112 protein-coding genes and 10 pseudogenes (2 of these 122 cut by a window edge) are annotated in these 112,146 nt (G+C 55.4%); 76 read left to right on the top strand and 46 right to left on the bottom strand.

The features are described from left to right. The 3 genes and pseudogenes from istA to ACIOVD_RS03095 form a co-directional block, all read right to left on the bottom strand. Window positions 1-601, bottom strand: a pseudogene (gene istA, locus ACIOVD_RS03105) (IS21 family transposase) (its annotated part extends 793 nt beyond the left edge of the window); the annotation flags it as partial. Between the two features lie 409 nt (window positions 602-1,010). Continuing rightward, entirely contained in the window at window positions 1,011-1,961 is a 951-nt protein-coding gene (locus ACIOVD_RS03100; protein WP_401126066.1) for a 2-hydroxyacid dehydrogenase, read from the bottom strand. Window positions 1,962-2,000: 39 nt separating this feature from the next. Beyond that, window positions 2,001-2,894: a DMT family transporter gene (locus ACIOVD_RS03095; protein ID WP_401126180.1), complete on the bottom strand. Its 894-nt coding sequence runs from the start codon at window positions 2,892-2,894 to the stop codon at window positions 2,001-2,003. A gap of 413 nt (window positions 2,895-3,307) precedes the next feature. On the opposite strand from ACIOVD_RS03095, the gene ACIOVD_RS03090 reads away from it, so the two are divergent. From ACIOVD_RS03090 to ACIOVD_RS03060, 7 genes are all read left to right on the top strand, one after another. Beyond that, complete coding sequence (locus ACIOVD_RS03090; RefSeq protein ID WP_401126064.1) at window positions 3,308-5,296, top strand: acetoacetate--CoA ligase; 1,989 nt, start codon at window positions 3,308-3,310, stop codon at window positions 5,294-5,296. 62 nt (window positions 5,297-5,358) lie between these two features. After that, entirely contained in the window at window positions 5,359-6,450 is a 1,092-nt protein-coding gene (locus ACIOVD_RS03085) for a thiolase family protein (protein WP_237683053.1), read from the top strand. After that, the gene (locus tag ACIOVD_RS03080) at window positions 6,372-6,887 is read left to right on the top strand and encodes a Zn-ribbon domain-containing OB-fold protein (RefSeq protein WP_401126063.1); all 516 of its coding nucleotides are present in this window, start codon (window positions 6,372-6,374) and stop codon (window positions 6,885-6,887) included. Before ACIOVD_RS03085 ends, ACIOVD_RS03080 begins: the two co-directional genes overlap by 79 nt. A gap of 2 nt (window positions 6,888-6,889) precedes the next feature. Next, on the top strand, window positions 6,890-8,062 hold the full coding sequence (locus tag ACIOVD_RS03075) for an acetyl-CoA C-acyltransferase (protein ID WP_401126061.1): 1,173 nt from the start codon (window positions 6,890-6,892) through the stop codon (window positions 8,060-8,062). Between the two features lie 3 nt (window positions 8,063-8,065). Next, window positions 8,066-8,530: a MaoC family dehydratase gene (locus ACIOVD_RS03070; protein WP_401126059.1), complete on the top strand. Its 465-nt coding sequence runs from the start codon at window positions 8,066-8,068 to the stop codon at window positions 8,528-8,530. A 210-nt stretch (window positions 8,531-8,740) separates the two neighbouring features. Beyond that, a complete protein-coding gene (locus tag ACIOVD_RS03065) occupies window positions 8,741-10,084 on the top strand; it encodes a short-chain fatty acid transporter (RefSeq protein WP_159994940.1) in 1,344 nt (447 codons plus the stop codon). A gap of 312 nt (window positions 10,085-10,396) precedes the next feature. Further along, entirely contained in the window at window positions 10,397-11,002 is a 606-nt protein-coding gene (locus ACIOVD_RS03060; RefSeq protein WP_150758336.1) for a TetR/AcrR family transcriptional regulator, read from the top strand. Between the two features lie 199 nt (window positions 11,003-11,201). On the opposite strand, the gene ACIOVD_RS03055 is transcribed toward ACIOVD_RS03060, so the two are convergent. Further along, a complete protein-coding gene (locus ACIOVD_RS03055; RefSeq protein ID WP_150758335.1) occupies window positions 11,202-11,891 on the bottom strand; it encodes a GntR family transcriptional regulator in 690 nt (229 codons plus the stop codon). Between the two features lie 182 nt (window positions 11,892-12,073). Between ACIOVD_RS03055 and ACIOVD_RS03050 the strand changes: the two genes are divergently transcribed. Together ACIOVD_RS03050 and ACIOVD_RS03045 are read left to right on the top strand one after the other, a co-directional pair. Next, window positions 12,074-13,264, top strand: a complete 1,191-nt coding sequence (locus ACIOVD_RS03050) for a mandelate racemase/muconate lactonizing enzyme family protein (RefSeq protein WP_150758334.1) — start codon at window positions 12,074-12,076, stop codon at window positions 13,262-13,264. A gap of 166 nt (window positions 13,265-13,430) precedes the next feature. After that, the gene (locus tag ACIOVD_RS03045; protein ID WP_401126057.1) at window positions 13,431-14,798 is read left to right on the top strand and encodes an MFS transporter; all 1,368 of its coding nucleotides are present in this window, start codon (window positions 13,431-13,433) and stop codon (window positions 14,796-14,798) included. Between the two features lie 184 nt (window positions 14,799-14,982). Here ACIOVD_RS03045 and ACIOVD_RS03040 read toward each other — a convergent pair whose 3' ends face one another. Both ACIOVD_RS03040 and ACIOVD_RS03035 read right to left on the bottom strand, forming a co-directional pair. Next, entirely contained in the window at window positions 14,983-15,105 is a 123-nt protein-coding gene (locus ACIOVD_RS03040; RefSeq protein WP_401126178.1) for a DUF1641 domain-containing protein, read from the bottom strand. Between the two features lie 691 nt (window positions 15,106-15,796). Then, complete coding sequence (locus ACIOVD_RS03035) at window positions 15,797-16,735, bottom strand: LysR family transcriptional regulator (protein ID WP_401126055.1); 939 nt, start codon at window positions 16,733-16,735, stop codon at window positions 15,797-15,799. Between the two features lie 48 nt (window positions 16,736-16,783). On the opposite strand from ACIOVD_RS03035, the gene ACIOVD_RS03030 reads away from it, so the two are divergent. Genes ACIOVD_RS03030 through ACIOVD_RS03015 form a run of 4 tightly spaced genes read left to right on the top strand, consistent with a single transcriptional unit; the run spans window position 16,784 to window position 20,565 of the window. Next, a complete protein-coding gene (locus tag ACIOVD_RS03030; RefSeq protein WP_202982081.1) occupies window positions 16,784-18,055 on the top strand; it encodes a M20 aminoacylase family protein in 1,272 nt (423 codons plus the stop codon). Between the two features lie 35 nt (window positions 18,056-18,090). Further along, entirely contained in the window at window positions 18,091-19,416 is a 1,326-nt protein-coding gene (locus ACIOVD_RS03025; RefSeq protein WP_150763584.1) for an MFS transporter, read from the top strand. Next, window positions 19,409-20,284, top strand: a complete 876-nt coding sequence (locus tag ACIOVD_RS03020) for a MalY/PatB family protein (RefSeq protein WP_401126052.1) — start codon at window positions 19,409-19,411, stop codon at window positions 20,282-20,284. Before ACIOVD_RS03025 ends, ACIOVD_RS03020 begins: the two co-directional genes overlap by 8 nt. Before the next feature lie 5 nt (window positions 20,285-20,289). Further along, entirely contained in the window at window positions 20,290-20,565 is a 276-nt protein-coding gene (locus ACIOVD_RS03015) for a hypothetical protein (protein WP_401126050.1), read from the top strand. Window positions 20,566-20,759: 194 nt separating this feature from the next. On the opposite strand, the gene ACIOVD_RS03010 is transcribed toward ACIOVD_RS03015, so the two are convergent. The 3 genes and pseudogenes from ACIOVD_RS03010 to ACIOVD_RS03000 form a co-directional block, all read right to left on the bottom strand. After that, entirely contained in the window at window positions 20,760-21,326 is a 567-nt protein-coding gene (locus ACIOVD_RS03010; RefSeq protein ID WP_150758327.1) for a c-type cytochrome, read from the bottom strand. Continuing rightward, the gene (soxC, locus tag ACIOVD_RS03005) at window positions 21,313-22,614 is read right to left on the bottom strand and encodes a sulfite dehydrogenase (RefSeq protein WP_401126048.1); all 1,302 of its coding nucleotides are present in this window, start codon (window positions 22,612-22,614) and stop codon (window positions 21,313-21,315) included. Before soxC ends, ACIOVD_RS03010 begins: the two co-directional genes overlap by 14 nt. Before the next feature lie 592 nt (window positions 22,615-23,206). Beyond that, a pseudogene (locus ACIOVD_RS03000) lies at window positions 23,207-23,772 on the bottom strand (TSUP family transporter); the annotation flags it as partial. Window positions 23,773-23,805: 33 nt separating this feature from the next. Here ACIOVD_RS03000 and ACIOVD_RS02995 point away from each other — a divergent pair. Then, a pseudogene (locus ACIOVD_RS02995) lies at window positions 23,806-24,037 on the top strand (NAD(FAD)-dependent dehydrogenase); the annotation flags it as partial. 206 nt (window positions 24,038-24,243) lie between these two features. On the opposite strand, the gene metC reads toward ACIOVD_RS02995, so the two are convergent. Continuing rightward, entirely contained in the window at window positions 24,244-25,422 is a 1,179-nt protein-coding gene (metC, locus tag ACIOVD_RS02990; RefSeq protein WP_167654981.1) for a cystathionine beta-lyase, read from the bottom strand. A gap of 387 nt (window positions 25,423-25,809) precedes the next feature. Between metC and ACIOVD_RS02985 the strand changes: the two genes are divergently transcribed. The 7 genes and pseudogenes from ACIOVD_RS02985 to ACIOVD_RS02955 all read left to right on the top strand — a co-directional run bounded on the left by ACIOVD_RS02985 (window position 25,810) and on the right by ACIOVD_RS02955 (window position 31,364). Then, a complete protein-coding gene (locus tag ACIOVD_RS02985; RefSeq protein WP_159994952.1) occupies window positions 25,810-27,294 on the top strand; it encodes an amino acid permease in 1,485 nt (494 codons plus the stop codon). A gap of 107 nt (window positions 27,295-27,401) precedes the next feature. Continuing rightward, window positions 27,402-27,965: a TetR/AcrR family transcriptional regulator gene (locus tag ACIOVD_RS02980; RefSeq protein ID WP_167654980.1), complete on the top strand. Its 564-nt coding sequence runs from the start codon at window positions 27,402-27,404 to the stop codon at window positions 27,963-27,965. 371 nt (window positions 27,966-28,336) lie between these two features. Further along, the gene (locus tag ACIOVD_RS02975) at window positions 28,337-28,891 is read left to right on the top strand and encodes an OsmC family protein (RefSeq protein ID WP_159994956.1); all 555 of its coding nucleotides are present in this window, start codon (window positions 28,337-28,339) and stop codon (window positions 28,889-28,891) included. A gap of 87 nt (window positions 28,892-28,978) precedes the next feature. After that, window positions 28,979-29,410 (top strand): annotated as a pseudogene (locus ACIOVD_RS02970) (SDR family NAD(P)-dependent oxidoreductase). Window positions 29,411-29,633: 223 nt separating this feature from the next. Further along, window positions 29,634-29,990 (top strand): TetR/AcrR family transcriptional regulator, encoded by a 357-nt coding sequence (locus ACIOVD_RS02965; RefSeq protein WP_237235006.1) that lies wholly within the window; start codon window positions 29,634-29,636, stop codon window positions 29,988-29,990. Between the two features lie 277 nt (window positions 29,991-30,267). After that, a complete protein-coding gene (locus ACIOVD_RS02960) occupies window positions 30,268-30,963 on the top strand; it encodes a DsbA family oxidoreductase (protein ID WP_401126045.1) in 696 nt (231 codons plus the stop codon). 71 nt (window positions 30,964-31,034) lie between these two features. Further along, window positions 31,035-31,364 (top strand): co-chaperone YbbN, encoded by a 330-nt coding sequence (locus ACIOVD_RS02955; protein ID WP_159994960.1) that lies wholly within the window; start codon window positions 31,035-31,037, stop codon window positions 31,362-31,364. Between the two features lie 47 nt (window positions 31,365-31,411). On the opposite strand, the pseudogene ACIOVD_RS02950 reads toward ACIOVD_RS02955, so the two are convergent. The 5 genes and pseudogenes from ACIOVD_RS02950 to ACIOVD_RS02930 form a co-directional block, all read right to left on the bottom strand. Next, window positions 31,412-31,794: pseudogene (locus ACIOVD_RS02950) on the bottom strand (glutathione-regulated potassium-efflux system protein KefC); the annotation flags it as partial. A 242-nt stretch (window positions 31,795-32,036) separates the two neighbouring features. After that, window positions 32,037-32,209: pseudogene (locus ACIOVD_RS02945) on the bottom strand (glutathione-disulfide reductase); the annotation flags it as partial. 145 nt (window positions 32,210-32,354) lie between these two features. Further along, window positions 32,355-32,687 (bottom strand): carboxymuconolactone decarboxylase family protein, encoded by a 333-nt coding sequence (locus ACIOVD_RS02940; RefSeq protein ID WP_137204872.1) that lies wholly within the window; start codon window positions 32,685-32,687, stop codon window positions 32,355-32,357. A 775-nt stretch (window positions 32,688-33,462) separates the two neighbouring features. Next, window positions 33,463-33,912, bottom strand: coding sequence for a cyanase (cynS, locus tag ACIOVD_RS02935; protein WP_159994962.1), 450 nt, complete (start codon window positions 33,910-33,912; stop codon window positions 33,463-33,465). A gap of 25 nt (window positions 33,913-33,937) precedes the next feature. Continuing rightward, on the bottom strand, window positions 33,938-34,480 hold the full coding sequence (locus ACIOVD_RS02930) for an OsmC family protein (protein ID WP_167654977.1): 543 nt from the start codon (window positions 34,478-34,480) through the stop codon (window positions 33,938-33,940). A 461-nt stretch (window positions 34,481-34,941) separates the two neighbouring features. On the opposite strand from ACIOVD_RS02930, the gene ACIOVD_RS02925 reads away from it, so the two are divergent. Further along, a complete protein-coding gene (locus ACIOVD_RS02925) occupies window positions 34,942-36,219 on the top strand; it encodes an O-acetylhomoserine aminocarboxypropyltransferase/cysteine synthase family protein (protein WP_167654976.1) in 1,278 nt (425 codons plus the stop codon). Between the two features lie 165 nt (window positions 36,220-36,384). On the opposite strand, the gene ACIOVD_RS02920 is transcribed toward ACIOVD_RS02925, so the two are convergent. From ACIOVD_RS02920 to ACIOVD_RS02885, 8 genes are all read right to left on the bottom strand, one after another. Continuing rightward, window positions 36,385-37,248, bottom strand: a complete 864-nt coding sequence (locus tag ACIOVD_RS02920; RefSeq protein WP_159994968.1) for an MBL fold metallo-hydrolase — start codon at window positions 37,246-37,248, stop codon at window positions 36,385-36,387. 11 nt (window positions 37,249-37,259) lie between these two features. Continuing rightward, window positions 37,260-38,081: a sulfite exporter TauE/SafE family protein gene (locus ACIOVD_RS02915; RefSeq protein ID WP_401126041.1), complete on the bottom strand. Its 822-nt coding sequence runs from the start codon at window positions 38,079-38,081 to the stop codon at window positions 37,260-37,262. A gap of 99 nt (window positions 38,082-38,180) precedes the next feature. Continuing rightward, window positions 38,181-39,095 carry an ABC transporter ATP-binding protein gene (locus ACIOVD_RS02910; RefSeq protein ID WP_167654974.1) on the bottom strand — a complete coding sequence of 305 codons (915 nt, stop codon included), beginning with the start codon at window positions 39,093-39,095 and terminating at the stop codon, window positions 38,181-38,183. Continuing rightward, window positions 39,085-39,939 carry a nitrate ABC transporter permease gene (ntrB, locus tag ACIOVD_RS02905; RefSeq protein WP_159994974.1) on the bottom strand — a complete coding sequence of 285 codons (855 nt, stop codon included), beginning with the start codon at window positions 39,937-39,939 and terminating at the stop codon, window positions 39,085-39,087. Before ntrB ends, ACIOVD_RS02910 begins: the two co-directional genes overlap by 11 nt. A gap of 9 nt (window positions 39,940-39,948) precedes the next feature. Beyond that, on the bottom strand, window positions 39,949-41,310 hold the full coding sequence (locus ACIOVD_RS02900; protein ID WP_159994976.1) for an ABC transporter substrate-binding protein: 1,362 nt from the start codon (window positions 41,308-41,310) through the stop codon (window positions 39,949-39,951). A gap of 27 nt (window positions 41,311-41,337) precedes the next feature. Then, complete coding sequence (locus ACIOVD_RS02895) at window positions 41,338-42,672, bottom strand: FAD-dependent oxidoreductase (RefSeq protein ID WP_401126038.1); 1,335 nt, start codon at window positions 42,670-42,672, stop codon at window positions 41,338-41,340. Continuing rightward, entirely contained in the window at window positions 42,669-43,802 is a 1,134-nt protein-coding gene (locus ACIOVD_RS02890) for an acyl-CoA dehydrogenase family protein (RefSeq protein ID WP_159994981.1), read from the bottom strand. Before ACIOVD_RS02890 ends, ACIOVD_RS02895 begins: the two co-directional genes overlap by 4 nt. A 300-nt stretch (window positions 43,803-44,102) precedes the next feature. Next, a complete protein-coding gene (locus ACIOVD_RS02885; protein WP_159994983.1) occupies window positions 44,103-45,713 on the bottom strand; it encodes a sigma-54-dependent Fis family transcriptional regulator in 1,611 nt (536 codons plus the stop codon). Between the two features lie 615 nt (window positions 45,714-46,328). Here ACIOVD_RS02885 and ACIOVD_RS02880 point away from each other — a divergent pair. Both ACIOVD_RS02880 and ACIOVD_RS02875 read left to right on the top strand, forming a co-directional pair. Then, window positions 46,329-46,622, top strand: a pseudogene (locus ACIOVD_RS02880) (PLP-dependent transferase); the annotation flags it as partial. A gap of 7 nt (window positions 46,623-46,629) precedes the next feature. Continuing rightward, entirely contained in the window at window positions 46,630-47,220 is a 591-nt protein-coding gene (locus ACIOVD_RS02875) for a methyl-accepting chemotaxis protein (RefSeq protein ID WP_167654973.1), read from the top strand. Between the two features lie 265 nt (window positions 47,221-47,485). On the opposite strand, the gene ACIOVD_RS02870 is transcribed toward ACIOVD_RS02875, so the two are convergent. The 4 genes from ACIOVD_RS02870 to ACIOVD_RS02855 are packed head-to-tail and all read right to left on the bottom strand — an operon-like array spanning window position 47,486 to window position 52,108. After that, window positions 47,486-47,950, bottom strand: coding sequence for a response regulator (locus tag ACIOVD_RS02870; protein WP_159994987.1), 465 nt, complete (start codon window positions 47,948-47,950; stop codon window positions 47,486-47,488). Next, a complete protein-coding gene (locus ACIOVD_RS02865; RefSeq protein ID WP_159994989.1) occupies window positions 47,947-50,274 on the bottom strand; it encodes an ATP-binding protein in 2,328 nt (775 codons plus the stop codon). The genes ACIOVD_RS02870 and ACIOVD_RS02865 overlap by 4 nt, the downstream gene beginning before the upstream one ends. Beyond that, complete coding sequence (locus tag ACIOVD_RS02860) at window positions 50,271-50,924, bottom strand: response regulator transcription factor (protein ID WP_159994991.1); 654 nt, start codon at window positions 50,922-50,924, stop codon at window positions 50,271-50,273. Before ACIOVD_RS02860 ends, ACIOVD_RS02865 begins: the two co-directional genes overlap by 4 nt. Further along, complete coding sequence (locus ACIOVD_RS02855; protein WP_401126034.1) at window positions 50,921-52,108, bottom strand: sensor histidine kinase; 1,188 nt, start codon at window positions 52,106-52,108, stop codon at window positions 50,921-50,923. The genes ACIOVD_RS02860 and ACIOVD_RS02855 overlap by 4 nt, the downstream gene beginning before the upstream one ends. Before the next feature lie 175 nt (window positions 52,109-52,283). On the opposite strand from ACIOVD_RS02855, the gene ACIOVD_RS02850 reads away from it, so the two are divergent. Continuing rightward, entirely contained in the window at window positions 52,284-52,802 is a 519-nt protein-coding gene (locus ACIOVD_RS02850) for an SgcJ/EcaC family oxidoreductase (protein ID WP_167654970.1), read from the top strand. Between the two features lie 279 nt (window positions 52,803-53,081). On the opposite strand, the gene ACIOVD_RS02845 is transcribed toward ACIOVD_RS02850, so the two are convergent. After that, complete coding sequence (locus tag ACIOVD_RS02845; protein WP_205885516.1) at window positions 53,082-53,315, bottom strand: hypothetical protein; 234 nt, start codon at window positions 53,313-53,315, stop codon at window positions 53,082-53,084. Between the two features lie 650 nt (window positions 53,316-53,965). On the opposite strand from ACIOVD_RS02845, the gene ACIOVD_RS02840 reads away from it, so the two are divergent. From ACIOVD_RS02840 to hutH, 7 genes and pseudogenes are all read left to right on the top strand, one after another. Then, the gene (locus tag ACIOVD_RS02840; RefSeq protein ID WP_159994997.1) at window positions 53,966-54,748 is read left to right on the top strand and encodes a transporter substrate-binding domain-containing protein; all 783 of its coding nucleotides are present in this window, start codon (window positions 53,966-53,968) and stop codon (window positions 54,746-54,748) included. A 55-nt stretch (window positions 54,749-54,803) separates the two neighbouring features. Beyond that, window positions 54,804-55,532, top strand: a complete 729-nt coding sequence (locus ACIOVD_RS02835; RefSeq protein ID WP_159994999.1) for an ABC transporter permease — start codon at window positions 54,804-54,806, stop codon at window positions 55,530-55,532. After that, a complete protein-coding gene (locus ACIOVD_RS02830; RefSeq protein ID WP_167654969.1) occupies window positions 55,529-56,239 on the top strand; it encodes an ABC transporter permease in 711 nt (236 codons plus the stop codon). The genes ACIOVD_RS02835 and ACIOVD_RS02830 overlap by 4 nt, the downstream gene beginning before the upstream one ends. A gap of 16 nt (window positions 56,240-56,255) precedes the next feature. Then, window positions 56,256-57,020: an ABC transporter ATP-binding protein gene (locus tag ACIOVD_RS02825; RefSeq protein ID WP_159389962.1), complete on the top strand. Its 765-nt coding sequence runs from the start codon at window positions 56,256-56,258 to the stop codon at window positions 57,018-57,020. 203 nt (window positions 57,021-57,223) lie between these two features. After that, window positions 57,224-57,891 (top strand): annotated as a pseudogene (gene hutC / locus ACIOVD_RS02820) (histidine utilization repressor). Between the two features lie 303 nt (window positions 57,892-58,194). After that, on the top strand, window positions 58,195-59,886 hold the full coding sequence (gene hutU / locus ACIOVD_RS02815; protein ID WP_401126030.1) for a urocanate hydratase: 1,692 nt from the start codon (window positions 58,195-58,197) through the stop codon (window positions 59,884-59,886). Continuing rightward, window positions 59,883-61,415 (top strand): histidine ammonia-lyase, encoded by a 1,533-nt coding sequence (gene hutH / locus ACIOVD_RS02810; protein WP_167654967.1) that lies wholly within the window; start codon window positions 59,883-59,885, stop codon window positions 61,413-61,415. The genes hutU and hutH overlap by 4 nt, the downstream gene beginning before the upstream one ends. A 246-nt stretch (window positions 61,416-61,661) precedes the next feature. Here the strand turns inward: hutH and ACIOVD_RS02805 are convergent. The 3 genes and pseudogenes from ACIOVD_RS02805 to hisC all read right to left on the bottom strand — a co-directional run bounded on the left by ACIOVD_RS02805 (window position 61,662) and on the right by hisC (window position 64,911). Beyond that, window positions 61,662-62,996: pseudogene (locus ACIOVD_RS02805) on the bottom strand (NTP/NDP exchange transporter). Between the two features lie 41 nt (window positions 62,997-63,037). Beyond that, window positions 63,038-63,775 (bottom strand): histidine utilization repressor, encoded by a 738-nt coding sequence (hutC, locus tag ACIOVD_RS02800; RefSeq protein WP_159389959.1) that lies wholly within the window; start codon window positions 63,773-63,775, stop codon window positions 63,038-63,040. Continuing rightward, on the bottom strand, window positions 63,775-64,911 hold the full coding sequence (gene hisC, locus ACIOVD_RS02795) for a histidinol-phosphate transaminase (protein WP_401126027.1): 1,137 nt from the start codon (window positions 64,909-64,911) through the stop codon (window positions 63,775-63,777). The genes hutC (ACIOVD_RS02800) and hisC overlap by 1 nt, the downstream gene beginning before the upstream one ends. Window positions 64,912-65,648: 737 nt before the next feature. Here hisC and ACIOVD_RS02790 point away from each other — a divergent pair. From ACIOVD_RS02790 to ACIOVD_RS02775, 4 genes are all read left to right on the top strand, one after another. Then, window positions 65,649-65,996, top strand: coding sequence for a RidA family protein (locus tag ACIOVD_RS02790; RefSeq protein WP_149630891.1), 348 nt, complete (start codon window positions 65,649-65,651; stop codon window positions 65,994-65,996). Window positions 65,997-66,023: 27 nt separating this feature from the next. Next, the gene (locus ACIOVD_RS02785; RefSeq protein ID WP_401126175.1) at window positions 66,024-67,244 is read left to right on the top strand and encodes an NAD(P)/FAD-dependent oxidoreductase; all 1,221 of its coding nucleotides are present in this window, start codon (window positions 66,024-66,026) and stop codon (window positions 67,242-67,244) included. A 210-nt stretch (window positions 67,245-67,454) separates the two neighbouring features. Then, window positions 67,455-67,946, top strand: a complete 492-nt coding sequence (locus tag ACIOVD_RS02780) for a hypothetical protein (RefSeq protein ID WP_401126025.1) — start codon at window positions 67,455-67,457, stop codon at window positions 67,944-67,946. Window positions 67,947-67,958: 12 nt separating this feature from the next. Beyond that, window positions 67,959-69,440 carry a methyl-accepting chemotaxis protein gene (locus ACIOVD_RS02775; protein WP_401126023.1) on the top strand — a complete coding sequence of 494 codons (1,482 nt, stop codon included), beginning with the start codon at window positions 67,959-67,961 and terminating at the stop codon, window positions 69,438-69,440. A gap of 82 nt (window positions 69,441-69,522) precedes the next feature. Here ACIOVD_RS02775 and ACIOVD_RS02770 read toward each other — a convergent pair whose 3' ends face one another. Next, window positions 69,523-69,957, bottom strand: coding sequence for a helix-turn-helix domain-containing protein (locus tag ACIOVD_RS02770; protein ID WP_274883511.1), 435 nt, complete (start codon window positions 69,955-69,957; stop codon window positions 69,523-69,525). A 93-nt stretch (window positions 69,958-70,050) separates the two neighbouring features. Between ACIOVD_RS02770 and ACIOVD_RS02765 the strand changes: the two genes are divergently transcribed. Next, window positions 70,051-71,013, top strand: coding sequence for an arsenic resistance protein (locus ACIOVD_RS02765; RefSeq protein WP_039011224.1), 963 nt, complete (start codon window positions 70,051-70,053; stop codon window positions 71,011-71,013). A 38-nt stretch (window positions 71,014-71,051) separates the two neighbouring features. Here the strand turns inward: ACIOVD_RS02765 and tnpC are convergent. The 4 genes and pseudogenes from tnpC to ACIOVD_RS02745 form a co-directional block, all read right to left on the bottom strand. After that, window positions 71,052-72,578, bottom strand: a pseudogene (gene tnpC / locus ACIOVD_RS02760) (IS66 family transposase). A 61-nt stretch (window positions 72,579-72,639) separates the two neighbouring features. Next, the gene (tnpB, locus tag ACIOVD_RS02755) at window positions 72,640-72,975 is read right to left on the bottom strand and encodes an IS66 family insertion sequence element accessory protein TnpB (RefSeq protein WP_401126020.1); all 336 of its coding nucleotides are present in this window, start codon (window positions 72,973-72,975) and stop codon (window positions 72,640-72,642) included. Continuing rightward, window positions 72,972-73,304: an IS66-like element accessory protein TnpA gene (tnpA, locus tag ACIOVD_RS02750; protein WP_080766454.1), complete on the bottom strand. Its 333-nt coding sequence runs from the start codon at window positions 73,302-73,304 to the stop codon at window positions 72,972-72,974. Before tnpA ends, tnpB begins: the two co-directional genes overlap by 4 nt. A gap of 800 nt (window positions 73,305-74,104) precedes the next feature. Then, window positions 74,105-74,500 carry a hypothetical protein gene (locus ACIOVD_RS02745; RefSeq protein ID WP_401126018.1) on the bottom strand — a complete coding sequence of 132 codons (396 nt, stop codon included), beginning with the start codon at window positions 74,498-74,500 and terminating at the stop codon, window positions 74,105-74,107. A 276-nt stretch (window positions 74,501-74,776) separates the two neighbouring features. Between ACIOVD_RS02745 and ACIOVD_RS02740 the strand changes: the two genes are divergently transcribed. Together ACIOVD_RS02740 and ACIOVD_RS02735 are read left to right on the top strand one after the other, a co-directional pair. After that, window positions 74,777-75,316: an AAA family ATPase gene (locus ACIOVD_RS02740; RefSeq protein WP_401126016.1), complete on the top strand. Its 540-nt coding sequence runs from the start codon at window positions 74,777-74,779 to the stop codon at window positions 75,314-75,316. Window positions 75,317-75,319: 3 nt separating this feature from the next. Then, a complete protein-coding gene (locus tag ACIOVD_RS02735) occupies window positions 75,320-75,865 on the top strand; it encodes an AAA family ATPase (protein ID WP_401126014.1) in 546 nt (181 codons plus the stop codon). On the opposite strand, the gene ACIOVD_RS02730 is transcribed toward ACIOVD_RS02735, so the two are convergent. Beyond that, window positions 75,768-76,454, bottom strand: a complete 687-nt coding sequence (locus ACIOVD_RS02730) for a phosphoadenosine phosphosulfate reductase family protein (protein WP_401126012.1) — start codon at window positions 76,452-76,454, stop codon at window positions 75,768-75,770. The genes ACIOVD_RS02735 and ACIOVD_RS02730 overlap by 98 nt on opposite strands. 84 nt (window positions 76,455-76,538) lie before the next feature. Between ACIOVD_RS02730 and ACIOVD_RS02725 the strand changes: the two genes are divergently transcribed. Beyond that, window positions 76,539-77,240 (top strand): hypothetical protein, encoded by a 702-nt coding sequence (locus tag ACIOVD_RS02725; protein WP_401126010.1) that lies wholly within the window; start codon window positions 76,539-76,541, stop codon window positions 77,238-77,240. Window positions 77,241-77,290: 50 nt separating this feature from the next. Here the strand turns inward: ACIOVD_RS02725 and ACIOVD_RS02720 are convergent, their stop codons facing one another. From ACIOVD_RS02720 to ACIOVD_RS02695, 6 genes are all read right to left on the bottom strand, one after another. Then, entirely contained in the window at window positions 77,291-78,106 is an 816-nt protein-coding gene (locus tag ACIOVD_RS02720) for a DUF2303 family protein (protein ID WP_401126008.1), read from the bottom strand. Window positions 78,107-78,131: 25 nt separating this feature from the next. Next, window positions 78,132-78,479, bottom strand: coding sequence for a hypothetical protein (locus ACIOVD_RS02715; protein ID WP_401126006.1), 348 nt, complete (start codon window positions 78,477-78,479; stop codon window positions 78,132-78,134). A 91-nt stretch (window positions 78,480-78,570) separates the two neighbouring features. Next, window positions 78,571-78,891 (bottom strand): hypothetical protein, encoded by a 321-nt coding sequence (locus ACIOVD_RS02710; RefSeq protein ID WP_401126005.1) that lies wholly within the window; start codon window positions 78,889-78,891, stop codon window positions 78,571-78,573. Continuing rightward, window positions 78,888-79,169: a hypothetical protein gene (locus ACIOVD_RS02705; protein WP_401126003.1), complete on the bottom strand. Its 282-nt coding sequence runs from the start codon at window positions 79,167-79,169 to the stop codon at window positions 78,888-78,890. Before ACIOVD_RS02705 ends, ACIOVD_RS02710 begins: the two co-directional genes overlap by 4 nt. 424 nt (window positions 79,170-79,593) lie before the next feature. Beyond that, window positions 79,594-80,457 carry a ParB/RepB/Spo0J family partition protein gene (locus ACIOVD_RS02700; protein ID WP_401126001.1) on the bottom strand — a complete coding sequence of 288 codons (864 nt, stop codon included), beginning with the start codon at window positions 80,455-80,457 and terminating at the stop codon, window positions 79,594-79,596. Window positions 80,458-80,519: 62 nt separating this feature from the next. Continuing rightward, window positions 80,520-80,681 (bottom strand): hypothetical protein, encoded by a 162-nt coding sequence (locus tag ACIOVD_RS02695; RefSeq protein ID WP_401125999.1) that lies wholly within the window; start codon window positions 80,679-80,681, stop codon window positions 80,520-80,522. A gap of 349 nt (window positions 80,682-81,030) precedes the next feature. On the opposite strand from ACIOVD_RS02695, the gene ACIOVD_RS02690 reads away from it, so the two are divergent. Beyond that, window positions 81,031-81,426: a DUF1654 domain-containing protein gene (locus ACIOVD_RS02690; RefSeq protein WP_401125997.1), complete on the top strand. Its 396-nt coding sequence runs from the start codon at window positions 81,031-81,033 to the stop codon at window positions 81,424-81,426. Between the two features lie 55 nt (window positions 81,427-81,481). Here ACIOVD_RS02690 and ACIOVD_RS02685 read toward each other — a convergent pair whose 3' ends face one another. Further along, window positions 81,482-82,018 (bottom strand): hypothetical protein, encoded by a 537-nt coding sequence (locus ACIOVD_RS02685; protein WP_401125995.1) that lies wholly within the window; start codon window positions 82,016-82,018, stop codon window positions 81,482-81,484. 260 nt (window positions 82,019-82,278) lie between these two features. Further along, window positions 82,279-83,160, bottom strand: a complete 882-nt coding sequence (locus ACIOVD_RS02680) for a helix-turn-helix transcriptional regulator (protein ID WP_401125993.1) — start codon at window positions 83,158-83,160, stop codon at window positions 82,279-82,281. Between the two features lie 104 nt (window positions 83,161-83,264). Between ACIOVD_RS02680 and ACIOVD_RS02675 the strand changes: the two genes are divergently transcribed. The 9 genes from ACIOVD_RS02675 to ACIOVD_RS02635 all read left to right on the top strand — a co-directional run bounded on the left by ACIOVD_RS02675 (window position 83,265) and on the right by ACIOVD_RS02635 (window position 88,601). Further along, complete coding sequence (locus ACIOVD_RS02675; RefSeq protein ID WP_401125991.1) at window positions 83,265-83,459, top strand: Cro/CI family transcriptional regulator; 195 nt, start codon at window positions 83,265-83,267, stop codon at window positions 83,457-83,459. 84 nt (window positions 83,460-83,543) lie between these two features. Continuing rightward, the gene (locus ACIOVD_RS02670; RefSeq protein ID WP_401125989.1) at window positions 83,544-83,966 is read left to right on the top strand and encodes a phage regulatory CII family protein; all 423 of its coding nucleotides are present in this window, start codon (window positions 83,544-83,546) and stop codon (window positions 83,964-83,966) included. Next, complete coding sequence (locus ACIOVD_RS02665) at window positions 83,966-84,451, top strand: hypothetical protein (RefSeq protein WP_401125988.1); 486 nt, start codon at window positions 83,966-83,968, stop codon at window positions 84,449-84,451. The genes ACIOVD_RS02670 and ACIOVD_RS02665 overlap by 1 nt, the downstream gene beginning before the upstream one ends. After that, a complete protein-coding gene (locus ACIOVD_RS02660; RefSeq protein ID WP_401125987.1) occupies window positions 84,441-84,755 on the top strand; it encodes a hypothetical protein in 315 nt (104 codons plus the stop codon). Before ACIOVD_RS02665 ends, ACIOVD_RS02660 begins: the two co-directional genes overlap by 11 nt. A gap of 183 nt (window positions 84,756-84,938) precedes the next feature. Next, the gene (locus ACIOVD_RS02655) at window positions 84,939-85,715 is read left to right on the top strand and encodes a helix-turn-helix domain-containing protein (RefSeq protein WP_401126174.1); all 777 of its coding nucleotides are present in this window, start codon (window positions 84,939-84,941) and stop codon (window positions 85,713-85,715) included. After that, complete coding sequence (locus ACIOVD_RS02650; protein WP_401125986.1) at window positions 85,712-86,389, top strand: replication protein P; 678 nt, start codon at window positions 85,712-85,714, stop codon at window positions 86,387-86,389. The genes ACIOVD_RS02655 and ACIOVD_RS02650 overlap by 4 nt, the downstream gene beginning before the upstream one ends. After that, window positions 86,382-86,591, top strand: coding sequence for a hypothetical protein (locus ACIOVD_RS02645; protein ID WP_401125985.1), 210 nt, complete (start codon window positions 86,382-86,384; stop codon window positions 86,589-86,591). The genes ACIOVD_RS02650 and ACIOVD_RS02645 overlap by 8 nt, the downstream gene beginning before the upstream one ends. Next, window positions 86,588-87,883 carry a tyrosine-type recombinase/integrase gene (locus tag ACIOVD_RS02640; RefSeq protein ID WP_401125984.1) on the top strand — a complete coding sequence of 432 codons (1,296 nt, stop codon included), beginning with the start codon at window positions 86,588-86,590 and terminating at the stop codon, window positions 87,881-87,883. Before ACIOVD_RS02645 ends, ACIOVD_RS02640 begins: the two co-directional genes overlap by 4 nt. Before the next feature lie 328 nt (window positions 87,884-88,211). After that, window positions 88,212-88,601, top strand: coding sequence for an antiterminator Q family protein (locus ACIOVD_RS02635; protein ID WP_401125982.1), 390 nt, complete (start codon window positions 88,212-88,214; stop codon window positions 88,599-88,601). 82 nt (window positions 88,602-88,683) lie between these two features. Here the strand turns inward: ACIOVD_RS02635 and ACIOVD_RS02630 are convergent, their stop codons facing one another. Then, a complete protein-coding gene (locus tag ACIOVD_RS02630; protein WP_401125980.1) occupies window positions 88,684-90,525 on the bottom strand; it encodes a P-loop NTPase fold protein in 1,842 nt (613 codons plus the stop codon). 369 nt (window positions 90,526-90,894) lie between these two features. Between ACIOVD_RS02630 and ACIOVD_RS02625 the strand changes: the two genes are divergently transcribed. From ACIOVD_RS02625 to ACIOVD_RS02500, 26 genes are all read left to right on the top strand, one after another. After that, window positions 90,895-91,227 (top strand): phage holin, lambda family, encoded by a 333-nt coding sequence (locus ACIOVD_RS02625; protein WP_401125978.1) that lies wholly within the window; start codon window positions 90,895-90,897, stop codon window positions 91,225-91,227. 74 nt (window positions 91,228-91,301) lie between these two features. Continuing rightward, the gene (locus ACIOVD_RS02620) at window positions 91,302-91,625 is read left to right on the top strand and encodes an HNH endonuclease (RefSeq protein WP_401125976.1); all 324 of its coding nucleotides are present in this window, start codon (window positions 91,302-91,304) and stop codon (window positions 91,623-91,625) included. Between the two features lie 216 nt (window positions 91,626-91,841). Further along, a complete protein-coding gene (locus ACIOVD_RS02615) occupies window positions 91,842-92,336 on the top strand; it encodes a terminase small subunit (protein WP_401125974.1) in 495 nt (164 codons plus the stop codon). A 111-nt stretch (window positions 92,337-92,447) separates the two neighbouring features. Beyond that, window positions 92,448-94,025, top strand: coding sequence for a terminase large subunit (locus ACIOVD_RS02610; protein ID WP_274643405.1), 1,578 nt, complete (start codon window positions 92,448-92,450; stop codon window positions 94,023-94,025). A gap of 150 nt (window positions 94,026-94,175) precedes the next feature. After that, window positions 94,176-95,486: a phage portal protein gene (locus tag ACIOVD_RS02605; RefSeq protein WP_401125972.1), complete on the top strand. Its 1,311-nt coding sequence runs from the start codon at window positions 94,176-94,178 to the stop codon at window positions 95,484-95,486. A gap of 2 nt (window positions 95,487-95,488) precedes the next feature. Then, window positions 95,489-96,352: a head maturation protease, ClpP-related gene (locus tag ACIOVD_RS02600; RefSeq protein WP_323606296.1), complete on the top strand. Its 864-nt coding sequence runs from the start codon at window positions 95,489-95,491 to the stop codon at window positions 96,350-96,352. 69 nt (window positions 96,353-96,421) lie between these two features. Beyond that, a complete protein-coding gene (locus ACIOVD_RS02595; protein WP_401125970.1) occupies window positions 96,422-97,612 on the top strand; it encodes a phage major capsid protein in 1,191 nt (396 codons plus the stop codon). Window positions 97,613-97,666: 54 nt separating this feature from the next. Continuing rightward, window positions 97,667-97,906, top strand: coding sequence for a hypothetical protein (locus tag ACIOVD_RS02590; protein WP_401125968.1), 240 nt, complete (start codon window positions 97,667-97,669; stop codon window positions 97,904-97,906). Between the two features lies 1 nt (window position 97,907). After that, window positions 97,908-98,249, top strand: coding sequence for a head-tail connector protein (locus ACIOVD_RS02585; RefSeq protein WP_401125966.1), 342 nt, complete (start codon window positions 97,908-97,910; stop codon window positions 98,247-98,249). Beyond that, entirely contained in the window at window positions 98,249-98,626 is a 378-nt protein-coding gene (locus ACIOVD_RS02580; RefSeq protein WP_401125965.1) for a phage head closure protein, read from the top strand. The genes ACIOVD_RS02585 and ACIOVD_RS02580 overlap by 1 nt, the downstream gene beginning before the upstream one ends. Beyond that, a complete protein-coding gene (locus ACIOVD_RS02575; RefSeq protein ID WP_401125963.1) occupies window positions 98,619-99,140 on the top strand; it encodes a hypothetical protein in 522 nt (173 codons plus the stop codon). Before ACIOVD_RS02580 ends, ACIOVD_RS02575 begins: the two co-directional genes overlap by 8 nt. Window positions 99,141-99,164: 24 nt before the next feature. After that, complete coding sequence (locus tag ACIOVD_RS02570) at window positions 99,165-99,773, top strand: hypothetical protein (RefSeq protein ID WP_274643414.1); 609 nt, start codon at window positions 99,165-99,167, stop codon at window positions 99,771-99,773. Then, window positions 99,770-99,982, top strand: coding sequence for a DUF2635 domain-containing protein (locus ACIOVD_RS02565; protein ID WP_401125961.1), 213 nt, complete (start codon window positions 99,770-99,772; stop codon window positions 99,980-99,982). The genes ACIOVD_RS02570 and ACIOVD_RS02565 overlap by 4 nt, the downstream gene beginning before the upstream one ends. Further along, window positions 99,979-101,463, top strand: coding sequence for a phage tail sheath subtilisin-like domain-containing protein (locus tag ACIOVD_RS02560; RefSeq protein WP_401125959.1), 1,485 nt, complete (start codon window positions 99,979-99,981; stop codon window positions 101,461-101,463). The genes ACIOVD_RS02565 and ACIOVD_RS02560 overlap by 4 nt, the downstream gene beginning before the upstream one ends. A 54-nt stretch (window positions 101,464-101,517) precedes the next feature. Further along, window positions 101,518-101,865 (top strand): phage tail tube protein, encoded by a 348-nt coding sequence (locus ACIOVD_RS02555; RefSeq protein WP_274643417.1) that lies wholly within the window; start codon window positions 101,518-101,520, stop codon window positions 101,863-101,865. Further along, window positions 101,862-102,164: a phage tail assembly protein gene (locus tag ACIOVD_RS02550; RefSeq protein WP_401125957.1), complete on the top strand. Its 303-nt coding sequence runs from the start codon at window positions 101,862-101,864 to the stop codon at window positions 102,162-102,164. The genes ACIOVD_RS02555 and ACIOVD_RS02550 overlap by 4 nt, the downstream gene beginning before the upstream one ends. 130 nt (window positions 102,165-102,294) lie before the next feature. Next, entirely contained in the window at window positions 102,295-104,217 is a 1,923-nt protein-coding gene (locus tag ACIOVD_RS02545; protein ID WP_401125955.1) for a phage tail tape measure protein, read from the top strand. Next, a complete protein-coding gene (locus tag ACIOVD_RS02540; protein ID WP_401125953.1) occupies window positions 104,214-105,473 on the top strand; it encodes a DNA circularization protein in 1,260 nt (419 codons plus the stop codon). Before ACIOVD_RS02545 ends, ACIOVD_RS02540 begins: the two co-directional genes overlap by 4 nt. A 2-nt stretch (window positions 105,474-105,475) precedes the next feature. Beyond that, a complete protein-coding gene (locus ACIOVD_RS02535) occupies window positions 105,476-106,585 on the top strand; it encodes a phage baseplate assembly protein (RefSeq protein WP_401125951.1) in 1,110 nt (369 codons plus the stop codon). After that, entirely contained in the window at window positions 106,582-107,097 is a 516-nt protein-coding gene (locus ACIOVD_RS02530) for a phage baseplate assembly protein V (RefSeq protein ID WP_401125949.1), read from the top strand. The genes ACIOVD_RS02535 and ACIOVD_RS02530 overlap by 4 nt, the downstream gene beginning before the upstream one ends. Then, complete coding sequence (locus ACIOVD_RS02525) at window positions 107,094-107,480, top strand: phage GP46 family protein (RefSeq protein WP_401125947.1); 387 nt, start codon at window positions 107,094-107,096, stop codon at window positions 107,478-107,480. The genes ACIOVD_RS02530 and ACIOVD_RS02525 overlap by 4 nt, the downstream gene beginning before the upstream one ends. Next, window positions 107,470-108,513 (top strand): baseplate J/gp47 family protein, encoded by a 1,044-nt coding sequence (locus ACIOVD_RS02520; protein ID WP_401125945.1) that lies wholly within the window; start codon window positions 107,470-107,472, stop codon window positions 108,511-108,513. The genes ACIOVD_RS02525 and ACIOVD_RS02520 overlap by 11 nt, the downstream gene beginning before the upstream one ends. Next, a complete protein-coding gene (locus ACIOVD_RS02515; protein ID WP_401125943.1) occupies window positions 108,504-109,148 on the top strand; it encodes a YmfQ family protein in 645 nt (214 codons plus the stop codon). Before ACIOVD_RS02520 ends, ACIOVD_RS02515 begins: the two co-directional genes overlap by 10 nt. 2 nt (window positions 109,149-109,150) lie before the next feature. Beyond that, entirely contained in the window at window positions 109,151-109,936 is a 786-nt protein-coding gene (locus ACIOVD_RS02510) for a hypothetical protein (RefSeq protein WP_401125941.1), read from the top strand. Next, window positions 109,936-110,445 carry a tail fiber assembly protein gene (locus tag ACIOVD_RS02505; protein ID WP_401125939.1) on the top strand — a complete coding sequence of 170 codons (510 nt, stop codon included), beginning with the start codon at window positions 109,936-109,938 and terminating at the stop codon, window positions 110,443-110,445. The genes ACIOVD_RS02510 and ACIOVD_RS02505 overlap by 1 nt, the downstream gene beginning before the upstream one ends. A 71-nt stretch (window positions 110,446-110,516) precedes the next feature. Next, window positions 110,517-112,146, top strand: the 5' portion of a protein-coding gene (locus tag ACIOVD_RS02500) for an SGNH/GDSL hydrolase family protein (RefSeq protein WP_401125937.1). The gene runs 206 nt beyond the window's last position; only the first 1,630 of its 1,836 coding nucleotides appear in the window; the start codon lies at window positions 110,517-110,519; its stop codon lies beyond the right edge, outside the window.

Below are 112,146 nucleotides of genomic sequence, written 5' to 3'. Positions count from 1 at the left end.
TGTAGACAGCCGTTTTCATGTTGTCGTAGATTCCGCGACGCGGCACGCCACCTAACGCTCCGAACGAGCGTGTATGGGCATCGAATAGCATCTCGTGACCCTGGCTAGGGTACGCAACCAACCAGCATGCGCGACTGGCGCACAGCTTCATGTGGGAGACCTGGATGCGTCGAAACAGGCCTCCGATCAGCAGCCCTTCTTCGCTCCAGTCCAATTGAAAAGCTTCACCGAGCGCAAACGTCAGCGGTACAAAAGCGCGTAAAGACTTGCCTTGTTCACCTCGCCACGAGCGTGCAAACGCCGTGAGCTGGCTGTAGCCGCCGTCATAACCCTCGGCCTTGATCTGCTGGAAAAGTGCTTTGGCGCTTCTGCGATTGTGCTTTGCCCGGAACGAATCGGCTTTCAGCGCCTGTTCCAGCGTCTCGCGGAAAGGGCTGAGTTTGCTGAAGGTTGCGCACCGCTGGTACGCCGGCTGAGTAGCTTCGGGCGCTCTGACCCATTTTCGGATGGTGTTTCTCGACAGCCCGGTACGCTTGGCTATCTGGTGCAGCGAGAGCTTGTCGCGGAAGTACATCCGCCGGATTTTTCCCAACATTTCCATGCTGATTCACACCCTGTGTTCTCCTGCTCGGAAAGTGAGCAGAAGCAGTTGAACACCTGGGTCAGTTTTCAGTCGGCAGAACAGCCTTTACTGGGTCAGTTTTCGGTCAGCGGCAACACACCAGATCTAGCTTGGCAACGTACAGGTCAATGACGCGAACGAGGTGATCCTCGGGGATCAACTCTTCCAACGAGACCGGGAAGGCTGGTCTGGCGGCGGGACTCACCTTGGATGTAGGCCATAACGAAAAATGCTCCGTATCTTTCGATACGGAGCATTTTCTTGGAGCTCCGCAGATTGCTAGGTTTTCACACAGTCTGATAAGGGCCTTTTTCTAGGAGGGCTGTAGCCAGGTAGATGCGATCATGAGAGCGATCCATTAGGGCCAAATTCATTGGATCGTGCTCTTTCAGTCTACTACACGCAGCATCTCTCCTTTCGAGAACGAGTCAGCGTTCTCACCTAGCTGAGAGAGAATTCGTTGTCTTGCTTCCTTGCTTCCCCACGCGCAGTGAGGTGTCAAAATCAAGCGCGGTATATCAGCCAGCAAAGGATGTTCAGCTGTTGGGGGTTCGACTGTGAGAACGTCAGTAGCTGCACCGCCAAGATGACCTCGTCGTAAAGCGTCGGCAAGGGCTTGCTCATCAATGAGTCCGCCACGGCCAGTATTCACAACGAACGCACCAGGTTTCATTAGCGCTAACTCTGTTGCGCCAATTAGGTTGCGGGTTTGCTCGTTGAGCGGGCAGTGTAATGTGAGAGCATCAATACGCGGAAGCAACTCAGCTAACGGATGGCGGTCAGATTGTTCTGGCCGAGTGGGTAGTTGACCAATCAGAACGGTCATTCCAAAAGCTTCTGCAAGGCGAGCCACGGCTTTGCCTAGTTCGCCGTAGCCGATTAAGCCCAGAGTTTTTCCCTCCAGTTCAATAATTGGGAAGTCAAGCATGCAGAATTGACGGGCTTCCTGCCATTTTCCAGCGGTAACTGCCGAGTGATACCGAGGCAGATTGGTGGCCAACGCAAGCAGGAGCATCATCGTGTGTTGGGCTACTGAGGGTGTACCGTAACCTTGGCAATTACAAACAGTGATCCCGCGAGCTCGCGCCGCGTTTAAATCGATGTGGTTGGTACCAGTTGAACCAGCGAGTATTAGCTTCAACTGAGGATTAGCAATCATCACCGTTTCGTCGATCGCGACTTTTACGCTGATAGCCACTTCCGCGCCTTCGAGACGTTCGGTGGTCGTAGCCGGTTCAGTAAACTCATAAAGCTGCAGTTCGGTAAACGCAGCGCGTAATGATGTCGAATCAAGGTCTCCGAGGTCGACGGAGCTATAGTCAAGAAAAACAGCACGCATCAATTTCACCTCATATGTAAATTTTTTGATTTAAAGTGTTCAGGTAGGCTGCCGGCCGGTTGCTGAGCGTTTATCGCTGAGTACCAAGCCAATTCCGCCTAATACTGCCAGGGAAGTAAGTGCTAGGCGTAGAGTGAGGTGTTCACCCAAAATTAATATTCCTGCAATGGACGCCAAGACAGGGACACTCAGTTGGACAGTGGCTGCTCGAAAAGAGGACAACGAGCGAATCGCTGCGTACCAAATCGCATAGCCAACACCAGAAGCAATCGTCCCCGATGCAATGGCGCAAAGTACCCCATAAGCATCCACTGAAAACTTATCAATGAAAGGGATCGATGCCAGAAGCATTATTGGAATGGCTCGTAGGAAATTACCAGCCGTTGCAGCGAGTGGATCTTTTGATTGCTTGCCGATTAAGGAATATCCGGCCCACGCGATACCAGATAAAAGCATAATCCCAGCACTAGCAAGCGGTGGTGCGCTCGCGCCAGGTAGTAACAATGCTACAAGGCCACCTAGAGCAAGCAATAGCCCAACAAGCGCTAACCCTTGCATCCTTTCCCCTTTGCAATAACCGTAAAGAAACATTGTTAACTGCACTGCGCCGAAAAGTAAAAGAGCACCTGTGCCAGTTTCTAAGTTCACATATGCGTAAGAGAAAGCAAATGCGTATACGAATAGACTAAATGCCCCAAGCCATGTTCCGGAGGATGTGCGTGGAGTGCCTTTGATTACTAGAAGCCCCCAAAGAACGATGGCTCCGCTCAAAAGACGAATTAATGTGAAAGAAGTAGGATCGATTTCTGTGTGACGCAGTGCAAGTCGGCACAATACCGAGTTGGCTGCAAATGCAAGCATTGCTACAGCAGTGAGAGAAACTACGGTTTTGGCCTTATTGGCGGCCGATACTTCTAGTGTGCTCTGTCTCACTTGCAGTTCTCCAAAATTATCTGGGTGTAGCGCTTCAGGTTTAGCAAGCATTTTTAATCTGAGCGTTATGTTTGTTTGTATTAGATTTAAATGGCATCTCATTAATATGGATATGTTGTATTAAATAAAACGCTACCATTCGGTTGGTAGGTGTGCAACAGAAATATTATCCTCTTGCTTTCATCGTATCGATTCCTGAGGGCCATGCTTGGTGCCGCTCGGAATCCAGGATCCCTAGCTATGGGCTTTGTTCGATCGCTCTTGATCAAAAAAAACCGACCGATCGGTACAGGTAGTATTGACCGATCGGTACAGGAGGGCTATAAATTTTTTGCACCCGGCTGGCTCGGCTGGGAGTGAAGCCTCTACTCAGGGCTTCAGCTGTTGTTCGTTGACTGTCGAGGAAAATAAGAATGAATCAGACCGCAACCCAACCGGCTGTACTTTGGCGTCCCACTGCAGAAACCATTGAGAACGCGCAGATCACAAGATTTGCGCGGTCGATAGGGATGGAACCGCTACCTTACGAACGGCTTCATCGTCATTCGATTTCCAAGCCTGGAGACTTCTGGGAAGCATTTTGGAATTTCAGCGGCATGGTCGGGGAGGGTGGTGGCCCAGCACTGACCCCAAGTATCTCTGCGCCAATGACGGACGCAGAGTTTTTCCCAGCGCGTCGTCTCAATTTTGCGGAAAACATGCTGGTAGGAGGGGCGGAAACTCTCGCTGTAATCGAGGCCAATGAGGGTGGTATCACCAACAAGGTGACCTTAGGTGAGCTGCGGATACGTGTTGCACGAGCCCAATTGGGTCTCAAAAACCTAGGGTTGGAGAGTGGCGATCGCGTTGCGGGAATGCTACCAAACGATCTGAACGCTTTGGTAATGCTACTGGCTGTAACATCTCTAGGCGCGGTCTGGTCATCGTGTTCTCCAGAGTTTGGGTACGCTGGAGTGATCGACCGCTTCGGCCAGATTTCGCCGAAGCTGTTTGTAGTAGCCAGTGACTATCTTTACAACGGCCGGCGCCACGATATCGCCGGTAAGTCCGCAGACATTGCGCGCTGCCTCCCGGGCCTTCAGCAGATCATTGTGATCGGTGATGCCGAGGTGGTGGATGCGCCATTTCCAGTCCATCGTTTTGCCGATATCTGCAACAACGACGCCTCTGAGCCAAGTTACGATCGTGTTCCTTTCAATCACCCGCTCTACATCGTGTTTACATCGGGTACTACAGGTTTGCCGAAGTGCATCGTGCACCGCACAGGAGGCACACTGCTAAACCTGCGCAAGGAGCACATGTTGCACTGCGATATCAAACCAGGTGATTGCATGCTTTATTACACGAACACCGCCTGGATGATGTACCACTGGCTCATTACCGCTCGTGCGAGTGGCGCCACTATTGTTCTCTACGATGGCTCCCCTATCCCCAAAGTGGATGGGCAACTCGATCACGGAGCTTTGTGGCGTGTTGCTGAAAAAGTGGGTGCAACCCATTTTGGGATTAGCCCCAAATACCTAACTCTCCTGCAGCAAGATAGCTATAAGCCTCGTCAGAAGCATGATCTGAAGTCACTTCGGATGATCGTTTCATCTGGTGCACCGTTGACCGCCGAAAACTCGGAATGGGTGTATCGGGAAGTTAAGGATGATCTATGCCTTGCTTCGATTTCTGGTGGTACTGAGATTCTCGGTTGCTTTGGTATCAGTAACCCCACGCTGCCTGTGCGAGCAGGGGAGATTCAGGTAATGGCACTCGGCATGGCAGTGAACGTGCTTGATGAGCGAAACGCTCCTGTTTGGGGGCGTAAGGGTGACTTGGTCTGCACTGAGCCATTTCCGTCTATGCCTCTCGAGTTTCTAGGAGAGAACGGTCGGCAACGATACTTGGACACATACTTCGCTGATCGGAGCGAAATCTGGACGCATGGCGATCTTGCGGAAATCACCGAGACGGGCGGGCTGATTATTTCTGGTCGGACGGATACGACGCTCAAACCAGGCGGCGTGCGTATTGGGACAGGTGAGATTTACCGTGTTATCGACACCATTTCGGCCATCGAAGATTCGCTAGTGATCGGCTATCCAGTCGATGACGATATGGAGATTTGGCTGTTCGTCGTAACGAAGCAGGGCATTGAATTAGACGAAGATTTAGAACGGATCATTGCTAGGACTCTTAAGCTCAGCGCATCTCCTCGGCACGTGCCCCGCCGGATTTTTTCGGTACCTGAGGTTCCTTATACCTTGAGCGGTAAGAAGGTTGAAAAGGCAGTGCTTCAGTTCATCACGGGTTGTGAGGTGAAGAACAAAGGTTCTTTGATGAACCCTGATTGTTTAAGCGCATTCCTGGTTGCAGTTAACGAGCGAGCGCCACAAATGTCGGGAGTGGCGCCGTGAGAGGGTGGGACGCTGCCATTGTGGGGATCGCGGAGTTGAAGCCTGTAAGACGGACGGAGGGGTTGACCACGCTCGGAATGATTTTCGACGTTGCCGCACTCGCTGTACGAGACGCTGGACTGCGCCCACAGGACATTGATGGTCTTCTCGTTGGGCCTCAAGTAGGAGAGACCCCCCAACATATTCCAGCGACAGTCGCTGAGTATTTGGGTTTGAAGCCTGCTATGGCCGGTGTGGTGGATCTTGGCGGCGCATCCGCTGCGGGCATGGTGTGGCGAGCTGCCGCTGCCATTGCATCCGGTATGTGTCATACGGTGCTCTGCGTTCTTGCGAATACCTTGGAGACCGCATTGCGCTCTCCAAATCGAAACCCGATTCGTGAAATGGACGTGCCTTATGGGGCTTCTGGAGCAAACGTTGCCTACGCGTTGATTGCACAGCGACATATGCAGCAATTCGGAACCACCTCACGTCAATTAGCTAAGGCAGTGGTAGATCAGCGGCACAATGCACAGCTGAATCCCCAGGCCATTTTTCATGGTGTGCCATTGACTGTGGAAGAGGTACTCGCGTCTCCGCTGGTGGCTGATCCCTTGCATCTTCTTGAGGTGGTCATGCCTTGTGGTGGTGGTGCGGCCTTTATCGTAACCAGTGCGGCTCGAGCTCGCGAGATGACTCATCCCCCAGTCTTTCTCGCGGGAGCCGGAGAAAAAGTAACGCATCGTGCTATTGCATTTGCACCAGACCTCACAATGAGCCCGTTGAAGAGCGCGATAGAGCAAGCGTATAGCCAAGCGGGAGTCGGCCCGAAACAGATAGATGTCCTCTCGTTCTATGACTGCTACAGCATCATGTTGGCGATTACCGCTGAAGATGCCGGGTTCTGTAAGAAAGGGCATGGAGGATCATGGTTGGCCGAAAACGACCTCACATGGGAAGGGAATTTTCCACTTAATACTCACGGCGGACAGTTGTCGTGTGGTCAAGCGGATCTAGCGGGAGGCATGTCGCATATCGTTGAAGCTGTAAGGCAGTTGCGGCAAGACGTGGATGGAAGACAAGTGAAGAACGCCGAATGGGCTCTGGTTACTGGAAATGGGGCAACCATGAGCGAAGCAACAGCTCTCATTTTGAGGCGTGGAGATCATTCATGAGTACTGTCTTAAAATCCATAAATAAGCCTGAACCGATTCCCACTTCAATTTCTCAGTATTTTTGGGAGCGAGCGCGACAGCAGGAACTGGTAATTCAGAAGTGCCAAGCATGTGGTACTTCGGTTTTCTACCCCAGAAATCGCTGCCCTGTATGTTGGGAGAATAGTCTTGAATGGATTAGTTCACGCGGGAAAGGTGTTCTTGCGTCATTCACGATTGTGCGCAGACCTGGGCATAAGGCCTTCCAATCGGAGGTGCCTTATACGGTTGCTCTTGTTGATTTGGACGAGGGCCCGCGATTGTTGACGAATCTAGTGGGAGAGTTCATTCAGAGTGAGCTAAAAATCGGTTCGGCAGTTGAAGTGGCTTGGGTAAAAGAAGGAAATTACACCTACCCAAAGTTCTACTTATCTAACCCGTTTGGGTCTGGAGTATAACCATGAGTGATCATACAACCCCTGTGCTTTTGGATGGCCTGAGAACTCCATTTGGTAAATATAAAGGAGCCCTTTCCGGCTATAGCGCGCGAGACCTAAACGCGATTGTGATTAAAGCACTGCTTGCGAAAGTGCCTGAGTTAATGCAATCCGATGGCGTCCTACTTGGACAAGTACTCCAAGCCACTCAAGGGCAAAACCCTGCAAGGCTCGCTGCAAGCGATGCTGGCCTGCCGCTGACCATACCGGCTGCAACTTTTAACAGCGTGTGCCTCGCTGGATTGTCCACGGTTGCGGATGCGACGAGACGAATCCATCTCGGGGAAGGGCGTGCCTACATCGTCGGAGGCGGAGATTCGATGAGTCGCGCCCCGCATGCTGCTCTTATGCGCACTGGGATTGTCAGACCAGGCTCCCTGGAAATGATCGATGTCATGATACGCGATGGCTTGTGGTGTTCTATTTCCAATGAAGGTGTGGGAGAGATCTCAGAGCGTGCTAATCGGGAGTTACGAGTATCGAGGGAAGCGCAGGACGAAATTGCTGTACGTTCACATCAGCTAGCTGCGCAGGCCTATCAACAGGGATTGTTTGGTACTGAAGTCATCTCTGTACAGTTGAAAAATGAGGCGTTTAGCAGCGATGAAGGCGTAAGAGGTGAGAGCAGCCTGGATAAAGTTTCTAAACTGTTACCAGCATTCAACGAATTTGGCACGATCACAGCCGGCAATGCATCGCAAATGTCCGATGGTGCATCAATTGGAGCAGTGACGTCTTTGGCATTCGCCAAGGAAATTGGTAGAGCACCACTGGCAAAAATAATCTCCTTTGCCGAGGTGGCAGGCCCGGATACATCCCTCCATCTCAAGCCAGCTTATGCCATAGAGCTTGCTCTAAAAAAAGCGGGGCTGAAAGTTTCAGACATCGACCTGTTTGAGATTAATGAAGCGTTTGCCGCAGTAGTCGCGGCAACCTGTACACATCTAAAAATTCCCTTAGATATAACCAATGTTAATGGCGGTGCCATCGCAATCGGTCACCCGTTGGGTGGAACAGGTTTTCGGTTGTTACTGACATTAGCCAAAGAGTTGCAAAGGCGCAACGCCCGTTATGGGGTTGCATCAATGTGTGGTGGTGGTGGACAAGGTTTTGCAGTCATCATTGAGAGGATTTAAAGAATGAGCGAGAACAACAAAAAACAACCTAATGGCTGGGTTGATACCCGATTCGGTATGCCGTCGGTAGGCTCCACAGCAGAGAGAAGCAAAAATGTAACACTCGCTGATATTGAGCTCTTTAGCGCTATGACAGGCGACCGCAACCCACTTCATACCGATAAGAAGGCCGCAGAGGCCTCGCGCTTCGGCGGACTTATTGTGCAAGGTGGTGTTACCAGCGGGATGTTGAATGCGGTAGTGGCGGAGGAGCTTCCTGGGCCAGGTACGGTGTTTTTGAGCGTTGAATGGAAGTTTATCAAGGCTACCTATGTCGGCGACACGATCACAGCGTGCGTGAAAGTTCTAGAGCTCCGTGAGGATAAACCCATCTGCACTTTAGAAACAGTTGTCAAGAATCAACACGGAGAGGTCTGCCTTGAAGGTAAGGCTGTGACTTACACTGCTTCGCTAACACCAGTTGAGTAGCTATTGAATTTGACAATTGGTTAGTTAAAGTTCTCGCGCTCGCGATATTGACGCGCAATTCATAGTTGCGAGCGTGAGAGTTTTTTTCGTTGATGTAGGAGGCTGCAACGGATTTAGTTTTTGCGATACTTCGTTTTAGTAGTTGTAGTGTTGCAGATAAATTATTAGCTTTTTGGACTACCCAGCTCACAACAATAAAAAGGTGCCTCCATGCTAAATAGTATTGTTTCATTTTTCACCGAGCTTATGCGTCGTTTCCTTCCAGACCCATTTGTCTTTGCAATCGGTCTCACCCTATTAACAATGCTACTTTCTTATGTGGTTGAAGGCCTGGCGCCGATCCATATTTTAGAAAGTTGGGGGGAGGGGTTCTGGAGTCTTTTGGCATTCACGACTCAAATGGCAGTAATTCTTGTAATGGGATACGTAGTTGCTACGGCTCCATTTGTAGATCGAATGCTAGATAAACTGGTCAGCCGTATTAAGTCACCTCGCGCTGCGGTGGTGGTTGCAACGGTTGTGGGCGGCGTTGGATGCTACCTCAACTGGGGTTTTGGACTTGTAATCGGAGGACTTGTAGCACGAAAGTTGGCAATGAGTATTAAAGGAGTACATTATCCTCTCATAATCGCGGCAGCCTATAGTGGATTTACGTTGTATGGATTTGGGTTTTCCGCGACTATCCCGGTTCTAATTTCAACAAAAGGGCATCAACTGCAGGAGCAGATGGGTGTTATAAGCTTGAGCGAAACAATTTTTTCGCTACCAATGATGCTCACTGCATTGATTGTTCTAATTACCATGCCTATCCTAAACGCTTGGTTACATCCGAAAAACCCCGATGATATCGTAGAGATTGACCCGGCATGTTTTGAGGATAAAACCCACAAATCTGAAACTCATCACCTTCTTGCGGAAAATACCTTTGCAACACGATTGAATAATAGCAAAATTCTAAGCTATGTAATTGGTGCTCTCGGCATCGCCTATTTGGTCATGTTTGTGTACAAGGGCGGAAGTTTTGATTTAAATAAAATCAATTTTTTACTTTTGTTCCTTGGGGTATTGCTTCTCAGGACTCCCGCAGAGTATATGAGTAAGCTGAATGAAGGGGTGAAAACTGTATCTGGGATTATTTTGCAATTTCCGTTTTATGCGGGAATCATTGCAATGATGCACGCGTCAGGATTAGTCGATACCATTTCTGCAGCATTCATAAGCATTTCTACAACCCAGAGCTTACCTTTTTGGGGGGTTATAAGCTCATTTATCATTAATTTCTTCGCACCTTCAGCGGGTGGGCACTGGGCGATCCAAGGGCCATTCATGGTCGAGGCTGCTCGGGAACTGAGCACCTCGCAAGCTCAAACAGCCATGTCGGTTATGTTGGGTAATGCATGGAACGATTTAATCCAACCCTTCTGGATATTGCCTGCTCTCGCCATGTCTCGCTTGAAACTTAAGGATATCATGGGCTACACAGTGGTGATTATGTTGTGGGTGGGAGCTATTTACATCTCATCAGTTTTGATCTGGTCTTATATGTCACATTGATCATTAGAGAATGGCGTGCATTGAGCCGAATAGACCTCAATGTGCGCCTTTCAGGACGACGGGCACCAAAGGCTGCAAGAAGGGGTGTTTCTACAGTTGTGCAAAATCTTCTGCAATTGTCCCTCGGCGTTACAGGATTTTTCATCGTTGACGCTGAGTGATCTCAAGGCACCCTGCCTGTGGTATAACAATTGTACCGACCGGTCGAGAGGCTGATCGTGCTGAATTTCATCAGTCGGCCGGGAAGACTCGTTTGACAGATCTCGGCAGGCCAGGCTCTGACGAGGAAATTGTTAGCAGAAGGAAATTTGCATGGCAGAGGCTAAAATTGCTGAAAAATCATCCGTCGTCGAAAGTGGCACGAAAGAGCGCATTCTGCGAATAGCGGCCGAGCTGTTTTCTACTCGTGGCTACCATGCGACTGGAATGGCTGAGCTTGAAAAAGCGACTGGTTTAGGTCGAGGCGCGCTGTACCATCATATAGGGAGTAAAGAAGAGCTACTGTTCGAAATCACGAGCCGCTACCTAAGGGTGTTGATCGCGGCAGGTGTTCCGTTGAGCGAAACTGACCTCCCAGCAGAGGAGAAATTTAGGCGCTTCTCTTCGATAGTCATGCAAGCGATTGTCAATCACCTGGCTGAAATGACCGTATGCTTCCGTGAAGTTCATTCGGTTACTGGTGAGCGCCAAATGGAGTTGCTTGACCTTCATCGCCGATATGAGCAGATATGGTCAGCGATATTGAAGTCTGGCGTTCAGGAAGGTGTATTCGGTACTGCGGATTCTTTAGCTGTAAAAGGGATCCTTGGTATCCACCACTACAGCTACCTTTGGATAAAGCCTGGTGGCCCGCGTACGCCAGAAGCGATATCAGATTTTTTCTGCCAGATGCTGCTTCCTGGTTTGAAGTATCAGTAGCAATAAGCCGAAGGGCGTTGCCGATAAGACGCCCGCATGACATTCCGCCGGAGCCCGACCCCATCGCGCAGTGAAAAAAAGCTGCGATCCTGATGACCAAAGCGTCTTGGCTCGTGCCAAGCGCTAGATTCAAGTTCACTTGCAAATCAGGTACAGGCCCGCCAATTACCATTCAGTGGGCGGGAAATGGCGCGAGCTATCAATGGCCTGTGTCTCGTAGGGATTCTGTGAGACGTTGTCCGTGAACTGTCACATGCTCTGAAGCCAGCTGCTCCGAGAGTGCCGCGTCGCCACTGATAATGGCATCTACGAGCGCTTTATGTTCCGGGTAGATCGACGCAGCGCTTCCGACCATACGATTGGTACTGAGGATGTAGAGAAGTACGGTATCGATGATCAGAGCGTACTGCTGTAAGAGCCTTCTGTGATTTGCGATGCTGACAATAGTCTTGTGTACAGCCAGATCTGCCTCAGCAATTGCCCTCCAATCATTCCGTTGCGTGGCAAGCTTAAGCGTCTTCAACGCTGCGGTTAGCGCTTTCTTGCCTTCGCTATCAATGTTCTCCGCAGCTAGTCGAGCCGCTAGTCCCTCCAGGCAACTGCGTAACGTGTACAGCTCTCTTGCATCATCCGATGAGAGGGAAAAAACCTCCCAGCCTGTATAGGCGTGCTGCACCACAAGCCCTTCGCCTGATAGGCGCTGCAATGCTGCCCGAACAGTTGATCTCGACAGCCCGACTTGAGCTGCAAGCCCAATCTCAGTGAGTCGAGAGCCTAGGGCAAGCTGGCCGGATATGATCGCGTCGCGGATGCAGTCCGCAGCCTTACGGTCTAGGCTGCGGCGGTCGATATTCTCGCCCGCTATAGATAGGAGGTTTTTCTGGGTCATGCCCACATACTGAAGCGGTAAAAATCCACTGTCAACAGTTAACAATCAGACAGAGGAACTCCAGAAGGGTAGGCAGCGAACCGCTGACGATTGGCTGTTGACCGGTTGGAGCAATGGGGATAGATTCGCCATTGTCGATTGTTAACAATTAATCAAAGACAATTAACAGAGTGGAGAGAAAAATGCGTATTGAGCATGTTGAAACGATCGCATGCGATGCAGGATGGCGGAATTACCACTACCTGAAGATCGTGACTGACAATGGCATCGTTGGCTGGGCCGAGTACGATGAGGCTTTCGGGCCTTCCGGGCTGACAGCCGTGATTGAGAAAATTGCACCGCGCCTAATCGGTAAGCCAGTGAATGGTCACGAATCAGTTATTGGGCCGATAGCTGCCACCCTGCGACCAGCACCGCACGGCCTAAGTGCAGAGGCATTAGGCGCGATCGAAAATGCCTTGCTGGACATCAAGGGGAAAGCGCTAGGTGTTCCTTGCCACGAAATCCTTGGCGGCAAGCACCGGGACACCATCCCGGTTTACTGGTCACACTGTGCTACATGGCGAATCAACCATCCGAAATTCTACAGTCCGGTGATTACTGATCTAGAAGGCGTGAAACGGGCTGGGCAGGATGCGCGTGAGCTCGGTGTTCCTGCTGTGAAAACGAACCTTTTTTTGAATGACGAAGCAGGTATGCGCCAATGGATGCCTGGTTTCGCGGCGCCCTACGATCCCTCACTAAATGTGGACAAGAAACTTGTAAGAAGTGTGCGCGCTCATCTGGATGCTCTGAAAGAAGGCGCAGGCCCCGATACTGAACTGATGGTTGATTTGAATTTCAACTTCAAAACTGAGGGTTTTGTTAAGATCATTCAAGAGCTGCGTGACTATGATTTTCTCTGGATAGAGCTTGATAGCTACAATCCACAAGCACTTGCATATATTCGAGAACGTAGCCACTCACCGATCGCAGCATGTGAAACTCTTTTCGGAGTTCGCCAGTATCTGCCTTATCTTCAGAGTCAGTCCGTGGACGTTGCGATCATCGATGCTGTCTGGAACGGAGTTTGGCAGTCTATGAAGATTGCTAATGTTGCAGACGCCTTTGATGTGAACGTGGCACCTCACAATTTCTACAGTCACCAAGCAACAATGATGAACATCCATTTTGCCGCCGCAGTGCCAAACCTTCGTATCATGGAACATGATATTGACCGGCTAGCTTGGGATAAAGATCTATTTACCTATGTTCCTGAAATAAAAAATGGTTCGATTGTCGTCCCTGATACGCCCGGTTGGGGATGCGATCCGATTGAGGAGAAAATGAAAAATCACCCGCCACGTGTATTTAAGGGTTACTTAGGTTTGTAAATTTCTATATTTAACTTGAGGAGCGGGGGGGGAGTCCCTCCCGATTCTTTAATCGACGGGAGAATAAAAATGACAACCTCTCAAGTTAATGCGTTAAATAAAGTTTTTGCTGCATTGAGTGAAGGCTCTTCCTTTCTTCTAACTGATCCTGCGCAGGAGAAAGGTAATGGATAAGGGCGATTTTAAAGACTGCCAAACTCTGAATATTCGTGAAAATGAATATGAGAAGCGAAGAATCTACAAGAAAATCACACTGAGATTAATTCCGTTTCTTTTCATATGCTATGTTTTTGCTTATTTGGATCGGGTAAATATTGGCTTTGCAGCATTGCATATCAAGCAAGATCTCGGGTTTTCCGAAGCGGTATATGGGCTTGGTGCAGGAATGTTTTTTGTTGGCTACTTTCTATTCGAGGTTCCGAGTAATCTAGTATTAGAGAAGGTCGGTGCACGATTGACTCTGATGCGTATCATGATTGTTTGGGGGCTGATATCAGGTAGTTTTGCATTCATTCAAGCCCCGATGCAGTTCTACATTGCCAGGTTTCTACTCGGTGCATTTGAGGCTGGTTTCTTTCCAGGAATCGTACTCTATTTGACTTTTTGGTACCCGGCAGCTATGCGCGGACGGATTATCGCGATGTTTATGTCAGCGATCGCTGTAGCGGGGATCATCGGCGGGCCAATTTCCGGCTGGTTGTTGTCAAATATGGATGGCGTTTATGGCTGGAAAGGTTGGCAATGGATGTTTGTGGTAGAGGCCATTCCAACGGTACTACTAGGTCTGGCTGTCTATTTTGCACTCGCAAACCGTCCTAGTGAAGCTAAATGGCTTTCAGAGCAAGAGAAATACGCCGTCATTCATGCCTTAGAGGAAGAGAATTCTGCCGATGGTCAAAAGACGCATCACTTCAAGCAGGCCTTGAGCGATCCCCGTCTATATATCTTGGGAGCTGTTTATTTTTCAATATCAGCCAGTCTATATGTTATTAGCTTCTGGCTTCCTACTTTAATACGCGAGCATGGTGTATCCGACTCTGTAGAAATTGGAATGCTAACAGCTATCCCTTATTTAGTAGGTGTCTGTGGCATGATTTTAATTAGTAAGCACTCTGATAAGAAGCAGGAACGACGCTGGCATGTCGCGCTTTGTATGCTCGGTGGATGCATCGGCCTTCTGGTTACTGGTTTATTCGGTGAGAGCTTAATAGTTTCAATGCTTGCTCTAACGCTGGCAGCGACCTGTATTCTTACAACGATGCCGGTTTTCTGGACAATTCCTACGTCTTATATGTCCGGTTCTGCAGCAGCGGGAGGCATCGCTGCTATCAATTCAATAGGGCTGCTCGGAGGTTTTACCAGTCCCGCTCTTATCGGCTGGATCAAAACGTCTACGGGATCTATTGATTATGGGCTCTACATATTCGCCGGAGTGTTAATTTTAGGGGCTGTAGTGTTACTCAAGGGGATACCTGCTTCTTTATTGAAGGGCCGAAATACAGAGGTAAAGAAACTTAATCCTATTACTGTTTGAGATGCTGACAAGCAAATAGGATAATAGTTATTTTAGAAGGGGCGCTAAGGCAGTCGCCGCAGTTGTAAGCGGCGGCGATTGCTTTCAGTACATGAGTAGCGGTTTACTGGCTAGGCTGTTCTGAGTTTCTTGCATCGATCATGCAAGTTTGAATTTCAACCAACTCTTTTCACCTTGGTTGGGATCAGTCCTCGCAATGATCTGCAATACCATGATTCAGCTGGCGCCCCAGCGCTCCGGCAAAAGACAACGCAAAAGCTATACCTCGGCGCACATCAGGTTCAGAAGACATACGCAGCATTGCCATCAAGGAAGGGGGGGTCTTTCAATTCACCAACGCGATCACCGGCCACCCGCGCTGCATTACCTGTCATCCAGGCAGCTGCGGTCACTTCTTCAAAGACATTTGTTAGCTTTGGCTTTTTTAATCGAAGGTATACCAACGATTTTCCTGGGAATTGGTGTGTATTTTAACTTGATGATCGGATTGAGGACGCTAAGTGGCTACGGCCTATGAGAAACCATTCTTCTTTTAGAATTGGCTAAAGATGAATTGAAGAACTCAATAGTCAAGTCGGATGGCATAAAGGGGGTCATAAAAAGCAAGACTGTTTGGCTGTTTGGCTTGATCTATTTCTCTTTTCAAGGATGAGTATATGCCATTGGATTCTGGTTGCCGATTGTTGTCCAGTCCGGTAACTGGGGAGGTATGTTGATGGTTGGCATTATAACTGCCATTCCTGACGCGGCCGCTACGCTATTTTTGATTTTCATGTGTAAGTCGGCCGACGTTAATAACGAGCGTCGCTGGCACTTAGCTTTTCCAATGATCATGAGTGCTGTTTGGTTGATAATGGCTACCAATTCCGGAGGCTCAGCTTTGTTACTTTTATTTGGGCTTGCAATAGCGACTATGGGTGCGTTTACCGCTCTGCTTATGTTCTGGCCGCCACCGGGAGGTAAGCAATATAGTGTTTGTTTTAGAAAAGTGAATACTTTCAGAGTTTGTTAAGCACCCCATCGGTTGAACTACTGATGCTTTCAGAGCTGTCCCCAAAATAACGTGTCACCACATCGATGAATCGCATAAGAGACGATGAGCGGTTGTCAGCCCGCCAGACAAGCTCCCAATGCTGGGTCATTTTTAAATCTGGGATTTCCATGAACGCGACTGTGGTCGGTGCGATACGTTTGACGGACTCAGGCAATACCGTGCAGCCCATGCCAGCTGAAACCAGTGTGAGCATCGCTGCAGCATCCCCTCCCAGAATTGACGCATTGGGAATAAAGCCTGCATCGTAGAAACAGTGAATCAGCTTGTCATGCCAGGCCGGTGCCTCATTCCGGTGGAGCCATACGAAGTCTAGGTCGTTGAGATCCCTTAGCGACTGCGGCCGACCTTTTTCCCATTGCCACGCTGCCGGATACGCCAAAAGCATCTTCTCCGAGAAAATATGGATTCCCCTGAATAAGGGATCGTCGGTAGGCCTGACCAAAAGAACGCCAACATCCAGACGCCCACTGGACAGCAATGCGGTTTGCTCGGCCGATAGCAGGTGGCGCAATGTGATGGACACACCGGGCACTTCTTCCCTGTACTTACGAAGCATCTCTGCGGTCATAGGCGCCAGCGTCTGTACCACGGGCAGAGCAACCGAAAGGTGTCCTATCTCGCCACGACCGGCACGCTTGGCACGCTCCCTCGCCGCTTCTGCATCGTCGACAAGGCGGCGCGCATCAGTCAGCAATATCTCCCCGGCATCGGTTAGGACGACACCACGCGTCGTTCGATGAAACAGGGGAGTTCCCAGACCTTCTTCGAGCGCATGGATTTGACGCGTGAGCGCTGGCTGCGCGATGTGCACTTTAATTGCGGCAGCGCTGATGCTTCCCTGCTCTGCAACAGCAATGAAATAGCGCAGTTGTCGTAAATCCAAGGGATACCTCTGAGGCATGTCCTGTATCAGTAAATAGCATTATACGGTATGGCAGTCGATGAATACGATTTGATGACAGCGCTGGAATCACTCGGCCACATCAACATTCGTAAAGGCTGTCAAGAAATGCCCCAAAAAATCATCGATCAAATTCGCTCCCAAGCTGCCGACTACGAGGCGCTTCGGCGTGACCTCCATGCCCACCCCGAACTGGGTTTTGATGAACACCGCACCGTCGAAGTCATCTGTGCGGCGCTGGATCATTTGTCCATTCCGTACCAGACGGGTATCGGTAGAACTGGGATTGTCGGCGTCATTCCGGGTCGCGCAACGTCGAGCGGCCGTGCAATTGGTTTGCGAGCCGATATGGATGCGCTGCCAGTGCGGGAGTGCACCAAACTCGACTACGCGTCGACGAGAGAAGGCAGGATGCACGCTTGCGGGCACGACGGACACGTCACCATGCTTCTGGCCGCAGCGGACTATCTACAAAAAACGCGTGACTACGACGGCACTGTCTATTTGATCTTCCAACCGGGCGAGGAAGGCTATAACGGTGGACTTGAAATGGTTAACGATGGACTCTTCGAGAGGTTTCCCATCGAACAAGTCTATGCACTGCACAACTGGCCAACCCTCCCGCTGGGCACCATTGCAGTGCCGATCGGCGCCGTCATGGCAGCCTCCGACATCATCACCATCAAGATTCAGGGACGAGGTGGTCATGGCGGCGTGGCGCCCCAGTACACCGTAGACCCCGTCCTAATCGCTGGTGCAATCATCAGCGCTGTTCACTCCATCGTTGGCAGGAATCTCAATCCGCTGGACACCGGTGTCATCAGCCTGTGCGGAATATCGGGTGGCAGTCTTGAGGCGTTCAATGTCATTCCCGACGAGGTCGTCATTTCTGGCACGGTTAGGTCATTGCGCGCCGAAGTTCAGGAGACTATCGAGTCACGGCTTCGGGAGATCGTCGAGGGGGTTGCCCGCAGCTTTGGCGGGAGCGCCACTCTGGAGTATCGAAAAGGCGTCCCTGCCACGATCAACTCCGAAGCGGAAGCTCTTCTCGCGCGGCAAGCAGCAATCGATGTCGTAGGGGTCGAGCATGTTGTCCAGCAACCGGTGCCAAGCCTAGGAGGGGAAGATTTCTCTTTCATGCTTGCCGAACGGCCCGGCGCCTACATTCATCTGGGCACCGGCGACGGCAAACATTGCCACGGACTTCACAGCGCGTACTACGACTTTAACGATGCAGCCACACCAATCGGAAGTGCATTGCTCGCGCGCATCGCTGAATTAAGCATGCCTTTACATGCGTGAAAACGACCTCCTTTAAACTCGTGAGAGGCAACCCCATGAATAGCATACAAAAACAAGAGAAACCGCGCTGGGTGCAACTGTCCGCAGCCATCATCGGTAACGCCCTCGAATGGTACGACTTCGGTGTCTTTGCCTTCCTAGCGGTCATCATCTCCCAGGTGTTCTTCCCGACCGCCGGGGAATACACCGGCCTGCTTCTCACGCTGGCGACATTTGGCGTGGGTTTCCTCATGCGCCCGCTGGGCGGGATTGCGATTGGCCTCTATGCCGACAGGCGCGGTAGAAAAGCCGCCTTGCAGTTGATCATTGCCTTGATGACGGTGTCGTTATTGTTGATGGTCTTCACTCCCTCGTATAACACCATTGGTATCGCCGCGCCGCTGCTGATCGTCTTTGCCAGGCTGCTCCAGGGTCTAGCGACCGGTGGGGAATTCGCGTCTGCAACAGCCTATCTGGTCGAGGCGGCGCCTGAAGGTAAAAAAGGGATATACGGCGCTTGGCAGATGTTCGGACAGGGCTTAGCGAATCTCTGCGGCGCACTGACCGGTTTCCTGCTCACATCTATCTTCACACAACAAGAACTGCTCGATGGCATGTGGCGCATCCCCTTCGTGATCGGCTTACTGATTGCGCCTTTGGGTTGGTGGATACGTCGGCACCTGGAGGAGCCCGAAGAGTCTTTGCAAGCAATGGCCCTAGGTGAAAAGACGCGTCTGCGCACCATCTTCGCTCGGCACCCAAGAGCCATCTTGGCCACCTTGGCCCTCACAACCTGCGCTACAACCGCTGCCTACATCTTCATCATTTACATGCCGACCTTCGTGGTTCGCCAGTTTCATATTCCTCTGCATGATGCATTCATGGCACAGGCAATCGGGCTGTTGGCCTTTATCGTTGCCGTTCCCGTAACGGGGGCTTTGTCCGATAGATACGGCCGCAAGCCGGTCATGTTGGCGTTCCTTGCGCCATATGCTTTGCTCATTTACCCCTTGTTTTCATGGGTGCAGGCGACGCCGACCCTGTCCACTTTACTCGTCGTGTATGTCACGCTCAGTGTCTTCCTTGGTGGATTTTTTGGGCCGTTCTCGACAGCGTTAGGCGAGCAGTTCCCGACTGCTGTGCGATCTTCCGGACTGGCGATTTGCTACAACATAGCCGTCATGGTGTTCGGTGGTTTTGCACAGTTCACCGTCACTTGGCTTATCGAGTCGACCGGTGTGACGCTTGCCCCAGTGTTTTATACGCTGGCTGGCAGTGTACTGGGATTGATTGGATGCCTGCTGCTCATCGCACCCACGCAGATTCGAAGTGGCCGAACCCCACTGAAAACCCGAACCTTGACGGGGGCCCGCAGTGTATAACTTCAATGAGCATATTGATCGCAGCGCATCCAATTCCATGAAGTGGTCGCATGGGCGCCAGTTCCTAACTGCGGAGCAGTACGCCGCCGATCCGCTGCCGATGTGGGTCGCTGACATGGATTTTCGGGTGGCTCCTCCGATTCTCGATGCTTTGCAACGCGAACTGGACATGGGGGTGTTGGGTTACGGTGGTACGCCTGAGTCATACCGCGAAGCCGTCGTGTACTGGCAGATGCGACGCTTTGGGTTCAGGGTGGAACCGGAGTGGATCACCCAGTCGCCGGGTGTCATTGGGGCACTCAACGTGGCTATCCAGGCGTTCTCGCAGCCGGGCGACTATGTACTCGTGCAAACCCCAGTTTATTTTCACATCCACTCGGATGTTGTAATCAATGGTCGACGTTTGTTGCATGCACCGCTGGTTGAGGAAGACGGCCGCTACCGATTCGACCCGGCGGTGTTCGAGGCGGCGATCCGCCCAGGAACAAAGTTATTCATCCTGTGCAACCCGCACAACCCGACAGGAAACGTATGGACGCGCGAAGAACTGCTCACGATGGCAGAGATTTGCGAACGTAACAACATTCTGGTGATCTCGGATGAAGTGCATCAGGATTTGATCTTTAGCGAGGACGCGCGGCATATCCCCTTTGCGATGTTGAACGATGCAGCTGCTCATAATTCAATCGTGTGTACGGCACCCAGCAAGACCTTCAATATAGCTGGGCTGTCCTGCGCCAACATCCTGATCCCTAACGATCAACTGCGCCGAGCTTATCAAGCACAAAGTGAGCGCAACAGTTCGTTCCTAATACAATGGGAACCGCCGCATGCGAGGCGGCCTATCGCCATGGCGAGCCATGGATGAACGCAATGCTGGCTTACGTGCGAGGCAACCAGCAATACTTTGCCCGTCGCGTCAAGGAGCTCCATCTCCCCTTGACAGTGACACCTTCGGACGCCCTGTACCTGGCGTGGATCGATTTTCGTGCGCTCGGGATGTGCTCCATCGAACTGCAAGACTTCCTGCTGCGGCAAGCGCGGCTTTGGCTTGACCAAGGTACCAAGTTCGGTGTTGAGGGTGAGGGCTTTATGCGTATAAATCTCGCATTCATTTTTTATCCAATGCAGTTACTAAGTGCATCTTAACCGTCCGGCGAAGTCACCTAGAAGCCAGTTCCGGAGGTTAATTTTTGTTGATTTTATCTGGGCTTAACATAGCGAATATGGGAATCGTCATGCTGCTGATGTCCAGGCAAAGAAAAGCACAGTGACCCTTCAATTTACGTCAGCTTCTACTGTGTAGAAACTGACGTATTTTTTTGCCCGCCAGTGCAGTTTATTTACTTACAATCCTTATAGCAGGCGGTTACTTTCACGTCTGGTCTATCATCTACGTAGAATGCGTCTCGATTTGGCATTTTGACCTTTGTCAGGGTGTCTGCATTAACCGTGGCGTTCACTTCCAGCAACTCGTTTTTGTTCAAAATATAACCAACCACCGAGTACACCTGATCATTACTCAACGATTGAGGTTGTTGGAACGGCATAGCGCGCCTGACGTAGTCGAATAATGTTGTCGCGTAGGGCCAATAACTGCCGACGGTTTTCATCGGTTTCTGAGAGGTAAGGGTGCCTTTCCCGCCCATTAGCGCTGGCCCCATTCCGCCCTCGAGGTTGACGCCATGACAGGCAAGACAGGTTGTTTGATAAATCTTCTCTCCCTCTATGACAGTTCCTTGACCGGAGGGCAGGTTCTTACCATCGGGGGCAACGTCTATATTCCAACTTGCGATTTGTGCCTCTGTCACGGGATGTCCCAAGCCATGTTTTTGGTCAGCAGCCGCACTGGCAGCGACGCAAATACTTAATACCCCCAATTTCATGGCTATGAATTTATGACCGGCCATTTGTCACCTCCCCATTGGAGTTGATTCGCCAAGGCTGGGTAGCATTGTTGTGATAGAAAGAGACCTCTCCTCGCACTTTCTTCAGTTGCTCAAGGCTTGGTTGAACGTATCCCGTCTCATCAATAGCGCGGCTCATGATGACCATTTCCGCTCCTGACCACTCAAAAGGGGCGCGGAACGCCGTCAAAGATTTGTTGAGTACAGGTTCTTGGAGTTTCGCTTCGTACCAGTTACGCCCGCCGTCGATGGATACATCAACTCGCGTGATTTTTCCGTTTCCGCTCCAAGCGATGCCCCGCATTTCATGGAGACCTTTGCGCGTGAGCTTATGAGTGCCTGAAGGGGACGTGATGAGCGACTTGCACTCCATCACAAATGAGAATTTCCTTGAGCGCCCATCTGCCATGAGGTCGGTGTATTTAGCCGTTTCTTCACGGCTATAAGCAGGAGCATCGGTTACATGTAAGCGCCGTAACCACTTAATGTGCGTGTTGCCTTCATAACCTGGTACTAATAATCTCAAGGGGTACCCTTGCTCAGGTCGTAGCCTTTCACCGTTCTGGCTGTACACCACCATTACGTCATCCAGGCATTTCTCGATCGGAATGCTGCGTGTCATGGCTGCCCCATCCGCCCCCTCAGCAATTACCCATTTCGCCTCAGGCTTGAGTCCTGCTTCCTCCAGCAGTGTTTTCAAGGGCACGCCAGTCCATTCCGCGCAGCTCACCAAGCCAGCAACCTCAGCCGCAGTTTTACCCCATGGTGGCAAAAATGAGGGGTTTCCCGAGCATTCGATGAAGTGTATGCGTGAAACAGATGGGAACTGTCTTATCTCATCCACAGTGAAGAGAAGAGCTTCGTTCGTCAGTCCATGGATGACCAACTGGTGATTCGCAGGATCGATCTCTGGCACCCCTGCGTGATTGCGCTCATAGAAAAGGCCATTGGGCGTGATGATTCCGTCTAATTCCTGTAGAGGAGAGGTGCTATACGCCGACATGGGCTCCTTTAGCCCTGGATATAAGCTGCGTACCGCACCAGTCTCAAACTTGGAGGGTTTACCGTAGGCCACAGCGGTTGGGCCTCCTAAAGACTTTGTCCAGGTAGGTACCTCTAACGGTTTGCCGCCAACCGTAGTAGTCAGTGAGGGTTCTACAGCCCGCACAAGGGGTGCAAAAGCTGCGCCGAGGGCCGCTGTTCCTACAATCGTGCTTGTTCTGCTTAGGAAGACCCTACGGGGCAATGAAGTGGGTATCTCATTTTTATCGTCTGTTGAGTCATTGTTCATTCTTGTTCTCCTGATCAACAAATTTGCCAGCGACCAATGTCTGAATTGTACTGATCGGTCGGTATTAAGTGTTCCAGTGATGACCTAAAAAATCAATCTTCAGAGTGCCAAACGGCACCGCACGTGTCGGATAGTCCGCTTTCCGAGCCGGTCGCTGACTCAGAACCGCAGGCTCGATGACTGCGGCGGCGCCGCAAGGGGTGAGTGCAGTTCAAGGTTGAGCCAACGATGTTCATTTTAATTAACGCTCCTGCTTCTGCTGGACGTGCGTTATGTGCGGCGAAGCAATCTCACTCTGTTCTACTTCGGAGCTGGTTCGTCCAGGTCTATTAATAGACTACCGTGTAGTCGGTAGGCTAACAACCGTTGTCACATTCGCCCCCTGAAGGCCACGTGCGAGGGACATGTCTAAAGCAAAAATAGGTAGCGAGACAAAAATGAGGACTCATTTGGTAACAAAGGGAAGCTCACCAAGAAATCCACCAGGAAGATAGTCTTTCAGAACTGTGTTCCAAAGACATGCTGGTCAGGCGTTTCGGTGACATCGGCGACAAGGGTATGAACCATTTATGCTATCGAACTTAGTTAAGAATTATACGTGGAACCCCAGTACGCTGACTGCCAGCATGATAGCGGCGCCCATTCCAACGATTGAGAACGGCTGTTGTAAACGAGGAACGGCCAGCTTATGAGCTAGCTGCCTTCCCGCGATTAATCCTTTAACCGCACCGCCGGCGAACGGCACCCCGCTTGCCAATACATTACGCCGCTAATCGCCGCCGCAGCCACTCCGCCGATTGAAACCAAGTCAATCACCGCAAGAGACGTAGCGACAATGCTTTTCATTACCAGGTTGGTGTAGCGCGTCAGGGCCGGGATGATGACAAATCCTCCACCGACACCCAGCAAGCCCAACATGAAACCGGTTAACGCCAATACTCGAGCACACGGCAACGTCCAACGTAACCGGCCCTTTACCGGATTAAGTACGCAGGGTAAAACCTCGCGTCGCGGAGCTGAACCGCCATTACGGATTTCCCGACTTGCATAGCGCAACATGCGCACGCTTGTGTACATCAGCACCAACGAAAAGACGAGTGCGAGAGGCTTGTTAGGAATGCGCTGCGCCATGTGTAAGCCTAACGGCGAAGCCACGATTCAAATCGACGATATGATAGTTGTTGCTTTATATCCTTGGCTCATCGCAAATTTCCCAATGTCTGGGCGCTAGGTGACGTGATCGATACCACAAAAACCATGGCGGCCATACGCGAACAAGCTCCTGTCGTAGCACAACGTCTTGGTTTACCTGGGAATGAAGCTGTATCAAGCTGTGTTTAACGGCTATGGTTCCTGCCCTCTGACGGTTGAGCGTGGAAAAGTTTTCTTGGCGGAGTTTCTCTATGGCGGAAAACTAGCGCCCTAAGTGCTTAATGTGTTCGAGGGGGGGCACGAGCAGATTTAGCCAATGAGTTGGGGTTAGTGAGAAGGCTTTATCGTCGGATTCAGGTTATAGACGGAGATAAATGAGTCTTATCGATGAGGAATGTCGAAGGTGTTGAACTTGAGATGCCGCGATCGGGCGGCAAAGTAAGCACAGCCCAATTAAGAGCTGTGCATTTAGTCAGTTTACTTTAATTGGCCGCGTAATATGTTGAAATTCGCAAAGCCTTGTTCTAAGTCTTCGATCAGATCAGATGGGTCTTCAAGACCAATATGCAGCCGCACAAGGTGCCCATCAACCTCCCAGGACGTTGCACTTCTAACAGGGTTGGGATCTGCAATCATCGCCAAGCTCTCAAAGCCTCCCCAAGAGTAGCCAATTGAAAACAATGAAAGGCTATCCAAGAGTGCATCTGCGGCTGCTTGTGTGGAGGGTTTGGTAACGAAGGAGAGTAAGCCTGACGCACCTTTAAAATCCCTTTTCCATAATTGGTGCTGAGGGTGAGACTCTAATGCAGGATAATAAACTGCTTCCACTTCCTCGCGTGTCTCCAGCCACTTGGCGACCATCATAGCGTTTTTGTAATGACGCTCCAGTCGAACATCTAGCGTCCTCATACCTCGGAGCGCCAGGGTTACGTCATCCGGACTCGCAAACAATCCCATGTTGAAGTGGTATCGTTTGAGGCTATCCCACGCACGCTTGGAGGCTGATACAGTGCCAAGAACCGCATCGGAGTGGCCGACGATATATTTCGTGGCTGCCATGACGGACAGATCGACACCAAGTTCCAGTGACGGAAAGTAAAGCGGGGTGCCCCAAGTGTTGTCTGCAATAACCAGGATGTTGTGATCATGAGCAACCTTGGCTATTGCAGGAATGTCCTGTATTTCCAGAGTCAAGGAGCCAGGTGATTCTGTATAGATTGCTTTAGTGTTTGGCTTGAGGAAGTCTACGATTCCGGCACCTATTGTCGGGTCGTAAAATGAGACCTCGATTCCAAGGCGTCGACCCACCTGCTCACAAAAAGCCCTTATCGGCGAATATACGTTGTCGGCAATTAGTAGGTGATCTCCTGCCCCCACCACTGACAGTATGGCAGTCGTACAAGCCGAGAGCCCTGAAGGACAAAGAACTGTGCCTTCCGCCCCCTCCAACTGCTCGAGGGCCAGAGTCAATGCCTCCGTCGAAGGGTTGTTCCACCGGCCGTACGCATATTTTTGGCGTCCCTCACGCATGGATTCGGACGTAGGAAAAGCCACCGTGGAGCCCCGGTAAACCGGTGTATTCACGAAGCCATGATGCTGATTGGGCTCGATAGAAGCGTGGGCGAGTAGGGTCTGCACGGTTTTATATTTTTTCATACTGGCTTCCGTTTCTTGCGTAGTGGAGGGCTCGTCGCGTGTTTTCCCGCGCGTCGCCGAGATTAAAATCCTATTTTTCTTAAAAGTCTACTACTAGGTTGGTATGCGAAAAAAAGCCGTTTAAAAACAGTTCGTTGCGCGAATCATATAAAAATATGTTGCAAGGCTACCAAGTGGATGGTAGGTTTTCAGTGCTTAGAGGTTTCGCTCTTGGTCGACCGAATAGCGGTGCTTATGGGCGCTAGGACATTCCTGGAGTGATGCCTCATGTCCGTAATAGCGTTGGGCACGGCGCTCTCTTTGTGACTTCTCTTTGGGACTGGGAAGAAAGATTTAAGTTTGCAAGGGATAAAAAAAACAACTGCAAATTAATCGTTTGGGTGAAGTATGAAAAAGCAAAAGGTACAGCCCGTTTTAGCAGTTCAGTGTGATAGCGAATTGAAAGAAAAGTCGAACTGGCTTGATTCTCATGAGAGTGGCTACTCAAAACATCTTAAAAAACGTCATGTGCAGATGATGGCACTAGGCGGAGCTATCGGCACTGGTTTGTTCTTGGGAGCAGGGGCAAGGCTTCAAATTGCCGGGCCTGCACTTGCAGTGGTGTATTTGGTATGTGGGGTTTTTGCTTTTTTCATATTGAGAGCGTTGGGCGAGTTAGTGATGCACCGTCCTAGCAGCGGGAGTTTTGTATCTTATACTAGAGAGTTTATGGGGGAGCGCGCCTCTTTTGTAGCGGGATGGATGTATTTCTTGGTTTGGGCATTAACAGGCGTAGTGGACATCACAGCTATTGCAATATACATGAAATACTGGAGCGTTTTTTCGGATGTCCCACAGTGGATATTCGCGCTTAGCGCTTTGGGTGTGGTGACATTGATGAATATGGTCGGTGTCAAGTGGTTTGGGGAAATGGAGTTTTGGTTTGCTGTTATTAAGGTGGCAGCTATCAGTATTTTCTTGGTGGTCGGCTCGTTCTTCTTTGCTACTGGCCACGAGGTGGCAGGGCACATCCCGGGTCTGCATTTGATCTCTGATAATGGGGGCATTTTCCCTCATGGCCTTCTGCCGGCAATCATTATCGTGCAAGGTGTAATTTTTGCTTATGCGAGTATTGAGTTGGTAGGAACCGCTGCTGGTGAGACGGCAGATGCTAAAAGTGTCATCCCCAAAGCAATTAATGGCGTGGTTTGGAGGATAGGGCTTTTTTATGTGGGCTCAGTATTCTTGCTAGTCACTGTATTGCCGTGGACGGCCTACAGCGCTAATGTCAGCCCTTTTGTAACTTTCTTTGAAGCGTTGGGAATTCCTGGCATTGGCTCCGTTATGAATATTGTGGTAATGACTGCGGCGCTCTCTAGTCTAAACTCTGGTTTGTACGCAACTGGGCGAGTATTGAGATCGCTAGCTATGGGGGGCTCTGCTCCAAAGATGTTTAAACGTATGAGCACCCAAGGTGTTCCCTATATGGGGATCTTGGTTACTATGGGGATCAACGTATTTGGCGTACTATTGAATTTTCTAATTCCGTCCCAGCTATTTGAGCTTCTGCTTAATCTAGTATCTCTGGGGATTCTTTCCACATGGGCATTCATTGTACTTTCTCAAATAATGTACCGCCGTGCGGTAAAGAGAGGTGAAGCCGATATGGTCTCATTTAGAATGCCAGGCGCTCCGTTTACCTCTTGGTTGACCTTGGGTTTCTTGCTCGTAGTGCTGGTACTATTGGGTTTCGATTATCCTAATGGGACATATACTGTTCTATCTATACCGTTAGTCGCTGGAGCATTAATGCTGGGTTGGGCGAAGGCCGTCCGTTCCAAAGCCGTGCGCTCGGAAGAGATTGAGGATGGCTCGAATCGTGTAGGAGTCTAGCTAAATGGCGATGAGAGCACGGTTTATGACGTGCTCTCATCGCTTTGAGTTGAACCGTTTCTGTGATGCAGTTAATATGCATGTATCAAAAATTCAAGGTAAGATTTATGAGTACTCGTTCTGACCTTTTAACCACTGCCGAGCTATTGCTACGCACCAAAGGGTACGCTGCATTTAGCTATGCCGATTTGGCTGACGAAATTGGTATAAAAAAGGCGAGTATTCATCATCACTTCCCTACAAAAGAAGGGCTTGGAATTGCCGTTATTGAGAGTTATCTTTTTAGATTTGAGAAGAACCTAGAATTGATAAATGAAGAAAATTCCGATACGGTAGTTCGGTTGAACGAGTTTTGTAAGTTGTTCGTTGATAGCTCAAAAAATGGAATGTTACCCCTATGTGGTGCGCTCGCTGCTGAGCTTTCTGCTCTGCCGGACAGTCTTAAGGAGCTGACTAGGAAATTTTTTGAAATCCATCTTGCATGGTTGGAGAGTAATCTCGTATTGGGTCAGTCCGAAAACGTTATAAAGGCGGATGTCAATCCCAAGGCGGTTTCACGGGCGATATTGAGCTTGCTTGAGGGCAGCAGTTTTGTGTCTTGGGCGCTGAGTGAGACAGTTGTTGACCAGTCTGGGTTCGATTTGATATTGAACGGTATTATCGTTTCGTAATCACGGTTTAGACCAGCTTACCGACATTTCAGTAGTGAACATTTTCTGAACACGTTGTATTTGCCCATCCTATTAGGTGGGCTTCTCATTTCTACCTTTCGCAGTCTGCTTCAGCAACTGGTCCAATCCTGCAGAATAAAATTTCTGTGCATATACGCCTTTCCTGGTGTATCTCCGTCTGTCCGTTCGGACAAGCGGTACTTCGCTATGAGCTACGTTTAGCAGGGGTTGAGAAGTGATTCATCAGTTAATACGTGGGCTGGATAACGAGATCAAAGAAAATCCTCTTGCAAACAAGCCATCCAGTTGGTAGGGTGATTGTGTAGAATATTCATCCAACCGCAAAAATGCGTTCCATAGAGGACTTTTTAATGACAAATAATCTGAATGGTATTGACGTGGCCGCTCTGCAGCAGTTTGCTCAAGGTGTTGCTGAGGATGCGAGCAAGCGTCACGCGAGCTTCAACGTCAAGACCCAGTGGAAAGGCCAGACTCGCTCTGTGGCGAAAGTCAGCCGCTACAGCTTGGCCGGTGAAACCTACCCCCGTGATTTCGAAATCGTCGCCGATGAGCCTAATGAACTGTTAGGTCAGAATTCCGCCCCAAACCCTCAAGAGCTGCTGATGGCGGCGCTGAACGCCTGTATGTCGGTAGGTTATGCGGCCAACGCCGCCATGATGGGTATCAAGATCCACAGTCTGGAAATTGAGACGGACGGTACCCTTGACCTGCGTGGTTTCTTGGGCCTCGATGATAGCGTCAACCCAGGGTACGACGAAGTGAGCGTCATGATTCGCCTGCACACCGACGCACCTCGTGAGCGCGTGGAAGAACTGCATAAAAATGTGATTAAGACGTCGGTCAACTACGCAAACTTCTCGAAAGCCATCCGTATGGTGCCGACCCTCGAGGTTCGTGAGGACTGATAATCATCGGGCCTCGCATCTTTAAAGCCTTAAGAGCGCCAGTGGGCAAAGCACTACTGGCGTTGCAACTTTTGGCCTAATAATTCGATGGAGTACGAAATGAGCAGTTTTTTCAACAAAAAAACTGCTTGTCGGCGGTGGCACCAGTGGTATGGGTGCTCAATTGGGAGTGTCGGCTCTATCAGTGCACATGCTGCATTCGCTGGTTCCTCTGCCTACTCCATGGTGAAGGTACGTTTGGATGCGCTGACACGCAATCTGGCTATTGAATTGGCTCACTCGGGTATCCGCGTCAACGCCGTCTCATAAGGGATCGTTCACACCTCGATCTATGAAGGGTTCATGGACAAAGATGCGATTCCAGGAGCGGTGAAGTCGCTGAACGATTTCCGCCCAGGGCGAGTCGGTGTTCCGGCAGATTCTACCAACACCATTGTGTTCTTGCTGTCGGGTAAAGCGTCTTGGGTGACCGGCGCTATCTGGGACGTGGATGCTGGAATCATGGCCGTTCGTGCCTAACTTCAGCTAATGCTGTTTGATGGCAATCGCCTAAGTCGACTTCCGTTCCATCACCAAAAGTGCTGGGAAGTGCAATGGTTAGAACGATTACCAAAGGCCATTTACTCGGCCCAACTGGCAGCATCTAGCCAGCTTCTGGTGTAGCGCGGCTGAAACCTGGCCGCTGGAGATTTCAGTGTCGATTACTACTAGAGTAGCGCTGCTAAAAGTCGCAGAAAACCAGATGAGGTCTAGAGGATACTCAGCATTTAGTTATGCTGATTTGGCCGCGAAGATTGGCATTAGAAAAGCCAGTATTCATCATCACTTCCCTACCAAAGAGCGTCTCGGTCAGGCGTTAATCAAGCACTCTATCAGCCGCTTCCAGTCTACCTTAAGGTTAATCGAAGATGCTGATCAGGATCCGCTAGTGCGACTTCGAGCGTTTTACTGCCTGTTCAGCATTAGTGTGAGTGAAGAGCTTCTACCGTTGTGTGGCGCGCTGGCAGAAGAAATGGTTGGGCTACGATTATGCTTACTAGAGGCTTTCTCGAGGCACAACTTGAATGGCTGGAGAAAGCCATCAGCGAGGCAGCTCTGAAAAAACGCGTGGTTAGCCTATGCCACCTGAAGACTACGTGTTCATGCTGTTGAGCGCGTTAGAAGGTGTAAGTCTCATTGAATGGACAATAGGCAGATCAGTTGAGCGCTTGGTAGGGTTTAACTATTTGATTAAGTGGCTAGAGCGATCAGTTTTCAAGTGGTGTCATATACTAAAACATTCTGGTCGCTACCATATAGGTTGATTTTAGATCAGTCTCTTGGCTTCTGCTCAATAGGTAGCGATGTCTTCAATTTCTTTCAATGTCGAGTGATTTATGAGTTGCGTTTCTAAAAAATTTGTAGTTGATATTTGGTCTGATTACGTCTGTCCTTGGTGCTGGGTGGCGAAGCGTCGTTTCGAAAATGCGCTTGCAAGCTTCCCGTACAAAGACAGTGTTCAAGTCAATGTAAGAGCGTATCGTCTTGCCCCGAACCATGTTGCTGAGCCTATGGTTGGAGCCCTAAAACGTAAATTGGGTAGTCCGGTCTCTGCTGTAACTATGATGAGTGCGGTGAAGCAATATGGCCAATCTTTGGGACTTGATTATCGTTTCGAAACCATGCTGTTTGGTGATACTGCGGATGCGCACGTATTAGTCAAAGCAGTCGAAGATGAAACCCTGAAAAAATACTTGGTGGAAGCGCTCTATGAGCAAAGTACCACTCAGGGTAAATCGCTCTTTGACAGGAAAAGTTTAGAGGCGATAGCAAAGTCTGTAGGGGTATCTGATGAGTCTGTTGTACTCGCGTGGTCATCCCAAGATCTGCGCTTTCAGATGCAACAGGACGAGCGCGCGGCGGCCCAATTCGGCTCAGGCGTTCCTTTTTTTGTTTTCAACAATTCGTTTTCAGTTTCGGGAGCTCAGCCCCAAGAGGCTTTTCTCCAAGCATTGAATCAAATGTATTTGGAATCAACGGGTGAGGATGAGTCGTTCAGTGGTCAAGTCTGTGGTCTTGATGGATGTAATTGATGCTAGAGACTTCGCAGCACCTGTGGTGCTGCTATCTCTAAACTTGAAGTAGCGTTGTGGATGAGGTGCAAATGAGCCGTATCGTAGACTTGAGAGCCGAACAGTTCGCCAGATTTGTTGCAAAAGGCAGCAGCGTCGTACTGTTTTCGGCGTCTTGGTGCAAGCCATGCCAGGTAATGAAGCCGGTCTTTCACGACCTCGCAGGCAAGCTGTATTCTCGCGCTGCCTTCGGGAAAATTGATGTGGCGGTTTCGCCGACGATTTCCCAGATGTACGGCATACGATCAGTGCCATCCTTGGTGATTTTTCACGAAGGGCGGTTACGTTTGGTTCTGGCCGGCTCTCGATCGCTTGCCGCTTTGAAGATAGCAATCTTGGCTGGTTTAAAGGACGTTTTGTAGGTCGATTTGAATGGCTTTAATTCTTTCGATTTTCGCTGGCTATTTTTCTTCTCCGCCTTGGCTCGACTTTGCTCCGGCCAGCTATTGATCAGATAAGCTGTATCTTCATTGAAGATTTCCGTTAGTAGGGCGTTGGCCCGTTTGTAGGCGTCGTGCTAGAACTCGGTCTCATCCGAGGGCTGCGTGACCATTTCCTCAGCATCTCCAGATTCAGGCGACGGAATCGATCCGCGCGCTCACGGGCTTCATGGTGCCCGACGCCCAGTTTTTCCAGCGCTTTACTTCCAAGGGACAAAGCGCTCTCAAAAGTCTCCCGCTCGACTGCCTCCATGCCTATTTGGCGTAGGGCAATGATGTTACCCATATCGCGAGCGCACCTTACCTTCAGGGAAGGAAAATGCTCTTGGGCCAGCCGAGTCAGAGTTAGGTTCAGATCTGTGCGGGGCCGGCAGGTAACTGCCGTCCCTACCGCGACCACTTTAACGAAGTAGCTCTGGACAACATGCGAAAACGCGCAGGGCTCTGTATGGCCCAGTCTTTCTGCCAGTATCACAAGTGGTAGCTCGGCGTCAGCTAGGCCTTCCAATGCTTCGCTCATACGCGTTCTTTCCAGCAGTTGTCGGAAGGATGAACCGCGTTCGACCAATCGAAGCTGAAGGGGGCGCATGCTCAGAAGTGTGCGCCGTAGATCAGCAACTTCTTCGGGACGCAGCCGAGGTTCACATAGGTGCCGCCCATGCAGCGGCAGCCACTTTCGCGTCAAAACCGGCCGCAAAGCGAGTAGCCCGTACACCACCGGAACCGGCGCTAATGATATAAAGGTCAAAATCGCAGGTGAGTTTCATTCTCCTCAACAGGCCATCAGCACAACGAGCGGTTGGCTAATGGCGTGCGGGACAGCCTGTAGGGCTTGAGAAACTTCTTGCAGTTAATTGGCGGGGCGGGAAGGCTAGGCTTCCAATTTTACTGATATTTCCGCACTGCCGTGTATTAAGACTTGTCGAATGCATCCAAAACGTGAGTGCTGTAAACCAATGCAGCACCAGCGTTCATGTTGATCGCTACGCCCAAAGCTTCTGAGACCTCTTCAGTTGTTACACCTAGCTTTTTGGCCTCAGCAGCGTGGAAAGCAATGCAGCCGTCACAGCGGGTGGTCACCGCTACAGCGAGCGAAATCAGTTCACGAGTTTTGGCGTCAAGATGGTTTGTTTTTGCTCCGGCATTGCCCAACGAAGTCACACCTTTCATGGTCTCCGGTGACAGGCCATTGAGTTGCACCAAGCGGGTGGTGATGTCTTTACGAGTTTGCTTCCAATCTTGCATGGGATACTCACTTGGGCGCGATGCCCTATTAGGTTGCGGAAAGAGTTGTGAATTCGATGCAAAGCCTACCATCCAGTTGGTAGGATTTGCAAGGGCTCACTAAAGCGACTTGCGCAGATGAAAGGGGAGTTCCCACGAGTAGGAATGGGAGTCCAAAAAATAGGCGTTATGACGATTCCATGGCGACCTTCGGGACTGCCATAAACTATGATCCAGAACGAATACGCCAATTCCATCGAAAGAGGCAATGTCCAGCAGTGGGTGCCGTGTAGAGCCATTTTCCTATAGCCGATGTTTCGGGCCAGTGGGGCCCGGCTAGTAGTTAGGTTTTTCTAAGGGGTACAGATGCTGTTACCTACCAGGCTCATCACCTTCCGGAAATATTGGTCAAGCTTAGTATTGCTTTCACGCCGCACAACTCTTCATGACCTCATACGTCGAGGCCTTCCTTTCGCGTAGAGCTTCTGCTGGTTTACCGAGTAATCGAAGCCGGCAGACCACTGGCTATTCATGCTGAACAAGGTGTCGTTGTGACGCAATTCGAAGCGGTTACCGTCGACCCGTTGTTCATGCCGTTGCAGATAGGCAGTCAATTGCAACGATCGCGCCTTTGAAAGTAGAGAGCACAGGCTGGAGGAGTATCGACGCAGATCATTCATCACTTCATTGTTTTGGTCGGTTGTCATAAAGTAGCCCCGATAGAATGCTCGACCATGAGCGGCACCAAAAAAAACGCCTTCGCAATTTCTTGAGAAGGCGTTTGGCTAGCGAATAATCAGTAGCTTTTGTAAGGCAGAAATTTACCCGAAAGAACTACATTCACCCGATCACCCTTGGGATCGTTCTGGCGTTGAATATCCATGCTGAAGTCGATGGCGCTCATGATGCCGTCGCCAAATTCCTCATGGATGAGTTCTTTGATGGTGGTGCCGTAGACATTGACCAATTCGTACCAGCGGTAGATCAACGGATCTGCAGGTACGGAAGTGGGCAGAGATCCTTTGTAGGGCACGATCTGCAACCACGCTACCGCTTCATCAGGGAGGCCCAGGATTTTGCCGACGGTTTCAGCCTGAGCTTTATCGAAAGTCATCTGACCCAGGCAAGCTGCTGTAGTCCATTCTTTGGACATGCCCACGGCCTCGGCAATCTGACTCCACTTGAGGCCTTTACCAACTTTCGCCGAAACAATCAGTTTCGTGACTTCTTCGCGAGATGTGATCATCAGGATTTTCTCTGGATAAGTGGGTTTAGTCAGCCAGCGCGATGCTGAATGAGATCGGGTTGCGCATAGTGTTTGCTACTGGAGAATAGAAGTTTGCGTGCTTGACGATTTCGTTTAGCTCTTCGCGAGTAGCATCGCCCTCAATCAATACCTTTACGCGGATGTCCTGGAAGCCCATTTGCGCGGGTTCCTTTTCTGAACCGCCAGCACCCCAGGCAGCAGGGTTACCGATATCCCCCTCAATGAAAATTTCCAGCTTGGTCAGCTTGATTTGCTTCCAGGTAGCGACTGCGGTGATGCCCACAGCCAAGCAGCCGCCCAGACCCGACAACACGATTTCACCCGGAGCAGGTGCAGTGTCCTCGCCGAACAGGTGCAGAGGTTCGTCGACGACGACTGCCTCATGCTGGCCGACGTAGCTTAGGCTGCGGTACATGCCCTGCATGACAGTATGGACTTTGTTGGTACCTTGGTTGGATGGGTTGTTGCGACCTTTTTCAGCGAAAGCCATCAGACCATCACGATCAATTGGACGCAGGTAGGCTTTGACGGTAGTTGATTCGGACATATTGACTCCTCGGGGTAGGCGCGCAGCAGCTGGGCTGCCTTATGGATAGCAGATGATCAGCAAGTTAGATGCCAACTTTGTAAATAAAAAATAAGCTAATAGAATCAAAAAATTAGCTTAATAACGACTCATGGTTGTAGAGAGACAAGGTCGACATTTTGTTGACATTGTTTACAAAATGGGTGTTTTTTTCGCGATAACTCTGTCAGGGCGTCGGTCAGAATGCGGGGAAAACAGCCATTTTTTTTGCCGAACCAGCGACCTGGGCTTGAGGTTACGATGATGAAGCTGTTTTATCGGGTGCTTAACAACATCAGCAAAAAGCGGACAATTCCGATCCGGGACTGAAAAAGCTTTTTTAAATCGCTAAAGTTCCCGTTTGAAGATCAGCTATTGTCGGTTTAATAGAAATTCTGCTTCCACAAAATCCGGGACAACCTTCAAGGAGCTCAGTAACAATCATGAAAGACGCCACCATCGCGCTGCACCACGGTTTCAAGTCGGATCCGACCACCAAGGCCGTCGCCGTGCCGATCTATCAGAACGTCGCCTTCGAATTCGATAACGCCCAGCACGGCGCCGACCTGTTCAACCTGGACGTGCCCGGCAATATCTACACGCGGATCATGAACCCTACCAACGATGTGCTGGAGCAACGGATGGCCGCCCTCGAAGGTGGTATCGCTGCCCTGGCCGTCTCGGCTGGCAGCGCTGCGATCCACTATGCGATCCAGACCCTGACCCGAGCCGGTGACAATATTGTCACCACTCCGCAACTCTACGGCGGCACCTACACCCTGTTTGCCCATCTGCTGCCAAGCTTTGGCGTCGATGTGCGCTTCGCCTGCAACGACTCCGCCGAGGCCATCGCCGAACTGATCGATGACAACACCAAGCTGGTATACTGCGAAAGCATTGGCAATCCGGCGGGTAACATCATCGACCTCGAAGCCCTGGCCCAGGTCGCTCACGCCCGTGGCGTGCCATTGATGGTCGACAACACCGTGGCCACGCCAATCCTGTGCAAGCCGATCCAGTTCGGCGCCGACATTGTCGTGCACTCGGTGACCAAATATATCGGCGGCCACGGCAACTCCCTGGGCGGAGCGATCGTCGACAGCGGCACTTTCCCCTGGGCCCAATACCCGGAAAAATTTCCCGGCTTCAACCAACCCGAGCCGGCGTATCACGGTGTGGTCTACACCGAGAAGTTCGGCCCCGCCGCCTTCATCGCGCGAGCGCGCACAGTGCCATTGCGCAACACAGGCGCGGCACTGGCACCCATGAACGCGTTCCTGCTGCTTCAAGGCTTAGAAACGCTCGCGCTGCGCATGGAGCGTCACACTGACAATGCCCTGAAAGTTGCGCAATTTCTGCAGAGCCATGCTGAAGTGGAATGGGTCAGCTACGCCGGCCTCTCCGACCATCCTCATCACGCATTGGCGCAAAAATACATGCAGGGTAAACCGTCGGCGATTCTGTCGTTTGGTTTGAAGGGCGGTTATGACGCAGGCGTGCGCTTCTATGATGCTCTGCAAATCTTCAAGCGACTGGTCAATATCGGTGACGCTAAGTCTCTTGCCTGCCATCCGGCTTCCACTACCCATCGGCAAATGAACAAGCAGGAACAAGCGAAGGCTGGGGTGAAGCCAGAAATGATTCGTCTGTCGGTAGGCATCGAGGCGATTGAAGACCTGATCGACGATTTGCAGCAGGCGCTGGGTTCGACTCCGGCCTGATGTCAGGCAGTTGCCCAGCGCTACACGCGGAACAACTGAATGCGGTTCGGGGCAAAACTTGAGGATGGAAAGCGGAGAGAAAAGCGGGGCTTGAGAGAGCCCCTGACGCTCTCTTGGTCAAGCTTCAGACGGATGCCACTGCCGTGAGAACGCTATGCATGAACGTTAGTCCTCGTCCAGAGGGATTCGCAGGTAGCGTTTGCCATTCTCGGCTGGCTCCGGGAGCATACCTGCCCTGATGTTTACCTGGAGTGACGGCAACAACAGGTTGGGCATAGCCAGAGTTGCGTCTCGTGCCTCCCGCACTTGCACGAATGTGGCGATATCTGTGCCTTCGCGAACATGGATGTTCTGGAGGCGTTGGTCGTGAACGGTAACCACACTTTTCCGCTCTCGTCCTTCTGGCGGATAGTCATGGCACAGATAGAGTTGAGTGTCCGCTGGCAGTGAGAGAATTCGTTGGGCTGACGTGAAGAGTTGTTCTGCGTCGCCGCCCGGGAAGTCGCATCTGGCGGTTCCCAAGTCTGGTGCGAACAGTGTGTCTCCAACGAAGACGGCCTGGTTGTTCACAACATAGGCGACATCGGCAGGCGTGTGGCCTGGCACATACATTGCGATCGCTGTCATGCCGGCTATTTCGAAGTGTTCATCGTCCTTGAAGAAATAATCGAACAGCCCGTCGGCCTCGTAATATTCAGGCTCAAAGTTGTAGATCTTTCCGAAGACAGCTTGCACGGTTTTTACTTTCTCGCTCGCCGCTATCTTTCCTCCTGTCTTGCTGCGGATATACGCCGAAGATGACAAGTGATCGGCATGCATATGGGTTTCCAGCAGCCATTGGACTTCCAGGCCTTGGCTGACTATGAAAGCGAGGATTCCATCGGCACCTTTTGTGTCGGTTTTACCTGACCTGAAGTCATACCCCAGCACTGGGTCGATGACCGCGCACTCCTTCTGACCTTCTCTGTAGACGACATAGCTGAAGGTGCCTGTCACCGTATCGGTAAAAGTCTTGACCAGCATTTGCATGCAGTGACCTCTCAGCGAAGATATGGCATCAATGTCTTTACCAGCAACATCACGCCCACTGCGCACACCAGCAAAGAAAACCCTATTTGCAGCAGGCTGCCCGATACTTTTGGCGCCAGTGTGCGGCCGATCAGCATTCCAGCCACGGCGGCCCCAATAAAGCGCCATGCCGTGGGCTCTATGACCCCGCCTGTTATCAGGAATACGCTTACCGTGCCGGCTGAAATGAAGGCGATAACGGCCAAGGCCGTAGCGACAGTCCCGTGCATGCCGAGATTGCTGAATTGCCGAACGCCGGGCACGATTATGAAACCGCCACCCAGGCCCAGCATTCCGCTAAATAACCCGGAGATGCCACCGATTGATGACAGGCTTGCGAAGCACCGGTTAGTCCACCTGAACCGACCCGTAGAGGGGTTCACCAGGCATTTTGCCGAGAGCAGGTTTGAGCCTTGCCTGGTTTCAGGTTTACAGGGGGAAACTGCCTGTTTGAACATTCTGGCTGAAATGAATAAAAGCACCGTGCAAAAGATAATCATCAACGTCGTTATGGAGAGGTTTTTCGCCAGCCATAAGCCAATCGGGGCGCATAAAGTGCCAGCTACGGCCATCACCCCTGCGGCCTTGTACCTCACCAACCCTCTGCGTAAACCATCCAGACAGCCAATGAAGGCCGCGCTACCGACGGCAATGAGTGCGACAGGTTTAGCCTGGGGAAGGGTGTAACCCAGCCCAATCATCAACGCTGGTACAGCCAGAACTCCGCCTCCGCCTGTCATGCCGAGAGCAAGACCGACGCCTGCGCCATACAAAAAATCGAGAATCATATCCATCTTCTTTTATCGGGGGGGCGAGGAGCAGAAAGGCGAGTTGAACTCCCCTTGCCGCGTTTTGGCGCAGCATGGGGAATGAAGTTGGCCATCGTTAAGTGGTCAGTTGACCATTCTTATTTTGGGTTTCTGATCTTTAGAGGGATCGGGCGGGGGCGTGCTTTCTTCCAGGCCTGGGCGAACAATCAATGGCTCACTGTTCTGTGCAGAACCGCACTGCTGGATCTCTTTGGAGCGACGAACCAGGAAGTCGACCAGGTGATTTCGAATCCGGTAGAACTGAGGGTCATGATGGATAGTCTCTCGGCTACGCTCGCGCGGTAGCGTATTGATGACTATCTCTGCGACCTTGGCGTGAGGGCCGTTGCTCATCAGCATGATCTTGTCGGCCAGCAGGATGGACTCGTCTACATCGTGGGTGATCATGAAGACGGTCTGTTTTGTTGCCCCGCAGATCTTCAACAGTTCATCCTGAATCACCCCTCGGGTCAGCGCGTCCAACGCGCCGAAAGGTTCATCCATCAACAACATTTTAGGTTCGACGGAAAATGCTCTGGCGATGCCTACACGCTGCTTCATGCCGCCAGAGAGTTCACTGGGTTTCTTTTTCGCAGCGGATTTAAGCCCGACAAGATCAAGGAATTTCGCTGCATGCTCCAGGACTTGTTTGCGGTTCCATTCGGGATGGCGAGAGCGAACGGCGAAGGCGATGTTGTCCTCCACGGTCAACCAAGGGAGGAGCGCATGGCTCTGGAACACTACGCCTCGATCAAGGCTGGGGCCTGAAATCTCTTTCCCTCCCATGATTACACCGCCGCTGGTGGCTTCTTCCAGGCCGGCAATGACATTGAGAATGGTGCTCTTGCCGCAGCCGGAATGCCCGATGATGCAGACAAATTCGCCCTTCTGAATGCCGAAATTGATGTTCTCGAATACCGGAGGCAGATCGGCACGATATTGCTTGGTCAGGCCTTCGACCTTAATGAAAGGCGCGTTACTGGATTCATTATTCAGCATAAGTGACCTTCCTTTGCAGGCGAGCAAACATGAGATCAAGGAGCATGCCGATCACACCAATCATTAAAACGGCGAAGATGACGTTGCCCAGTGAAAGGTTGTTCCATTGATTCCAGACGAAATAGCCAATCCCTGTCCCACCGATCAGCATTTCCGCAGCGACGATAACCAGCCAGGCGATACCCATGGAAATGCGCATGCCGGTGATGATCGTCGGCGCTGCGGCAGGGAGGATCACCAGAAAGGCTTTGCGCAGCGGGCTCACCTCAAGCACACGGGCGACGTTGAGCCAGTCCCTTCTTACACCTGCCACGCCGAATGCGGTATTGATCAGCATCGGCCAGACCGAACAGATGAAAATGACAAAAATCGCTGACGTGGTCGAATCCTTGATGGTGTAAAGCGCAATCGGCATCCAGGCCAGTGGTGAAATGGGCTTGAGCACCTGGATGAATGGATCCAGGGCGCGATACAGCAATGGCGACATTCCAATGAGGAATCCCAGAGGTATCGCTACCAGAGCGGCGAGGAAATAACCTGCACCAACACGTGCGAGCGAGTACGCCAACTGGATGCCGATCCCCTTGTCATTGGGCCCGCGATCATAGAAAGGGTCGCTCAGGTTTTTGTAAGCCAGCGCGGCAAACTGAGCGGGTGTCGGAACGCCATTTGCGCTGCTCGAAGCGCCATCTGCAGACTTGCCCATCAGCATCGCGTATTCAGCGTCGTGCGCGATCTTCAGGTCTTGCTTGTTGGGCTGAGTTGCAAACTGCCACACCATCATCATGAACAGCAATATGCACACTGACAGCATTGCTGCCTTCAACTTGATTGTCGATTTCATAATCGCTCCTCAACTGCGCTTGATAGCAAAGCTGTTCAAATATTCAGTGGCCTTCGTGGGGTCGAACTCCTTGCCCATGATCGAGAACTTCTTGTACCCGTTGATCGGAGCCGCATCGGCTTCAGCCAGCGACAGGTTGGCCATTTGCTTTCTGGCATCCGTCATCAAGAACACTTTTTCAGCCAGGTCGTTAAAGTTCATCTCGCCTTTGATGTAGCCCCAGCGCTTCATCTGCACCAGCATCCAGGTGGCCATCGAGTACCAAGGCATTGGATCGAAGCCGGCGCGTCCTGGTTGATTCTGCACCGTCCCGAGACCATCGGCGTAACGTCCGGTAAGCGCTTGACGGATCACGATTTCAGGCTGGTTCAGGTAGTTCGGTGTCGAGATTGCCTGAGAGATGGTCTGCAGGTTTGCAGGGTCTCTCGCGGCGGTCGAAGACTTCAGAATCGCTCTGTACAGCGCGGCAAAGGTATTGGGGTTTTCTTCGATAAAGGCCTGCGACGACCCGAACGAACAGCAAGGGTGGCCATCCCAGATATCCTTGGAGAGAATGTGGATGAAGCCGATTTCGTCATACACCGCGCGCTGATTGAAGGGGTCTGGGCCAAGAAAACCATCGATGTTGCCGGCCCTCAGGTTGGCGATCATTTCTGCGGGCGGCGTGACGCGAAGCTGAACGTCTTGATCAGGGTCCAGTCCATGCTCGGCCAGGTAATAGCGAAGCAAATAGTTATGCATCGAGAATTCGAACGGAATGGCGAACTTGAAGCCTTTCCAGTTTCTCGGATCGCGATTGTCCTTATGCTTGAGCGCGAGGGTAATCGCCTGGCCGTTAACGTTCTGGATTGTGGCAACCCGCATGGGCTGCGGGCTAGAGCCGAGCCCCATGGAGATGGCCAGTGGCATCGGGGCGAGGAAATGTGAGGCATCCAGCTCGCGGTTGAGCATGTGGTCTCGAACCAGCGCCCACCCTGCGGTCTTTTGAAGGCTGACTTGAAGGCCCTGTTCGCTATAGAAGCCCATGGGGTCAGCCATGATCAACGGGGTCGCGCAGTTGATCGGGATAAAACCGATTTTGAGGTTTTTCTTCTCAAGAGGGCCGCGTTCATCAGCCATGGCCTGAAGCGACGGTAGCGGCAGAACCGATGCGATCGCCGCCATTGCGGTACTGATACCCACCGCCTTGAGAAATTGTCGACGAGTGTGCTCGTTCGGGAACAGTGCCTTGACCGCAGCCGCTTCGATAAAGTCATGGGACAACGCTTCTTCGTCCCGGACGTGATCGGCCTGGCTTGCATGGGCTCCGCAACTGCATCCACCCAGGTTTGACTCACTTGAGTAGGGGGTAAAAATATTAGTTTTGCTCATCCCGACGCCCTCACGAAATTCCATTGATTACGCAGCTTTATTGCTGCCTACGCGCAGCAAGGAGCCAGGCTGGCCATTTACAATTTGATGCATCACCAGGTAATTGACGTCTTCTTCCAGAACGATCCACTCACCTTCCGGGCGAGGCGATCCGTGGATTTCAATGGGAAGTGAGCGGGTCTTGAGTCGGATAACGGGCTGTGCGTGGACGTAAGCGGCGCCGGGTATGCCAAGCGCCTCATGAGCAATTGCCCGGGCCTGCTTGGCGATAGGTTCGATGAAGCGGCACGCCATGCCATCCAGACTCACACAGTCTCCCAGGGCAAAAACATCGGGAGAGCTGGTCCGCAGCGTTGCGGGATTAACCTTGATGCCTCGTTCAAACTCCAGTCCGGCAATCCGCGCCAGCCGGTTTTCGGTTGCCAGGCCGATAGCCGCGACGATGTGATCCACTTCAATGACGACGCCACAGGTCGTGGTGATGCTTTTCACGCCAGCGCCCAGGTCTGTGATTTTTGCAACCTGAACACCGCCGATGTAATTGATTCCGCACTTCAGTTGGCTGGCTTTCAGTCGTTCTGCGGCTTGAGTTGGCAGCAGTCCGCCAAGGGGGAGGGTTTGGCGGTCGATCAGCGTCACTTCGTGGCCGGCTTTGGCAAAGTCCTCTGCCATTTCGCACCCGATCATCCCTGCGCCGACGATGGCTACACGTTGTGGGGCTCGTGCCAGTTGAATCTGGAGCCCGCTCCAACCCGCGAGGTCGTTGACGCGCCAGCACAGGTGCGCAGGGAATTCTGGTGGAAGGATCGGTTTTGCGCCTTGGGCCAAAATGAGTTTGGTGTACTGAAGGGCGCCACGCGTCGTGCGAAGCTGATGCGAGCCCGTCGCCAACCCCACCACAAATGTTTCGGTATAAAGCTTCACGCCTAAACGCTTGGCTGCATCGTTGGCGGATTCTCGAACGATTGCATCAGCCGTGATCCCTCGGCTCAGCGCTACAGACAGTTCTGGCTTGTGGTAAAGATTGCCGACGCAGGCACTAATGAGGGTGATGGGGATTTCAGCATCCAGCGTACGGATGGCTTCGACGGCGGCCCAGCCAGCCAGGCCCGCACCAACGACCACAATTCCAGGCGCTTGCGTCGGGCCAACGGGCGCGCAGGATGGAGCGGCTTCGCATTGGACAAAAGGCTCAAAGTCGACCTTGGTGACACCGCAAAGCGGGCATTCCCAGTCATCCGGAATGTCCTCGAACCGCGTGCCGGGAACGAGGCCGCTATCCGGGTCCCCTTGTTCTTCGTCGTAAATCAGACCGCAGGCGCGGCAGATGAACTGCTTCCAGGTATCGACTAAAGCGCTCATTTCGGCATTTCCTCTTTCATCAGTCGTGCCATTTCCCATCGCAAATGTTTGATGGCCGGGGTGACGATGGCCACGAAATGGGCTTCGCGAATACGGCGTTGCGGCGCCGCACTTTTCAGGTACCCACGAGCCCCCTGATGCAGCAGCGCCGACTGCGTGGCACGCAGGGCAAGCTCGGCGCCTTGAGCGCGTGCATCAAGTACTTCGATGAAGAAGTCCTTGCTGTCGTCGTAGGGCGTCAGGGCAAGCCGGGCCACCCGCGAGTTCAACTCATCGAGTTCGGCTTGCAACTGATCCTGACGGTCATGCAAAAAGTGGTTTACGTGGCCCAGAACGGGCTCCACTTCACGAATCGAATCGATGCTGCCATCAACCAGTCCGGTGGCCATGCCCGCCTGTAGAAGTACGAAGGCGGAGCGGATTTTGGCAATGAAGGGTTTGGCGGGATCGGCAATCAGGTTGTCCTCGCCGACAAAGTAATCCTGCAGTTGAACGCGCCAGGTACTCGTACCTTCCATGCCTGAGAAATCGGGGCATGTTCCCAAGTCGACAGTGTCGTCTATATCGAGCAAAAACATGATTTCGTGGGAGGTGCTGCCATCGGCATTTTCGACCTTTGCGATGGCGCCGCAATACTGGCCCTTGGCGATGTGACTGACCCATGGAAGCGTTCCGGAAACCTTGTAGCCTCCCGGCACCTTTCGAGCCCGGAACACCATGCTCTCGATACCGGCAAAGGTTTTCATCGGATTTGAAAGCGCGGTGCCGCCGAACGTCTTGCCCTTGGCGTGAGCGTCCAGCCGGGCAAGCAGCGCAGGGTTGCCGGATTGCTCCATGTACAGGCCGCAGACGTCGTGACACCACATCAGAAAGCCGGTAGACCCACATGAGCGAGTGACTTCGTTCATCGCCGTCAGTGCAAGGTCAAAACGGTTGCCGTAGCGGTTCAAGTGGATGCCCAAGGCACCGCTGGCACCCAGATCGCCCATCACGTCGAGCGGATAGTAGCCATCATGATCAATGGTGTTCGCGAGCTTGGCCAATGGGCCGCGAGAAATCTGCTGAACCTGCTCCATGAGGGTGGGTTCGGCGCCAGGCGTCAGTTGTGAAAAACGAGGTGCGACGTTCACAGAGCGGCCTCCTGCAGATTAACGCTCATGCAGACACCGCGGCGTTTGATGGATTCGCTGTTCTCGCAAGAGAGGTTCTGGTTCATGAGGGGCTTCTCCATTTCCTGTCCCTTCCTTTGAAGGGCATTGATAGAGAGTCAATTGCAGGGGGCGTGCCAAAAACGCTTAAACATCAAAAAGTCATATATTTCATATGGTTATGAATGTATTCATAGGGTATGGATCGCGAAGGGCGGCCAGAGTGATCGATGCCGTGAACAAAATGTAAGCATTGTTAACATTCTGTTGTTTTTTAATGGGCTACTCCAGGCCCATTTTCTTGATGCGGTAATTGAATTGACGAGAGGTCAATCCAAGGAGCTGGGCCGCCCTGGATTTATTACCGCCTGCCTGGGCCAAGGCCCTGGTAAGCGTTTCGGCGGAATGTGACTCAGCCGATACGTAGGGTCGAATGGCATAACTGAAAGGAATCGCTGGCTCGCGAGCGTACTCGGGTGTTGATCGTCCACCTGAAAGCGCCAGATTCTCTTCTGTGCTGGCGCTGAAAAATGGTTTCAAGTCTTCAGCACTCATCGACGATTTTTGCGCCAGAAGAACGATTCTCTCAATCATGTTCGAGAGCTCACGGATGTTGCCGGGCCAGTGGTGATCTTCCAGCAACTGGATGGCATCAGCCTTCAGGTTGATGTTGCGCTGATTGACCTGGTTGACCTTGTTCAAGAAGTGCATGGCCAGAACAGGGATATCGCTGCGCCGACTTGCAAGGGATGGAAGATGGATAGGGATCACGTTCAGGCGGTAGTAGAGGTCCTGCCTGAACTGGCCGCGGCCGACTTCGGTCGCAAGATCACGGTTGGTCGCGGCGACCAGTCGAACGTTGATTTTGATCTCGGATTTCCCGCCAAGCCGGGTGATGATGCCCTCCTGCAATGTTCGCAGTAGTTTGGTCTGCATCTGCAGTGGCATCTCGCCGATTTCGTCCAGAAATATGGTGCCGTCATTGGCTTGCTCGAACCAACCCGCACGCATCGCTGCGGCTCCAGTAAAGGCACCTTTTTCGTGGCCGAACAATTCAGACTCGAAGAGACTTTCAGGGATGGCGGCGCAGTTGACCTTGATGAAGGGCTTGTCACGTCGTGGGCTGGCCAAATGCAGGGCCCTGGCAAAAAGCTCCTTGCCTGTACCTGATTCACCAAGCAGCAGGACACTGGCCGTTGCGTCAGAGACACGCTCCAGCTCAGAAATCGCACGTAGCAATTCGGGAGCGTTTCCGACAATGCCGTAGCGAGTGGCGTCCGCATGAAGCGCTTTGGTCAGCAGATCGTTCTGCATGGAAAGTGCGCGGGTTTTTTCTTCAATGTAGCTTTGCAAATGCAGTGATTGCCCCACCAGTGTCGTGAGGATACGAAGAATAGTGATGTCGTCAGCGAGCGGTCTGGATCTCAGGCGGATTCGATGGCAGGCGAGGGCACCGACAGTTTTATGGCCTATCAAGACCGGTAGAGCGAGGAAGGCAACCTGTCCCTCAGGCAGATTTTCCCTGGCCACCACACGACCCAGAAATACAGGATCGTTGTCGATATCCTGGACAATGATCATTTGTCCGGTCGCCAGCACTCGACCTGTAATGCCTTCATTAAAGGCGTACTTCCCACGACTCATTTCATCCCGGGTGAGGCCGTACGCATGTTTGATGCTGCCCGATCTTTCCCCTTCATTGATGAGCACGATGCGGCCACGGTTCAACCCCAAAAGCTGGGAAAGCAAATGCAGGACCTCCTTGAAAACCAGTTCGGGGCTGAAGTTTTTGCCAGCAATGGCCATCACCTGCTGAAGCAACAACATCTCTTGGGCGCGCCAATAAGCCGGAGTCTCGCCACTGCCCGCTTCACTTTTCACATCGTCTGCCATCAGAGTCTCCCGTTCGAGCAATAGAGAGGAGTATGCACAGATCATGCCCGCAAATGAAGGCGAGTAGGTGGCGTGCAGTTTGCCAAGTTGTCCTTGGCTCTAACTGTTCACTTCGTTTTCACTGCATGAGAATTTACATGACTCAGACTCTTCAGAGACTGTCCTCGACCTTATCATTCAGTGGTCAGATTTTATTTGCTGATCTGCCAGATATTCATCTTTTGGGATTCAGAAGCATCCTCTGTACTCGACCGGGCCGGGAGGGCGGCGCGGAACAGCCAACACACTTTAAAGGGCATATTAAGTAGCCTTAAAAAACGTGGTAGGGCTGCCGTGGCCGGGCAGACCCTGATGCAGATGTCAGAGTGTCCACTGGCGTACTTGGAGCATGCGGTGTTGACGATGGCGCAGGCGTCGAGAGAGATCGTTACATCAGCCGCCGTGCTCCGTCTTATGACGAAAGGTTGCAATTGACCTGGCTCCAGGCAATCACAGCCATTAAAAAAGCGGCCCTTTGGCACAACATCGTTTCTCGGCGGTGCTATTTTTCACTATATTGGCCGCCAGATCTGGTGAGTGACGCAACATCCACCGCCTTCAGTGCGAGTAGTCCTAATGAGTAAAAAACCAGACGACGCAGGGCTTGTTAAAGCAGGTTCGGGAACCCGTGCAGTGTGGGGCGGGGAGCAAGTCAGGCATCCCTACAATGCCACTCAAACGCCCATCGTGGTCAGCGCCGCCTATGGTTATGACGACATCGACGTCTGGTACGACGTAGTGTTGGGTAAGGCGCCAGGTTTTATTTACAGCCGCATGAGCAACCCGATGGTCGAGATTCTCGAGGCAAAAATTTGCGAGCTAGAGCTGGCCGAATCCGGCGTGGCGTTCAGCAGCGGGATGGCGGCGATCCGCCGCGGTGCAAGCCCTGTCAGGGGACATAACCCACGCGGTGGCAACGGTCCAACAATTGGCAACGGAGAGCGAAAATATCAGCGCAATCCTGGGGGTGGTCCGTGGAATTGCCGAGCAGACCAATTTGCTTGCCCTGAATGCGGCTATTGAAGCCGCCAGGGCAGGGGAGCAGGGTCGAGGTTTTGCTGTGGTCGCGGACGAGGTCAGGAGCCTGGCACGCAAAACGCAAAATGCCACCGGAGAAAATCAGAGGCTTATCCAGCAATTGCAACGAGGCACGCAGGAGGCGGTCGATGCCATGCAGGTCAGTCAGGCGAAGGCTTGCGACAGCTTGCAGCAATCGGCACAGATCAGTCAGGCGTTGGACCGGATTGTCGAGGCGGTTTCGGTGATTACCGAGATGAACATGCAGATCGCCAGCGCGGTCGAGCAGCAATCAGCGGTGGCCGATGAGATCCAGCAGAGCATCGCGAATATCGATGCAGTGGCCACGGCGGTGACACAAGGGATGGATCAAGCATCAGAAGCCAACACGCGATTGAACAGACTCGCCGACCACCAGCGGGATTTGGTGTGCCGATTCCATACGCAGTGAAGGACGCTGTCTATTGAGCGTCCCTGGATCACTCGCACCGTTCAAGCGCAATATCTGTCCAGAGCACCCGAATCATCGTGCCACCCGCTCGAGTCTGAAGCGGCTGAAACGGGCGATAGCCCAGGCTGTGTGAAAACGCATACACCGTTTTGAAGTCTGCACTGCTACGTAAAGTCTGCCAGCGTTTGGTTGGAAACGTAGCTCAAGGATCGTCTGGTGCCGCTATCCCCTCTGCGATCCACAGGGCCCATCGCCGACGCGGCGTTCAGTTGGATGACTTTGAACTCCGCCTTTGCAGCAGATCGATCTGATCCGCTGGCACCAAGGTGCGCAAAGTCTTGTAGAGCACACGGGTTTCCAGCAAATTCCACACCCGCAGCATGGTTTCCAGAGCATCCAGTGGTTTGCTGATGAAGTCCTTGGCTCCCAGGGCCAGGGCGCGCAAGCGGGTGTCGCGGGTGGCGTCGGCGGTGAGCACCAGGATCGGCAAGTATTCACCGCTCGGGATGCGCCGGTTGAGTTGTTCCAGGACGGCAAAACCGTCGAACTCGGGCATGTGCAAGTCGAGAATCACCAGGTCCGGCTCGAAGCTGTTGAACAGCTCCAGAGTCCGCAGCGGCTGGGTGCTGCTCAGCACGTTGGTCAGTCCCTCGCGTACCAGCAGTTGCTCTACCAGATCGAGGTTGGGGCGTTGGTCGTCGATGATCAGAATGCGCAGGTCGGTGTTCACACGGGCTCCGGAAAGTACTGGTCGAGGTGTGCGAGAAACGAAGGAATGTGAATCGGTTTGGTTAGCACGGCTGTCGCGCCCGCGTCGCTCAAGGCCAGACGCGTGAGGTCGCTGGCGTCGGCGGTGATCATCAGCACCGGGGTGGTTCGGGTGATTGCGGACTGGCGCAAGCGCTGCAGAACGTTCAGCCCGTCGATGTCCGGCAGGGAGACATCCAGCAGGATAAGCTGTGGCGCATGTTGGGCGGCCAGATCCAGCCCCAGTTGCCCTTGCATGCTTGAGAGCAGTTTTATCCCCGGTCGCCGTTGCAGCACGGTTTCGATGAGCGCGAGGCTGGAGAGGTTGTCTTCGATGCACAACATCTTGCCCTGAACTTCGGGGCCTGCGAGTGCAGGGATTAGCGATCGGTTATCAATTGGCGCAGCGGCTGTCCCGGCGGTTTCCTGCAAGCGTACAGACGGTAGCTCCAGGGTAAATCGGGAACCGGCGCCGGGTTGGCTTTGCACGGTCAGGCTGCCATTCATCATTTCCAGCAGGCTTTTGCTCAACGCCAGGCCAAGGCCGCTGCCTTCCACATTCGGGTCGGTTTCAAGACGCTCAAACGGCTTGAACAGTTGACCCAGGCGATCAGCCGCAATGCCCTTGCCGGTATCGCTGACCGACACATGGATTCGTTGCTGATCAATCTTGACCTCGATGCTCACCTGACCCTCAGGCCGGTTGTACTTGATGGCGTTTGATAGCAGGTTCAGCAGCACCTGAGTCAGGCGTTGTCGATCGGCGACGATCCCGCTGTCAGCGGCCAGCATTGGCAGTGGCGTCAGATGAATGCCGGCGTCGGCGGCCATCGGCGAGACCAGTGTCAGGGCTTCTTGCAGGGCGATCGCGAGGGGCACGGATTCGATGTTCAGCGGCAGGCGTCCGGCTTCGATTTTGGCAATGTCCAGCACTTCGTTGATCAAAGTCAGCAGGTGCTGTCCGGCACGCAGGATGTGACTGATCTGCGCCTTTTGCCCGGGGAGCGAGTCCATGTCCAGAAGTTGCGCAAAGCCCAGGATCGAGTTGAGCGGGGTCCGCAGTTCGTGGCTCATGCGCGACAGGAATTCGCTTTTGGCCCGGCTGGCGCGCTCGGCTTCTTCGCGGGCGGTCCGCAACGCAATCTCGGCCGCGCGGCGATCGGTAATGTCTCGGGTGATCTTCGAGAACCCGCGCAACGCGCCGCTGCTGTCGTATTGCGCGGTGATCACCACGCTGGCCCAGAAGCGGCTGCCATTTTTGCGAATGCGCCATGCCTCTTCCATGTAGTGCCCGTTGCGAGTGGCCTCACGCAGGGCCATCTCGGGATGCTGCGGGCACTCTTGCGCCAGGTAAAACACCGAGAAGTGTTGGCCGATGATTTCCTGTTCCGTATAGCCTTTGATCCGCTCGGCGCCGGCGTTCCAACTGGTGACATAACCCTGGGTGTCGAGGGCAAAGATCCCGTAATCCTTCACGCCGTCGATGATCAGCCGCAAGCGTTCTTCATTGTCGCGCAACGCTCGCTCGCGTTCAGCCAGCAGTAAGCCGGCCTCCACCAGACGAGTGCCCAACTGACCAATCTCATCGTTCTCTGGCCGTTGCGGCCGCAACGGCTGCCCGAGAGCCAGGCGTTGGGCATTGCCCTGGACTTGCTGCACCCTGGCCACGATCCCTTTGGACAAAAACAGCACCGCCACGATGGCACCGAATAGTCCGCAGAGGGCGGCCAGCAAGGTTGAGAACAACAGCCGCTGGCGGGTCGCGTATGCCGCCGCAGTACGTTCCGCCAGCAACGTGTCCTCAAGGGTGAGCATGGTGCTGATGTGCTCGCGCAATTCATCGAGGATGTATTTGTTATTGATCAGGATGGTGGTGATCGACTCGGATTTTGCCTCGCTATCGCTGAGCATTTGCTCCAGGCCATCGATTTTGCTGTTGATTAGTGGCGTGATGGCGGTGAGTTGTGCACGTACCCGTTCATCACGAACGTTGCTATCGAGCCGGCGCAGGGCAGATTGGATCAGGGGCTTGGCTTTCAGATAACCCGGCAGGAAATCTTCCCGATGTGTCAGCAGATAACCGCGCACGCTGGCGGCCGCTTCGGCGAGCAATGTGTGCACGGTCTGGATATCACCTTGCACCAGCAATACCCGGCGCACGTCTTCTTCGGCACGGGCGGTCTGGCGCTCGGTGATGTAGATCAACACCAGTGACAGCAGCAGGACCACCAATGGCAGGGAAATCACCACCAGTGCCTTGCCCCGTAGCGGCAGGTCGGCCCAGCGTCTGGCGTAAAACACCCTCATTGTTGAGTCACCAGGCCCAGAGCAATGCCACGGACCGCCGCCTGGGTTCGATCAGCCGCCCCGAGTTTTCCGATGACCCGTTCGACGTGGGCTTTTGCCGTGCCGGTAGTAATTCCCAGTTTCTCGCCGATCAGACGGTTGCTCATGCCGTTGGCCACCAATCCAAGCACCTGGCGTTCTCGGGCAGTGAGGTTTTCGGTGGGGGTGCCGCCACTCGCATTACGCTCGGTCATGCGTCGTAGCAGACGGGCGCTGACGGAGCTATTGAGGGCTTCTTCACCGACGGCGACGCGCTGGAGGGCGTCGATCACTTCGGCGCGGCTGGCGTCTTTGAGCAGGTAACCGACGGCGCCGGCACTCATGGCCGCTTCCAAGTGGTCGGGGCTGTCGTCCATGGTGAATATCACCACTTTCAGGGCAGGCAGGCGTTGCTGAAGCAGGCGTGCGGCGCCCAGGCCGTTGAGCAACGGCATGCGGATGTCGAGGATCACGATGTCCGGCAGCAACCGTTCGCACAACTCGACTGCTTCCTGACCATCGCGGGCCTGACCGACCACTTCGAATTGCGGGTGACCCGCCAGCAAGGCGATGAAACCGGTGCGCGTGACTTCATGATCATCAGCGAGCACGAGACGTAAGACGTGGGTCATTGGGGTGTTCCATCCAGGTTCGCGGGCACGCCGACGTGCAGTTGGGTGCCGCAGTTGATTGCGCTGACGCAGGTGAGGCGTCCACCCAACAGGCTGGCACGTTCCTGCATGGTGGAGAGGCCCAGATGTCGAGCGTTGTCGGTATCGACTTGTAGTTCGGTGGAAGCAAAGCCTTTGCCGTTATCGTCCACCCGCAGCAAGGCCTGACCTTCGTGCAGTTCCAGCCCCAGCTGTACCTGTTTGGCGTGCGCATGTTTGAGGATGTTGTTGATCGCTTCCTGGGCGATCCTGAACAAACCGATCTCCACCTGACTGGGAAAACGCGCCTCGCAACGTGCGATCCAGTGCACGCTGATTCCGGCTTCGCGCAGCCGATCGGCTTCTTTGTCGACAGCCTTGAGCAATCCGAAATCGTCGAGCACCGTCGGGCGCAGGCCGCCGATCAGTTGCCGGCCTTCAACCACGCAATGCTGGGCCAGCGCCAGAATCGCCTGCAAGTCCGCCCCGAGGGTGTCCGGCAATGTCGGGCAACGGCCGGCAAAACCTTGCAGACGCTGGTGCAATCCGGCGAGGGTTTGGGCCAGGCCGTCGTGCAGGTCATAAGCAACGCGTTTACGTTCGTCTTCTTGTGCGCGAAACAACCGGTTGACCAGCTCCGACAGGGTGCGATCACGGTTCTTCAGCGTTGTCAGCAATCGGTAGTTTTCAAGGTGCGCGGCCAGCAGGGTGGCGAGCAGTTGCAAGGATTCGCTGTCTTCATTGTCCGGCGCCCGCAGACGCAAGCTGTTGGCCAGCACCAGGGCGCCAAAGGCATTCCCATCGCCACCGCGTAACGGCACCCGCAGCACATTGGGCAAGGATTCCCCTGGACGGTCCTGCCAGTACGGCGTGCGCATTGCGCGGTCGGCGACGACCTCCAGGCTGTTCAGTCGATCACTACTGCCATGCCGGGCGGTGGTGCTGACAAGCCCGTCGGTATCCCACTCCAGCAGCAACCCGTGGTCCATCGCGAGGAAGGCGCAGGCCCGAGCCAACACTCGCTCGCGCATGGCGTCCGGGACCAGTCGGGTCAACTCCTGTCCGGTGTCCACCAACAGCCGCAGGCGCGCCGCGCGACTCTCGGATTGTCGATATTGGGTACGGATGGCCAAGGCGCTACCGGAGTCGTGTGGCGGGCTTTGCATGCTTCGACTCCGGCGTTGAGACAAGCGCCGCGGGCGCAGGGGGAGGTCATTAAACCTTGTTAACCGTACCGGGCGCCATCTGCCAAATGGCATAGATAAATGACTCCGGTTGGCCGATGTCGGGTGGCTGGCGAATTGGCAAAGTGTGCTCAACGACCACCACTGGAGTATCGCAATGAAATTCAAAACCCCGGCCATCGCCCTGCTTTTTGCCTTGAGCGCACCGTTTGTTCAAGCAACGGAGACGGCCCCGCATGTTTACCGCACTGTGGCCGAAGCGCCTGCCAACGTGAAGGACCGTGAGATTGCTGGTTTGTTTGACCGTTGGAACAGCGCGTTGCAGACCGGTAACGTTCAATCGGTGGTCGACCTCTATGCGCCGGACGCCGTGTTGCAGCCAACGGTGTCCAATCAGGTGCGCACCACGCCGGACCAGATCAAGGACTACTTCGATCACTTTATGGCGCTCAAGCCGGTGGGCCAAATCAACTACCGCGAAATCCGCCAGCTGGGTAGTAACGTGGCCATGGACAGCGGCGTCTATACCTTCAGCCTGACGGAGGCGAGCGGCAAGATCCGTCAGGTGCAGGCACGCTATACCTTCGTCTACGAACAGGTCGACGGTCAGTGGAAGATTCTCAATCACCATTCTTCGGCGATGCCTGAAGCGCAGGTGCAACACGCTAAGCAGTAAGCGGATCGGTAGAGGGTTTATTCGCAAATGTCCACGCCCTGTGGGTGTGGATATTCAGCCCTTCGACCCGTCACGCGAGCTTGAAAGGCAAAATCCCATGTAGGTCAGAATGAGCCAACTCCTGACCTCCAAGTGTTGCGTCTTTCTCCCGCCCGATGATTACGCCACCGACGTTTGCAGTATCTCAATCCATAGCGCGCCTTTGCCCGACACCGTTTCACCGACAATTTTCAAAACGCTGTTGTTGCTGACCGCGTAAGTGCCGACTATTTCGCTTTTCTAGCCGTCACTAGCAACCAGCGCCCGTTGGGTGAAAAAGGCGATATTGCGTGGCTGCTTCTCTTCCACCGGATAGTTCTCAAGAAAGCTCAAGCCGCCTGTTGAAGGGTTCACCGCGGATGCTGATGCCGAACTGCTGGTGCGCTCGGTAAGCCCCATGATGGCGGCTTCGAGAGCCAATTGATTTTGATTGATCTTGTACAGTAGGGAAGGGAGTAAGTTTGCGTTCGACATTGTGGTTCCTCCGTGGAAGAGGACAGCGTAGAAAAGGGTCTAGAAGGTCGTGCATGGCTCCGCAATCGCTAAGTCATGGACCAAGTGTTTTTTGTTTGAGTACATAAAAGGCCCGATAAGGGCCTTTTATGTTGCTGGTTAGTGTGCCCAGCCAAATTCCTATTGAAGGCATTAAGCTCGATAAAATGGAATATGCTGTCGCAGCCTTTCATCCCAGCAGCGATGAGAGCAAAGCCACGTAGATAGATGGCAGTAGGCCTTGCCTGGTGCTCACAGGCCAAACCTGGAGTCAAAGCGAACTCACCTACCTTCTTCAAGCTATCGCCTGGGAAGCCGCCCACTGACGATCGGGGCACTGAGGGGTAGTTGACCGTCAGGGTGTTGCTCGTGTCGAAGACGCTTCAATCAGCCGTATTCCCGGCACTATGCGGCCTTCATCACGCGTCTTGAGGCAGTCGACCAGATAAATGGCTGCTTGATTGACTATGCCTGTCTGTACAAGTATGTATTTGCGCGTTAGAGTCGACCACGCGTCTCGACACGTTTATCCGCAAATGGGGGGCTGTGTGTGTTCTGTGCAACGACACACGTGCTCCATAACTGTACTCGTGCGCCACAAGCGCTTCTGTTGGTTCTTAGGAATAAAAACAATGAAAAAATCTATTTTGACCCTTTCAGTATTGGCTCTATGCGTGGCTGCTGGCTCTGCCGTGGCCAAGGAGTACAAGGAGTTGCGCTTTGGTGTCGACCCCTCTTATGCGCCCTTCGAATCCAAGGCCGCCGACGGTAGCCTGGTGGGCTTTGATATTGATCTGGGTAACGCGATTTGCGCTGAACTGAAGGTCAAGTGCAAGTGGGTAGAAAGCGATTTCGACGGCATGATCCCCGGCCTGAAGGCCAATAAATTCGACGGCGTGATTTCTGCCATGACCGTGACCTCATCGCGGGAAAAAGTCATCGACTTCTCCAGCGAATTGTTTTCGGTGCCCACTTCGTTCGTGTTCAAGAAGGGCTCTGGCCTAAGCGAAGACATCACGACGCTGGCTGGCAAGACCGTGGGCTATGAACAAGGCACCACCGAGGAGGCCTACGCCAAGGCCGTGCTGAACAAGGCCGGGATCAAGACCCAGGCCTATTCCAACCAAGACCAAGTTTATTCTGACTTGGTGACTGGTCGCCTCGACGCCTCAATTCAGAACATGCTGCAAGCTGAAATGGGTTTCCTGAAGTCCCCGCAAGGCGCCGACTTTGAAGTCAGTAAGCCAGTCGATCACGAGCTGCTGCCAGCGAAAACGGCGATGGGTCTCCTCAAAGGCAGCACCGAGCTCAAAACCCTGGTGGACAAAGGTATAAAGGCGCTGCACGACGACGGCACCTACGCGGCCATCCAAAAGAAACACTTCGGTGATCAGAATATTTACAGCGGCAAATAATGACGCTGCGCCCATTTGCGGATGGGCGTTTTCCTGATTTACGAAGGGCTCCCCAATGTTAGAAAACATATTGCAGATGCTGGGGCTGTCAGGCTTCAGTCTCAAGGGCTTCGGCCCGCTGTTGCTGCAAGGCTCCTGGATGACTGTCAAGTTATCCTTCCTTTGCTTGCTGCTAAGCGTGGTCTTGGGCCTGATCGGTGCCAGTGCCAAGCTTTCAAGGTCGGCACTGTTTCGCGTCCCCGCGCAGGCTTACACCACGCTGATCCGTGGAGTGCCGGATCTGGTTCTGATGCTGTTGATCTTCTACAGCCTGCAAACCTGGCTGACCAATCTGACCGCCGCCATGGGTTGGGATTACATTGAGATCAATCCGTTCAGTGCCGGTGTGATAACTCTAGGCTTTATCTACGGGGCGTACTTCACCGAGACTTTCCGTGGGGCGATCCTCGCTGTGCCCCGTGGCCAGATGGAGGCGGCCACTGCTTACGGCCTGACCCGTGCCCAGCGTTTCCGCTTCGTGCTGTTCCCGCAGATGATGCGTTTTGCTTTGCCGGGTATTGGCAACAACTGGATGGTCATTCTCAAGGCTACCGCGCTGGTCTCGATCATTGGTCTGGCCGACTTGGTCAAGGTGGCTCAGGACGCGGGCAAGAGCTCCTATCAACTGTTCTTTTTCCTGGTGCTGGCTGCCTTGATTTATCTGGTCATCACCACCGCATCGAACTACGTCTTGCGCCGGCTAGAAATCTTCTACGCCGCAGGCACTCGGGAGGCCGTGCGATGATCGAGCTACTGCAGGAATACTGGAAGCCCTTCCTCTATAACGATGGCTACCACATCACCGGGTTGGCGATGACGCTGTGGCTGCTCAGTGCCTCGCTCTTCTTCGGTTTCGTGATGTCGGTTCCGTTGTCGATTGCCAGGGTTTCGACCTGCGTTTGGGTGCGCTGGCCGGTGCAGTTCTATACCTATTTGTTCCGTGGCACGCCACTGTATATACAGCTTCTGATCTGCTACACCGGCATTTACAGCATCGCAGCGGTGCGTTCCCAGCCCATGCTCGACGCATTCTTCCGCGATGCATTGAACTGCACCATCCTGGCGTTCGCCTTGAACACTTGCGCCTACACCACGGAGATTTTCGCCGGGGCGATCCGCAGCATGGCCCACGGTGAAGTCGAAGCAGCCAAGTCCTTTGGACTGCGCGGCTGGAAGCTATATGCCTGCATCATCATGCCGTCTGCACTGCGCCGTTCGCTGCCGAACTACAGCAACGAAGTGATACTGATGCTGCACTCGACCACCGTAGCGTTCACCGCCACTGTGCCGGACATTCTCAAGGTCGCAAGGGACGCCAACTCGGCAACGTTCCTGACTTTCCAGTCGTTCGGTATCGCCGCCGCGATTTACCTCGCAGTCACTTTCTCTCTGGTTGGCCTGTTCCGTCTGGCTGAACGCCGTTGGCTGTCTTTCCTCGGCCCGGCTCATTAATTCAGGATGTTTGAACATGTACAAATTGACCGTTGAAAACCTGCATAAAAGCTATGGCAACCACGAAGTGCTCAAGGGCGTTTCGCTCAATGCCAAGACAGGCGATGTGATCAGCCTGATCGGCGCCAGTGGATCGGGCAAGAGCACCTTCTTGCGTTGTATCAACTTTCTGGAAACGCCCAACGACGGTGCCATGGGCCTGGATAACCAGCCAATTCGCATGATCCATGACCGCCACGGCATGCATGTGGCCGACGCAGATGAACTGCAGCGTCTGCGCACGCGCCTTGCGATGGTGTTTCAGCATTTTAACCTGTGGAGCCACATGACAGTGCTCGACAACATCACAATGGCCCCGCGCCGGGTACTGGGTGTCAGTAAGAAGGATGCAGAGGAACGGGCTCGGCGTTACCTGGACAAGGTAGGTTTGCCGTCCCGCGTCGCCGATCAATACCCGGCCTTTCTCTCCGGTGGGCAGCAACAGCGGGTTGCTATTGCCCGGGCGCTGGCCATGGAGCCGGAGATCATGTTGTTCGACGAGCCCACTTCGGCACTGGATCCGGAGTTGGTGGGCGAGGTGCTTAAGGTTATCCAGGGGTTGGCCGAAGAAGGCCGAACCATGATTATGGTGACCCATGAGATGAGCTTCGCGCGCAAGGTGTCGAACCAGGTTTTGTTCCTCCATCAAGGGCTCGTGGAAGAGCAGGGTTGCCCTGAAGATGTCCTGGGCAATCCCAAAAGCGAGCGCCTTCAGCAGTTCCTCAGTGGCAACCTGAAGTAACCGGAATGCCTTCGAGCGACTGTTGGGTCGCTCAGATGCTCCTTCGCACGCGCTCTGCCTACTCGGTCGTGCGTTTGCGGTGGGAGGAGGCCGCTGTCCAGTTTGAGGAGGAGAGCCACGTGCCGAAGAAATCCAGGATTTTTCCTTCGCGGGTCGATCAGCTCAGTGATTCCCCCGCGCCGCTCTATGCAGAAGTCAAGCAGATGATCACCCAATTGATCTTGAGTGGCACCTGGTCGGCTCACGAGCGTATACCTTCGGAAAGTGAACTGGCTCAGGAACTTGGATTGAGTCGCATGACCATAAGTCGCGCTCTTAGTGAGCTCACCGCCGATGGTGTGTTAGTGCGCATGCAAGGAGTGGGGGCGTTCGTAGCCGAACGCAAAGGTCAATCGGCTTTATTTGCCGTCAACAACATTGCTGATGAAATCAGCGAGCGTGACCATTACCACCACTGCAAGGTGATTCTCCTATGCGAGGAGGGGGCTAGCGCTGACCACGCCTTGTCGCTGGAGATGCGCGAAGGGCAGCGGGTGTTTCATTCTCTGATCGTGCACTACGAGAATAATGTGGCGGTGCAATTGGAGGATCGCTATGTGAACGCGGCAGTGGCTCCGGATTATCTGCGGCAGAATTTCGTGATGCAGACGCCCTATCCTATCTTTCGAAGGTCGCTCCTCTGACTGAGGGTGAGCATGTGGTCGAGGCGATCCTAGCCGACGAGGAGGAGTGCAGGCTGTTGCAGATCACACGTCATGAGGCGTGCTTTGTTGATTCGTCGGCGGACTTGGTCTGGCTATCAGTCTGTCACGTCTGCGCGCCTGATTTTGCCGGTTCAAGGCACCGTCTGGTGGGGCGATTCGGTGCATGACTTGGGGCTGACCCTGTCGCGCTTAGCGGCCGCGTGCGTCAATTCCCTGCCATAACCTGCGACAGCGCAGGACTGTCGAATTGCTGAATCCCATTACTTCGCTGTCTAGCCACCTCTTCAAATAGCCTTGCCCTTCATCTGCAATAGGCACAACCCCGGTGGATGAACGGGTCACAAAAAGACCAATTACAGGTGAGTAAAATTTTGCTTGATTATGGTTGTATATACATGATTATATTTATGTGCAATCTGTTGCACTAAACCAATAAATAGGCTGAGAAAGTCATTTCGAGAGGATTACCGGTGAGCAAGCCATCCCATTTCCGTAATGTCGAAATCCGCGCCGCGCGTGGTAATAAGCTGACCGCCAAAAGCTGGCTGACTGAAGCTCCACTGCGCATGTTGATGAACAACCTCGACCCGGAAGTGGCCGAGAACCCAAAAGAACTGGTGGTTTACGGTGGCATCGGTCGTGCGGCGCGTAACTGGGAGTGCTACGACAAGATCGTCGAGAGCCTGACCAATCTGAACGACGACGAGACCCTGCTGGTGCAATCCGGCAAGCCGGTCGGCGTGTTCAAGACCCACAGCAATGCCCCGCGCGTACTGATCGCCAACTCCAACCTGGTGCCGCACTGGGCGAGCTGGGAGCACTTCAACGAACTCGACGCCAAGGGCCTGGCCATGTACGGCCAGATGACCGCCGGCAGCTGGATCTACATCGGCAGTCAGGGCATCGTCCAAGGCACCTACGAAACCTTCGTCGAAGCCGGTCGCCAGCACTATAACGATGACCTCAAGGGTCGTTGGGTGCTGACCGCAGGCCTCGGCGGTATGGGCGGTGCCCAGCCGCTAGCTGCGACCCTGGCCGGCGCTTGCTCGCTGAACATCGAATGCCAGCAAGTCAGCATCGATTTCCGCCTGAAAAGCCGCTACGTCGATGAGCAGGCTACCGACCTCGACGACGCGCTGGCCCGCATCGCCAAGTACACCAAAGAAGGCAAGGCGATCTCCATCGCCCTGCTCGGCAACGCCGCTGAAATCCTCCCGGAACTGGTCAAGCGCGGCGTGCGCCCGGACATGGTCACCGACCAGACCAGCGCCCACGACCCGCTCAACGGCTACCTGCCGGCCGGCTTGACCTGGGACGAATACCGCGCGCGCGCCAAGACCGAGCCGGCTGCCGTGATCAAGGCCGCCAAGCAATCGATGGCCGTACACGTCAAGGCGATGCTCGACTTCCAGAAAATGGGCGTACCGACCTTCGACTACGGCAACAACATCCGCCAGATGGCCCAGGAAGAAGGCGTGGAAAACGCCTTCGACTTCCCGGGTTTCGTACCGGCCTACATCCGTCCGCTGTTCTGCCGTGGCATCGGCCCGTTCCGTTGGGCGGCGCTGTCGGGCAACGCCGAAGACATCTACAAGACCGACGCCAAGGTCAAGGAACTGATCCCGGACGACGCCCACCTGCACAACTGGCTGGACATGGCCCGCGAGCGCATCAGCTTCCAGGGGCTGCCGGCCCGTATCTGCTGGGTGGGCCTGGGCCTGCGCGCCAAGCTGGGCCTGGCGTTCAACGAAATGGTGCGCAGCGGTGAGCTGTCGGCGCCAATCGTGATCGGTCGCGACCACCTGGACTCCGGTTCCGTAGCAAGCCCGAACCGCGAAACCGAATCGATGCAGGACGGTTCCGACGCCGTGTCCGACTGGCCACTGCTCAACGCCCTGCTCAACACCGCGAGCGGCGCGACCTGGGTTTCCCTGCACCACGGTGGCGGCGTCGGCATGGGCTTCTCCCAGCATTCGGGCATGGTGATTGTCTGCGACGGTACCGACGAAGCGGCCGAGCGCATCGCTCGCGTGCTGCACAACGACCCGGCAACCGGCGTCATGCGTCACGCCGATGCGGGTTACCAGATCGCAATAGATTGCGCCAAAGAGCAAGGCTTAAACCTGCCAATGATCACCCCTGTTAAAGGAGCCAAAGCATGAACACACTCAACATTATCCCAGGCCAACTGAGCCTTACCCAACTGCGTGATGTCTACCAGCACCCGGTGAAAATTACCCTCGACAACAGCGCTTCGGCCCAGATTGAAGCCAGTGTTGCCTGCGTGGAACAGATCCTCGCCGAGAACCGCACCGCCTACGGTATCAATACCGGTTTCGGTCTGCTGGCCTCGACCCGCATCGCCACCGACGACCTGGAAAACCTCCAGCGCTCGTTGGTTCTGTCCCACGCTGCCGGTGTTGGCGAGCCGATCAGCGATGCGCTAGTCCGACTGGTTATGGTGCTCAAGGTCAACAGCCTGAGCCGTGGCTTCTCCGGCATTCGCCGCGTCGTTATCGAAGCGCTGATCGCATTGATCAACGCCGAGGTTTATCCGCACATTCCGTTGAAAGGTTCGGTCGGCGCATCCGGCGACCTGGCGCCTTTGGCGCACATGTCGCTGGTGCTGCTGGGCGAAGGCAAGGCCCGCTACAAAGGCGAATGGCTGGAGGCGACCGAGGCGCTAAAAATCGCCGGTCTGACTCCACTCACACTGGCTGCCAAAGAAGGTCTGGCGTTGCTCAACGGCACGCAGGTGTCTACCGCATACGCATTGCGTGGTTTGTTCGAGGGCGAAGATCTGTTCGCTGGCGCACTGGCCATTGGTGGTTTGACAGTTGAAGCAGTCTTGGGCTCGCGCTCGCCGTTCGACGCTCGCATCCACGCCGCTCGTGGACAAAAAAGCCAGATCGACACCGCTAGCGCTTACCGTGACTTGCTGGGCGAGCGCAGTGAAGTCTCTGACTCGCACCAGAACTGCGGCAAGGTTCAGGATCCGTACTCCCTGCGTTGCCAGCCACAAGTCATGGGCGCGTGTCTGACACAGTTCCGTCAAGCCGCCGAAGTGTTGGTCGTCGAAGCTAACGCCGTCTCCGACAACCCGTTGGTGTTCGCTACCGAAGGCGATGTGATTTCCGGTGGTAACTTCCACGCCGAGCCTGTGGCCATGGCCGCTGACAACATGGCATTGGCCATCGCTGAAATCGGTTCCCTGAGCGAGCGCCGCATTTCGCTGATGATGGACAAGCATATGTCGCAACTGCCGCCGTTCCTGGTGGCTAATGGCGGCGTGAACTCCGGTTTCATGATCTCCCAAGTCACCGCAGCGGCGCTGGCCAGTGAGAACAAGGCACTGGCGCATCCGCATTCGGTAGATAGCCTGCCGACTTCCGCGAATCAGGAAGACCACGTGTCCATGGCTCCAGCAGCCGGCAAGCGATTGTGGGAAATGGCTGAAAACACTCGTGGCGTGCTCGCTGTAGAGTGGCTAGCTGCGTGCCAGGGCCTAGACTTGCGCGAAGGTCTGAAGACCTCGGCGAAGCTGGAGCTTGCCCGCACCAGTCTGCGCAGCAAAGTGGCCTACTACGAGAAAGATCGCTTCTTCGCGCCGGATATCAACGCGGCGAGCGAGCTGTTGGCTTCCCGTTGCTTGAACGAGCTGGTGTTGCCGAAGTTGCTCCCAAGCTTGTAGTCGTGGGGAGGGGCCTTTGGCCCCTGTCTCGGGTGAGCTGAATTGGTCGAGTCATTCCACGCATTAGCTACAATGTTTATGCAGTTTTTTGCTCTACAGCTATTGGCGACAGGCAGTCGTTGTAGCTGTGGAGCTTTTTTGCGTTTGTAGTACATGAAAATTCACGACAGCCATGGCCTGAGATTTTGAGTTTCAGGGAGATGCCTATGACGGTCGCATTTTCGCTGAAGCGCTGTTACAGAATCTCTAAGCGCCCGCCCGTTCCACCGGCAAACCTTGCGTCGGATTGCCGGCAGCAAGATCGGAGCTCTTGGCATTAGTTTCATCTGCCTGCTTGCCAAGCCTCCATCCCAGGCAGCCTCAGAGCAATGCGCGCACTCTACTGACAACTGCAAGCAGGCCGCCAACTTGGCCCAGCATATCAAGCGCACTATTGACCCAACCGCTAATGGCATCGACTGCGCGATAAACGACGAGATCGATGACGCTGTTGGCCTTGTATTTACTCTCGGCGTCGAGTGGCGCGAAGAGCATCTCCCGGCCCGGTCGGGCGAAGGCATATTCGTCGATGCGACGCACGGTCATTAGGACAGTGAGGATGATACAGCTTGGCGCCAGCGCGAGCTCAATCAAGCCGATGCATATCAGCAGCGGCACGATCGCCAGAAGCATGCGCCCCCCCAACCTCTCCGCCAAGCAGCCAGTCAGGAATAGCTGCGAGAATAGGGTGCCAGCCTGGACAATGAAGTCGATGATTCCGAATGCGCGAATCTGAGTCAGACGGTCAGGAAAAAGCTCGACCATCAAACGTGCTTGTTCGCAGTAAAAATGTCGTGATAGTTGCGAGCAGCATCATAAAGCTGGATATATCCAGTAGGTAAGTCGACTTCAGGGCTCGCGTCAAGCCGCTGAAAGGAGGATGCTCGGACTGTCCATCGATGTGGCTCCGGGGCGTCCTGCACCGCCGACCTCATGCCAGCGCATCAACGGGTATTTGAGTGCCAGTGCTGCGCCAAGTAATAGACCCGCCAGCAGCATCAGACCTGTCTCTCTCGGTTGACCGACAAACAACGCGCTGAGTGCTGGCCCCACCAGCCCGCCGACACTGGCGCCGGCCGCAATAAAGGCAAACAAGCGTCCGGGTTGCACGCCGTCGAATACGTTCGCCAACAGGCTTCAGGCGACCGAGACGACAAATAAGTTGTAGGCAGAGATCCAGACGTAGAAAACACGTGCCATTCACGGGCTTTCGCTTTGCACTTGGAAGAGTGTGGCGAGAATCATCAAGTTAACGCTGATGAACCCCTAGACCCAATCGACAAAGTGCAGGTGTGTCCCCCGGGAGCTGAGCCAGGCAAACATGGGAGCTACGGCGAGCATAACGAAGAAAGTTGCGGTGAACAGCCATTGCAAATTCTCCACCCCCACCGTTATGCCCATGGATTCGCGGATCGGACGCAGCATGAAGCAGCCGGTGAACAAGCAAAAAAATAGCAGAAAGCCTGAAGTCGCAGGGAGCAACTCCTGAGATTCGGCGTTGATAGCTTGGCTCAAACGAAGCTGTAGGAATGAGGTGCTCATCCCAAATCATGATGGTTCAATTCATCAAGTGCCTTCAGGCCTCAACTGTCCCTGTGCGCCCCATTTACTGGCAGGCGGCTGCCTAGGCGATAGCGTGAGGACGGGTGTACTAAACGCACATAGGTGACGATTTTGCTCTGACTCCAGGTTCGGCGTATGAGCACGAGGCAAGGTTCATTAGCATCGATTTGCATGTGTTTGCTTTCCTCGTTGCTGGGGTGACAGGCTTCGACGATGTGTTCCATCTCGTCGGGCTTGATGACCCGCAACAGGTACTTGGCCGGTTGCAGGTGCTCGCCAAAGTCTTGCTTCAGAAATTCTGGCACCAGCTCGGGATTGACGTAACGATCCTCGAGTTGCACGGGCACGCCTTCTTCGCTGTGAACACAGATCAGGTGGAAAACTGAAGAGCCGGTGGTCAGGCCCAATGCGGACGCCACCGGCATTGAGGCCGATTCGCGCCCCAGGTGCAGGACACGGCAGGTGTAACTGTGACCTCGAGCAAGGATTTCATCGGCAATGTTGGTGATACGCAGCAAGTTTGATTGCGGTTTGCTTTCGGCTACGAACGTGCCAACGCCTGAAATCCTGACCAGATGACCCTCTTCGGTCAGTTCGCGTAAGGCCCGGTTGACGGTCATGCGCGAAATGCCCAGTTCTTGCACCAGCTGGTTTTCTGAAGAAATCAGGTCACCAGGTTTCCAAACGCCCGCGCGAAGTTGGTCTTGCACATAATCCTTTGCACGCCGGTAGAGCGCTTGTGGTGCATTTTTGATCATTAGTCAGCCCGTGTCTCTAGTGCGGCAAGGACGCTTGCCAGTGCTTGGAGGAAAAGGTCGTTATCCTCACAGCTTCCGACAGAGACGCGCAAGTACTCAGTGTATCCAACTTCGCGCCACGGTTTGATGATAACCCCTTCACGCAGCAGTGCTTGGTTGATTACTTCGGCCGGATAAGGCGTGCTAAAAAACAGAAAGTTGGCCAAGGACGGTGCGGTCGTAATGCCTTGCTCGTGCAGTGCCACTTCCAGCCGCCGGCGTTCGCTGGCGACATGGGATAGGCAGGCGTTTAGATGACGATCATCTGCCAGCGCCGCAATCGCCGCAGCTTGTGCCACGCTGTTGACGTTGAACGGGGTGCGCAGGCGGTTAATAAGATCTGCCAGCAGTGGATCGCTGACGATACCGTAGCCGATGCGCAAACCTGCCAAGGAATAAGCCTTGGAGAAAGTCCGCAGCAGGATAAACGGTTTGCCGCTGGCCTGAATCAAACCGAGGCAATCCGGGTACTCGGCCTCCCACTGCGCGTATTCGTAATAGGCCTCATCAAACACCAGTAGACACTTCGAGGGCAATGCGTCGAGCAGCTGCTGCAACTCGTCGGCGCTTAAGGTGCAGCCGACCGGATTTGACGGGCATGAAAACATCAGCACATGGGTGTGGGGGGTGAGTGCAGCGATCATTGCCGCTACGTCGAAGGTGCCTCTGTCGGTCATGGGAACACCTACCACCCGGGCACCGGCTGCCATTGGGTATATGAAGTGCAACCCGAAAGATGGCACCACGGTAACTACTTCGTCATCGTGGTCTAAAAACACCCGGCTGATGACGCTCAACAAATCTTCCGAGCCGTTGCCGAACACCAATTGATTCTCGGGTACGTCGAGCTTTTCCGAGAGTGCAGAGCGTAATGCCTGGCAGCCAGCATCGGGGTATAGCGCAATTTCGCTGCAAGCTCGAGCCGTTGCGGCGCTAACGGCGGGTGCTGTGCCCATCGGGTTTTCGTTGCTGCCTAGTTTGGCGACGCGAGTCAGGCCGAAACGCTTGCGCACAGTATCCGAGGCAAGGCCGGCGTTGTAACTGGCCAGTTCGCGCACTTCTGCGCGGGCAAGCAGGTTCAAGTCATTGGCATTCATACAGGGCTAACCTCATTAGTGTCTTGCTGGAAGGCATTACGATCCGGGTGGTTCTGCAGGAGTTGCTGCAGACGCGGCTATTCGGCGTTATGGCTGATCTCGTACGGCTGTTAGCTGAATGGGTCTGAGCGGTATCAGTACATTCATGAGTAACATCCTTGGGAATCAGGATGAGTACGCAGCAGACATCTGTATGTGCCTGTATATACCAGTAAAGCAAAATGCAGGCCAAAATATCTGAGCTGCTCTTGATTCCGCAGTACAGGCCTGTTCCTAGCGGAGTAGACCAGGCTGATGATCGCTGCCTTTTAGCCTTGTGTAACCAATGGTTGCGCTAGAGTGTTACCCATGATGCCTGATGGGGGAAAACGAAACCTTGAGTATCGGGGCACCTATGGTGTCCTAGTCGCGAGAGGAGGGTAAGTCGCTCTACCTCAGGCCCGTGGCGTATTTTTGATCGAGCGGCATGGTAAATGCTTCATCGTGTATATACAGGATTGGTATTTCAGGCTAAAACATACATTCACCCCTCCTGAACGTATGAAGCAACGAGTCGACATGATCTCAAGCAGCTGTTCGCTCCTGATCTATGTGTCCGGTGTCCGCGAGGGGGATTACATGCTCAAGCGTATGCATGACTCAATGGCCTACCGTAAAAACCGCAGAAGTCGAATCGATGATTCACAACCGGTGCTCGTTGATGGGCGCCTTCTTGAAATACCCAAGAGAGAACTGCCATGACCGTTAGCAATCTGCCCTTTTCCAAAGTCCGCCACAGCCAGGGCCTGGTTTTTTTGTCTGGCGAATTGCCGTTTGGTGAGGACGGTAGCTTTCCTGAAGGTATCGAAGCGCAAACGCGTTTGACCTTGACGCGTATTGCCCAGACGCTGGAAGCCGAATCGCTGTCGCTGGACGATGTTGTCAGCGTTACCGTGTACCTGACCGACCGGAGTAATTTCGCCGAATTCAATCGGGCTTATGCATCATTCTTCACGACCAACCTGCCAGTGCGCGCGACCGTCTGCGCCGGCCTTGTGGTCGATGCATTGGTCGAGATCAGTGTCATCGCGCAACAGCGTGCTTGATTCGGAGGCAGCGTGAACGAAAAACAAATGGTGGTACTGGGGGCCGGTATTGTCGGCGTATGCACGGCGTTGCATTTGCAACGCCGTGGCTGCGCGGTGACGCTGGTGGACAAAGGTTTGCCGGGGCGTGAAACGTCGTTCGGCAACGCAGGCATCATTCAGCGTGAGGCCATTGAGCCCTATGCTTTCCCAAGGGATCTTGCCAGCCTGATAAACGTGGCAGCCAAGCGCGATATTGGCGTCAACTACCATCTGCGCGCGATGCCTGAATACGTGCCTGCCTTGGTCAGGTATTGGGCCAACTCCGCACCTAGGCATTACCAGGCCATTGCAGATGCCTTTCGCACGCTGATTGAGCACTCGATCAGCGAGCACTCGGAGTTGATTGAGCAAAGCGGTTCGCAAAACCTGATCGTGCGCAAAGGGTGGATCCAGGCTTTTCGTAGCCCACAGCAATTCGATGAGGCGGTGGAGCGTGCGGTACGCGTGAGTGCATACGGCGTGTCGTCCGAGCATCTGGACGGTGCCGCGCTCAGACTGGCGGAACCAGCGTTGAGCGATGCATTGGTGGGGGGCATTCATTGGCTGCAACCCTGGACGTGCATTGAGCCGGGTGAGTTGGTGCAGCGTTATGCCGATCTGTTCGTGCGTGAAGGTGGGGAGATTTTGCGCGGCGATGCGCGATCGTTGCGTCAGTCGGGAGCCGGTTGGAGCGTCGACACCGATTCTGGATCGGTCGGCGCGTCGCAGGTGGTCGTGGCGTTGGGCCCTTGGGCTCACGAACTACTTGGCGAGTTGGGCTACCGCATTCCGTTGTTCGTCAAGCGCGGTTACCACGCTCACTTTGCCGATGGCGCGACATTGAGCCGCCCGGTGCTGGATACTGAACAAGGCTACATGCTGGCGCCGATGAAGCGCGGTATCCGCCTGTCAACGGGGGCGGAATTCGCCAGCTTGAGTGCGCCTCCAACACCGGTGCAACTAGCCAAGGCCCAGCGGGCCGCACGGCAGGTATTAGCGTTAGGCCCCCAGGTGGAGCGCACGCCTTGGAGCGGCGCCCGACCCTGCACGGTAGACATGAAGCCGGTGATCGGCGCAGCGCCCTTGCATAAAGGACTCTGGTTCAATTTCGGCCATGCCCATCAGGGGTTCACGCTCGGCCCGGTCAGCGGTCGACTTCTAGCAGAGTTAATTATGGGCGAGACACCAGTGGTCGATCCGGCACCCTTTGCTCCAGGGCGTTTCTGAGCTCAGTAGCTGTGCATGAATGTTCTCGCCCATCTCACTCGGAGTAGTGGGCGAGAACCTGAATTTCTTGAAAATAAAACACTGATTTTTATCTACGGACGCTGCACTCGCAGATTTCGTGGCATTCGTCGTGGGCGTTGTTTTGATTTCATTCGGTATATCCGTCCATCGGCTCGCCCTGACTACCTATAAATACCCGCTGGAGAAGTCATGAACATCAAACAAAAGCTGACATGGGTATTTGCTGCCGTCGCCTGCCTTCCGGTGATTCTGGTCGCGGTGCTCGTCGTATTGAACTTGCGTAGCGCAGCACAAGCGAATTTCCTGGATAGCAGCGGCCGTGAAATTCGTCAGATCGACAACGGCATGAAGCAGTTCTTTGAAAGCATCCGCCAAAACGTCGAATACCTTGCCAAGGATCCTCGGATTGCCACCGTCAAGGGATTGAAAAACTATACCGCTGCCAATGCTGAGCAAACCCCTGTGACCGAAGTCGATCAGCGACTCCAGGCTGTTTTCGATCAATTTGCCGAGACCCATCCGACCACCGCGTCTATTTCCTTGGGGCTCAACGACGGCGGTTTTGCCGGTTGGCCCGACGACCAGAAAATGGCCAGCTACGATCCCCGAGTGCGTCCTTGGTACAAGACCGCCATGGCGGCCGCGCCAGGCTCAACTGTGCGCACGGGCGCTTACTACTAGGCGCCTGATGACATGGTGCTGGTCAGCACGGTTCGCGCTTTCGCCGATGCCAGCGGCAACCCGGTGGGTGTTGTCGGCGTGGATGTCTCGCTCAAACAACTGACTGAACTGGTTAAAACCTTCAAACTGGGCGACAGCGGATACCTAATGATGGTTGAAGCCAATGGTAACGTTTTGGTCGATCCCGCCAATGCGAAAAATAGTTTCAAGCCCCTAGCCGACCTGGGCCCTGGCTATACCGAGCTGTCAAATAGTGGCGATGGCATGACCCAGGTGGAGATCGATGGGGTGCCGTACATGGTTAATGTGGTCAGTTCCGAAAGCCTGGGCTGGCGCTTTATTGGTCTGATCAAGCGCGATGAAGTCATGGCTCAGGCCACCAGCCTGACAGGGTTGATCGCGCTGGTTGCCGCCGTGTTGGCATTCATCTTCGCCATCGTCGGCGCGAGCTTCGCCGGTGTGATCGTTAGACCGATTCGCGGCGTTGCCGATGGCCTGCAGGAAATCGCCGAAGGGGAGGGCGACCTGACTCGTGAACTGGAAGTGCGGGGCAAGGACGAAACCGCCACTTTGGCTGGTTGGTTCAACCAGTTCCTTGGCATGATTGCGCAACTGATGCGGCGTATCGGTTGCGCTTCCACCGATTTGCAAGAGGTCGCTGCGGACACCAGTCAAGTGGCCAGTAACATGAACAACGCCGCAGTGCGCCAACGCGAAGCAATTGAGTTGGTGAGCACAGCTTTCTACGAGATGGTCTCTACCTCCAACGAAGTGGCCCGCTCTTGCAGTCATGCTGTTTCCTGCGCGGATGTCGGTTACCGAGAGGTGCACGACGGGCAACGGCACATAGGTGAGGCCACGGGCAGCGTTCTTAAATTGAGTGACGACCTGCAGCAGTCGGCAGGTACCATGCAGATGTTCGAGCAGGACAGTAAGAACATCAACACCATCCTAGATACCATTCGTTCGATTGCTGAACAGACCAATTTGTTGGCCCTCAATGCCGCCATTGAAGCGGCGCGCGCCGGCGACCAGGGTCGTGGATTTGCGGTGGTGGCCGACGAAGTACGCGCCTTGGCACGACGCACTGCAGACTCAACCAGCGAAATCGACAGCTTGCTCGGCAACTTCGCACGGCGAACTAAGGAGGTCACCCAGCAGATGCAACGGAGCCTGGAGGTGTCACAAACCAGCGTTGAATGTATCCAGCAGGCGCACGACAGTTTCGACAAGATCCGCGAATCGGTGGACTCGATTCGCGACCAGAACGCTCAGATCGCCACGGCAGCAGAGGAACAGCATCAGGTGGCCGAAGATATCAACCGACACATTGCACAAATCCATGCCGATGCCCAGTTGGTCGAAAGGTTTGCGCATTCGGCGCACACCGGATCGGGTCGCCTGATGGATATTTCTGGTCAACTGAAGGGGCTGGTGGGGCGCTTCAAGGTAAGCGTCTGCCGAACACATCTTGCACCAGCCCGTTTGGTGTAGACGGACGCTCGAAACACCCTGTCGAGACTATCGCGCTATTCGGTTTCGACGGCAGCTTGCTCCCCCTATGCTCTTGACTCGTCTAGGAGCAGCAACCAGAGCGAGCCCCAGCAACGGGTTCGAACAGTGACTCAACAATCGTACAGTCTGGAGTGTTCGAGCCTAGGCATGTTGACTCACACGTGCCTGTCATTGAGAGCAGCTCTATCCGGATCTGCTGGAGCTTAGCTACCTTAGATTCCACTTCTGCCAAGTGCTTCTTGACCACTGACAACGCATCAGCACACGGACGATCAGCATCTGCCGCGAGCGCAATGAGTTCGCGGATATCGTCGAGTGGAAAGCCCAGTTCACGATTCTGCCTGATGAAGATGAGTCGTGACCGATGCTTTTCGGTATAGATTCGATGCCGCCCTGTCGACCGTAGGGCCGGAGGGAGAAGGCCTATTTTCTCGTAGTAGCGAATCGTTTCAATGTGGCAACCCGTTGATTTCGACAGTGCTCCGATTCCTGACATCCAAACTCCCCAAGCATTTTCTTGAACCTGTAGTGGCTACAGATATTAACCTGCTCAATCGAAAAATGATTTCACGCGTTTTAAGGGCATTCCGTGGACAGAGAGCAGCTAGAGAAGAACCAGATTCCCGTTTACTTCGTCGCGGTCATTGTCGCGGCTATCGGAGGCCTGCTCGCACCTGATGCCTCTCAAGCGTTAGGTGCGTTGGTGACACCAGCCATTGCTGTGCTGATGTACGCCATGTTTCTACAGATCCCATTCCTGGATCTCCGCAAAGGGCTTGCAAACAAGCGTTTCATGACCGCGCTGCTGACCGCCAATTTCGTCGCCATCCCCCTGTTGGTTTGGGCGTTGACGATGGGCCTAGCCGACCACCCGGCGATATTGGTGGGCGCACTATTGGTCTTGCTGACGCCTTGTATCGATTATGTTGTGGTGTTTACCCATATCGGTAAGGGCGACTCCAAACTGACTCTGGCGGCAACGCCATTACTACTCGTGCTTCAGCTTGTGCTACTACCCCTCTATCTAGCCTTCATGGTGAGTGATGACTCGGCGGTGGTTATATCGGTCGGCCCATTTGTTGAGGCCTTCGTAGTGCTGATCGCTTTACCCTTGGTCTTGGCAGTAGCAACAGCTGCCGGGGCAAAGGGGTCACGCGTCGTTGAGGGCTGGAACAATGTATGGGCTTGGATGCCTGTGCCAGCTATGGCGGCTGTATTGGTCGTAGTGATCGGCTCTCAGATTTCAACGGTGGTCAGAGACATGGACAAGCTGCTGCCTGTTATTCCCGTCTACATTGGTTTCATGCTCTTGGCACCCGTGGTGGGTGCGCTGGTGGCTCGGGCGTTTAAGTTACCGGCTAGCACGGCAAGATCAGTCGCTTTCAGCAGCTCGACACGAAACTCATTGGTAGTTCTACCATTGGCATTGGCCTTGCCCGAGGAAATCAGAGGGCTCGCTGCGGCAGCAGTCATTACTCAAACTCTGATTGAGTTGGTCAGCGAACTAATTTACATCCGAGCAATTCCTGCTTTGGTGTGGCGCAAAATGTAGATGCCAGGGAAGACCTAAGGACAAAACACCCTGCGCGATTAAACAGGTGCCCACCTGTGCGGCAGCAGCTTATTAAGCTCACTCGCGCGCTGCGTCGGCAGGCGCGTGAGAACATCCTTTAGATAGGCGTACGGATCATGGCCATTCAGCCGCGCTGACTGAATCAAGCTCATGATCGCCGCAGCCCGTTTTCCGCTGCGTAGCGACCCGGCGAAGAGCCAGTTCTTGCGCCCAAGAGCCCATGGCCGGATCTGGTTCTCCGCCCAATTATTATCAATGGGAACCGCCCCGTCATCGAGGTAGCGCGACAGCGCCGCCCAGCGTTTAAGGCTGTAATCGAGTGCTCTGCTGATGGCCGAACCTTCGGGCACAAGATCACGCTGCGCATTCATTCAGGCATGCAGCCTATCCATCACCGGTACGGCTTTTTCTTGCCGTATTCGGCGCCGTAAATCCGGCTCCAGGTCTCTGACTTCTCTTTCGATTTCGTACAACAACTGGATATAGCGCAGGGCTTGCTCGGCGAGCGTGCTTTTATTCGTAGCGTGCAGTTCAAAGAACTTGCGCCGTGCATGGGCCATGCAGCCGATCTCGGTCACGCCGAGTTCAAAGCTGGCCTTGTAGCCGCCAAAATCGTCGCAGACCAACTTGCCATTCCAGTCCTGAAGGAAGTCGCGAGCATGCTCTCCGGCGCGACTGGGGCTGAAGTCATAAACCACCGCTGCCACATCCGAGAACTGACTGGTAGCGTAGGCCCACACATAGGAGCGGTGGGTTTTCTTTGTTCCCGGCATGAGCATCTGCACCGGTGTTTCATCTGCGTGGATGATTTGTTGCCCAAGCACTACTTCGCGCAGCGCATCGACCAGCGGCTGCAACTGAACTCCGGTCACGCCAACCCATTGAGCCAAGGTTGAACGTGGAATCGCCAAGCCCGCTCGACCGAAGATCGACTCCTGACGGTAAAGCGGCAGATGGTCAGCAAACTTGGCGATCATGACGTGTGCGAGCAGGCCCGAAGTCGGGATGCCTTTATCAATGACCTGCGGCGGAGCCGGTGCCTGGATCAGCGTTTCGCAGTTATCGCAGACCCACTTGCCACGGACATGGCGTTCGACGGTGAACACGCCGGGCGTGTAGTCCAGCTTCTCGCTGACGTCCTCACCGATGCGCTTGAGGGCGCAACCGCATGGGCAGTGAGTGTTGTCCGGTTCGTAATGGATCAACGTTCGCGGAAATTCTGCCGGCAATGCCGTGCGCTTGGGCTTTTGCTTTTCCTTGGTCGCCGTTGGTGCTATTTGCAACGCCTGAAGCTCGGCCTCAATCGCCGCGATATCAGTATCGATCAGATCATCTAGCAGGCTGGCCTGTTCAGGATTCATCTGCTCGCTGCGCTTGGCAAACTTCAAACGCTTGAGCTGGGCGATCTCATGGGTCAGTTTCTCAATGACTGCTTGGTCACGGTTGATTTTCTTGCCCATAGTGTCGACTTGCGAGAGCAACTGCGCTGCGAGGACGCGCAGTTGATTGGGAGACAGTTGGTCGAGATTGGGCGAAGAAGTCATACGCCGGACTTTGCCAGAGCAGGCGTTTCGCGACGATAGACCGATAGGCTAATGGCAGCCATTAAAGCAGTGTGATCGAGCCTCCAGAACCTGCGCGTTGCCATGGCAGCCCCAGCACCAACGCTTGAAGTTGCTCGGCATCCAGTTCCATCTCAGAACCATGGCGGATGCCAGGCCAGTGGAACTTGCCTTGGTTTAACCGGCGCGCCGCCAGCCATATTCCGAAGCCGTCATGCACCAGCACTTTCATGCGATTGGCGCGGCGGTTGGTGAACAGATAAGCGCAGTGCGGCTGCGCCGCACCGAACACCGCGATCACCTTGGCTAGCGCCGTTTCGGTGCCTGCGCGCATGTCCATCGGTTCGGTGGCGAGCCAAATGGAGTCGATGTGAATCATCGCAGAATATCTCGAAGAAAAGTCGCGCAGGCGGCAGCACTTTCAACGGGCCAGTCCACTTTGATGATGGCGCGCGGGTGCTGTATTTCAACGCAGATATTCGATGATGCTGGATGGGAGTTCGCCCCCGCCAGCGGCATGGCTAACGGAATAAATGCAGGTGGGTGCGCCGGGATTTTCTGCGTTTGCAGCCGAATCCATTTGTGGACGAGGTTTGCGTTGAGGCTATGGCCGAGCGCGACGCTGGCAATCGAAGCGCCTGGTTGGGCGCACTCTTGAATGATCTGGGCTTTGAAGGATTTGGAATAGGAACGGCGTGTTGGCTGCATGAAATACCCGCTTGAGAGCTAGAATTGGTGTCCACTTAATTTAAGTGCACACCATGTCTTCGCTTTGCAGGGCTGGGTAGATGACTTGGCCGGACGGTTACGCTCGATGTCCTCCTGCGCATGAACATCAGCCTTGGCGAATCATTGGATCTTGAAGTGGTCAATGAAGCTATTGTGCTCAAGACTCTCCGCCATGCAGATAGCGAATCCTGAGCAGTTTTTAAGTCCTAATGGACGGCTGACCGCATTCGCTGGCGTCTGACAGTGAATGGTTTAGATCGTAGGTCATCAAGAGGCATACCCTAGCCAGATCTGGCTCGGATTTTCAGTTACACCTGACCGTCCAAAGCTGGTCAAGTCTCGTGGTGTAACTCTGGTTCATCAATCGTGCCGCTTCGCCCAGCCATGATCTTTGGGGAGGCTAGCTATTCGAAGCAACCCGGCCCCCATCTAGCCCAGGACACCCACCACTTATTCGCAGGGACCGGCTGCGAATGGAAAAAAGGTCGTCTGTGAGCTCACCAGGCTGTCTCAAAACCATCAGCAAAACCTCAGTTTTTGAAACTCGGTCGGAAAAGGACGATTGGCCGACTCGGTAGAAGCCTTGATCATCAATCGCACATCGTTGGTGGATACCACATCTTGCTCGGAATCGGGTTCATTATCCTAATGGTCAGCACACGACTCCTTAACAGGCGGGCCGAGGAAAGCTACGTCAAGCAGGCAACAACAGCACTGGCGCGTGAGTGGTCGGAGCTATGCAATTAGCTGCCCCAAAGCCCCGAATTGACAGGCCGGGGTCAGTCGTCAGCATCTGATTCAAGGGCCTTGGTTTCTGCGTCCCCCTGTAGCGTATCGATGACGGTTACGCTCGCGCATGCTTTTAATAAGCGCTCCACATCCTTCGCGTTGTATCCATTGGCTTCAATAACAACCGAGCCATCTTCCACTTGGACCATTACGCGTCGGCTTTTCCGAGCCTCGACCCAAGAGATGATCACTTTAGCAATGCCGTTCCAAGGCATAGCATCGCTCAGCGCTGAGATGATTTCGGTAAAACCCGAAGCCTGCGGCCGCCCTGAAAACTGCATAACGCTGGAATGGCGAATGGAGGCATCGTCCAGGGCTGCAAGAAAAGAATCCCTACTGTGCTTGAAGAGGGTGAAGCGGATCGCGACTACAGCTTGCTCATTCATAGGTACCGCCCCTTCAGACATAATTTAAAAGCTGCATTCCGCGTCCATGGCAATGGTACTCGGGCACTGAATCTCTAACAGTACTCAATCGCCTCTATACGCTCAATCTGGGTTTAGGCCATGGTATTGGGTATTTATCATCGGCGGCAGCGGTAGTTACTGCAAATTTCAGCCAGTTGGTGCCTGGCTTCGGCTTCACGAAAATCCCGGCTAAATGCACCAACTAAGCTACGCTTTATCGCTATATTGGTTTCGCAAGACAGGGATCGTCAAAGCATGAAGCGACTACTTCTCCTAAGTGGCCCGATGGCCAGTGGCAAGACGTCGGTTTCCGCCGCCCTCCAAAAACTCCATGGATTTGTTCCGATCAGCAGCGGCTCCTTTCTGCGTGCGCACCTGGCTACCCGGAGTGAGCCACTTGATCGTCATAACCTCCAAGAACTCGGCGACTCTCTCGACAAGGCCACCGACTTCTCTTGGCTCATAGACTCTGTAGCAAACCCAGCCATCCAAGCTCGGCCAGACGTCGAAAACTGGCTCCTGGATGCTGTCCGCAAGCCCCGGCAGGTTGAATTGTTCAGACTCTGTTTCGGCAATGCGGTGAGGCACCTGCACATCATTGCGCCCGAATCCGTCCTGCAACAGAGGTACGCAGCACGAGGCGGTTCCGATCTCGACGAATATAACGCCAGCGTGTTGCATCTTAACGAGCAGAGTGCCCGTTCGCTCTCAGGTTTTGCGGACGAAGTTTTCGATACATATACGTACACCCCGTTTCAAATTGCGGATCAAATATTAGGAATCTGGGAGATGTAGCTAATGGAAACTCGTCAGATCGTAGTGATCAGTGGCAAGACCTGTAGCGGCAAGAGTGGTTTGGCCAGTTTGTTGGAGAAGGAATTTGGCTTCGCCGTGGTTTACGATCGTCGAGCCATTGATGATTCCGAGTGGTGCCTTCGCATGGCGCAACCCGACATACCTGATCGTCGTCACGAAGCGAAAGACGCTGACCAGTGGATGCTTCGGGAAACCCTGGCAGTGTGTGAGGCGCAGAAGGATGGCCGACCGTTAGTTGTGGATCACCTGAATACGCTTGCGCAGGTGCTGCAGTTTCGACAGGTCTTCGGTGCAAACCTGGTGCATGTACACCTCTACGCAAGCGATCCTACGCTCCATGGACGTTATGCAAAGCGAATAGAGGGTCAAGCCAATCCTTTGTCCTATGACGAGGTCAATCAGCTCAAGGATCAGACAGAGATTCAGGCGCTCAAGGATGATGCCGACGTCCGTGTTTACACCGAACGCTCGGACTCAAATGACAGCCGACGCGGTTGCAGCCTTGCAGGTACAGCGGGTTTGGCTTGATGCCCGCCGCGCGATGGGCCTCGAACACGGCCTCGACCGGCCACTTGAGGATCGGGCGGTAGTTGAACAGGCCGCCTCCCACCTCGTCGCACTCGGGCAGGTATTTCCGGGCCAGCGATTCATCGGCCCGAACACCCTGCCAGGACAGCAGCATGTTCTCGCCGTCCATGAGCGGCAGGAAAACCTGCTCGATGATCGGGTTACGCTTGAGCTCATCAGTGCAGAAGCGCGCCTTTGTGCTGGGGAAGCGGCCCTTCCATAGGCACAAGTCCAGGAATGGGTTGCCGGTAGGGTGCAGAACTTCCAGAGCACCCAGCACCACGGATTCCGCCACACCTTTCTCGCGCCACTTGGTCTCGATAAATTTGCGCTTGCCGGCGATCTGCCTGGAGAAGTCTGCCTTCACCCAGCGGATGGGTACGCCAGTGGCTTCGGCCAGGTAATGGATGTAGTCATATGTCTCTGGATGCTCATGCCCGGTGTCAGCCACTACTGCGCTGAGATTCGGCACCTCCAGCTCGCGGGCGACCAGCAGCGTAGCCGTGCTGTCTTTACCGCCGCTCATGCTGACGATGTTGTGAGTAGGCATAGGGGATCCTCGCCGGCTGGCGTGATTCGTTGAAGTGGGGTATTTGTGTTCGGCCCGGCATGGAGCCGGTAAGGAGCAGAAATATTGAACAATGCAACTGATGCCAGTAATGACTGGTCTGGATTCATTGCAAATGTAATAGCGACTTGGGAATGGGTAGAGCGTTTTTTCGCAGCGCTATGGAGCGGTCTTGGTTGGCCACATGCGGTGTTGATTATGTTTTGTGTTGGGGTTTACTACTTCAAAGGCGAGATAAAAAGCGTTATACCAAGAATTAAGAGAATCGGCTCTGATGGATTTGAAGTTGAATCGCAATCGCCTCCAGTTCAACCGACGGTCAAAGATGGCGAAGTAAAAAATATACCAAAAGGAGACTTTCCTCATACATTTGAAGTTGCTTTACGCATTGTCCAAAAGGACATCGAGGGGAAGAGTGAGGCGGAGGCTTTGCAACACCTGATCGGCGATGATGCTGGTTGGCGAGTCCTTTGGTATTTTGAGACGATTTATTCTTACATTTATGGCGGTCAAATTCGGCTACTCCAGCTTCTGAATCAGCGTGGCACATTGGGCATGACTCTTTCTGAAGTAGAAGCCGAATGGGAGGAGCATAAATCCCGAAATAAGCCAGCTATGGATAAGTGGGAGATGCAGCCGTATTTAGATTTTCTTAAATCGAGAGAGCTAATTTTAGTAGAGGGTGACACACTAAAAATTACCTTCACAGGTAATGAATTTATAACGTGGATGGCTAAGTATGGTCGGTCAGACAACCGCCTTTGGTAATCAATCAAAATTGATTGGCTGGTTTGGGCCGGTTGCCCGGCCTAAACCCCTTACTTCGGATCGAAAGCACCCAGAGACAATGCCGCGTTGTTGCCAATTTTCTCTTGAAGAACGGTTTTGAATTCCTGCGCGATGTCTTCCCGTTGAACTTCTTCCCCGACCCAGCGCAACTTCAGGGCAGGCTGGGCGCCGCTGGTGATCACGGAAATCCGCAAGTTGATCTGCTGTTCGGTCAGACCTTCGAATGGGATCGTGCTGAACAACAGCGCGGCGGGCAGTGTTTCTTTACTGCGTGCTTCGATCTGGTCCATGGCGCTACGGCTGGCGCTGGTGTCGCCGACGGTGGTTTCGGATTCGCTGGTCGCTTTGACAGTGATGGTCCGAACGGCAGCGATGGCACGGGCAACGGGAATGGCTTTGCCTTCGTCGTCCACTGGAGTCAGGTACTGGTGCCAGTCCTCGATCCAATCGCTCAGATCCTTTTGCGTCATCGCCCGGCCGCCGATGGACTGGGCCGCCTTATAGCCGGCCGATGCCTTGAGCTTCAGCACCGCGCGGTCATCTGCGTGGCCCGGATTTTCGTCAGTGCCCAGGTTGAACAGCAGCGTGCAGGTCATTTCGTCTTGGTCGATGAAGCCCTTCGCGGTTGCGATGGCGCGGTCGGCGACGTAGGCGCTGAAGTCGGCCAGGGAATGGGTGGAGTAGATACCGCGGAATCGGCTGCGACCGGCCTGCCATTTTTCCAGCGTGACGACCTGGCAGCCTTCAGGCAGCACGATGGCCGGGGTTTGAGTGGCCAGTGCTTTTCCGCTCGCTTCAAGCGCGGTGTCGGTGATGAGCTGGATCGCTTCTTTTGTCAGAGACATTGTTCAGTTCCTTGATGGTTGGCGGTTAGGAGCGGGGAGTGATAGGGGCTTGTTCACGGCTGAAGAGCTGATCGTGCTTCTCCGCGAAGAGAGTGATCTTGCCGCCGGAGCCGACATGCATTGGCGTGTCCAGGCTGGTGTTCTCGCTGCGAGTGCCGCGTTTGGTCGGCACCTTGTAGTCGAGCTTGTGCTTGATCTTCACCTGGCTGGACTCGCCGATCTGGCTGAAGTCGAGAGTGATGACCAGCTTGCCGGCCTTGCCGTGGTCGACGACCCCGGATGCCACTTCGGAAAGGGCGTGGCCAATCTGGCTGGCGAAGGCGCCGCCGTTCAGCTCTTCGAGGAACTCTGCGGTATCGGTTGGGGTGGACATGGCTGTTTCTCCGGGCTGGCCAACAGGCCGCTTGGTGGGAGGTTGAATTGCGACTGGCGAAGGCGCTGGCGCACCTGGTTGTTGATTCGCCTCATGAGGAAAACGTGAACCCGTTCTCGTGCGCGATGAGCTTCACCCGGCCGGGTCGCATCTTCAGCTCTGCCGCGGCGGCGGCAACGGTCTTGCCTGCGTCGGCCTGGGCCTGGGCCTTGACCTTGACCATGGGAGCCAGTTTGGCGCGCTCGGCCTTGAGCCGGTCCTGATGGGCAGAGGCGCCATAGCCGACCATTTCCGCGCTGACGCCGCTGTTGATCTCCTGCACTGTCTTGCCAGCGCCGAAGAACTGATCCAGCTTCTGGTTCAGGTCCGCGATGATCGAGTCTCGCGGGTTGGGCATTGGCACGCCGATCATTTCCGTTCACCTGATAGCGAGACCTTGATGCCGTCGGCGCGCGCCTCCAGGACCTGGGCGAAGTTGACCGCTTCCTTCCAAGTCCAGCGGAAGCCCTTGGTCAAGCCGGTGGAACGCTCGACGATGTGATAGGCATTGCCCTTGGTAACGACCTGGAAGCGAACTTCTTGCACTGGCTGCTCCTTGCCGATCAGGGCGTAGAACGCGGCGGTGGCGATGTTTGAGCGAATGTGCAGGGCCGCAACCCCGTCGACGCGCTGTTGAATTGATGGGTGCATGGCGGTTCCTCGATGGGGTTGCGTGTATTCGTCAGCACTCTGGCCGCCTGCTGGTTGCCGTTGGGCGCAGAGGGGAGTGCTGACGAGTAAAGGCAGGCGTAAAAAAGCCCGAGGATTCCCGGGCTTTTCGTGGTGCTCCACACAGACCTCCCTATGTGGAAGCTTTTGCCGCCGTTGGGCGGGCTTCGGTATGCGCTAATTCATTGCCAATCCTCCGTGCTGAGTGGGTGATATGCAGGTGGCCGGCGCTGGGCCGGGTGTTCGTCCGCATCGGGGTGTGATCTGCATGACGTTTGTCATCCGTTGCTCTCGCGCTGGCTGGCGGTACTCAGAACACACTCCGATGCGGCCTGGTGCTGGGGAGTACCAGGTGCTCGGGCAGTTACCGTCAGGCTGACGTGGCGGTGGTTGTTTGGTAGTGCAATCAAATTGCGGTGTGATCGACAGCTCTGATGGCGGCATGCAGCCTTTCAACCAACTCGGCTGGCAGGGTGATGGTGGGGGATGAAGATTCCAGGCAGCCAACGGGTAGGGCGTCCATCAACTCCTTGGCCACCACCCTGATCGCCTCAAGCTTTTGGCGTGGGACTGTCGGGCCTCGCATTGATCCAGCGGTTACCTTTGATTTACCTGTGGCTCTAGCTTTCTGTAGCTCGCCACCGAGAACCTTCCCAGCTTCTTCCCCATGCTGGCGCACGACCTGGACAGCGGTTGTCGCAGAGACTTGGCCAGACGCAACTAATTGCTGAACGTCCGTATTGGCGTTGCCCAGGGTCATCATCTGCTCAACATGCTGGCGAGTCTTTCCGATCTTCTTCGCAATCTGATCCGGTGCCCAACCAAACGCTGTGAGGCGTTTGTAGCCGTCAGCTAACTCAAGAGGGGAGAGCTTCTTCCCTTCCTGACTGGTGATGACCCTGGCAACACGTTCTGCGTCGTTGCCTTCGAAGGCGACAATGGGAATCCAGGCCTCCAATCGTGCCGGAACATCCTTGCTCGGAACTCTTGGCAGCCGACCTGCCTGATCGAGCTTGAGGAAAGCACGGCGTCGACGGTGGCCGTCGACCACCCACATGCCACCTTCAACCCGGGGCCGTACTTCTAGCGCTGGTATCTGGCCGCCGGCGAAGATGAACTCGGCCAAGGCCTCAATGCTCTCCTCCAGATCCTCGCCTTCAGCTCGAAGGTTGAAGCCAGGTTCCTCATGGAGATCCTCCAAGCGTGCCTTCATCGCATCGGCACGTCGCAGATCGCCGTCCTTGATCATTTGTTTGAATGACTTGGCCATGCAATTAGTTTCCAAGTGGTTGTCATCCCGCTGCCCACTCAGTGAATGGGCAGAAGTGATGCTCATTGAGCCTGGAGAGCTTCGATTGCCTGTCGGTAGTCGGCGGCGTTCGTGCGGTTGTTCGCGGCGTCTTCGTACTGACCTTCAGCCTCCTGGATCACTGCGTTGTTCTCGCAGTTGGAAGCGTGGATTTCGAGCTGAGCGATTGCGGGGGCGTGCTTCATGGGTGATGTCCTCTTCGGTTGTCATCCCAAGCGGCCCTCGCAAGAAGGCCGCTCAGTGATGCTTTCCGTCCTATTGCCGCCGGAGGGGCGGGGCGCATTGCTTGCCGGGTCATTCGTGCCTACTGGGCATACACGGTTCTGGCGTTTCACCATCGAGTAGCCGTACAGGTTGTTCCTGTCGTTGGCAGGCTTTCAGGCCTGTCTGCTCGCCGGTCGCCGGTAGAGGCAATGCGGTCTGTTGTTTGTTGCGCTGGCTGTTAAAGAGCGGCGGGTCTCTTGAGGCCCTTCGCTGCGGTTTGCCGTTGCGATGTGGGTAGTTAACCATCGGTATATTTTATCGTCAATACCGATGGTTAATTTATTTTCGGTTGGTGTGCGATATGCTTTTGTTGTGCTGGATGGATATACAGTTATTGGGGGGGGTGACATGGCAACATCAGCTAGGCAGGCCAAACCAGCAGTACGGCAGGAGATGAGCGGCGTGGAACGACTTGGCCTGCGTGTTTCGTCAATGATCAATTCGCCACGCGCCATGGAAAGGTGCTCGGCGCTAATTCACCGACTGGACTCTGATCAGGATGCGGATTGGGATGAGGTTATGGGGCGAATAGCCGAGACAGACGGGGTAAATATGATCTTCCAGGATGATGGTGGGGTTTTACTGGAGTGGGAGCCGCTGAGCGAAGAGGATCGTGTTCTTGAGACGGGCGAGGTTGAACAGATAGAAGATCTAGCTCCTTTCTAACACGCACAAAAAAGCCCGCTCAAGTGGCGGGCTTCAATGCATACCTATAGCTGATTCATGCGTTGGACGTATCCCAGTCGAACCATTGAGCAGTTGTTCGCTTGAACCAAGAAAGCTTGCTGACGTATTTGTCGGCATCTTCTTTTGAGTACATAGATCGGATTACGTCGTCCCGCGCAAGAAGCTCAAGAGCGGGAAGAGTTGGCGGCTCATCGGCTTCTATGCGACGTATTCTGCTTTTCAGCTCTCGAAGCCCTTGATGTGACGTTTCTTGCCCGGTGGACAGTAGTTCGGCTTCGATATCGAGATACCGTTTCCTCAGATCGTTGTGAAGCCAGGCTCTTTGCCCAGTGCCAACGACTAAATCAATTGAAGACGCGAGGGTAACCAGCAGAGCCGAGCCTCCCACCAAGATAGGAGACGAGCCAGCAATGAGTGAAGTGACCGTGGCGGATCCGAAAATTACCCCCACAAACGCCGTGAAGCGTCCCCAGCGAAGAAAGAACGCACCGCGGCGCATGTGGTATCGAACATTGCGCTGAACATAAAATTCAAGCTCATGAATCTCTGTGGCAATGTCTGTCTCGCTCATGCTTTAAGAGTCTCTATTCGGCCTCGGCGGTACCGGACGGCTTTCCGAAATGGTGTTTGGACCACCACCATCTCGCTTATTCCAGCCATCCTGAGCCGGCGCTGGTCTTGGTGCCGGAGTTGGTCTTGGTTGTGGTTGTGGTGGAGTTCTTTGTTTGTCACTCACTTTAGCACAGCTCCTTTTCTACTATTGTTGGCGTGTTAGGCGCTAGGCCAAGAGGCCTCAATGCAATTCTTGGTTTGGTTTGGTGAGTGGCACGGCTACGCCTTCCGCGCATTCCAGATCAGCAGCACCTTGGCGTGAACAGTCACGTCTTCGATTCGCGCCTCTTGATCCCTGACGTGCGGGTTGTCAGACACAAGCAAGAAACGCTCTGAATCCAGCAACTGAATCCGCTTTATGAATAAATGCTCATGCCAGGTCAGGACGTAGATACCGTCGCCTGCGTATTCGTTGACGCCCTTGTCGACGATCAGAGGGTCTTTATCGTTGATCGTCCCCTCCATGCTCTGGCCCCAGCCGGTAATCATGGCAAGGGAGTGAGGGGAGGTGTAGGTGATGCCTTTCTCGCGCAGCACGTCCTCGCGAATAATGAGGTTTCTTATCACCTCGTTATATTCAGCCGGAACCTGGCCGTGCCCCATAGAGGCGCGAACGTCGTATTGGCGAATCACTATTTCTTCAGGCCTTGCTTTTAGGCCGGAAAAATCAGCCTGGATGACCTTGCCGTGCGCCTCACCAGCCGCAGACAGCGCTGCCGCCGCGATTTTCTCCTGGGCATCCACATCCAGGTTTTTGCCTGCATGCTTGCGGATCATCTCCATCACTTTATCGGCCGCACTCGACATGACCGCGCCAGAGGGTTTGGCTGGGGAGCTTGTCAGCGACGCTATTTCGCCAGCCAGCCGCGGGCTGAATGCAGAGACCGGCTCATCAAGCATGCGCGCAAGTACGGCGGCGAACTTAGTGTTCAGCGGGTTGATGCCCTTGAAATAGAGATTTACGGCGGCCGGGGTCATTCCGGCCTCGTCGGCAATTTTCTTTTGGCTGAGCTTCAGCTCGTTCTTCTTCGAGAGGAACAGGTCGTGTGCGGCCGTGCATTCAGCGATCAGCTCGGGCGGAAGGATTCGTTTCTTGGTCATCGCGCGAATGTATACCAATGGTTAAAAATAAGAAGAAACCATCGGTATTGATTAAAGATTAACAGATGGTTAATATTTGCCTTGTCAACAGCAGAGGCACGACCATGAATGAGACTCCCCTCGACAAGTTCGTGGCTGACAAAGGGCAGTCCGAAGCCGCACGGCTTCTTCGGGTAACTGCCCCAGCCATTCACAAAGCTCTATCCGCGAAACGAGATATCCGCGTGATCCAGCTTCCAGATGGAAGCTTTCAGGCGCTGGAGCAGCGTCCGTTCCCATCCCAGAAATCTGCTGCATGACCGTCCCTGTATCGGTGATTTGTTGAGCGAATCATCGCGAAACGCCATCAGCGATACCACTGAAACAACTGCGAGGATTTACGAATGGACGAATTTCTGCGGGCTTGCCAAAGCGCGGTCCTGGACAACGAAGCGAAGGTGCTAGCCGGCCAGATGGGTGTTCCACACGTCAGCCTGCTGCAGCGTGCCAACCCCGACAACGATGCCCATCACCTGACCATCGAGCATCTGTTCGGGATTCTTCTGCACACCGGTGACATGCGGCCGCTGACGGTGCTCGCCAATGAGTTTGGGTTCGACCTTGTTGCCAAGACTGCACCTGCCCCGAAGGCGCTCACAACCTCGTTGATCAGCCTGGGCAAAGAGGTCGCCGATCTGACCATCGCGGTGCATCTGGCCCTGGATGACAACCATGTTTCCCCTCTGGAGAAAGCGTCAATCCGGAAAGAGCTCGGGCACGTCCGGCAAAGCCTGGATGTGATGGAAGCATCAGTGAAGGTGGCCTGATGAATAGGGAAGAGTTCTACAAAATAGGCCGGGCTTCGGGGTGGCTCGACAAAGTTGAGATGTGTGGGGCCGTTTCTGCAGTTGACCGGGGAGTAGCGGTGCAAGCGATCGCTGCTCGAGCAACAGGCAAGCCGGATGTTGCTGCCGCCGAAATTCTTGCGGGTATTGCCGTACTCGACGGCAATCACCTACCGATTTTGCTCTGGTCGAACAATACGACGCGAGAAGAGAAGGCCGCATGGCACAAGGCCGAAGCGGCTTTTTGGGACGGATCTGCTCAGCGCTTTGCAGGACTTATGACGCAGCGTCCTCAAAGTGCTGTTCGTACTCGCTCCGCGACCCAAGATGGCCCGTCCACTGACGAACGGGATGCGCCTCAACCTCAGTCAGTTTCATCTGTAAAAGTTCCTCATGAAGCAGAAACACGAAGTCCTCTTCCTTCTCAACTTGGCGAGCATCTGCAAGGGACCAGTGATGCTTGTTGATCAGGTGAAGCCTAAGCGCATCCAGCTTATCAAGCCGAACCCATGTGGCCGCCTTGTTTTGGCAGATTCGATCTGCAAAGCACCTCAGTTTGTAGGTACCCAGTGCCATGCGCAGATCCTGGCCGGTACGAACGTCTTCCCAGCGAGCTGTAGCGCCGCTTTTAAGCTCGGCTTCGTGCTTATCCAAAGCAGTGACCCACTCAGAATGGTGGTTTATCCCGCAATTCATATGTCCGGTCTCCGTGACCCTTTTGTGTGGAAGCAAAAAGCTACCACGGATGCGCTGGACACCTACACAGCCTGAATCGCAGGCATAAAAAAACCGCCTGGCAGGGCGGCTTCTTCAAATCATATCGGGGTCGATTATGCACATAGCAATCGATGCAAGCAATAGATGCCCTATCGCATCAGGCTCTAGTTTTGTTCTGGGCCTGTCACGTTTGGCTAGTACCGAGAACTGCGAGGGCAGGGCGTGAGCGTTCAAGCAATGTCGTGGGCACTCTCTCTGTCCACCGAATCCCTGAAAGATTCAAGTGCGCGCCATGTACTGCTGTGCCTGGCCAACTATGCCGGCTCCAACGGGGCAGGTGCATTCCCTTCTGCTTCAACCCTGGCGCAGGACACAGGCCTTTCCGAGCGCACTGTCCGCTACAAGCTCGACGATCTGGAGGAGTGCGGCTTGATCCAAAAGGGCAATCAAGCCATTGCCGCCGTGCACATTGATCGCCATGACCGCCGTCCAGTCGTTTACGACTTGCAGCTATCGCGGGGTGCAAATCCTGCACCCCGTACAAAACGGGGTGCAGATGACGCAACGGGGTGCAACTCACAACAGAACGGGGTGCAGCCTACGACAAAACGGGGTGCAGCCACTGCACCCAATACATCAATTAACCATCAAGGAACCGAACAGCAGCATCCGCACGCGATTGCCGATGTGATTGCTGAACAGGATCAAGCCGCGATTGAAGCGCTGGATGAACGTCAACGCTTCGCGATGTTCGCAACCTGGATCCCGAACGAAAAGGCGCTGTCCGACCAGCTCGCGATCGCCAGGCTCCCCGCTGAAGCCGTAACCGAGCAAACGCTGGAGACGTTCCTGGGCTTTTACGTCGCCCGTCCGGCGTCGGTTCACAGTGCAGCGGGCTGGTGTTTCGAGCTGGTGAAGTGGGTGAAGCGGGACAAGACAACCACAGCCGGCGCCGTGGCCGGTGAACTACAAGCTGCCGGTGACAACTGGGCAGCCAAGGGGGTGATGCTATGAGCGGTCCAGTAAGAGCCGGGTACCTGGCTGTCAATCGGAGAACAGATCCGGCCTACACCTACGTGCCTGATGCCCCGGCGGTGATCGAAATCGACCCGGCCACCCAGCAAGTGATTGATGACCTTTTTCTACGACTCCAGGGTGCGTGCGGCGCCTGGCGTCAGTCGTGGCCCAACCAGAAAGTCATGGACGCGTCGAAGCTCGAATGGCTCGCCGAGTTCATGCGCTCCGGGATCACCTCCATGGAACAGATCCGGCACGGCATGCGCCTGGTGAGTGCGAGTAAGTCAGCGTTTGTACCGGCTCCCGGTGTTTTCGTCAGCTGGTGTTTTGCGCCTGAAGGGCTCGGTCTTCCGGGGGTGGAGACGGCCTACCTGCAGGCGCTGCGCAACTCCCATCCTGGCATGGAGGGTAGGCTCAAATGGTTCCATCCGGCCATTTATCACGCCACTGCCGCGGCCGGGTTTCATAGCTTGCAGTCGCTCAGCCGGGAGCTGGGCATTGTCCGCTTCGAGCAGAAGTATCTCGATCAGTGCCGAAAGATTTGGCGGGGTGAGACGTTGCCGCCCGTTCCAGTCGCACAACTCGCGGCACCTGGACGCAGCATGACCCCTGAAGTCGGTAACGGCGCGTTGGCCCGTCTCCGTGCCCAGCTTGGAGGTTCCCGTGGCTGATCGCCTTCTCGCGGTTCCCGTTCCTGAAAACTATCGATTCGCGGTGTTCTGCTGCTCGTTCAAGTGGGAGCTGGGCAGTACTCCCGATCACGCCTTGGCGCTGTTCGTTGACCAGGGCATGGCTGAGCGTTATGGCGCGTCGATGTGGCCAAGCACCTTCGAAGTTGTCGACCTACAGGCCCCAACAGGTAACCAAGCATGACAGCTCTAATTAAAACCCTGACGGTGAAGCTGTCGGACGCCGAGATCCAGCGCAACGCGAAGCTCGAGCATGTGCGCGACCTGCGTGATGCCGGTCACCCAGCGTTGCACTTTCGTTTTGCCAAGAATCGCACCCGCGGTTCCTGGTTCCTGCTCAACAAGCGCCGGTGGCACCGGATCGGCGCGTTCCCCGACCTGTCCACCAAGCAGGTGATCGCGGCGCTGCCGGCCGTGCGCTTGCGCGTGGCGGCGGATGGCGCTGCCAGCGTGTCGGGCTGGGTGACGGTGGGGGAACTGCTGGACTGGTTTGGCGATCGCATGGCCCGCTCGCGTGCGCTGTCCGAGAAGCGCCGATCCGCCGGCAAGTCGGCCATCAGTTGCCAGCTCAAGCCGCGGCTGGGCGACCTGCTCATCCGTGATGTGAACGCCCAGACCCTGGACAAGCTGCTGATGTGGCCAGCCCAGGAGGAGCTGTCGCTGTCGTATGTCCAGCAGCTGTACCGACTGCTCGCAGTGGCCTTTCGTCAGGCCCGCAAGTTGGACCTGATCCCGGCCAATCCGATGGCGGAACTGAAGTTCGTCAACTTCACCACGGCGCGCATCCTGCCCAAGCCGGCACGCCTGCGGGATGTCCAGGTGCCCGAGTTGGTGCAACTACTGGCCGAGCGCTTCGAGCGTGCGCCCGGTGACGCCATGCTGGCCTTGATGATGCTGTGCCACGGTACGCGCATTGGCGAAACCCGGCAGGCGCGCTGGGCCGATATCGCACTGCCGGAGCGTGAGTGGTTCCTGCCGGCTGAGCACACCAAAACCAAGACCGAGCTGCGGGTGCCGCTGACCGAGCAGGCCTGTGCGCTGCTGCGCCGCTACCGCAACCAGCAGGCCGCCCAGGGTTACGAGGGGCCGTTCCTGTTTCCATCCCGCCGCGGCAAGCCGCTGAGCGATCACCAGGCCAGTGCCGTGTTCACCCGGTTGGGGCAGGGCGCCTGGACCAGTCACGACCTGCGCAAGGTGGCCCGCACTGCCTGGACCGACCTCGGTGTGGATGGGCACATCGGCGAGATGCTGCTCAACCACTCGCTGGGCAAGATCGCCTCGACCTACATCAACACCCAGGCCAAGGAGCAGCGTCGGCTGGCACTGGTGAAGTGGCACAACTGGTTAGACGAGCGCGGCTTCAAGGCGATCTACACGCAGACAGGCGCTAGATTTGAAGATTCGCAAAACCTCGTAGACGCCTTGAATAGCGCGGCCTGCGAGCCAATCCCGCAATTTGTTAAGGGCGAGGTTTAAGAATGATGAAAAAGAGCCATGCCCTCGCGTTCAAAGCTGAGCAGCTTGGCCTTGCTCAGCGCTCAATCTGTCAAGGCAAGGCAGTTGTGAACGGCTTTTTTACCAATCGGCCTGCGTTCAGTGGAGCACCCCTGGATGGACTGCTGCTGATACCGGCGAAGCATTGCCGCTGGAGATGCATGTTACGCAACTAAGCGTCCTGCTTCAGGTTTAGAGCCACAGATCAAATTATTAAAGCAAGAGCCACTGACGTCTGATCCGGCTGCGCAATACGAGCGGAGTAGCTGCCGTGGTTCCGGCGCTTCGAACTACACAGGAGATTGAAAGGATGATGATTCGTAAGCCAGCAGGGCGTCCGCTAGGGGATACCGAGTACTTACTGGAGCAGTGGGGCTGGTGGCGGATGGATGGAGTGGGAGTGCCAGGATACGTTTCGCCAACGCTTGCACTGATTCGTCTTGCGGTGCCCCAGCCTGCCGCGAGTATAAGTTACTGCATCACAGACGATTGGGCCCTTGCTATCGATGAAGCAGTAGCTAGGCTCACTCTTCGAGATCAACAGATGGGCGATATTGCTTGGCTGTACTTTGGGGCAAAATGGCCGATGACTCGAGTAGGAAAACACTACGGGATAAGCGAAGGTAAGGCGAGAGAGCTAGCTCGGGCAGGGGCCGCTTGGATTGATTGTGCTTTAAGCGCTTTGAGAGATGTGGCGTAAGGTCGATATCGAATTTCTAGAGTTAGGTAAATATGGCTACAACTTTTTGGTAGCCATATTTTATAATTGCTTGTTCTTTGTTCTATTTTGTGGGGTCGAGCAACACATTTGGCAGGATTCGCTCGATGCGTTTCTTTCTTATACCTCTTTCTCTTTTATGCTGCTTATTAAGAAGTTCAGTTACTTCTTGCAGCCATTTTTTTTCGCTTTGAAGTGTCGACTGTAGTTCGCCGCTGCTATATCTTTGCTCTAATCCTCTACTAATGTATTGCCAGTTTTGTGAAGGTGATCCCATCCATTCCTGTACAAAATCACTTGGTTCTATAGAAGCTAAAATGTCGATATTAGCGTAAATGTTGTTTCCGCTAAACGTGCGGCTTATTTGTCGGGCGAACAAGGCTCCGTCTGTTTTAACCAAGGTTAATAAGTCTTGGGCGATGGCTGGAAAAAGTTTTTTTGCGGCATTTAATCTAGAGGTTGTCAAGTGGTCTACAACGTTTCTAAAGTGTGATCTGTAGTTATCCTGCACCCAAAAGGTGTAACCGTTATAGCCGTGAGAATATTCGTCTCCAAATACATTAGTGCTGTTCATGTTTGATTGAAGCCTGTCTTGTGCAAGAAGTTCGTCTAAGTATTTTTTACAGTCGATCTCGGTCTGGTCGAAATTCGTAGTGATCATGCCCATGTCAGAAAGAAGAAAGCGGAGGGCGAATAGATGAAGCATTTCACCAATGTGGTCAACTTCTCGCTCATTGAATTGAGTGAGCAACTTTTCGGCGGCTGCATTGGATTGAATGTCACTGATTTCATCAAACTTCATAAAAACTAGCCAGGGGGGTAGATCTTCGACTTTTACAAAGTGGAGACTCTCGTTTAATGATTCATGTATCTCGGACTCAATATAATTTCCCTTTATTAAAAGGTTGATGAGAGCTTGATCTTTTATTATCTGGCTGCCGAGGTCTATGCTGTCATACCGAACGTTTGCACTGAAAATTGGCGGTATGTCTAGGTTTTCCTTTACTCTGGCTCGCTTCAATTGGTATCGCATAATCGATTGGCTTCGCTCAATGAGGTCTGACTCTTTCAGTCTTCCTGATCGGACTTCTAGGCTTGTTGCAAGAAAAAGAAAACTCAATTCTCGCATAGCGGCGCTGTTGGATTTATGAGGCGCTGATAGCGTTTTCAATAACCGGCCAAGGTCTTCTATAGTGTGTTTAAGTATTCTGAGTGAGTAAGTTTCAGATTGCTGGAAGATATTGAGAATGTCACTTTTTGATAAATTTATGGTGTTTCTGGCTTCTTGATCTTTGAGTCCTTCGGTGAAGCTATCGAAGGCGTCTGATATTTGAGGTGTTACTTCAATTGTCTGTCCGAATACTTTTTCCTTTGTGTCTTGAAGGTCTGCTGATATTTTTTCATCGTGGGCGATAACTACAACTCTACATCCGTGGTGTTCAACATATCTGTTGAAAACGCCAAGGAGATCTTTTGTGAGAATACTGCTTCTCTCAAGGTCGTCAAAAACTATTATCCGGTCGGTATTTACTTGGTCTCGTAGCAGAGCATTCGCTATCCCTGAGACGACTCCGCCAAGGTTTATTTTTGCGAATGAAATTTCCAGTTCCGCACCGTCAGTTTTTTCAGCGGCGCCGCGAGCAAATGCCTTTATGGGGAACATTCTTGCATACACTGCGGAGTAAACTTCTTCGGTTGTTTGTGTGCCAAAAAGGCTTATGTAGTAAATTTCGCTTTCAGATAAAATATTTCTAACTTGATGTGTTTTTCCAGACCCCCAAGCACCTGTGATGAGTACTGCGTAGCCAGGTTTTTCTAGTTCTTTGTAGTAATCCAAATACGTTCGAAGATGTGAGCTTTCAGCAGGTGTCGTTTGTTTTGATGATTCTTCTATTTGTTTGGCCATGGTGTTGGTTGTCTTGTTTTTTAAAGGGTTGATTTGATGTTAATAGCGCGTGAAGTTGAAGGCTGTGTTGAGTTTTTGTGCCGTTACTTAGGCCTTTTGAGACTTTCTTAAGCTTATGGTATTTGCATTCGCCAAAAAACCTTTTCCGCACGGAATAAGTCTGTTTTTATAGCAGCGTGGATTGCTGTGAAAGCAGCGTAACGCATTCTAACTCCGTCCTATAGGTCGGATTGTTCGCCCTGTTCACCTCAATAAGCCTCGGCAATTGCCGGGGCTTTTTCGTTTTCGGCTCCACCACACCCATTGCTCCAAGCTGGGAGTGCTGCTGGAGCCGGACCTATTCGCCCCCCAGATCGGGGAGGACAACGGATGCCAAACATGCCCGACAAACCAGACACTTGGCTGCTCGCACTCGCGTGGCTGAGCCAGCATGCGCCGACGATCTATGCCGGCGCACTGTCCTTCGTGGTGGGGGCATTGCGGATCATCTATGGCGGTGGCACCCGACGCCAGGCGCTGCTCGAAGCTTCGCTTTGCACGCTGATTACTATTGGTCTGATCCCGCTGCTTGAGTACTTCGGCTTACCTCAGAACCTCGCCACGGCTGCTGGTGTGTTCATCGGCTTTCTAGGTGTGAAGAAGATCGCCGACCTTGCCGATCGGTTCGCGAACTTCAAGCTACCGAGTCGGAAGGTCGAGTAATACGCGCCACGTTTTCGAATGCGCCAAATCGTGGCGCGAGATTGTCCGGAGAAGATGTATGTGTCGAGTACGCAATGTCTAGGCTTTGCACGATCAAGCCAAGGATGCAGGCTGCTCCGCAGCGTGCGATGGCCAAGCCGGTTGCGGCGGAGGGGGTAGATGGTTGGGGCTCTGGTCGCGGTGGTCGCCCCTGGCGGCGCATTCGCAATGTCATTCTCGAACGCGACCAGTACACCTGCTGCCACTGCAGTCTGGTCACTCTGGATCTAGAGGTTGACCACATCATCAACGTGGCGGCAGGAGGTACCGATGATGAGTCGAATCTCCAGGCATTGTGTGTCCCTTGCCACAAAACCAAAACTGCCATTGAGTCGGCAAAGGGGGCTGGCCGAGCCTGAGCCAGGCGCCTTCGCTGCATGGTGCGACCTGCAGAGTCGCGTTGACGTCTGGTCGAGCCTTTTTCTGGGTTTTTCCTCGATTCGATCGGAAATTTCAATCATTGTCATCTGAGTGGCTAGGAGGGGTGGGGTGGGTCGAAACCGTACGACCTTTCACCTCGGACACCACTCGCCCCCGCACGGACAGATTTTTTCCCCCACACAGGTTTTTTGTTAATGGCGTTAACAACCAAGCAGCGTGCTTTTGTCGACGCTGTGAGGAGAGGTGCGTCCAACAAAGACGCAGCGATAGCCGCAGGATATGCGGCCTCCAGCGCTTCGGTGGCCGGTTCACGATTGGCCAAACACCCGAACGTTCTCGCCGCATTGGCCTCTTCACCCATTAACAAAAATGTTAAAGCCGGCCCCAAGCCGGTCAATGAAAAACCGCCGTCCGAGGACCTAGCCCGGGGTGATGCCGAATCCTCCTTCGACTTTTCCAAGGCGATGACATTCACCGATCCAAAAGCATTCTTGATCGCGACCATGAACGACTACGACGCGGACGCGAAGCTTCGGGTCGACGCAGCGAAAGCGCTCATGCCGTTCATTCATCCGCGTAAAGGTGAAGGCGGCAAAAAAGAAGAAAAGGAAGATGCCGCGAAGAAGGCTGCCAAAGGCAAGTTCGGCGCTGCACCTCCACCCCCAACTCATTTGCGATCGGTGAAATAAGTGAACGAACCCACCTGGGACACAGCGTGCCCAGACTGGGAATCGCGAATCATCCATCGACAATCGCTGGTTCCGTTTCCGCCTCTGTTTCCAGATGAGGCGGCTGCGTGCATGCAGGTCCTGAATGACCTGCGGATTGTCGACGCACCGGGTAGCCCGCTGATTGGCGAATCCTGTGCGCCGTGGATCAGTGACCTGGCCGGCGCTATTTTCGGTGCCTACAACTCCAATACCGGCGAGCGGCTGATTCAGGAGTTCTTTCTCCTTATCAGCAAGAAGAACGCAAAGAGCACCATCGCTGCTGCGATCATGCTCACGGTGCTGATCCGGAACTGGCGCCAGTCAGCCGAGTTCATCATCTTGGCGCCGACGATCGAGGTGGCGAACAACGCCTACGCGCCGGCCCGCGACATGGTCAAACATGACGAAGAGCTGTCGGCACTGCTGCATGTGCAGGATCACGTTCGGACGATCACGCACCGCGAGTCCGGCGCCACGCTGAAGGTAGTAGCCGCTGATCAAAACACTGTCGGTGGGAAGAAGGCCGCTGTCGTCCTGGTCGACGAGCTTCACTTGTTCGGCAAGAACCCGCACGCGGCCAACATGCTGCGTGAAGCCACCGGTGGGCTCGCGTCTAGGCCCGAAGGGTTCGTGATCTATCTCACGACACAGTCTGACCAGCCCCCGGCGGGCGTGTTTCGCGAAAAGCTCCAGTACGCCCGGGGCGTGCGTGACGGCACGATTGTCGATCCGAACTTCCTGCCGGTGATCTACGAGTTTCCGAAAAAGATCCTTGAGGCTGATGATCACCGCAAGTCCGAGAACTTCTACATCACCAACCCGAACATGGGGTACTCGGTTAGCGAGAAATTCCTGATCCGTGAAATGAAAAAGGCGGAGGAGGCCGGTGAGGCTGAAATACTGGGCTTTATGTCCAAGCATCTCAACGTCGAGATCGGACTCGCGTTGCGCTCCGATCGGTGGGCAGGCGCTGATTACTGGGTCGGCGCAGCGGAAAAGAAGCTCACCCTCGATGATGTAATTGCCCGATGCGACGTCATAGACATCGGGATCGATGGTGGTGGCCTGGACGACTTGCTGGGCTTTGCCGCGGTGGGCCGGGACAAACGAACCCGTGACTGGTTGGTTTGGACGCACGCCTGGGCGCATCCCTCGGTGCTCGAGCGAAGAAAGGCAGAAGCCCCTCGTTTTCACGATTTTGAGAAAGACGGCGACCTGACCCTGTCAAAGCGAATCGGCGATGACGTGCTTGAGGTGGCTGACCTGGTTGAACAGGTGGAAGAGTCGGGCTTGCTGGACAAGGTCGGGGTCGACCCTGTGGGTATTGGTGCGATCTATGACGCGATGATTGAGCGCGAAATTCCCCCGGAAAAAATTGTTGCCATCAGCCAGGGCTGGAAGCTCGGCGGGGCGATCAAGACGGCGGAACGCAAGCTCGCCGAAGGCGGGATGAAGCACGGTGGCCAACCCATGATGGCCTGGTGTGTCAGCAATGCGAAAGTCGAGCCGCGCGCGAACTCTATCCTGATCACCAAGCAAGCCAGTGGCTCGGCCAAGATCGATCCCTTGATGGCTCTATTCAACGCGGTGACCTTGATTTCTCTGAACCCCGAAGGCCGGGGTAACGATGACTTCATGGCCGCCATTAGGAACCCGATCATCGTATGAACCCATTGCACGTATTCATTCTGCTCGCGCTGTGCGGGTTCGGTTCGGCCGTTGCAGGCGTTTACGTTCTGCAAGGCTTGGGCTGGGCGCTAATCGCCGGAGGCGTTGCGTTAGTTCTGATCGCTGGATTTGTGCGCAAGGGGCTGATCAGTGACTAAATCATTATCGGCCGTGCTGGGCCGCGCGGCCCGCAAGCCGAGCGCGTCGCTGGGGCACACCCTGAACGAATGGATCGGTCGGCAGATCGGCTTGGGCGACGGCGGCTTTTGGGGGCAGTTCCTCGGTGGCGAATCCAGCTCGGGCAAGAACGTTACGGTCGACAACGCTATGCAGCTCTCGGCGGTTTGGTCCTGCGTCAGGATCATCTCGACGTCGGTGGCCGGCCTACCGATGGGTGTGTATCGACGCGAAGCTGACGGTGGACGCAAGGATGCCCGGGACTTTGGCCTCTACGACATCGTACATACAAGCCCCAACGAGGACATGACGGCGTTTCAATTCTGGCAGGCGATGGTTGCCGCCATGCTTCTGCGTGGAAATGCATTTGCGGAAATCTTGCGTATTGGTAACCGAGTTGTCGCCTTAGATTTCCTGCTACCGAGCCGTGTCGATTTGGAATTGGATGCGGATGGCAGGATCACCTACTGGTACCGCCCGAAAAAAGGTGCCAGGCGCCAGATCCAGCGTTCAGACATGTTGCATATCCCGGCGTTTAGCCTGGACGGGCGTGTTGGTCTTTCAGCCATCCGCTACGGCGCTGATGTTTTCGGCGCTGCAATGTCCGCGGATGATGCCGCGAATGGAACGTTCAAGAACGGGTTGCTTCCCGCGGTGGCATTTAAGGTTGATCGCGTGCTCAAGCCAGAGCAGCGAGAAGAGTTTCGCGACTATGTAAAGCAGGTGTCGGGGGCTTTGAATGCTGGGCGATCGCCAGTGCTTGAGCAGGGAATCACGCCAGAATCCATTGGGATTAACCCCGTGGATGCTCAGCTGCTCGAGTCCAGGGGGTACAGCGTTGAAGAGGTGTGCCGCTGGTTCGGCGTTCCGCCATGGATGGTTGGAAAAACGGATGCGGGCAGTAACTGGGGTACCGGGCTCGAGCAGCAGATGATTGCCTTCCTGACCTTTAGCATCAGTTCGATTACCAATCAGATTCAGCAGTGCGTTAACAAGCGATTGTTGACTCCGGCAGATCGCGTTTCGTACTACGCCGAATTTTCGCTTGAGGCATTCCTGAAAGCCGACACTGCCGGGCGCTCAGCCTGGTATAGCCAGATGACCCAGAACGGCATCATGACTCGTGACGAGTGCAGGGTAAAAGAGAACCTCCCCCGGCACGGCGGCAATGCAGGCGTGCTAACGGTTCAAACAAACTTGACCCCCATCGACAAGCTGGGCGAATCCACCGATGGCCAGGCCGCGCAGACAGCCTTGAAAAGCTGGCTCGGCCATAAGGAGTAACCATGGCACTGAATATCAATGCTCGCAGTTTCAACTGCGAGCTGAGCCCGCGCGCGCTCGATCTATGGAACCCGGATCTGCGCGCGGCCCTGGAGGCCGGTACAGACACCATTACCATGTACGGCATTATTGGTGAGGACTGGTACGGCGAGGGCGTCACTCTCAAACGCGTCGACGCAGCGCTGCGGGCCATTGGTGATAAGCCGGTCACCGTTTACATCAACTCGCCAGGTGGCGACATGTTCGAAGGCATCGCGATTTACAACCGCCTGATCGAGCATTCGCAAGAGGTCACCATCAAGGTGCTTGGCCTGGCCGCTTCGGCGGCATCCGTTATCGCCATGGCAGGCGCCAAACGTGAAGTTGCCAAGACCGCGTTCCTGATGATCCACAACTGCTGGACGTACTTCGCTGGCAACCGGCACGCCATCCGAGAGCTGGCCGATACCATGGAGGAGTTCGATCGCGCCATGATCAGCTTGTACGCAGATACCAGCGGGCAAAAGGAAGCTGCGGTAGAGAAAATGCTCGACGCCGAGACCTACATGAACGGATCTAATGCCGTCGAGAAGGGGTTCGCTACGGGTCTTATTTCCGCAACCGAGGTTGAGCAAGCGCCAAGCGAAACGGGGGCGCAGGCCCACTCAGCGCGTAAGCTCGACGCCGCACTGGCGAAGTCCGGCATGCCTCGCAGCGAACGGCGAAAACTCATTTCCGAAATCAAGACCAGCACGTCTAGCACTGCTGGCGGCGACACGCTTCGCGCTGTCGTGCCGGGCATGCCCAGCGCTGCCCTTGATGTATCCGCGTTTGAAGAAACCGCAAACCAGGCGTCAGCGCTTCGAAGTTTGTTCCCGAGCCGCTGAGCGGCTGTAACCGCACTCGATTACCTACCGCCCCTGTGGCGGTTTTTTCATTTCTGAAAGGACCAAAAAATGCCAGCTCCGGATTACGCTCAAATCGAAGCCTCCCAGAAGCAAACCCAGGCCGACCTAAAAGCGGTTGGCGATCAAATCAAAACCTATGCCGAGCGCACCGAGAAGGAAATCAAAGCTTCCGGTGAGATGCAGGCGGAAACCCGTGGCAAGGTTGATGAGCTGCTGCTCAAGCAAGGCGAGCTGCAAGCCCGTGTGCAGGAGGCGGAGCAGAAGCTGGTCAATGCTGGCAAGCTGCATGAGCCAGAAGTGCAGCAGTCTGCTGGTCACCTGGTGGCCGCCAAGATGACCGAAGAGGGCGTGACCAGTTCGTTTCGCGGCTCGCGTCGAGTCGAGGTTCCGCGCGCCGCCATCACCACCGCCACCGGCGGCGCCCTGGTCGCCCCTGACCGCGTCGGCGTGATTATTGCCCCTCAGCGCCGCCTGACTATTCGCGACTTGGTCGCGCCGGGTACCACTGGCAGCAACGCTGTTGAATACGTCCGAGAGACCGGCTTTACCAACAACGCCGCGATCGTCGGCGAAGGCTTGGCCAAGCCATACAGCGATCTGACTTTCGCGCTGGATAACGCCAACGTTCGCACCATTGCTCACCTGTTCAAAGGTAGCCGCCAGATTCTGGATGATGCCGCCGCACTGCAAAGCTACATTGACGCACGTGCGCGTTACGGGCTGCTGCTGGCCGAAGAAGCCCAGCTGCTGTATGGCAACGGTACCGGCAACAACCTCAAAGGCATCATTCCTCAAGCTCAAACGTACGCTGCACCGGCCGGAATCACCGTGGCCGCCGAGCAGCGCATCGACCGCATTCGCCTGGCACTACTGCAGGCGACCTTGGCTGAGTTCCCATCTACCGGCGTGGTCCTTAACCCTATCGACTGGGCAGCGATCGAGCTCCTGAAGGACGGCGAGGGTCGTTACATCATCGGCAAGCCTCAGGACGGTACCGCGCCTCGCCTATGGAACCTGCCGGTGGTTGAAACCCAGGCCATTGTCCAAGACCAGTTCCTGGTCGGCGCCTTCAGCCTTGCCGCGCAGATCTTCGACCGTATGGGCATCGAGGTGCTCATCTCGACCGAGAACGACAAGGACTTCGAAAACAACATGGTCACCATCCGTGCAGAAGAACGCTTGGCGTTCACCGTGTACCGACCTGAAGCGTTCGTTACCGGCGACCTGACTGCCGCTTAATCCCCGATAAAAAGGCCACCGATTGGTGGCCTTGCTCGTTTAGGAGATATCGATATGGCGCGTAATACTCCAAGCTCGCCTGTGGAAAATGACAATGCCACTGATACGTCTGTTGACACGTCTCCCGCGGGCGGAGCGGTTACTGACAACTCGATCATGATTTACCCGCTGCGAAGCTACCTGGAAGGCAAAGAAATCCGCCACCGGGGTGGTGCCGGTTATCTTTCGCCGAAGCATGACGCGACCTCGCTGATCGCTGCTGGCCTCGCGACTGATACAGATCCAAAGGCCTGATATGAACGCCATATCGACCGACGAAGCAATTCAGCATTTGCGGGCGGAGGAAGATGATCGAGCGCATGTGGAGTTGCTTCTGGCGGCGGCCGAAGACAGCGCGGCGCAGTTTCTCAATCGCCGGTTCTATGCAAATGCGGCTGCATTGGACGCCGCTGTCTTCAACGGATCTGCCGGTTTGAAACCGATCTTGATCAATCCTTCCATTCGAGCAGCGTGCTTGCTGATTTTGGGAGACCTTTACAGTAATCGCGAAGACGAGTTGATGGGGGACGAGTTGAGCAGCATGCCTGCCGGTTCGCGGTCACTGCTGACGCCGTATCGGATAGGGTGGGGGATCTAATGGCTCGTGGCGCAAACCAGCTTCGTGAACCGCATACCGGCGAGCTCAACAGGCGTATCACCCTTCGACTCAGATCCGATGTCCCAGCTTCGGATATGGGCCTGGAACCGGTGTTTTCTGAGCCTAGAAAACGCTGGGCGAAGATAGAGCCTGTCGGGACCGCGATATACGCCCATGGAGTTCAGACAGACAACAAGCTCACTCATCGCATCACGCTGCGCTACCACCCTGGTATCACCGATGCTCATGAAATCGTTCACGGTGAGACATTGTACCGAGTGAAACGCATCGCCGACTTGAATGGGGCGCACAGATTTACAGTCCTTGAAGTTGAGGAGTTAGGCCAACTCAAGAGCGGAGGCGACATCTATGTCTAACTCCGCTTCGATTGACGGTTATCTACACGTTGAGGGTTTCGACAGCTTTGAACGAGACGCCTTCGACAAGCGAATGATTCGCGCCGGGATGCGCAAAGTTGGTCTGCTGATCACCCAGCGAGCACAGATGAATCTTGCGCTGGGCAAAGGCCAGGACGGCTATCCGGTAAATCGAACGGGCGCCACGGTTGAATCGGTAAGTTTTAAGGTTTCCCGCTCGGGTTTCCTTGTCCGTATCTCCCCGACCAAGACCTCGGCGATGGAAGAGTTTTACCCGGCTTACCTTCACTATGGGGTGAAGAAGGGTCGAAAACTCGGAAAGCTCGCACCTGGTAAGGGCAAGGGCAAATCGAACCGCCGCGCCATTGGCGCAAGGGCTGCCGCGCTTGCTGAGCGTGCCGCCGGCGCATGGCGAATCAAGCCTCGCGACAACTACATGGCCGATGCTTTGCAGGATTCATCACCGCAAGTTCAATCGATTCTTTCTGCTGCGTTTGCCGCTGCCCTGCGTTGATCGCTGACCCCTCCGGACACCTCTATGAAACTGAACCCGATCGTTGCTCACTTGCGAGTGACGTGCCCGTCTTTTGCCGGCCGAGTCTCCGGCGGCATCGACTGGGATGCAGTCGTCGAAAGTGCCCACCTGGCTCTCCCTGCTGCTTACGTCATTGCCACTGCTGACGCTGCGAGCTCGAGCAAAGCGCAGAACATGGTGATCCAGGACATCACTGATCAATTCAATGTGGTGATTGTTCTGGAAGCCTCTGACGAGCGGGGGCAAGCGGACAACGACATTTTGCACGATCTCCGCGCCGAGCTCTGGCGGGCTCTGGTTGGTTGGATACCTTCTGCCGAGTACGACCCCATTGAATATGGCAAAGGCGCGCTTCTGCATATCAGTCGTGCCCGAGTGGTTTACCAGTTCACGTTCTTTTCAGAGTTCCAGCTGGGTCGCAATCGTGACGATGAGCCTGCCGAAACCTGGCAAGAGTTCGAACTCGATGGTCTGCCCGGTTTCACCGGTGTCGATTTCAACGTGGACTTTATCGACCCGGCTGATCCCAACCTGCAGCGCCCTGGCCCCGATGGTCGAGTCGAGGCGACTTTCTCCGTTGAACTACCGCAACCCACTGAGGACTCTCCATGAGCCGCATGACTGTGTACCCCGCCGCGGGCCGAGTGGTGCCCGACCCTGAAGCCGGCGGCGACTTGCCCGCGGAGGGACGAGATGTCCCACGTGACGCGTATTGGCTGCGTCGCCTGCAGGATCAAGACGTCACCCGCGACACGCCGAAAAAGGCCAAGGCCACCCCAACCACCCTGGCTCCGGCCACCCCTGGGAGCGCTGAAGAATGACCATCAGCTTTAACACCATCCCCAGCGACCTGCGCGTGCCGTTGTTCTACGCCGAGATCGATAACTCGCAGGCGAACAACGGCGGCTCAAGCATGCCGCGGCTGATCGTGGCGCAGGTCAACGACGACGCCTCCGCCACGGAAATTGGTCAGCTGACCCTGGTGTCGAGCCTGGGTCTGGCCAAGAGCATCGGCGGTAATGGCTCGATGCTCGCGCAGATGTATGACACTTGGCGTCGCAACGATCCAGCGGGCGAGGTCTGGTGCCTGCCGATCAAGGCTACTGGCACGAAGGCGTCCGGCACAGTGACCATCACCGGAACGGCCACCGCCGGTGGCGAACTGAACCTGTATGCCGGTGGCCGCCGCGTGCGCGCGACCGTGACCAAGGGTGCCACCCCGACAGCGGCCGCTGCGGCGTTGGCGGCGGCGGTGAATGCTGCCGGCCTGGCAGTGACGGCGGTGGCCGCTGTCGGGGTGGTGACGCTGACCTGCAAATGGTCGGGCTTGAGCGGTAACGACTTGATGCTGCAGCTCAATCGCCTGGGCCGTAACAACGGCGAGGCCACGCCAGCCGGGCTGACCGCGGTGGTCGCGCCGATGACTGGCGGTGTGGGTACACCTGACGTCGCGGCAGCCTTGGCCAGTCTCGGTGATGAACCGTTCGAGTTCATCTGTGCGCCGTGGGCCGATGCCACCTCGCTGGATGCTTGGAAGGCCTTCATGGACGACACCAGCGGGCGCTGGAGCTGGGCCAAGCAGCTTTATGGGCATGTCTACACCGCCCAGCGCGGCACCCTCGGCGAGTTGGTCGCCTTGAGCGCCACGCGCAACGATCAGCACGCGACCATTCACGGTTTTGAGGCGACTTGCCCCGAGCCGGTATGGAACGTGGCGGCGGCCTATGCGGCGCGCACCGCGGTGTTCATCTCGGCCGATCCGGCGCGACCGACGCAAACCGGCGAACTGGTCGGCATCACCCCGGCCCCGGCCGGTGCGCGCTTCACCTTGACCGAGCGTCAGTCGCTGTTGAGTCGCGGCATTGCCACAGCCTACTTCGGCGGTGGTGCGCAGCGCATCGAGCGGGCGATCACCAGCTACCAGTTCAACGCCTTCGGCCAAGCCGATGATTCCTACCTGGACAGCGAGACGCTGCACCAGTCGGCGTATGTGATTGGCAACCTGAAGTCGCGAGTCACCAGCAAATACGGCCGACACAAGTTGGCCAATGACGGCACGCGCTTCGGCGCTGGTCAGGCCATCGTCACGCCGAACGTGATCCGCGCGGAAATGATCGCCGGCTACTACGCCCTGGAGCAGTTGGGCATCGTCGAAAACGCCGAGGTCTTCGCGGCCAACTTGATCGTGGAGCGCTCGGCCAGCAATCCGAACCGGCTCAACGTGTTGTATCCGCCGGACCTGGTCAATCAGCTGCGGATCTTCGCGCTGCAATACCAGTTCCGCCTGCAGTACGCGGTCTGATCCAACCAAGGTTTATAGCCCGCCGTGTGCGGGCTTTTTTGTAGGAGAGAGGCCATGGGCCAGAAAGTTGCGGGCACCGTTTACATCAAGGCAAACGGTGTTCAGTTCACCGTCACCGGTGGTGTGGAAGTGCTGCTGGGTGACAAAAAACGTGAGTCAGTCGCGCCGGGCTTTTTCAAGGAAGAAGACCTGGTGCCGTTTGTAAAGGCCACCATTGTCGACGCGCCGGACCTACCGATCAAAGAAATCATGGCCGACACCGATGCGACGATCACCGTCGAGTTCAAGAACGGCCGCGTCTACGTGTTGTCGGGTGCCTACGTGGTGGACGAGCCGACCGCCAAGGGCGATGACGGCACCATCGACATTCAATGGGACGGGAACAAAGGAGGTTTCCAATGAGCGAAATCAAGCCCTACCAACTGGCCGCGCCGATTCAGGCGCATGACCAGCAGGTGCTGGAAGTCACTCTGCGCCGCCCGACCGTGGCCGAGGTGCGAACGATCAAGGCGTTGCCGTACAAGATCGACAAAAACGAGGAGGTTACCCTCGACATGGAGGTGGCGGCCAAATACATCGCCGTCTGTGCCGGCATTCCAGCACCGTCGGTGAACCAACTGGACCTGTATGACTTGAACAACCTGGGGTGGGCCGTAGCGGGTTTTTTCATGACTGCGGCATCGGTGAAGTCGAAGGCCTGATTGCCGTGGTGTATGACCTGGCTTTTTTCTGGAAGGTGGGGCCCGAACAGATGATGGCGCTGTCGCTGGATACGTTCGCCGAATCGCTGGCAAACGCCCAGCGCATTAATCAAGTTCAGCAGGGGTAGCTATGGCCGACAAGTTTCAACTCAAGGCGCTGATCACCGGTGTCGATAAGCTGTCGCCGACCTTGGCCGGTATCCGCAAAAACGTCGCCGGCTTTCGCAAGGGGTTGGAACGCACCGGGCTGGGCAAGATCGGCATTAGCGATGTGCTCACGGGCGGGGCCTTGGCGGCCCCTTTCATTGCCGGCGCCGCGGCGGCGATTGAGTTCGAGTCGCAGATGGCCGATGTGAAAAAGGTGGTCAACTTTGACACCCCGGCGCAGTTCAAGCAGATGGGTGACGACATCGGGCGAATGTCCGACCGGTTGCCGATGGCTGCTAATGACATTGCCAAGATCATCGCCGCCGGTGGGCAGTCGGGCATTGCCCGTGAGGAACTGTTGGGCTTCGCCGAGGCGGCGGTAAAGATGGGCATTGCCTTTGACCAGACCGCCGATGAGTCGGGTGACATGATGGCGAAGTGGCGCACCTCGTTCAAACTGACCCAGGGCGACGTGGAGACGCTGGCCGACAAGATTAACTATCTGGGCAACACCGGCCCAGCCAACACCAAGCAGATTTCCGATATTGTCACGCGGATCGGTCCGTTGGGCGAGATTGCTGGTCTGGCCTCCGGGCAGATCGCGGCGCTCGGCGCGACCATGGCTGGTGTAGGCGTGGAGCAGGACGTAGCAGCCACCGGCATCAAGAACTTCATGTTGGCCATGACCAAGGGTTCTGCGGCGACCAAAGACCAGGCGCTGGCTTTCAAAGCCTTGCGCCTTGATTCCAAGGAGGTGGCCAAGGCTATGCAAACCGATGCGCAGGGCGCGGTGCTGGACATCCTCGACCGCATCAAACGCGTCGACAAGGACAAGCAGGCTGGGTTGCTATCGGAACTGTTTGGCACCGAGTCGATCACCGCGATTGCGCCGCTGTTGACCAACCTGGACCTGCTCAAAGGCAACCTGCAAAAAGTCGCGGATGCGCAGAAGTACAGCGGCTCGATGGAGAATGAGTACGCCTCGCGCGCGGCCACCACGGCGAACAACCTACAGCTGTTACGCAATGCCGCAGTTAGTGTGGCGCGGGCCGTCGGCAGTGCCCTGCTGCCGGGAATCAATGCGGTGGTGGATAGTCTACGGCCGATGATTGGCAGCGCTGCCGAGTTGATCCAGGCAAGCCCGCAGTTGGTCCGTGGCCTGGCCATCGCTGGCGGCGCCTTCACCGCATTACGGGTGGCGGTGTTTGCCGCGACCGTGGCTACCCGAGTGTTGGGGGTGGCGTTTACCGCAACACCGGTGGGCATCATAGCCGTGGCCATTGCCGCGGCAGCCGGCTTGATCGTGGCCAATTGGGAAACAGTCGGACCGTTCTTTACCGCGTTGTGGGAACTGATCAAGGCGATGGCCACACCCTTTGTGGAGTTCATGAAGGGTGTATTTGACTGGTCGCCGTTGGGCCTGATCGTTAAGCACTGGTCGCCGATCACCGCCTTTTTCAAGGGCTTGTGGGAGGGCATAAAACCGTACCTTCAGCCGATCCTGAGCATGTTTGGGATGGAGGAAGGCGGGGTCGGCCTGACCGCCAAAGTCGCCGGTTATGCCGACGAACAACGGCAACGCAATGCTGGCGTCGGTGGCGGCACCGGTGCCTTCCTGCAGGCCAATGCGGTAAGCATTGCCAAGGGCCAGCAGAGCGAACGCAGCCTTACCCAGCCCGGCCTTGCGCCGGGGCAGCTGTTGCGCCCGCCGGGGCTTCCGGCGCCGGGCGCCTTGCTGCAGCCGGGGCTGGCCAATAACCGCACGCAGTTGGAAGGCGGCCTGGTGATGCGCTTTGAGAATGCCCCGGCAGGCTTTCGCGCGGATCCAGCGACCACCAATCAACCGGGGCTATCGATCACGCCGCAAGTGGGCTACCGCTCGCTGTCAGGGAGTAAGCCGCAATGAGTGAATGGCGCGACCGTAAACAAGGCGCCTCTTTTCGGGGGGTGCCATTCCTGGTGGACACCGACAGCGTGCCTGTCGGTCGGCGGACTCAGTTGCATGAGTTCCCGCAGCGCGATCAACCCTTTGTCGAAGACCTGGGACGGCGTACCCGGCACTACAAATTCACCGGTTTTGTCGCCGGCGATGATTGCCTGGCGCAGCGCGACCGCCTGCTGACCGCACTGGACAAGCCCGGTTCGGGTGAGCTGGTGCATCCGTGGTTTGGCCGTCTCACAGTCACCGCCGGCGAGTGCGAGGTGTCGCATGCGCGCAACGAGCTGGGCCTGGTGCGCTTCAGTCTGGAGTTTATCGACGGCATGCTGGCCTTCCCGGTGCAGTCGCCGAACACTCGTCGGCAACTGGCGGGTCAGGCCCCGAGCCTGCTGGCCTCGATCAAGGGGCGCTTCAATGCGGCGATGGCGCCGATTGATCTGGCGCGGCAGCGGGCCACCGCGCTGCGCTCGGCGCTGTCGGGCGCTCTAGGCTATGCCTTGAACTTCCTGCAGCCGGCGTCCAGCTTGGGCACCAACCTCAACGGCCTGGTTGCGTCGCTGATGAATGGGCCGGGGGCGTTTGCCGACAGCCTGCTGGCCGGGATTACCGGCCTGTCACGCGCGTTCGGCGGCTACGGTTCCAGCAGTGCGTTCCAGGGCAGTAGCGCCAAGGCGACGGAGGTGGCGGCGTTATCGGCTACGGCGCCCGCCACCGAGGACGTCGAGGTGGCAACGATTCAGGCCGCGGTGATTGCCCTGGTGCAGGACGCGGCGCTGCTGGATCTGCTGCTGGACATGGCCGAGGTGCCGGTGGCGATCCGTCCGGGCGTGAGCGCGCCGGCGGCGCTGGATGTGCAACTGGCGCAACAAGGGCCGACGGTGGTCGCCGGTACCGCGGTCGAGACGGCGGTGCCGGTCGCCGAGGATGTCCTGGTCGTGCGTGACGCGATCAGCGAGGCGTTGTGGTCGGTGGCCGGTGAGAGCCCGCCGGAACACTTCGGCACGTTGAGCGAGGCCCGCCTGGCCGTGGATCGGCACTTGACGGAAGTGGCGCGCAGCGGCGTGGGCCTGCGCAGCTATGCCCCGGCCGAAACCGTCTCAGCTCTGGTGCTGGCCCATGCGCTGTATGGCGATGCCTTGCGCAGCGGGGAAATTGTCGAGCGTAACCGTGTGCGTCATCCGGGCTTTGTGCCGGCCACCGATCTCCAAGTAGCGAAGGCCTGACCATGGATCAGCTGAATGACGTCACCCTGAGCGTGGGTGGGCAAGACTACGGCGGTTGGAAAGCCGTGAGCATCGGCGCCGGCCTGGAACGCCAGGCGCGCGACTTTACCTTGGGCATCACCTGGCGCTGGCCGGGCGGCGGCGAGGTGCCGGTGCGGATTCGCCAGGGTGAAGCGGTGGAGGTGCGCATTGGCCAGGAGCTGCTGTTGACCGGTTATGTGTTCAGCACGCCGATTCGCTACAACAGCGAGTCGGTCACCCTGAGCATCAGCGGGCGCTCGCGCACCGCGGACCTGGTGGACTGCGCGGCGGTCAATCAGCCGGGGCAGTGGCGCGGGCAAAACGTGCAACAGATCATCGCCGCGATTGCTGGCGAATACGGGATCGCGGTGGTCAATGAGGTGGCGCTGACCCTGGGCGTGGAAGACCACAGCATCGAGCCGGGTGAGACGGCGTTTGAAAGTATCGACCGACTGTTGACCCTGTCGCGCCTGTTTAGCACTGACGACGGCCGAGGCCGCCTGGTGATTGCCAAACCGGGCAGTGCCGGGCGCGCGGTCGATGCCCTGGAGCTGGGCAAGAACCTGTTGTCGGGTGACACCTCGCTGGACTTTTCCGCGGTGTTTTCCGAGTACGTCAGCAAGGGCCAGCGCAGCGGGACAGATACCAGTTTTGGCGCGGCGGCCAGCGAGGTCGAGGGACGGATCAGCGATGAGCGGGTCGAGCGTCGGCGGGTCAAGGTCATTCAGCAGTCCGGGCAACTGACTGCCAAGCTGGCCCGTGAGCGGGTCGAGTGGGAGCGGGCCAATGCGGTCGGCAAGGCCTTGACGGTCAACTACGTGGTGCAGGGCTGGCGGCAAAGCAACGGCGCGTTGTGGCGCCACAACATGCTGGTGCGGGTGATCGATCCGTTGATCGGCGTGGACCGCGACATGCTGATCAGTGAGATCAGCTATGAGCTGAGCGAGCAGGGCACCACGGCAAAAATCAGCGTGGCCCCGCCCGAGGCCTTTCTGCCGGAGCCGAACGACGCTTACGAGAAGCGCAAAGTCAAGAAGGGTAAGAAGACCGACAACTTTGAATACCTCATTCCAGCGGACTACAAACCATGAAAAACGGCATCGCGAACATGCTGGCCCGCGGGGCGGTGGCCTTGGGCAACTCGGCCAGCAAGCTGCAAAGCCTGCAGCTGCGGCTGTTGGCCGGCGAGGTCAAAGACAATGTGGAGCACCTGGAGCCCTATGGCTTCACCGCCTGCCCGCAACCGGGCGCCGAGGCGCTGGCGGGGTTCATTGGTGGCGACCGTAGCCACGGCGTGGTGATCGTAGTGGCGGACCGACGCTTTCGCCTGCAGGGGCTGAAGCCAGGTGAGGTGGCGCTGTACACCGACGAGGGTGATTTCATCCATTTCAAACGCGGCCGGGTGATCGAGATGGAGACGATGACGCTCAAGGTCAAGGCGCACACCGCGGTGGAGTTCGATACGCCACTGGTCCGCACCACCGGGCGCATTGAATCGGCGGGCGATCAGGTCGCCGCCGGGGTGAGCCAGATCGAGCACCTGCACGGCGACGTACAACCCGGCAGTGGCCAGAGCGGGCCGCCGCTCGGGGGGGACGCATGAACCGTGAGGAGCTGTTGCGCCGCGCCGTGACCATCAGCCTGTTCACCTGGCGCCGTGCGGAGCCGGATGACGCGGTGGACGATAGCGACCGCCAGGGCTGGTGGGGTGACTGCCTGCCCTCGGTGGCCGGCGACAAGATTGGCTCGCGCCTGTGGTTGTTGGCGCGGCGCACGCTGGTCGCGCAGACGCTCAAGGATGCCCAGGCCTACGCCGAAGAGGCGCTGGCCTGGCTGCTCGAGGACGCGATTGTCACCGCTGTGAGCGTCACGCTGGAGCGCCGGGGCAACGACCGAATGAACTTGCGGGTGACGCTGACCGAACAGAGCGGCGCCACCGTGGAGCTGGACTTTGAGAACACTTGGGGGCTGATCAATGCCGTATGAGATTCCAACGCTGCCGGCGCTGACCCAGCGCACCGAGGCCGATTTCGAACGCAATGCCCCGGATGCCTTGCGCCGCGCCGATGCCAAGGTGGCGGCCCGCGCGCTGAGCGGTACCGCCTTCGAGCTGTATGGCTATCAAGGCTATATTGCCCGGCAGTCCAACCCGGCCACCTGTGACGAAGACATGCTTTTGCGCTGGGCCGATTGGCGCCTAGAGGACGGGCGCACGCCTGCCGTGGCGGCCAAGGGGCTGGCGGCGGTGACGGGCTCCAGCGGCGCCCTGGTCGACGCCGGCCAGCTCTACCAGCTGCCGGATGGCCGCCGCTACAAGGTCACGGCGGCGGTCACCCTGGTGGGTGGCGCGGCCAACCTAACGCTGGAAGCCGAGGACGTCGGCGCCTTGGGCAATGTCGCGGCCGGCACCTTGACCGCGGTGACGCCGGTGCTGGGGGTGAATTCCAGTGCGGTGATTGGCCCCGATGGCCTGGTCGGTGGTGCCGAACTGGAGGGCCTGGAAGCCTTGCGCGGTCGGGTGCAGGCCGCGTTCAAAAAACCCAGCAAGGTCGGCAACGGGTCCGACTTTGTCGAGTGGGCGCTGGAGGTGCCGGGCGTCACCCGGGCCTGGGCCTTGCCGCGTTGGATGGGGCCTGGCACGTTTGGCCTGGCCTTTGTGCGCGATGGCGATCTGGACATCATCCCGACGCCGGCGCAGGTCGCCGAGGTCCAGGCGCACCTGGAGCTACGCCGTCCGGTAACGGCCGAGGTGTATGCCCTGGCGCCGGTGGTTCGGGCGATTCACTTCAGCCTGCGTCTGGTGCCGGATGGCCTCGCCCTGCGTGAGGCGGTCACGCGGGCGCTGAGCGGGCTGATCGTCGACGAAGGCGGGCCGGGTCGGACCTTGAAAATCTCCCGGCTGCGGGCGGCGATTAGCAACACTCCTGGGGAAACCGACCATGTGTTGAGCGTGCCGGCGGCCGATGTGTCGATGGCGGCCAATGAGGTGGCGGTACCGGGGGTGATGACATGGCTATGACGGAGGCGGACTACGTCGACAAGCTGCGGCAGATGCTGCCGCCGGGTCCGGCCTTCGATCTGGAACTGGAGCCGGATTGGGCGCAACTGGTGGCGGCGCTAGCCCCGGAACTGGCGCGAATCGAGACCGCCGGCGAGGCGTTGTTGCTGGAGTTGAATCCGGCCACCGCCAACGCCTTGCTGCCGGACTGGGAGGCCTACCTCGGCCTGCCCGATATCTGCACCGTGCCGGGCTCGCAAACCCTGGAGGAGCGTCGGCAGGCGGTTCTCGACAAGTTGACCGCGACCGGGGCCCCGCAGCTGAGTTACTACCGCAAGTTGGCCAATCAGGTCGGGCTCACCACCAACATCGAGGAGTTTCTCCCGTCGCGGGTCGGGCCGACCAATGCCGGAGATTTTCTGTATGGCGATGGCTGGCCTTGGGGCTGGATCGCCTCGGTGCCGCTGGAGGCCTATGGCACTCCGGCGGCGGCCGCCCTGGATTGCCGGCTGCAGCGCGATGCGCCGGAGTACACCGACGTGGTGCTGGCCTACGGGCGGGCGCAGCTCGATGGCATTGCGCTCAAGGTCGACGAACTGTTTACCGCCATTCATTACACCCTGCCGGCCGCCGTCGCGGGGATCGAGGATTTTTAAACATGCAGAGAATTTCAGCCTGGTCTGATCTGGTCACGCCGGGCGGACAGTTCCGTTATGGCTCGCTGGCCATGGGGGTTCCCCCGACGCCGCTGTCGGCCGAATGGTTGAACATGCTGCAGGAGGAATTGGCGCATGTCGTGTTGGCCTACCTGCCGGCCCTGGACAAGAACGACAACACTCAGCTGCTCAAGGCTATCCAGAAGTTCGGCACGGCCTATGCCGTGAAGGCAACCACCCTGGCCGGCTATGGCATTCTCGATGCCTACACCAAAGCGCAAGCCGACAGCATCGTGTTGGCCAAGGCCAATTGGGGCATCACCCTCGCGGCCTATGGTATCGGCGATGCCTACACCAAAGTGGCCACCGACGGGCTGCTGTCGGCCAAGGCCAATTGGGGCACTACGCTGGCGGCCTATGGCATCAACGATGCCTATACCAAGGCGACGGTCGATGCGACGTTCTACACCAAGGCGGCCATTGACACGGCGCTGACCGGGATGTGGAAGGACAGCAATGCCACACCCAAGGCCATCGTCGCCCAGGCCTCGGCCGAGGCCGGTGGGGTGGGCACCTATGCGCTGTTGATGGTCGGCGGTAGCGCCGGGTCGGGTTTCGAGCCTTTGTCGCAAGGCACCCTGGTGGCCGGCAGTACGTGCCTGTTCACCAACTGCGGCGGGGCCAGCAGCAGCGGCACGCCGGCGGGTACCTGGAAGTTGATGGGCACGTTGTACAACCACGATGCGATCAACCCGGATTCGGCCACCCTATGTTTGAGGGTTTCCTAATGTTGACCGTCCTGAATGCGCGCAACCCGGTGTGGAACGATGCGGCGCAGACGTCGCTGAACCTGTGGGTGACGTTTGAGGAAACCGCCGAGACGCTCGGCGAGATGCCGTTTACCGCCTCGCCGGCGGATAACGAAGACTATGGCCGCGCCCTGTTCGAGCGTGCCGTGGCGCTGGAGTTCGGGCCGATTTCGGCGCCGCCGGCGCCGGCGCTGGCGCTGGCGCAGACCGCGGAGCTAAACCGGACGCGCCTGAGCGCTCTGGCCACAGCGACGATCAGCACGCTGCAGACCGCGCTGGAGACGCTGCAGGATGCCGTACGGCTCAGCCTGGCCACGACGGCCGAGGCGGACTCGTTGCCGCTCAAACAGGCCGAGCTGGAAGCCTGGCGCACATATCGGGTGTACCTGTCGCGGATCGAAACGCAACCCGGCTATCCGACCAGCATTGAATGGCCGCCGGCTCCCGCGGTGCCGTTCAGCCTGGACGCTGAGCCGGCTTCGGATTGACTCGCTCGCCTCCCTGAATGAATTTCCACTGACCCGCTTCGGCGGGTTTTTTATTGCTCAAGGAAAAATAAATGACTGAAGTCGCAGCGCTTGAAGGCTATGCGGGGATGCTGTCGGAGGCCGCCCAAAAATCCACGACGGCGGCGGCAAAGCAACATGAGTACGTCCATGGCGATGCCCTGACGGACGTGGCCACCGAGTCCGGGCCGGTGCCGACGCTGGCTAAGCAAGCAAAGCTGGGACTGGAAAGAACGGATGCGGCCCTGGTCGAAGTGGCGGCGCAGATGGCTGGGGCGATGACCTACGCAACTACCGCGGCGGGCCTGCTCGGGACGTTGAATGGCGGGTTCTTCAGTACACCGAGCGGCAAAGATGATGAGTTTCTGATTTTGTATCGAAACGTCGCCGGCGTGGCGACCGAGGTGGACCGCTACCCAAATGCCACGGCCGTCGCCAAGGTTAGCCAGCGTATTCAGGGTTACACACCCTCGACCGAGGTGGAAAAAACCGCCTTGGTGCTGGCGAACGCAGAGCGTGGTGTGGTCGGGCGAGTGACCAATAAAAGCCTGGAATTGCCAGGGTTCAAGATTTCTGCGGTGGACGGCCGCACCTTCATTGGCAACAAGGAGGGCGGCGCGGTGTTGTATGCCGATAGTCGGCAGGCGCTGTTTGGCTGGCTGGAGCATCGATTCACCACTCGCCCCGGGACCTACGTCACCAACCGGGAAGGCGGCCTGCTCTATGACCTCTCGGGAACTATCGAAACAGGCGTCGCAGCGACTGACCCATTTGCGGGCGGATTGATGTTTGCCCCGCTACTGGTTACCGCCGAAGGTTTCGAGCAAACCCTGTACATCAAAAACCTACTACCCAATCGGCAGCTCGCTCCCGCCGTCACCGCCTCCCTTGCCAGCTCGTCCACTCCGGCCAACGCGACCGGGCATGAGCTGAAAATTACCCCAGGCCTGTACGGTTCCAGCGCCGTGCTCAGCCTGCGCAACAACGCTGTGCCGAGCGCTCGCAACTTCATCAACATTGCAGTCAAGCACGTTCCGGTGCAGTCGACGCCCAAGGTCGTCAAGGTACTGATGATTGGCGACAGCATCGTCAATCGTCAGGGTGGCTTCCTGCTCAAGCAGGTTTTGCAGGCGCTTAATATCACCGCGGTGCTGATTGGCACGCTGCGCGGCTCATCGAGTGCGAGCGACCCCAACAACTTCACCGGCGAGCTGGGCGAGGGCCGCGAGGGTTGGGAAACCGGCGACTTCACCTACACCATCACCGATCGCGCCATAGTGGTCGCGCCGGGCGAGGAGGCGGCCTATACGGCGCTGACCAAGAGTGAACAAATGTTGCGCAATCCGTTTTTGCGGCCGGCAACGGGCGGCGACCCTGGCTCGGTGGTACGTAATGGTTACGTCTTCGACCCGGCGTTCTACCAGAGCCGCTTTGGCCTGGAGACGCCCGATGTAGTCATTCATTCTCTCGGCACCAACGATGTGCGCGACCGCAGCGCTGAGACGATCTATGACATGGTCCTAGCCAATGACACCCTGATTCATTCGCAGCTCCGCGCGACTTGGCCGACAGCGAAGATTATCCGGATGTTCCCTGGCACTGCGATCAATGCAACGCGCGATGCACTATGGGCTTCGCACTACCTGCCCATGCTCCGCGCGATCCAGCAGGCCGCCGCCAACC

The sequence above is a fragment of the Pseudomonas sp. NPDC087626 genome, from assembly GCF_044743405.1.
In the GTDB taxonomy this organism is placed as follows: Bacteria; Pseudomonadota; Gammaproteobacteria; order Pseudomonadales; family Pseudomonadaceae; genus Aquipseudomonas.
This window is presented reverse-complemented; position numbering and strand designations above follow the sequence as displayed.

Bases quoted from the DNA above. Each gene is read 5' to 3' on its own strand.
- ACIOVD_RS03100 (WP_401126066.1), bottom strand. From the start codon at position 1,961: ATGCGTGCTGTTTTTCTTGACTATAGCTCCGTCGACCTCGGAGACCTT.
- ACIOVD_RS03090 (WP_401126064.1), top strand. From the start codon at position 3,308: ATGAATCAGACCGCAACCCAACCGGCTGTACTTTGGCGTCCCACTGCA.
- ACIOVD_RS03080 (WP_401126063.1), top strand. From the start codon at position 6,372: ATGGGCTCTGGTTACTGGAAATGGGGCAACCATGAGCGAAGCAACAGC.
- ACIOVD_RS03075 (WP_401126061.1), top strand. From the start codon at position 6,890: ATGAGTGATCATACAACCCCTGTGCTTTTGGATGGCCTGAGAACTCCA.
- ACIOVD_RS03070 (WP_401126059.1), top strand. From the start codon at position 8,066: ATGAGCGAGAACAACAAAAAACAACCTAATGGCTGGGTTGATACCCGA.
- ACIOVD_RS03065 (WP_159994940.1), top strand. From the start codon at position 8,741: ATGCTAAATAGTATTGTTTCATTTTTCACCGAGCTTATGCGTCGTTTC.
- ACIOVD_RS03060 (WP_150758336.1), top strand. From the start codon at position 10,397: ATGGCAGAGGCTAAAATTGCTGAAAAATCATCCGTCGTCGAAAGTGGC.
- ACIOVD_RS03055 (WP_150758335.1), bottom strand. From the start codon at position 11,891: ATGACCCAGAAAAACCTCCTATCTATAGCGGGCGAGAATATCGACCGC.
- ACIOVD_RS03050 (WP_150758334.1), top strand. From the start codon at position 12,074: ATGCGTATTGAGCATGTTGAAACGATCGCATGCGATGCAGGATGGCGG.
- ACIOVD_RS03045 (WP_401126057.1), top strand. From the start codon at position 13,431: ATGGATAAGGGCGATTTTAAAGACTGCCAAACTCTGAATATTCGTGAA.
- ACIOVD_RS03040 (WP_401126178.1), bottom strand. From the start codon at position 15,105: ATGGCAATGCTGCGTATGTCTTCTGAACCTGATGTGCGCCGAGGTATA.
- ACIOVD_RS03030 (WP_202982081.1), top strand. From the start codon at position 16,784: ATGGCAGTCGATGAATACGATTTGATGACAGCGCTGGAATCACTCGGC.
- ACIOVD_RS03025 (WP_150763584.1), top strand. From the start codon at position 18,091: ATGAATAGCATACAAAAACAAGAGAAACCGCGCTGGGTGCAACTGTCC.
- ACIOVD_RS03015 (WP_401126050.1), top strand. From the start codon at position 20,290: ATGCTGGCTTACGTGCGAGGCAACCAGCAATACTTTGCCCGTCGCGTC.
- ACIOVD_RS03010 (WP_150758327.1), bottom strand. From the start codon at position 21,326: ATGGCCGGTCATAAATTCATAGCCATGAAATTGGGGGTATTAAGTATT.
- soxC (WP_401126048.1), bottom strand. From the start codon at position 22,614: ATGAACAATGACTCAACAGACGATAAAAATGAGATACCCACTTCATTG.
- metC (WP_167654981.1), bottom strand. From the start codon at position 25,422: ATGAAAAAATATAAAACCGTGCAGACCCTACTCGCCCACGCTTCTATC.
- ACIOVD_RS02985 (WP_159994952.1), top strand. From the start codon at position 25,810: ATGAAAAAGCAAAAGGTACAGCCCGTTTTAGCAGTTCAGTGTGATAGC.
- ACIOVD_RS02980 (WP_167654980.1), top strand. From the start codon at position 27,402: ATGAGTACTCGTTCTGACCTTTTAACCACTGCCGAGCTATTGCTACGC.
- ACIOVD_RS02975 (WP_159994956.1), top strand. From the start codon at position 28,337: ATGACAAATAATCTGAATGGTATTGACGTGGCCGCTCTGCAGCAGTTT.
- ACIOVD_RS02965 (WP_237235006.1), top strand. From the start codon at position 29,634: ATGAGGTCTAGAGGATACTCAGCATTTAGTTATGCTGATTTGGCCGCG.
- ACIOVD_RS02960 (WP_401126045.1), top strand. From the start codon at position 30,268: ATGAGTTGCGTTTCTAAAAAATTTGTAGTTGATATTTGGTCTGATTAC.
- ACIOVD_RS02955 (WP_159994960.1), top strand. From the start codon at position 31,035: ATGAGCCGTATCGTAGACTTGAGAGCCGAACAGTTCGCCAGATTTGTT.
- ACIOVD_RS02940 (WP_137204872.1), bottom strand. From the start codon at position 32,687: ATGCAAGATTGGAAGCAAACTCGTAAAGACATCACCACCCGCTTGGTG.
- cynS (WP_159994962.1), bottom strand. From the start codon at position 33,912: ATGATCACATCTCGCGAAGAAGTCACGAAACTGATTGTTTCGGCGAAA.
- ACIOVD_RS02930 (WP_167654977.1), bottom strand. From the start codon at position 34,480: ATGTCCGAATCAACTACCGTCAAAGCCTACCTGCGTCCAATTGATCGT.
- ACIOVD_RS02925 (WP_167654976.1), top strand. From the start codon at position 34,942: ATGAAAGACGCCACCATCGCGCTGCACCACGGTTTCAAGTCGGATCCG.
- ACIOVD_RS02920 (WP_159994968.1), bottom strand. From the start codon at position 37,248: ATGCAAATGCTGGTCAAGACTTTTACCGATACGGTGACAGGCACCTTC.
- ACIOVD_RS02915 (WP_401126041.1), bottom strand. From the start codon at position 38,081: ATGGATATGATTCTCGATTTTTTGTATGGCGCAGGCGTCGGTCTTGCT.
- ACIOVD_RS02910 (WP_167654974.1), bottom strand. From the start codon at position 39,095: ATGCTGAATAATGAATCCAGTAACGCGCCTTTCATTAAGGTCGAAGGC.
- ntrB (WP_159994974.1), bottom strand. From the start codon at position 39,939: ATGAAATCGACAATCAAGTTGAAGGCAGCAATGCTGTCAGTGTGCATA.
- ACIOVD_RS02900 (WP_159994976.1), bottom strand. From the start codon at position 41,310: ATGAGCAAAACTAATATTTTTACCCCCTACTCAAGTGAGTCAAACCTG.
- ACIOVD_RS02895 (WP_401126038.1), bottom strand. From the start codon at position 42,672: ATGAGCGCTTTAGTCGATACCTGGAAGCAGTTCATCTGCCGCGCCTGC.
- ACIOVD_RS02885 (WP_159994983.1), bottom strand. From the start codon at position 45,713: ATGGCAGACGATGTGAAAAGTGAAGCGGGCAGTGGCGAGACTCCGGCT.
- ACIOVD_RS02865 (WP_159994989.1), bottom strand. From the start codon at position 50,274: ATGAGGGTGTTTTACGCCAGACGCTGGGCCGACCTGCCGCTACGGGGC.
- ACIOVD_RS02860 (WP_159994991.1), bottom strand. From the start codon at position 50,924: ATGACCCACGTCTTACGTCTCGTGCTCGCTGATGATCATGAAGTCACG.
- ACIOVD_RS02855 (WP_401126034.1), bottom strand. From the start codon at position 52,108: ATGCAAAGCCCGCCACACGACTCCGGTAGCGCCTTGGCCATCCGTACC.
- ACIOVD_RS02850 (WP_167654970.1), top strand. From the start codon at position 52,284: ATGAAATTCAAAACCCCGGCCATCGCCCTGCTTTTTGCCTTGAGCGCA.
- ACIOVD_RS02845 (WP_205885516.1), bottom strand. From the start codon at position 53,315: ATGTCGAACGCAAACTTACTCCCTTCCCTACTGTACAAGATCAATCAA.
- ACIOVD_RS02840 (WP_159994997.1), top strand. From the start codon at position 53,966: ATGAAAAAATCTATTTTGACCCTTTCAGTATTGGCTCTATGCGTGGCT.
- ACIOVD_RS02835 (WP_159994999.1), top strand. From the start codon at position 54,804: ATGTTAGAAAACATATTGCAGATGCTGGGGCTGTCAGGCTTCAGTCTC.
- ACIOVD_RS02830 (WP_167654969.1), top strand. From the start codon at position 55,529: ATGATCGAGCTACTGCAGGAATACTGGAAGCCCTTCCTCTATAACGAT.
- ACIOVD_RS02825 (WP_159389962.1), top strand. From the start codon at position 56,256: ATGTACAAATTGACCGTTGAAAACCTGCATAAAAGCTATGGCAACCAC.
- hutH (WP_167654967.1), top strand. From the start codon at position 59,883: ATGAACACACTCAACATTATCCCAGGCCAACTGAGCCTTACCCAACTG.
- hutC (WP_159389959.1), bottom strand. From the start codon at position 63,775: ATGATCAAAAATGCACCACAAGCGCTCTACCGGCGTGCAAAGGATTAT.
- hisC (WP_401126027.1), bottom strand. From the start codon at position 64,911: ATGAATGCCAATGACTTGAACCTGCTTGCCCGCGCAGAAGTGCGCGAA.
- ACIOVD_RS02790 (WP_149630891.1), top strand. From the start codon at position 65,649: ATGACCGTTAGCAATCTGCCCTTTTCCAAAGTCCGCCACAGCCAGGGC.
- ACIOVD_RS02785 (WP_401126175.1), top strand. From the start codon at position 66,024: ATGGTGGTACTGGGGGCCGGTATTGTCGGCGTATGCACGGCGTTGCAT.
- ACIOVD_RS02780 (WP_401126025.1), top strand. From the start codon at position 67,455: ATGAACATCAAACAAAAGCTGACATGGGTATTTGCTGCCGTCGCCTGC.
- ACIOVD_RS02775 (WP_401126023.1), top strand. From the start codon at position 67,959: ATGGTGCTGGTCAGCACGGTTCGCGCTTTCGCCGATGCCAGCGGCAAC.
- ACIOVD_RS02770 (WP_274883511.1), bottom strand. From the start codon at position 69,957: ATGTCAGGAATCGGAGCACTGTCGAAATCAACGGGTTGCCACATTGAA.
- tnpB (WP_401126020.1), bottom strand. From the start codon at position 72,975: ATGATTCACATCGACTCCATTTGGCTCGCCACCGAACCGATGGACATG.
- tnpA (WP_080766454.1), bottom strand. From the start codon at position 73,304: ATGCAGCCAACACGCCGTTCCTATTCCAAATCCTTCAAAGCCCAGATC.
- ACIOVD_RS02745 (WP_401126018.1), bottom strand. From the start codon at position 74,500: ATGAATGAGCAAGCTGTAGTCGCGATCCGCTTCACCCTCTTCAAGCAC.
- ACIOVD_RS02740 (WP_401126016.1), top strand. From the start codon at position 74,777: ATGAAGCGACTACTTCTCCTAAGTGGCCCGATGGCCAGTGGCAAGACG.
- ACIOVD_RS02735 (WP_401126014.1), top strand. From the start codon at position 75,320: ATGGAAACTCGTCAGATCGTAGTGATCAGTGGCAAGACCTGTAGCGGC.
- ACIOVD_RS02730 (WP_401126012.1), bottom strand. From the start codon at position 76,454: ATGCCTACTCACAACATCGTCAGCATGAGCGGCGGTAAAGACAGCACG.
- ACIOVD_RS02720 (WP_401126008.1), bottom strand. From the start codon at position 78,106: ATGTCTCTGACAAAAGAAGCGATCCAGCTCATCACCGACACCGCGCTT.
- ACIOVD_RS02715 (WP_401126006.1), bottom strand. From the start codon at position 78,479: ATGTCCACCCCAACCGATACCGCAGAGTTCCTCGAAGAGCTGAACGGC.
- ACIOVD_RS02710 (WP_401126005.1), bottom strand. From the start codon at position 78,891: ATGATCGGCGTGCCAATGCCCAACCCGCGAGACTCGATCATCGCGGAC.
- ACIOVD_RS02705 (WP_401126003.1), bottom strand. From the start codon at position 79,169: ATGCACCCATCAATTCAACAGCGCGTCGACGGGGTTGCGGCCCTGCAC.
- ACIOVD_RS02700 (WP_401126001.1), bottom strand. From the start codon at position 80,457: ATGGCCAAGTCATTCAAACAAATGATCAAGGACGGCGATCTGCGACGT.
- ACIOVD_RS02695 (WP_401125999.1), bottom strand. From the start codon at position 80,681: ATGAAGCACGCCCCCGCAATCGCTCAGCTCGAAATCCACGCTTCCAAC.
- ACIOVD_RS02690 (WP_401125997.1), top strand. From the start codon at position 81,031: ATGGTTAATTTATTTTCGGTTGGTGTGCGATATGCTTTTGTTGTGCTG.
- ACIOVD_RS02685 (WP_401125995.1), bottom strand. From the start codon at position 82,018: ATGAGCGAGACAGACATTGCCACAGAGATTCATGAGCTTGAATTTTAT.
- ACIOVD_RS02680 (WP_401125993.1), bottom strand. From the start codon at position 83,160: ATGACCAAGAAACGAATCCTTCCGCCCGAGCTGATCGCTGAATGCACG.
- ACIOVD_RS02675 (WP_401125991.1), top strand. From the start codon at position 83,265: ATGAATGAGACTCCCCTCGACAAGTTCGTGGCTGACAAAGGGCAGTCC.
- ACIOVD_RS02670 (WP_401125989.1), top strand. From the start codon at position 83,544: ATGGACGAATTTCTGCGGGCTTGCCAAAGCGCGGTCCTGGACAACGAA.
- ACIOVD_RS02665 (WP_401125988.1), top strand. From the start codon at position 83,966: ATGAATAGGGAAGAGTTCTACAAAATAGGCCGGGCTTCGGGGTGGCTC.
- ACIOVD_RS02660 (WP_401125987.1), top strand. From the start codon at position 84,441: ATGCTTGTTGATCAGGTGAAGCCTAAGCGCATCCAGCTTATCAAGCCG.
- ACIOVD_RS02655 (WP_401126174.1), top strand. From the start codon at position 84,939: ATGTCGTGGGCACTCTCTCTGTCCACCGAATCCCTGAAAGATTCAAGT.
- ACIOVD_RS02650 (WP_401125986.1), top strand. From the start codon at position 85,712: ATGAGCGGTCCAGTAAGAGCCGGGTACCTGGCTGTCAATCGGAGAACA.
- ACIOVD_RS02640 (WP_401125984.1), top strand. From the start codon at position 86,588: ATGACAGCTCTAATTAAAACCCTGACGGTGAAGCTGTCGGACGCCGAG.
- ACIOVD_RS02635 (WP_401125982.1), top strand. From the start codon at position 88,212: ATGATGATTCGTAAGCCAGCAGGGCGTCCGCTAGGGGATACCGAGTAC.
- ACIOVD_RS02630 (WP_401125980.1), bottom strand. From the start codon at position 90,525: ATGGCCAAACAAATAGAAGAATCATCAAAACAAACGACACCTGCTGAA.
- ACIOVD_RS02625 (WP_401125978.1), top strand. From the start codon at position 90,895: ATGCCAAACATGCCCGACAAACCAGACACTTGGCTGCTCGCACTCGCG.
- ACIOVD_RS02620 (WP_401125976.1), top strand. From the start codon at position 91,302: ATGTCTAGGCTTTGCACGATCAAGCCAAGGATGCAGGCTGCTCCGCAG.
- ACIOVD_RS02615 (WP_401125974.1), top strand. From the start codon at position 91,842: ATGGCGTTAACAACCAAGCAGCGTGCTTTTGTCGACGCTGTGAGGAGA.
- ACIOVD_RS02610 (WP_274643405.1), top strand. From the start codon at position 92,448: ATGCAGGTCCTGAATGACCTGCGGATTGTCGACGCACCGGGTAGCCCG.
- ACIOVD_RS02600 (WP_323606296.1), top strand. From the start codon at position 95,489: ATGGCACTGAATATCAATGCTCGCAGTTTCAACTGCGAGCTGAGCCCG.
- ACIOVD_RS02595 (WP_401125970.1), top strand. From the start codon at position 96,422: ATGCCAGCTCCGGATTACGCTCAAATCGAAGCCTCCCAGAAGCAAACC.
- ACIOVD_RS02590 (WP_401125968.1), top strand. From the start codon at position 97,667: ATGGCGCGTAATACTCCAAGCTCGCCTGTGGAAAATGACAATGCCACT.
- ACIOVD_RS02585 (WP_401125966.1), top strand. From the start codon at position 97,908: ATGAACGCCATATCGACCGACGAAGCAATTCAGCATTTGCGGGCGGAG.
- ACIOVD_RS02580 (WP_401125965.1), top strand. From the start codon at position 98,249: ATGGCTCGTGGCGCAAACCAGCTTCGTGAACCGCATACCGGCGAGCTC.
- ACIOVD_RS02575 (WP_401125963.1), top strand. From the start codon at position 98,619: ATGTCTAACTCCGCTTCGATTGACGGTTATCTACACGTTGAGGGTTTC.
- ACIOVD_RS02570 (WP_274643414.1), top strand. From the start codon at position 99,165: ATGAAACTGAACCCGATCGTTGCTCACTTGCGAGTGACGTGCCCGTCT.
- ACIOVD_RS02565 (WP_401125961.1), top strand. From the start codon at position 99,770: ATGAGCCGCATGACTGTGTACCCCGCCGCGGGCCGAGTGGTGCCCGAC.
- ACIOVD_RS02560 (WP_401125959.1), top strand. From the start codon at position 99,979: ATGACCATCAGCTTTAACACCATCCCCAGCGACCTGCGCGTGCCGTTG.
- ACIOVD_RS02555 (WP_274643417.1), top strand. From the start codon at position 101,518: ATGGGCCAGAAAGTTGCGGGCACCGTTTACATCAAGGCAAACGGTGTT.
- ACIOVD_RS02550 (WP_401125957.1), top strand. From the start codon at position 101,862: ATGAGCGAAATCAAGCCCTACCAACTGGCCGCGCCGATTCAGGCGCAT.
- ACIOVD_RS02545 (WP_401125955.1), top strand. From the start codon at position 102,295: ATGGCCGACAAGTTTCAACTCAAGGCGCTGATCACCGGTGTCGATAAG.
- ACIOVD_RS02540 (WP_401125953.1), top strand. From the start codon at position 104,214: ATGAGTGAATGGCGCGACCGTAAACAAGGCGCCTCTTTTCGGGGGGTG.
- ACIOVD_RS02535 (WP_401125951.1), top strand. From the start codon at position 105,476: ATGGATCAGCTGAATGACGTCACCCTGAGCGTGGGTGGGCAAGACTAC.
- ACIOVD_RS02530 (WP_401125949.1), top strand. From the start codon at position 106,582: ATGAAAAACGGCATCGCGAACATGCTGGCCCGCGGGGCGGTGGCCTTG.
- ACIOVD_RS02525 (WP_401125947.1), top strand. From the start codon at position 107,094: ATGAACCGTGAGGAGCTGTTGCGCCGCGCCGTGACCATCAGCCTGTTC.
- ACIOVD_RS02520 (WP_401125945.1), top strand. From the start codon at position 107,470: ATGCCGTATGAGATTCCAACGCTGCCGGCGCTGACCCAGCGCACCGAG.
- ACIOVD_RS02515 (WP_401125943.1), top strand. From the start codon at position 108,504: ATGGCTATGACGGAGGCGGACTACGTCGACAAGCTGCGGCAGATGCTG.
- ACIOVD_RS02510 (WP_401125941.1), top strand. From the start codon at position 109,151: ATGCAGAGAATTTCAGCCTGGTCTGATCTGGTCACGCCGGGCGGACAG.
- ACIOVD_RS02505 (WP_401125939.1), top strand. From the start codon at position 109,936: ATGTTGACCGTCCTGAATGCGCGCAACCCGGTGTGGAACGATGCGGCG.